The organism is Phyllobacterium sp. RCAM01083, from assembly GCF_055685835.1.
Window position 1 is genome coordinate 1,358,966 of record NZ_JBVFZN010000005.1, and the last position, 111,035, is coordinate 1,470,000.

General features: G+C 61.2%; 110 protein-coding genes, 1 tRNA gene and 1 pseudogene (2 of these 112 running past the window's edge). 52 read left to right on the forward strand and 60 right to left on the reverse strand.

Annotated features, from left to right (window positions below):
- Positions 1-987 carry the 5' portion of an aromatic ring-hydroxylating oxygenase subunit alpha gene (locus tag ACZ25R_RS13370; RefSeq protein ID WP_472462489.1) on the reverse strand. The gene continues 246 nt to the left of window position 1, outside the view, so only the first 987 of its 1,233 coding nucleotides appear in the window; its start codon is at positions 985-987; its stop codon lies beyond the left edge, outside the window.
- Positions 988-1,144: 157 nt separating this feature from the next.
- On the opposite strand from ACZ25R_RS13370, the gene ACZ25R_RS13375 reads away from it, so the two are divergent.
- Positions 1,145-2,041, forward strand: a complete 897-nt coding sequence (locus ACZ25R_RS13375; RefSeq protein ID WP_472461236.1) for a LysR substrate-binding domain-containing protein — start codon at positions 1,145-1,147, stop codon at positions 2,039-2,041.
- Positions 2,042-2,226: 185 nt separating this feature from the next.
- Here ACZ25R_RS13375 and ACZ25R_RS13380 read toward each other — a convergent pair whose 3' ends face one another.
- Together ACZ25R_RS13380 and ACZ25R_RS13385 are read right to left on the reverse strand one after the other, a co-directional pair.
- A complete protein-coding gene (locus tag ACZ25R_RS13380; protein WP_223615059.1) occupies positions 2,227-2,706 on the reverse strand; it encodes a thioesterase family protein in 480 nt (159 codons plus the stop codon).
- A 93-nt stretch (positions 2,707-2,799) separates the two neighbouring features.
- On the reverse strand, positions 2,800-3,789 hold the full coding sequence (locus ACZ25R_RS13385) for a GlxA family transcriptional regulator (protein WP_472461237.1): 990 nt from the start codon (positions 3,787-3,789) through the stop codon (positions 2,800-2,802).
- A 76-nt stretch (positions 3,790-3,865) separates the two neighbouring features.
- Between ACZ25R_RS13385 and ACZ25R_RS13390 the strand changes: the two genes are divergently transcribed.
- From ACZ25R_RS13390 to ACZ25R_RS13415, 6 genes are all read left to right on the forward strand, one after another.
- The gene (locus ACZ25R_RS13390) at positions 3,866-4,771 is read left to right on the forward strand and encodes a beta-keto acid cleavage family enzyme (protein WP_105732925.1); all 906 of its coding nucleotides are present in this window, start codon (positions 3,866-3,868) and stop codon (positions 4,769-4,771) included.
- 4 nt (positions 4,772-4,775) lie between these two features.
- Positions 4,776-5,837: a carnitine 3-dehydrogenase gene (locus ACZ25R_RS13395; RefSeq protein WP_472461238.1), complete on the forward strand. Its 1,062-nt coding sequence runs from the start codon at positions 4,776-4,778 to the stop codon at positions 5,835-5,837.
- 3 nt (positions 5,838-5,840) lie between these two features.
- Positions 5,841-7,004 (forward strand): acyl-CoA dehydrogenase family protein, encoded by a 1,164-nt coding sequence (locus ACZ25R_RS13400; RefSeq protein ID WP_130269263.1) that lies wholly within the window; start codon positions 5,841-5,843, stop codon positions 7,002-7,004.
- 189 nt (positions 7,005-7,193) lie between these two features.
- Positions 7,194-9,266 carry an acetate--CoA ligase family protein gene (locus ACZ25R_RS13405; protein WP_472461239.1) on the forward strand — a complete coding sequence of 691 codons (2,073 nt, stop codon included), beginning with the start codon at positions 7,194-7,196 and terminating at the stop codon, positions 9,264-9,266.
- Entirely contained in the window at positions 9,259-10,041 is a 783-nt protein-coding gene (locus ACZ25R_RS13410) for a carnitinyl-CoA dehydratase (RefSeq protein WP_223615064.1), read from the forward strand. The genes ACZ25R_RS13405 and ACZ25R_RS13410 overlap by 8 nt, the downstream gene beginning before the upstream one ends.
- Positions 10,038-10,988 (forward strand): alpha/beta hydrolase, encoded by a 951-nt coding sequence (locus tag ACZ25R_RS13415; protein WP_472461240.1) that lies wholly within the window; start codon positions 10,038-10,040, stop codon positions 10,986-10,988. Before ACZ25R_RS13410 ends, ACZ25R_RS13415 begins: the two co-directional genes overlap by 4 nt.
- A gap of 28 nt (positions 10,989-11,016) precedes the next feature.
- Here the strand turns inward: ACZ25R_RS13415 and ACZ25R_RS13420 are convergent, their stop codons facing one another.
- From ACZ25R_RS13420 to ACZ25R_RS13460, 9 genes are all read right to left on the reverse strand, one after another.
- The gene (locus tag ACZ25R_RS13420; protein ID WP_472461241.1) at positions 11,017-12,678 is read right to left on the reverse strand and encodes an ABC transporter ATP-binding protein; all 1,662 of its coding nucleotides are present in this window, start codon (positions 12,676-12,678) and stop codon (positions 11,017-11,019) included.
- Positions 12,671-13,501 carry an ABC transporter permease gene (locus ACZ25R_RS13425; RefSeq protein ID WP_288193685.1) on the reverse strand — a complete coding sequence of 277 codons (831 nt, stop codon included), beginning with the start codon at positions 13,499-13,501 and terminating at the stop codon, positions 12,671-12,673. The genes ACZ25R_RS13420 and ACZ25R_RS13425 overlap by 8 nt, the downstream gene beginning before the upstream one ends.
- Positions 13,502-13,510: 9 nt before the next feature.
- Positions 13,511-14,470, reverse strand: coding sequence for an ABC transporter permease (locus tag ACZ25R_RS13430; protein ID WP_223615068.1), 960 nt, complete (start codon positions 14,468-14,470; stop codon positions 13,511-13,513).
- 11 nt (positions 14,471-14,481) lie between these two features.
- Positions 14,482-16,071 carry an ABC transporter substrate-binding protein gene (locus ACZ25R_RS13435; protein WP_346307278.1) on the reverse strand — a complete coding sequence of 530 codons (1,590 nt, stop codon included), beginning with the start codon at positions 16,069-16,071 and terminating at the stop codon, positions 14,482-14,484.
- Between the two features lie 121 nt (positions 16,072-16,192).
- Positions 16,193-18,199: a CocE/NonD family hydrolase gene (locus ACZ25R_RS13440; protein WP_472461242.1), complete on the reverse strand. Its 2,007-nt coding sequence runs from the start codon at positions 18,197-18,199 to the stop codon at positions 16,193-16,195.
- A 194-nt stretch (positions 18,200-18,393) separates the two neighbouring features.
- Entirely contained in the window at positions 18,394-19,233 is an 840-nt protein-coding gene (locus tag ACZ25R_RS13445) for an ABC transporter permease (protein WP_346307276.1), read from the reverse strand.
- On the reverse strand, positions 19,233-19,946 hold the full coding sequence (locus ACZ25R_RS13450; protein ID WP_223615218.1) for an ABC transporter permease: 714 nt from the start codon (positions 19,944-19,946) through the stop codon (positions 19,233-19,235). Before ACZ25R_RS13450 ends, ACZ25R_RS13445 begins: the two co-directional genes overlap by 1 nt.
- 185 nt (positions 19,947-20,131) lie before the next feature.
- Positions 20,132-20,911 (reverse strand): transporter substrate-binding domain-containing protein, encoded by a 780-nt coding sequence (locus tag ACZ25R_RS13455; RefSeq protein WP_403173655.1) that lies wholly within the window; start codon positions 20,909-20,911, stop codon positions 20,132-20,134.
- Positions 20,912-20,971: 60 nt separating this feature from the next.
- Positions 20,972-21,796 carry an ABC transporter ATP-binding protein gene (locus tag ACZ25R_RS13460; protein ID WP_472461243.1) on the reverse strand — a complete coding sequence of 275 codons (825 nt, stop codon included), beginning with the start codon at positions 21,794-21,796 and terminating at the stop codon, positions 20,972-20,974.
- Positions 21,797-21,966: 170 nt separating this feature from the next.
- Between ACZ25R_RS13460 and ACZ25R_RS13465 the strand changes: the two genes are divergently transcribed.
- Genes ACZ25R_RS13465 through ACZ25R_RS13480 form a run of 4 tightly spaced genes read left to right on the forward strand, consistent with a single transcriptional unit; the run spans position 21,967 to position 26,262 of the window.
- Positions 21,967-22,839: a dimethylarginine dimethylaminohydrolase family protein gene (locus tag ACZ25R_RS13465; protein ID WP_472461244.1), complete on the forward strand. Its 873-nt coding sequence runs from the start codon at positions 21,967-21,969 to the stop codon at positions 22,837-22,839.
- Complete coding sequence (locus ACZ25R_RS13470) at positions 22,836-23,492, forward strand: TetR family transcriptional regulator C-terminal domain-containing protein (RefSeq protein WP_346305228.1); 657 nt, start codon at positions 22,836-22,838, stop codon at positions 23,490-23,492. The genes ACZ25R_RS13465 and ACZ25R_RS13470 overlap by 4 nt, the downstream gene beginning before the upstream one ends.
- Positions 23,492-24,679, forward strand: coding sequence for a pyridoxal phosphate-dependent aminotransferase (locus ACZ25R_RS13475; RefSeq protein WP_472462490.1), 1,188 nt, complete (start codon positions 23,492-23,494; stop codon positions 24,677-24,679). The genes ACZ25R_RS13470 and ACZ25R_RS13475 overlap by 1 nt, the downstream gene beginning before the upstream one ends.
- A complete protein-coding gene (locus tag ACZ25R_RS13480; RefSeq protein WP_472461245.1) occupies positions 24,676-26,262 on the forward strand; it encodes a 5-guanidino-2-oxopentanoate decarboxylase in 1,587 nt (528 codons plus the stop codon). Before ACZ25R_RS13475 ends, ACZ25R_RS13480 begins: the two co-directional genes overlap by 4 nt.
- Before the next feature lie 30 nt (positions 26,263-26,292).
- Here ACZ25R_RS13480 and ACZ25R_RS13485 read toward each other — a convergent pair whose 3' ends face one another.
- From ACZ25R_RS13485 to ACZ25R_RS13495, 3 genes are all read right to left on the reverse strand, one after another.
- Positions 26,293-27,717, reverse strand: coding sequence for an aldehyde dehydrogenase family protein (locus tag ACZ25R_RS13485; RefSeq protein WP_472461246.1), 1,425 nt, complete (start codon positions 27,715-27,717; stop codon positions 26,293-26,295).
- 94 nt (positions 27,718-27,811) lie between these two features.
- Entirely contained in the window at positions 27,812-28,747 is a 936-nt protein-coding gene (locus ACZ25R_RS13490; protein WP_472461247.1) for a dimethylarginine dimethylaminohydrolase family protein, read from the reverse strand.
- A 15-nt stretch (positions 28,748-28,762) separates the two neighbouring features.
- Positions 28,763-30,352 carry a zinc-binding metallopeptidase family protein gene (locus tag ACZ25R_RS13495; RefSeq protein WP_472461248.1) on the reverse strand — a complete coding sequence of 530 codons (1,590 nt, stop codon included), beginning with the start codon at positions 30,350-30,352 and terminating at the stop codon, positions 28,763-28,765.
- A 107-nt stretch (positions 30,353-30,459) separates the two neighbouring features.
- On the opposite strand from ACZ25R_RS13495, the gene ACZ25R_RS13500 reads away from it, so the two are divergent.
- The 7 genes from ACZ25R_RS13500 to ACZ25R_RS13530 all read left to right on the forward strand — a co-directional run bounded on the left by ACZ25R_RS13500 (position 30,460) and on the right by ACZ25R_RS13530 (position 38,260).
- Entirely contained in the window at positions 30,460-31,350 is an 891-nt protein-coding gene (locus tag ACZ25R_RS13500) for a LysR substrate-binding domain-containing protein (protein ID WP_346305234.1), read from the forward strand.
- A gap of 126 nt (positions 31,351-31,476) precedes the next feature.
- The gene (locus tag ACZ25R_RS13505) at positions 31,477-32,583 is read left to right on the forward strand and encodes an ABC transporter ATP-binding protein (protein WP_472461249.1); all 1,107 of its coding nucleotides are present in this window, start codon (positions 31,477-31,479) and stop codon (positions 32,581-32,583) included.
- A 65-nt stretch (positions 32,584-32,648) separates the two neighbouring features.
- Complete coding sequence (locus ACZ25R_RS13510; RefSeq protein WP_223615081.1) at positions 32,649-33,764, forward strand: ABC transporter substrate-binding protein; 1,116 nt, start codon at positions 32,649-32,651, stop codon at positions 33,762-33,764.
- 69 nt (positions 33,765-33,833) lie between these two features.
- Positions 33,834-34,664 carry an ABC transporter permease gene (locus ACZ25R_RS13515; RefSeq protein ID WP_346307238.1) on the forward strand — a complete coding sequence of 277 codons (831 nt, stop codon included), beginning with the start codon at positions 33,834-33,836 and terminating at the stop codon, positions 34,662-34,664.
- A 3-nt stretch (positions 34,665-34,667) separates the two neighbouring features.
- Positions 34,668-35,480, forward strand: coding sequence for an ABC transporter permease (locus tag ACZ25R_RS13520; RefSeq protein WP_223615083.1), 813 nt, complete (start codon positions 34,668-34,670; stop codon positions 35,478-35,480).
- Positions 35,477-36,859, forward strand: coding sequence for an FAD-binding oxidoreductase (locus ACZ25R_RS13525; protein ID WP_472461250.1), 1,383 nt, complete (start codon positions 35,477-35,479; stop codon positions 36,857-36,859). Before ACZ25R_RS13520 ends, ACZ25R_RS13525 begins: the two co-directional genes overlap by 4 nt.
- 399 nt (positions 36,860-37,258) lie before the next feature.
- A complete protein-coding gene (locus tag ACZ25R_RS13530; RefSeq protein ID WP_223615085.1) occupies positions 37,259-38,260 on the forward strand; it encodes an ABC transporter substrate-binding protein in 1,002 nt (333 codons plus the stop codon).
- Positions 38,261-38,325: 65 nt separating this feature from the next.
- On the opposite strand, the gene ACZ25R_RS13535 is transcribed toward ACZ25R_RS13530, so the two are convergent.
- Positions 38,326-40,371 carry an oxidoreductase gene (locus ACZ25R_RS13535; protein WP_472461251.1) on the reverse strand — a complete coding sequence of 682 codons (2,046 nt, stop codon included), beginning with the start codon at positions 40,369-40,371 and terminating at the stop codon, positions 38,326-38,328.
- A 271-nt stretch (positions 40,372-40,642) separates the two neighbouring features.
- Here ACZ25R_RS13535 and ACZ25R_RS13540 point away from each other — a divergent pair, with 271 nt between their 5' ends.
- The 5 genes from ACZ25R_RS13540 to ACZ25R_RS13560 all read left to right on the forward strand — a co-directional run bounded on the left by ACZ25R_RS13540 (position 40,643) and on the right by ACZ25R_RS13560 (position 44,872).
- A complete protein-coding gene (locus tag ACZ25R_RS13540) occupies positions 40,643-41,107 on the forward strand; it encodes a GNAT family N-acetyltransferase (RefSeq protein ID WP_472461252.1) in 465 nt (154 codons plus the stop codon).
- Between the two features lie 185 nt (positions 41,108-41,292).
- Positions 41,293-42,099 carry an ABC transporter permease gene (locus tag ACZ25R_RS13545; protein WP_464663862.1) on the forward strand — a complete coding sequence of 269 codons (807 nt, stop codon included), beginning with the start codon at positions 41,293-41,295 and terminating at the stop codon, positions 42,097-42,099.
- A gap of 41 nt (positions 42,100-42,140) precedes the next feature.
- Positions 42,141-42,887, forward strand: a complete 747-nt coding sequence (locus ACZ25R_RS13550; RefSeq protein WP_223615090.1) for an ABC transporter ATP-binding protein — start codon at positions 42,141-42,143, stop codon at positions 42,885-42,887.
- Positions 42,888-43,015: 128 nt separating this feature from the next.
- Entirely contained in the window at positions 43,016-44,287 is a 1,272-nt protein-coding gene (locus tag ACZ25R_RS13555) for an alkyl sulfatase dimerization domain-containing protein (RefSeq protein WP_472461253.1), read from the forward strand.
- 222 nt (positions 44,288-44,509) lie between these two features.
- Positions 44,510-44,872: a hypothetical protein gene (locus ACZ25R_RS13560; RefSeq protein WP_346307721.1), complete on the forward strand. Its 363-nt coding sequence runs from the start codon at positions 44,510-44,512 to the stop codon at positions 44,870-44,872.
- A gap of 114 nt (positions 44,873-44,986) precedes the next feature.
- On the opposite strand, the gene ACZ25R_RS13565 is transcribed toward ACZ25R_RS13560, so the two are convergent.
- The 4 genes from ACZ25R_RS13565 to ACZ25R_RS13580 all read right to left on the reverse strand — a co-directional run bounded on the left by ACZ25R_RS13565 (position 44,987) and on the right by ACZ25R_RS13580 (position 49,555).
- A complete protein-coding gene (locus ACZ25R_RS13565) occupies positions 44,987-45,724 on the reverse strand; it encodes a BPL-N domain-containing protein (protein ID WP_472461254.1) in 738 nt (245 codons plus the stop codon).
- 105 nt (positions 45,725-45,829) lie between these two features.
- Positions 45,830-48,988, reverse strand: coding sequence for an autotransporter domain-containing protein (locus ACZ25R_RS13570; protein ID WP_472461255.1), 3,159 nt, complete (start codon positions 48,986-48,988; stop codon positions 45,830-45,832).
- Positions 48,989-49,200: 212 nt separating this feature from the next.
- A tRNA-Leu gene (locus tag ACZ25R_RS13575) sits at positions 49,201-49,285 on the reverse strand.
- A complete protein-coding gene (locus ACZ25R_RS13580; protein ID WP_403173555.1) occupies positions 49,250-49,555 on the reverse strand; it encodes a hypothetical protein in 306 nt (101 codons plus the stop codon). Before ACZ25R_RS13580 ends, ACZ25R_RS13575 begins: the two co-directional genes overlap by 36 nt.
- On the opposite strand from ACZ25R_RS13580, the gene lipB reads away from it, so the two are divergent.
- Positions 49,554-50,270 carry a lipoyl(octanoyl) transferase LipB gene (gene lipB, locus ACZ25R_RS13585; RefSeq protein WP_472461256.1) on the forward strand — a complete coding sequence of 239 codons (717 nt, stop codon included), beginning with the start codon at positions 49,554-49,556 and terminating at the stop codon, positions 50,268-50,270. The genes ACZ25R_RS13580 and lipB overlap by 2 nt on opposite strands.
- 59 nt (positions 50,271-50,329) lie before the next feature.
- Here the strand turns inward: lipB and ACZ25R_RS13590 are convergent, their stop codons facing one another.
- Positions 50,330-52,342 (reverse strand): acetyl-CoA carboxylase biotin carboxylase subunit, encoded by a 2,013-nt coding sequence (locus tag ACZ25R_RS13590; protein WP_472461257.1) that lies wholly within the window; start codon positions 52,340-52,342, stop codon positions 50,330-50,332.
- A 98-nt stretch (positions 52,343-52,440) separates the two neighbouring features.
- Positions 52,441-53,367, reverse strand: a complete 927-nt coding sequence (locus ACZ25R_RS13595) for a DMT family transporter (RefSeq protein WP_472461258.1) — start codon at positions 53,365-53,367, stop codon at positions 52,441-52,443.
- Between the two features lie 184 nt (positions 53,368-53,551).
- Here ACZ25R_RS13595 and ACZ25R_RS13600 point away from each other — a divergent pair, with 184 nt between their 5' ends.
- Together ACZ25R_RS13600 and parE are read left to right on the forward strand one after the other, a co-directional pair.
- Positions 53,552-53,932: a helix-turn-helix domain-containing protein gene (locus ACZ25R_RS13600; protein WP_223615098.1), complete on the forward strand. Its 381-nt coding sequence runs from the start codon at positions 53,552-53,554 to the stop codon at positions 53,930-53,932.
- Positions 53,933-54,063: 131 nt separating this feature from the next.
- Positions 54,064-56,169, forward strand: coding sequence for a DNA topoisomerase IV subunit B (gene parE, locus ACZ25R_RS13605; RefSeq protein WP_472461259.1), 2,106 nt, complete (start codon positions 54,064-54,066; stop codon positions 56,167-56,169).
- A 640-nt stretch (positions 56,170-56,809) separates the two neighbouring features.
- On the opposite strand, the gene lpdA is transcribed toward parE, so the two are convergent.
- The 5 genes from lpdA to ACZ25R_RS13630 all read right to left on the reverse strand — a co-directional run bounded on the left by lpdA (position 56,810) and on the right by ACZ25R_RS13630 (position 63,220).
- The gene (gene lpdA / locus ACZ25R_RS13610; RefSeq protein WP_472461260.1) at positions 56,810-58,207 is read right to left on the reverse strand and encodes a dihydrolipoyl dehydrogenase; all 1,398 of its coding nucleotides are present in this window, start codon (positions 58,205-58,207) and stop codon (positions 56,810-56,812) included.
- Positions 58,208-58,211: 4 nt separating this feature from the next.
- Positions 58,212-59,507, reverse strand: a complete 1,296-nt coding sequence (locus ACZ25R_RS13615; RefSeq protein ID WP_472461261.1) for a dihydrolipoamide acetyltransferase family protein — start codon at positions 59,505-59,507, stop codon at positions 58,212-58,214.
- 9 nt (positions 59,508-59,516) lie between these two features.
- Positions 59,517-60,530, reverse strand: a complete 1,014-nt coding sequence (locus ACZ25R_RS13620) for an alpha-ketoacid dehydrogenase subunit beta (RefSeq protein WP_223615106.1) — start codon at positions 60,528-60,530, stop codon at positions 59,517-59,519.
- Positions 60,531-60,533: 3 nt separating this feature from the next.
- The gene (locus ACZ25R_RS13625) at positions 60,534-61,781 is read right to left on the reverse strand and encodes a thiamine pyrophosphate-dependent enzyme (protein ID WP_472461262.1); all 1,248 of its coding nucleotides are present in this window, start codon (positions 61,779-61,781) and stop codon (positions 60,534-60,536) included.
- A 290-nt stretch (positions 61,782-62,071) separates the two neighbouring features.
- Positions 62,072-63,220, reverse strand: a complete 1,149-nt coding sequence (locus ACZ25R_RS13630; protein WP_472461263.1) for a DUF2336 domain-containing protein — start codon at positions 63,218-63,220, stop codon at positions 62,072-62,074.
- Positions 63,221-63,402: 182 nt separating this feature from the next.
- On the opposite strand from ACZ25R_RS13630, the gene ACZ25R_RS13635 reads away from it, so the two are divergent.
- Together ACZ25R_RS13635 and ACZ25R_RS13640 are read left to right on the forward strand one after the other, a co-directional pair.
- Positions 63,403-63,858 (forward strand): MaoC family dehydratase, encoded by a 456-nt coding sequence (locus ACZ25R_RS13635; protein ID WP_223615109.1) that lies wholly within the window; start codon positions 63,403-63,405, stop codon positions 63,856-63,858.
- Positions 63,858-64,727, forward strand: a complete 870-nt coding sequence (locus ACZ25R_RS13640; RefSeq protein ID WP_472461264.1) for an HpcH/HpaI aldolase/citrate lyase family protein — start codon at positions 63,858-63,860, stop codon at positions 64,725-64,727. Before ACZ25R_RS13635 ends, ACZ25R_RS13640 begins: the two co-directional genes overlap by 1 nt.
- 173 nt (positions 64,728-64,900) lie before the next feature.
- On the opposite strand, the gene ACZ25R_RS13645 is transcribed toward ACZ25R_RS13640, so the two are convergent.
- Together ACZ25R_RS13645 and ACZ25R_RS13650 are read right to left on the reverse strand one after the other, a co-directional pair.
- Entirely contained in the window at positions 64,901-65,506 is a 606-nt protein-coding gene (locus ACZ25R_RS13645) for a flavin reductase family protein (protein ID WP_472461265.1), read from the reverse strand.
- A gap of 6 nt (positions 65,507-65,512) precedes the next feature.
- Positions 65,513-66,094: a nitroreductase family protein gene (locus ACZ25R_RS13650; protein ID WP_223615112.1), complete on the reverse strand. Its 582-nt coding sequence runs from the start codon at positions 66,092-66,094 to the stop codon at positions 65,513-65,515.
- 124 nt (positions 66,095-66,218) lie between these two features.
- Here ACZ25R_RS13650 and ACZ25R_RS13655 point away from each other — a divergent pair, with 124 nt between their 5' ends.
- Positions 66,219-67,262, forward strand: coding sequence for a hypothetical protein (locus tag ACZ25R_RS13655; protein WP_288193925.1), 1,044 nt, complete (start codon positions 66,219-66,221; stop codon positions 67,260-67,262).
- 29 nt (positions 67,263-67,291) lie between these two features.
- On the opposite strand, the gene ACZ25R_RS13660 is transcribed toward ACZ25R_RS13655, so the two are convergent.
- The 5 genes from ACZ25R_RS13660 to ACZ25R_RS13680 all read right to left on the reverse strand — a co-directional run bounded on the left by ACZ25R_RS13660 (position 67,292) and on the right by ACZ25R_RS13680 (position 72,328).
- Positions 67,292-68,116 carry a lysophospholipid acyltransferase family protein gene (locus ACZ25R_RS13660; protein WP_464660107.1) on the reverse strand — a complete coding sequence of 275 codons (825 nt, stop codon included), beginning with the start codon at positions 68,114-68,116 and terminating at the stop codon, positions 67,292-67,294.
- Between the two features lie 205 nt (positions 68,117-68,321).
- Positions 68,322-69,020: an RES family NAD+ phosphorylase gene (locus ACZ25R_RS13665; RefSeq protein WP_472461266.1), complete on the reverse strand. Its 699-nt coding sequence runs from the start codon at positions 69,018-69,020 to the stop codon at positions 68,322-68,324.
- Positions 69,014-69,427: an MbcA/ParS/Xre antitoxin family protein gene (locus ACZ25R_RS13670; RefSeq protein ID WP_472461267.1), complete on the reverse strand. Its 414-nt coding sequence runs from the start codon at positions 69,425-69,427 to the stop codon at positions 69,014-69,016. The genes ACZ25R_RS13665 and ACZ25R_RS13670 overlap by 7 nt, the downstream gene beginning before the upstream one ends.
- 395 nt (positions 69,428-69,822) lie before the next feature.
- Positions 69,823-71,805 (reverse strand): threonine--tRNA ligase, encoded by a 1,983-nt coding sequence (thrS, locus tag ACZ25R_RS13675; RefSeq protein WP_472461268.1) that lies wholly within the window; start codon positions 71,803-71,805, stop codon positions 69,823-69,825.
- 319 nt (positions 71,806-72,124) lie between these two features.
- The gene (locus ACZ25R_RS13680; protein ID WP_472462491.1) at positions 72,125-72,328 is read right to left on the reverse strand and encodes a transcriptional regulator; all 204 of its coding nucleotides are present in this window, start codon (positions 72,326-72,328) and stop codon (positions 72,125-72,127) included.
- Positions 72,329-72,552: 224 nt separating this feature from the next.
- Between ACZ25R_RS13680 and ACZ25R_RS13685 the strand changes: the two genes are divergently transcribed.
- Together ACZ25R_RS13685 and ACZ25R_RS13690 are read left to right on the forward strand one after the other, a co-directional pair.
- Positions 72,553-73,218, forward strand: coding sequence for a nucleotidyltransferase domain-containing protein (locus tag ACZ25R_RS13685; protein WP_472461269.1), 666 nt, complete (start codon positions 72,553-72,555; stop codon positions 73,216-73,218).
- A complete protein-coding gene (locus ACZ25R_RS13690) occupies positions 73,215-73,634 on the forward strand; it encodes a hypothetical protein (protein WP_472461270.1) in 420 nt (139 codons plus the stop codon). The genes ACZ25R_RS13685 and ACZ25R_RS13690 overlap by 4 nt, the downstream gene beginning before the upstream one ends.
- A 45-nt stretch (positions 73,635-73,679) precedes the next feature.
- On the opposite strand, the gene yidD is transcribed toward ACZ25R_RS13690, so the two are convergent.
- Complete coding sequence (yidD, locus tag ACZ25R_RS13695) at positions 73,680-74,039, reverse strand: membrane protein insertion efficiency factor YidD (protein WP_472461271.1); 360 nt, start codon at positions 74,037-74,039, stop codon at positions 73,680-73,682.
- Between the two features lie 7 nt (positions 74,040-74,046).
- Positions 74,047-74,493: an iron-sulfur cluster assembly scaffold protein gene (locus ACZ25R_RS13700; RefSeq protein WP_288193931.1), complete on the reverse strand. Its 447-nt coding sequence runs from the start codon at positions 74,491-74,493 to the stop codon at positions 74,047-74,049.
- A 278-nt stretch (positions 74,494-74,771) separates the two neighbouring features.
- Here ACZ25R_RS13700 and folE point away from each other — a divergent pair, with 278 nt between their 5' ends.
- From folE to ACZ25R_RS13715, 3 genes are all read left to right on the forward strand, one after another.
- Positions 74,772-75,398: a GTP cyclohydrolase I FolE gene (folE, locus tag ACZ25R_RS13705; protein WP_464660101.1), complete on the forward strand. Its 627-nt coding sequence runs from the start codon at positions 74,772-74,774 to the stop codon at positions 75,396-75,398.
- 26 nt (positions 75,399-75,424) lie between these two features.
- The gene (gene hisI / locus ACZ25R_RS13710) at positions 75,425-75,844 is read left to right on the forward strand and encodes a phosphoribosyl-AMP cyclohydrolase (protein WP_403173479.1); all 420 of its coding nucleotides are present in this window, start codon (positions 75,425-75,427) and stop codon (positions 75,842-75,844) included.
- 140 nt (positions 75,845-75,984) lie between these two features.
- A complete protein-coding gene (locus ACZ25R_RS13715; protein ID WP_472461272.1) occupies positions 75,985-76,959 on the forward strand; it encodes a patatin family protein in 975 nt (324 codons plus the stop codon).
- 23 nt (positions 76,960-76,982) lie between these two features.
- Here the strand turns inward: ACZ25R_RS13715 and ACZ25R_RS13720 are convergent, their stop codons facing one another.
- Positions 76,983-77,414 (reverse strand): CBS domain-containing protein, encoded by a 432-nt coding sequence (locus ACZ25R_RS13720; RefSeq protein WP_464660098.1) that lies wholly within the window; start codon positions 77,412-77,414, stop codon positions 76,983-76,985.
- 125 nt (positions 77,415-77,539) lie between these two features.
- A complete protein-coding gene (locus ACZ25R_RS13725) occupies positions 77,540-78,238 on the reverse strand; it encodes a rhomboid family intramembrane serine protease (protein ID WP_464660096.1) in 699 nt (232 codons plus the stop codon).
- A gap of 444 nt (positions 78,239-78,682) precedes the next feature.
- Here ACZ25R_RS13725 and ACZ25R_RS13730 point away from each other — a divergent pair, with 444 nt between their 5' ends.
- From ACZ25R_RS13730 to ACZ25R_RS13740, 3 genes are all read left to right on the forward strand, one after another.
- A complete protein-coding gene (locus ACZ25R_RS13730) occupies positions 78,683-79,312 on the forward strand; it encodes a PAS domain-containing protein (protein ID WP_472461273.1) in 630 nt (209 codons plus the stop codon).
- Between the two features lie 103 nt (positions 79,313-79,415).
- The gene (locus ACZ25R_RS13735; RefSeq protein ID WP_464660094.1) at positions 79,416-80,024 is read left to right on the forward strand and encodes a PilZ domain-containing protein; all 609 of its coding nucleotides are present in this window, start codon (positions 79,416-79,418) and stop codon (positions 80,022-80,024) included.
- Positions 80,025-80,309: 285 nt separating this feature from the next.
- Positions 80,310-80,927: a transglutaminase-like cysteine peptidase gene (locus ACZ25R_RS13740; protein ID WP_403173460.1), complete on the forward strand. Its 618-nt coding sequence runs from the start codon at positions 80,310-80,312 to the stop codon at positions 80,925-80,927.
- Between the two features lie 12 nt (positions 80,928-80,939).
- Here the strand turns inward: ACZ25R_RS13740 and ACZ25R_RS13745 are convergent, their stop codons facing one another.
- Complete coding sequence (locus ACZ25R_RS13745) at positions 80,940-81,467, reverse strand: gamma carbonic anhydrase family protein (RefSeq protein ID WP_472461274.1); 528 nt, start codon at positions 81,465-81,467, stop codon at positions 80,940-80,942.
- A gap of 151 nt (positions 81,468-81,618) precedes the next feature.
- Here ACZ25R_RS13745 and ACZ25R_RS13750 point away from each other — a divergent pair, with 151 nt between their 5' ends.
- Positions 81,619-82,344 (forward strand): hypothetical protein, encoded by a 726-nt coding sequence (locus ACZ25R_RS13750; protein WP_472461275.1) that lies wholly within the window; start codon positions 81,619-81,621, stop codon positions 82,342-82,344.
- Positions 82,345-82,387: 43 nt separating this feature from the next.
- Here ACZ25R_RS13750 and ACZ25R_RS13755 read toward each other — a convergent pair whose 3' ends face one another.
- From ACZ25R_RS13755 to ACZ25R_RS13775, 5 genes are all read right to left on the reverse strand, one after another.
- On the reverse strand, positions 82,388-82,594 hold the full coding sequence (locus ACZ25R_RS13755; RefSeq protein ID WP_105733161.1) for a DUF3126 family protein: 207 nt from the start codon (positions 82,592-82,594) through the stop codon (positions 82,388-82,390).
- A gap of 106 nt (positions 82,595-82,700) precedes the next feature.
- Entirely contained in the window at positions 82,701-83,525 is an 825-nt protein-coding gene (cysE, locus tag ACZ25R_RS13760; RefSeq protein ID WP_223615130.1) for a serine O-acetyltransferase, read from the reverse strand.
- 261 nt (positions 83,526-83,786) lie between these two features.
- Positions 83,787-84,542: an alpha/beta fold hydrolase gene (locus ACZ25R_RS13765; RefSeq protein ID WP_472461276.1), complete on the reverse strand. Its 756-nt coding sequence runs from the start codon at positions 84,540-84,542 to the stop codon at positions 83,787-83,789.
- A gap of 217 nt (positions 84,543-84,759) precedes the next feature.
- Complete coding sequence (locus tag ACZ25R_RS13770; protein WP_472461277.1) at positions 84,760-85,272, reverse strand: DUF192 domain-containing protein; 513 nt, start codon at positions 85,270-85,272, stop codon at positions 84,760-84,762.
- Between the two features lie 8 nt (positions 85,273-85,280).
- Positions 85,281-85,862 carry a cold-shock protein gene (locus ACZ25R_RS13775; RefSeq protein WP_223615133.1) on the reverse strand — a complete coding sequence of 194 codons (582 nt, stop codon included), beginning with the start codon at positions 85,860-85,862 and terminating at the stop codon, positions 85,281-85,283.
- Positions 85,863-86,194: 332 nt separating this feature from the next.
- On the opposite strand from ACZ25R_RS13775, the gene ACZ25R_RS13780 reads away from it, so the two are divergent.
- Positions 86,195-86,635: a VOC family protein gene (locus ACZ25R_RS13780; RefSeq protein WP_223615134.1), complete on the forward strand. Its 441-nt coding sequence runs from the start codon at positions 86,195-86,197 to the stop codon at positions 86,633-86,635.
- A 253-nt stretch (positions 86,636-86,888) separates the two neighbouring features.
- Positions 86,889-87,203 (forward strand): BrnA antitoxin family protein, encoded by a 315-nt coding sequence (locus ACZ25R_RS13785; protein WP_472461278.1) that lies wholly within the window; start codon positions 86,889-86,891, stop codon positions 87,201-87,203.
- Between the two features lie 23 nt (positions 87,204-87,226).
- On the opposite strand, the gene ACZ25R_RS13790 is transcribed toward ACZ25R_RS13785, so the two are convergent.
- Complete coding sequence (locus ACZ25R_RS13790) at positions 87,227-87,430, reverse strand: hypothetical protein (RefSeq protein WP_223615136.1); 204 nt, start codon at positions 87,428-87,430, stop codon at positions 87,227-87,229.
- Positions 87,431-87,592: 162 nt separating this feature from the next.
- On the opposite strand from ACZ25R_RS13790, the gene ACZ25R_RS13795 reads away from it, so the two are divergent.
- Genes ACZ25R_RS13795 through ACZ25R_RS13805 form a run of 3 tightly spaced genes read left to right on the forward strand, consistent with a single transcriptional unit; the run spans position 87,593 to position 88,707 of the window.
- Positions 87,593-87,832: a helix-turn-helix domain-containing protein gene (locus tag ACZ25R_RS13795; RefSeq protein WP_472461279.1), complete on the forward strand. Its 240-nt coding sequence runs from the start codon at positions 87,593-87,595 to the stop codon at positions 87,830-87,832.
- A gap of 46 nt (positions 87,833-87,878) precedes the next feature.
- Positions 87,879-88,247, forward strand: coding sequence for an ArsR/SmtB family transcription factor (locus ACZ25R_RS13800; protein ID WP_464660075.1), 369 nt, complete (start codon positions 87,879-87,881; stop codon positions 88,245-88,247).
- Positions 88,237-88,707 carry an SRPBCC family protein gene (locus ACZ25R_RS13805; protein ID WP_472461280.1) on the forward strand — a complete coding sequence of 157 codons (471 nt, stop codon included), beginning with the start codon at positions 88,237-88,239 and terminating at the stop codon, positions 88,705-88,707. Before ACZ25R_RS13800 ends, ACZ25R_RS13805 begins: the two co-directional genes overlap by 11 nt.
- 1 nt (position 88,708) lies before the next feature.
- Here ACZ25R_RS13805 and ACZ25R_RS13810 read toward each other — a convergent pair whose 3' ends face one another.
- The gene (locus ACZ25R_RS13810) at positions 88,709-89,767 is read right to left on the reverse strand and encodes a M48 family metallopeptidase (protein WP_472461281.1); all 1,059 of its coding nucleotides are present in this window, start codon (positions 89,765-89,767) and stop codon (positions 88,709-88,711) included.
- Between the two features lies 1 nt (position 89,768).
- The gene (locus ACZ25R_RS13815) at positions 89,769-90,851 is read right to left on the reverse strand and encodes a YjgN family protein (protein ID WP_472461282.1); all 1,083 of its coding nucleotides are present in this window, start codon (positions 90,849-90,851) and stop codon (positions 89,769-89,771) included.
- A gap of 178 nt (positions 90,852-91,029) precedes the next feature.
- Here ACZ25R_RS13815 and ACZ25R_RS13820 point away from each other — a divergent pair, with 178 nt between their 5' ends.
- Entirely contained in the window at positions 91,030-92,562 is a 1,533-nt protein-coding gene (locus tag ACZ25R_RS13820) for an acyl-CoA carboxylase subunit beta (RefSeq protein ID WP_223615145.1), read from the forward strand.
- Positions 92,563-92,603: 41 nt separating this feature from the next.
- Here ACZ25R_RS13820 and ACZ25R_RS13825 read toward each other — a convergent pair whose 3' ends face one another.
- The 11 genes and pseudogenes from ACZ25R_RS13825 to ACZ25R_RS13875 all read right to left on the reverse strand — a co-directional run bounded on the left by ACZ25R_RS13825 (position 92,604) and on the right by ACZ25R_RS13875 (position 101,492).
- Positions 92,604-92,789, reverse strand: a complete 186-nt coding sequence (locus ACZ25R_RS13825; protein ID WP_223615146.1) for a hypothetical protein — start codon at positions 92,787-92,789, stop codon at positions 92,604-92,606.
- A gap of 456 nt (positions 92,790-93,245) precedes the next feature.
- Positions 93,246-93,425, reverse strand: a complete 180-nt coding sequence (locus ACZ25R_RS13830) for a hypothetical protein (protein WP_346305684.1) — start codon at positions 93,423-93,425, stop codon at positions 93,246-93,248.
- 121 nt (positions 93,426-93,546) lie between these two features.
- The gene (locus ACZ25R_RS13835) at positions 93,547-94,287 is read right to left on the reverse strand and encodes a GNAT family N-acetyltransferase (RefSeq protein WP_472461283.1); all 741 of its coding nucleotides are present in this window, start codon (positions 94,285-94,287) and stop codon (positions 93,547-93,549) included.
- A 12-nt stretch (positions 94,288-94,299) separates the two neighbouring features.
- The gene (locus ACZ25R_RS13840; protein ID WP_472462492.1) at positions 94,300-95,478 is read right to left on the reverse strand and encodes a BaiN/RdsA family NAD(P)/FAD-dependent oxidoreductase; all 1,179 of its coding nucleotides are present in this window, start codon (positions 95,476-95,478) and stop codon (positions 94,300-94,302) included.
- A complete protein-coding gene (locus tag ACZ25R_RS13845; RefSeq protein WP_472461284.1) occupies positions 95,478-96,272 on the reverse strand; it encodes a YdcF family protein in 795 nt (264 codons plus the stop codon). The genes ACZ25R_RS13840 and ACZ25R_RS13845 overlap by 1 nt, the downstream gene beginning before the upstream one ends.
- Positions 96,273-96,281: 9 nt before the next feature.
- The gene (locus ACZ25R_RS13850; RefSeq protein WP_472461285.1) at positions 96,282-96,761 is read right to left on the reverse strand and encodes a GNAT family N-acetyltransferase; all 480 of its coding nucleotides are present in this window, start codon (positions 96,759-96,761) and stop codon (positions 96,282-96,284) included.
- Positions 96,752-98,233 (reverse strand): Asp-tRNA(Asn)/Glu-tRNA(Gln) amidotransferase subunit GatA, encoded by a 1,482-nt coding sequence (gene gatA / locus ACZ25R_RS13855; RefSeq protein ID WP_346307125.1) that lies wholly within the window; start codon positions 98,231-98,233, stop codon positions 96,752-96,754. Before gatA ends, ACZ25R_RS13850 begins: the two co-directional genes overlap by 10 nt.
- Before the next feature lie 12 nt (positions 98,234-98,245).
- Positions 98,246-98,738, reverse strand: a pseudogene (locus ACZ25R_RS13860) (GNAT family N-acetyltransferase).
- A 9-nt stretch (positions 98,739-98,747) separates the two neighbouring features.
- Positions 98,748-99,035, reverse strand: a complete 288-nt coding sequence (gene gatC, locus ACZ25R_RS13865; RefSeq protein WP_223615153.1) for an Asp-tRNA(Asn)/Glu-tRNA(Gln) amidotransferase subunit GatC — start codon at positions 99,033-99,035, stop codon at positions 98,748-98,750.
- Between the two features lie 90 nt (positions 99,036-99,125).
- Entirely contained in the window at positions 99,126-100,718 is a 1,593-nt protein-coding gene (locus tag ACZ25R_RS13870; protein WP_472461286.1) for a hypothetical protein, read from the reverse strand.
- Between the two features lie 69 nt (positions 100,719-100,787).
- Positions 100,788-101,492, reverse strand: a complete 705-nt coding sequence (locus ACZ25R_RS13875) for a metal-dependent hydrolase (protein ID WP_223615155.1) — start codon at positions 101,490-101,492, stop codon at positions 100,788-100,790.
- A 129-nt stretch (positions 101,493-101,621) separates the two neighbouring features.
- Here ACZ25R_RS13875 and ruvX point away from each other — a divergent pair, with 129 nt between their 5' ends.
- Complete coding sequence (gene ruvX, locus ACZ25R_RS13880) at positions 101,622-102,116, forward strand: Holliday junction resolvase RuvX (RefSeq protein WP_105733017.1); 495 nt, start codon at positions 101,622-101,624, stop codon at positions 102,114-102,116.
- Here ruvX and ACZ25R_RS13885 read toward each other — a convergent pair.
- Both ACZ25R_RS13885 and ACZ25R_RS13890 read right to left on the reverse strand, forming a co-directional pair.
- Positions 102,086-102,433: a DUF6105 family protein gene (locus ACZ25R_RS13885; protein WP_130269200.1), complete on the reverse strand. Its 348-nt coding sequence runs from the start codon at positions 102,431-102,433 to the stop codon at positions 102,086-102,088. The genes ruvX and ACZ25R_RS13885 overlap by 31 nt on opposite strands.
- Before the next feature lie 422 nt (positions 102,434-102,855).
- Positions 102,856-104,487 carry an acyl-CoA dehydrogenase family protein gene (locus tag ACZ25R_RS13890; RefSeq protein WP_223615157.1) on the reverse strand — a complete coding sequence of 544 codons (1,632 nt, stop codon included), beginning with the start codon at positions 104,485-104,487 and terminating at the stop codon, positions 102,856-102,858.
- Positions 104,488-104,768: 281 nt separating this feature from the next.
- On the opposite strand from ACZ25R_RS13890, the gene ACZ25R_RS13895 reads away from it, so the two are divergent.
- The 7 genes from ACZ25R_RS13895 to dprA form a co-directional block, all read left to right on the forward strand.
- On the forward strand, positions 104,769-105,716 hold the full coding sequence (locus tag ACZ25R_RS13895) for an ABC transporter substrate-binding protein (RefSeq protein WP_346307223.1): 948 nt from the start codon (positions 104,769-104,771) through the stop codon (positions 105,714-105,716).
- Between the two features lie 225 nt (positions 105,717-105,941).
- The gene (locus ACZ25R_RS13900; protein ID WP_223615159.1) at positions 105,942-106,718 is read left to right on the forward strand and encodes an ABC transporter permease; all 777 of its coding nucleotides are present in this window, start codon (positions 105,942-105,944) and stop codon (positions 106,716-106,718) included.
- Positions 106,715-107,500 (forward strand): ABC transporter ATP-binding protein, encoded by a 786-nt coding sequence (locus tag ACZ25R_RS13905; protein WP_472461287.1) that lies wholly within the window; start codon positions 106,715-106,717, stop codon positions 107,498-107,500. The genes ACZ25R_RS13900 and ACZ25R_RS13905 overlap by 4 nt, the downstream gene beginning before the upstream one ends.
- Before the next feature lie 268 nt (positions 107,501-107,768).
- Positions 107,769-108,734, forward strand: coding sequence for an aspartate carbamoyltransferase catalytic subunit (locus tag ACZ25R_RS13910; RefSeq protein ID WP_472461288.1), 966 nt, complete (start codon positions 107,769-107,771; stop codon positions 108,732-108,734).
- Positions 108,731-110,017, forward strand: coding sequence for a dihydroorotase (locus tag ACZ25R_RS13915; protein WP_472461289.1), 1,287 nt, complete (start codon positions 108,731-108,733; stop codon positions 110,015-110,017). The genes ACZ25R_RS13910 and ACZ25R_RS13915 overlap by 4 nt, the downstream gene beginning before the upstream one ends.
- Positions 110,018-110,039: 22 nt before the next feature.
- Positions 110,040-110,648 (forward strand): glycerol-3-phosphate 1-O-acyltransferase PlsY, encoded by a 609-nt coding sequence (gene plsY / locus ACZ25R_RS13920; protein WP_464660041.1) that lies wholly within the window; start codon positions 110,040-110,042, stop codon positions 110,646-110,648.
- Positions 110,645-111,035, forward strand: partial view of a DNA-processing protein DprA gene (gene dprA / locus ACZ25R_RS13925; RefSeq protein WP_472461290.1) — the 5' end (the start) only. Its footprint extends 737 nt past the window's final position; only the first 391 of its 1,128 coding nucleotides appear in the window; the start codon lies at positions 110,645-110,647; its stop codon lies beyond the right edge, outside the window. Before plsY ends, dprA begins: the two co-directional genes overlap by 4 nt.

Sequence of the window (111,035 nt, forward strand, 5' to 3'; positions counted from 1 at the left end):
CTTCGGAATGAAACGATAAATCATGCCATGATCCGGGTAGCACACGAGGAAACTGGTGCCGCCAAGGTGGATGGAGGTCACGCCGCCGTCGAATTCGGTGAAACGGCCCATCAGCGGGCCGACGGGCGAGCCGTCCTGGCTGCCGCTCGATACGCCGTCATAGAGCGCATAGCGGAACGTATGAATCGTTTCATTGCCCTGCGCGGAGCTCTGCCAATGGTCGCCGGTCGCAATGTCGATGCCGAGCGCGCAGGTGCGCTGCTCCATCCGCGCATTCAGCTCGGTGATTTTTTCCAGCGGCTGTTCAAGCGCATGGGTCTGCGAATATTCCGGATGCGCCGGGCCGCAGTGGTAGCACTCGACATAATTTTCCACGGCCAGCTTCCAGTTGGCATCCACCGGATAGGTCTCGCGGTACGCCACCTTGGCATCGGCCCAGCCATACTGCCCGCAGGTGGTGCGCAGCGACTGCTCGATAATGTCGAAATTCAGCGGTTCCTCGGCAAAGCAGATGAAGATCAGCCCTTCGGCCACGCGCACATGCAGCTTTTTCAGGCCATGGGCGCTGCGGTCGAAATCCCGCGGCATCAGCCGCGCTGCGCGCAGGCTACCGTCATTCATGTAGGTCCAGGCGTGATAGGGGCAGACGAAGAAGCGGGCATTGCCCTTCTGCTGGGTGCAGACCTCGGCGCCGCGATGGCGGCAGACATTGAGGAATGCGTGGATCGAACCATCCTCGGTGCGCGAAACGATCACCGCCTCCGAATCGATCTTGAACAGCTCGAAATCGCCCGTATTGGGAATAATGCTGGCATGGCCGATGCAGTGCCAATGGCGACGGAACACCCGTTCCATGTCCCGGGCATAGACATCCGGGTCCATGTAGAAGGCGCGTGCCAGCCCATGGCCGGGCCGGTGGTCCGCAATCATGCGGTCGATCTTGTCGCCTGCCGGTGCAACGCCGGCCAATGCCTGTTCCGCGCCCATGTTAGCCTCGCTCAAAAAGAGTGGTCCCCCGACGCGCTCCCTTGTTTCCCGGATGCGTCGCAGATTAGAATGATTCCGCATTGGGCGCCGTTCAAGCGATGGTTGCTCATCAAGACATGAATTATTCTCAACAGTCTGCTTTACAGGATGCCGCCCGATGATGTCGAAGCCCCGAATACCCCCGCTCGGCTCGTTGCGCGCGTTTGAAGCCTCGGCCCGTCTCTTGAGCTTTCGCCTGGCGGGCGACGAGCTCGGCGTCACCCAATCGGCCATCAGCCACCGCATTTCCGAGCTGGAGGCTATTCTCGGGGTAAAGCTGTTCGAACGCCTGCCGCGCGGCGTGGCGCTGACCGATGCCGGGACGCTGTATTATCCCTATATGCGCGATGCCTTCGAAAAGATCGCCCGCGGCACGGCGCTGATCAACCGGCTGGGCACGACAGACGATCTGGCGATTGAAACCTATGCGACCTTCGCCATCCGCTGGCTCATTCCGCGCCTGACCGACTTCCGCAAGGTCAATCCGAACCTTGCCATCCGCATCGGCACCAGCCAGCTCGACTGGGAACTCAATATCGACAGTTCCGATATCGGCATCATCCACACGACCCGGCCGGAGCGGATGAACCTGCATTACCGGCTGCTTGTCAAAGCCGAGATGTTTCCGGTGTGCAGCGCGGCGGTTGCGGCGCGGATCGCGGGCGACACCGAGGCAAAGGCACTCAACAAGGTGCCGCGTCTGGCGCTCTATACCGCGCCGGAGGACTGGGGCACGTGGCTGGATGCCGCAGGGATTGCCGATAGCGGCCAGGCGGTGACGCTGAAGTTCGACACCTACCTCGCCGCCCTGCAATCGGCTCTCGATGGTCAGGGACTGGCCATCGCGCCGGGCTTTCTCGTCGCCGACGATCTGAAGGCGGGGCGTCTGGTGGCACCGTTCGCGCTGAAAGTCCCGCAACCCAGTGCATGGTACATGATCTGCCGCAAGGAGCGGGTCAATGAAGCGCGCATCCGCCAGTTCGAGAAGTGGCTGGTGGAGCAGTTCGACGGATGAAACCAACGATTGCTGTTGTTTCACCCCCCTCTGGGCTGCCGCCCATCTCCCCCACAAGGGGGGAGATCAGCCTTCACAGCTGTTTCAGCAAATCCTCAAGGGTGAAAGTTGACCGAGATGATCGATGCCGATGCGATCTCCCCCCTTGTGGGGGAGATGTCCGGCAGGACAGAGGGGGGTGCAAATCACTTCCTTTTAATCCCGATCGATTTTCCAACCCGCGCCGGAATCCCGAGCTTCGCATGGGCAGTCTTGTAAAACTCAAGCTTTGGCAGCACGTCCTCTGGAAACGGCACAACCTTCGGGCCGTTCATATCCACGTGCAGTGACAGAACTTCCGACGTCGCGGCAACCCAGCCATCGACGTGAATGATCTCGTTGTAGGTATGCAGACGCTTGCCGTCGAAATCGATGAGCTGGCTGGTGACCGTCACCAGATGGTCGAGATGGATCTCCTGCACGTAGCAGATATGAACCTCCGCCGTGTAGATCGTCAGCTTGCGTTCCGCCGCATATTTCGGGCCAAACCCCAATTCGGCAAGGAATTCGTCACCGCCGCGGTCGAACACCACGTTGTAATAGGCCATGTTCAGATGGCCGTTATAATCGATCCATTCCTTTTCCATGGCTATCGGAGCGGAGCGGTACAAATCACCTTCTGGCATGCTGGTATTCCCCTGATTGGTAAAACTCGGCGGCATTTGAACCATGGCAGCCGCCCGTCCACTGTGTCAAAAACGACTGATAATGGCGGCTGCCTAACGATTGGCTGCCGCGCGCAGGCTGCTCGGCGGCTTGCCCTCGAAGGTGCGGAATGTGCGGGCGAATGCGGCAGCGGATGAAAAACCCGTACGCGCGGCGATATCGGCCAACGGGGTTTTGGTGTCGGTGATCAGCCGCCGCGCGATCTTCAGGCGCAGGCGCAGATAGTAGCGGCCGGGTCCCTCGCCCACGGCTTTCGCAAAAATCTTTTCCAGGCTGCGGGCGCTGAGACCGCAGCGTTTGGCGATCGCGCCGATGGTGAGCGGCGCGTCGAGATGCCCCTCCATGAGCCGAATCGCCGTGGCGAGTTTCGGATGGACACCGTCGAGCCGCCCCAGCGAGACAAGCGGCTGCGCAACGTTGGATGCATGCGCTTCATCGTAGATAAAGACGCTCGCCACATCGAGCGCCACGGACATGCCGCAGCGCGAGCGGATGAGATGCAGCATCAGGTCGAAGGTCGGCGACGCGCCGCCCGTGGTGAAGACGGGCCCGTCGATGACATAGCGGTCCGGCCGGATATCCGCCTCGGGAAATTCGGCGGTGAATTCCTCCATGTCCTCCCAGTGCGTCGTGGCACGCCGTCCCCGCAGCAGCCCCGCCCGGCCAAGCAGCCATGACCCCGCCTCGATGCCGCCGATCATCTGGTAGTGATGCATGGCGCGGCGCAGGCCGGCGGTAAAGGTGGTGCGCGAAATATCCGATGTGCCGAAGCCGCCGATCATCAGCAGCATGTCGGCCTTGTCAGCCGGATCGAACGCGCCGGAAACGGCAATCGGCAGGCCGCAGGTGGTGATCGCCGGTTTGCCGTCCAGCGAAACGATCCGCCATTTGAACAGGGTGCTGCCCGAGACGCGGTTGGCGGCACGCATGGGATCGATGGTCGATGCCACGCACATCAGCGACGCGCCGCTGAAGACGAGGACCGTCACGTCAAGCGTTTTGGTGTTGGGCAAAAAGAGTGGCGACGTTTCGCTATTCATCAAATCAAGTTCGTATATTGCAAAGCATGCATTTGCAACAGCTGCATGATTTGCCCAACGAAAAAATGGGAGCAAAGCAATGGGACTCACCCCCAATCGCGACGTATTCATCACCTGTGCCGTCACCGGCGCGGGCGACACCACAGGCCGGTCCGACAAGGTTCCGGTCACCCCGCGGCAGATCGCCGACGAATGCATTTCCGCCGCCAATGCCGGTGCCGCCGTGGCGCATATCCATGTGCGCGATCCGAAAACCGGCAAGGGTTCGCGCGATGTCGCGCTTTATGCGGAAGTGGTCGAGCTGATCAAGGCATCGGGCGTCGACATGGTGCTGAACCTCACCGCCGGCATGGGCGGCGACCTGACGCTCGGCAGCACCGAACAGCCGATGCCGCCCTCGCCCGTCGGCACCGACATGGTCGGCGCCACCGAACGGCTCGTGCATGTGGCCAAGCTGCGCCCGGAAATCTGCACGCTCGATTGCGGCACGATGAATTTCGGCGAAGGCGACTACGTCATGACCAACACGCCTGCCATGCTGAAAGACATGGCGGCGCAGATCAAGGCGCTGGGCGTGCGCCCGGAAGTCGAGATTTTCGATACCGGCCACCTGCTCCTCGCCAAGTGGCTCTATGACCAGAAGCTTCTGGAAGACCCGGTCATGGTGCAGCTGTGCATGGGCATTCCGTGGGGCGCGCCGGACGACATCAACACGCTTTTGGCACTCACCAACAACCTGCCCGCCAACTGGACGTTTTCGGCCTTCTCCATCGGCCGCAACCAGCTGCCCTATGCCGCCATGGCCATGCTGGCAGGCGGCAATATCCGCGTCGGTCTCGAAGACAATATCTGGCTCGACAAGGGCGTCCTTGCCACCAACGGCCAGCTGGTCGAACGGGCCGTGAAGGTCGCCGAGGGCATCGGCGCCCGCATTCTGGGACCGGACGAGGTTCGGGCCCGCATGAAACTGACAAAGGGCTGGTAAGAACATGAGCGTCATTCGCAAAGCGGCAGCCGTCGGCGGCGGCGTCATCGGTGCGGGCTGGGTTGCCCGTCTCATTCTCAACGGCATCGACGTATCAATCTTCGATCCGGACCCGGAAGCGGAACGCAAGGTCAGCGAGGTGATGAAGAATTCACGCCGCGCCTACAAGACCATGGTGCCCGGCGGCCTGCCACAAGAGGGTAAGCTGACCTTCGCCAAGTCAATCGCCGAGGCTGTTGCCGGTGCCAATTTCATCCAGGAAAGCGTGCCGGAACGCCTCGACCTCAAGCACAAGGTGCTGGCGGAGATCGACAAGCATGCGGCCGTCGATGCCATCATCGGCTCGTCCACCTCAGGCATCCTGCCGTCGGACATGCAGACATCGATGAAGCATCCCGAACGCCTCGTTGTCGGCCACCCCTACAATCCGGTCTATCTCCTGCCGCTGGTTGAAATCGTCGGCGGCAAGCTGACCTCACCAGAAGCCATCGAGACAGCGCGGGAACTCTATGCTTCCATCGGCATGAAGCCGGTGGTTATCCGCAAGGAAATCGAAGCCTTTGTCGGCGACCGCCTTCTCGAGGCCGTCTGGCGTGAAGCGCTGTGGCTGATCAAGGACGACATCACCACCGTCGAGGAACTCGACGACATCATGCGCTATTCCTTCGGCATCCGCTGGGCGCAGATGGGCATGTTCCAGGTCTATCGCGTGGCGGGCGGCGAAGCCGGCATGCGCCACTTCATGGCCCAGTTCGGTCCCTGCCTGTCCTGGCCGTGGACCAAGCTGATGGATGTGCCTGAGCTCACCGATGAACTCGTCGACAAGATCGCCGCACAGTCCGATGAACAGGCGCATGGCCTGTCCATCCGCGAACTGGAACGCATCCGCGACGATAACCTCGTCGCGATCATGGATGCCCTCTCCCGCCAGAACAAGGGCAAGGGCTGGGGTGCCGGTGCACTCTACAAGGATTACACCAAGCAGTTGTCGAAACTGGCAAAGAAGCCTGCGGTCTCCAAGGCGGCTGAAAAGGCCAAATCCACCAAACCCAAGAAGAAGGCTTAAATCATGGATTTCGGTCTTTCGGAGGAGCAAAGGCTGATTGTCGAGACGACGCGGGCCTTTGTCGAAAACGAGCTCTATCCGCATGAGGCGGAAGTGGAGCGTACGGGTGTCCTGCGCAAGGAGCTTGCGGACGAACTCAAACAGAAGGCGATTGCAGCCGGTCTTTATGCGGCGAATATGCCGGAATCCGTTGGCGGTGCCGGTCTCGATACCGTGACATGGCTGCTCTACGAAAAGGAGCTTGGCCGCGCCAATTATGCGCTGCACTGGTCCTGTGTCGGCCGTCCGTCCAACATCCTGCTCGCCGGTACCGACGCGCAGAAGGAAAAATACCTCTATCCCTGCATTCGCGGCGAAAAGTCCGATTGCCTCGCCATGACGGAACCGGGCGCCGGTTCCGACCTGCGCGGCATGAAGGCGACGGCCGTCGAAAAGGGCGGTGACTGGGTCGTCAACGGCACCAAGCATTTCATCAGCCATGCGCTGGAAGCGGATTTCGTCATCCTCTTCGTGGCGTCCGGCGAAGAAGACACGCCGCGCGGCAAGAAGAAGAAAATCACCGCCTTCTTCGTCGATAAGGGCCATCCCGGCATGACGATCCGCGAGGGGTATCGCAACGTCTCGCACCGGGGCTATACCAATGCCATCGTCGAATTCGACGATTGCCGCCTGCCCGCCGATGCCATTCTTGGCGAAGTGCACAAAGGTTTCGAGGTCGCCAACACATGGCTCGGCGCGACGCGTCTGCAGGTCGCGGCCACCTGTCTCGGCCGCGCCGAACGGGCGCTTGGCCATGCCATCGAATATGCCGCACAGCGCGAACAGTTCGGCCAGCAGATCGGCAAGTTCCAGGGCGTCTCGTTCAAACTCGCCGACATGGCAACGGAGCTGAAGGCCGCCGATCTCCTGACCTTCGAGGCGGGCTGGAAGTTCGATCAGGGCACCGTCACCGATCAGGACATGGCCATGGCCAAGCTGAAGGCCACGGAAATGCTCGCCTTCGTCGCCGACGAGGCGATCCAGATTCATGGTGGCATGGGGCTGATGGACGACCTGCCGCTTGAGCGGATCTGGCGCGATGCACGCGTCGAGCGCATCTGGGAAGGCACATCCGAAATCCAGCGGCATATCATCTCGCGCGCCCTGCTTCGCCCGCACGGAGCGTAAGTTATTATGCGGTCAGGTTTTACCCCCCTCTGGGCTGCCGCCCATCTCCCCCACAAGGGGGGAGATCAGCCTGCATTGCCGTTTCTGCGAAATTTGAAACGTTTCCCGTTGTGCGAAAGCATTCATGCCAATGTGATCTCCCCCCTTGTGGGGGAGATGTCCGGCAGGACAGAGGGGGGTGTCTGACATATGCGCGCACTCGACCGTCTGCTCCGTCCTAAAACCATCGCTGTCTTCGGCGGCCTTCAGGCTGCCGAAGTCATCAAGCAATCGCAGAAAATGGGGTTCTCCGGCGAGATATGGCCGGTCCACCCCAAGCATGACGAAGTGCTTGGCCTCAAGGCCTACCGCTCCGTTGCCGATCTGCCCGGCAGTCCCGATGCCGCCTTTGTCGGCGTCAACCGCTTTCTGACCCTCGATATCGTCCGCCAATTGCGCGAACGCGGCGCGGGTGTTGCCGTCTGCTACGCTTCGGGGTTTCTCGAAGCGGGCGCCGACGACGCGGATGGTGCACGCCTGCAGGATGAACTGATCGCGGCGGCCGGCGACATGCCCATCATCGGGCCGAACTGCTATGGCCTGATCAATTACTGCGATGGCGCTCTGCTCTGGCCGGACCAGCATGGCGGGCGCAGGCTCGCCGCCGATGAGCGCGGTGTCGCCATCATCACCCAATCCTCCAACATCGCCATCAACATGACGATGCAGACGCGCGGATTGCCGATTGCCCATGTCATGACGGCAGGCAACCAGGCACAGACCGGCCTGCCCGACATGGCCATTGCCCTGCTCGAGGATGAACGGGTCACGGCGCTGGGCCTGCACATCGAGGCGTTTCAGTCGGCGGCGAAATTCGAAGCCTTGGCAAAACGGGCGCGGGAACTGAACAAGCCCATCGTTGCCATGAAGGTCGGACGCTCCGCCCAGGCGCGCGCCGCCACGGTGTCGCACACGGCCTCGCTGGCCGGATCGGATGCGGCGTCGGATGCATTCCTGCAACGGCTCGGCATTGCCCGCGTCAATTCCATCGCCTCGTTCCTTGAAACGCTGAAACTGCTGCATGTGCACGGGCCGCTCGATGGCGATACGCTGTGTTCCATGAGCTGTTCCGGCGGCGAAGCCTCCGTCATGGCCGACAGCGCCGAGGGGCGGAGCATCCACTTTCCACCGCTCACGCCGGAACATCGCGCCAAGGTCAAATCCACGCTGGGGCCGCTGGTCGCCGTCGCCAACCCGCTGGATTACCATACGTTCATCTGGAACAACGAACCGGCGCTGACCGAGACTTTCACGGCCATGGTATCCGGCGGTTTTGCCCTGAGCTGTCTCGTGCTCGATTTTCCGCGCAAGGACCGCTGTTCCGATGTCGACTGGTGGTCGACGGTGCGCGGCCTCGAATCGGCCCTCAAAACCAACAGGGCCAAGGGCGCCATCGTCGCCTCGCTGCCGGAAAACATCCCGGAGGAATACATGGCCGGGCTGATGGCGCAGGGCATTGCGCCGCTCTGCGGCATCACCGAGGCATTCGACGCAGCCGAGGCCGCCGCCTTCATCGGCAAGGCATGGAAGACACCCCTTGCCCAGCCGGTCGTCTCCCCGGAAATCCGTGACACGGACGAACAGGCGCCCGACGAAGCCGCCGCAAAGGCTCTTCTGGCAAAGCACGGCCTGCCCGTACCCTTGGGCTGGCGCTGCCAGACGGTCGACGCCGCGATTGCGGCTGCGGAGGACCTGACGTTCCCGGTTGCGCTCAAGGCGCTCGGCGTTGCGCACAAATCCGAGCACAATGCCGTGCGGCTCAATCTGCGCGATGCGGACGCCGTGCGCGCGGCGGCAACCGACCTGATTGCCATCGGCAGCGGCCTCTATGTCGAGCGCATGGTGACCGACGCCGTTGCGGAACTGATCGTCGGCATTGTCGATGATCCGCAGTTCGGGCCGCTGATGACCCTCGGGACCGGCGGCGTGCTGGTGGAACTGCTGCAGGACAGTGTCACGCTGCTGCTGCCCTCCAGCCGTGCGCAGATCGAAGCCGCCCTTCGCTCCCTGCGCATGTTTCCGCTGCTCGACGGTTATCGCGGCAAGCCGAAGGCTGATCTGGACGCGGCGCTGGATGCCATCCTTGGCATTGCCGGATTTGCGGTCAAGAATGCCGGCCGGATCGTTGAACTCGATATCAATCCGCTGCTTGTATGCCGCAGCGGCCAGGGCGCATGGATCGCCGATGCATTGTTGATCACCAGGGGAGAGCTGCATGAATGATGTTGTCAGGACGCGCCGCGAGGGCGGCATTCTCGAAGTCACGCTGGACCGTCCGAAGGCCAATGCCATCGACCTGAAGACCAGCCGCCTGCTCGGTGAAACGTTTCAAAAGTTCCGCGACGATCCCGAGCTTCGGGTCGCGATTGTGCAGACCGAAGGCGACAAGTTTTTTTGCGCGGGCTGGGACCTCAAGGCCGCTGCAGGCGGCGATGCGGTGGATGGCGATTACGGCGTCGGCGGCTTTGGCGGACTGCAGGAACTGCGCGACTTCAACAAACCTGTCATCGCCGCGGTCAACGGCATGGCGGTGGGCGGCGGGTTCGAACTCGCCCTCTCCTGCGATCTCATCTACGCATCCGATCATTCGAGCTTTGCCCTGCCGGAAATCCGCGCGGGCACGCTGGCCGACGCCGCCACAGTGAAACTGCCCAAGCGCATTCCCTACCACGTCGCCATGGACCTGCTTCTGACCGGCCGCTGGATGGATGTCGCCGAGGCGCATCGCTGGGGGCTCGTCAACGAGGTCCTGCCCAAGGACAAGCTGATGGAACGGGTGTGGGAGATCGCCCGACTCCTGGAAAGCGGCCCGCCGCTGGTGTTCGCCGCCATCAAGGAAGTGGCGCGCGAAGCGGAAGACATGAGCTTCCAGGATGCCATGAACTGGATCACCAAGCGCAAATTCCGTACGGTTGACATGCTTTATGCTTCGGAAGACGGTCAGGAAGGGTTCAAAGCCTTTGCCGAAAAACGCGATCCCGTATGGAAGGGCAGATGAGCACGGATTATTCAGTCCTGATCGACGCGGAAACCTGGGCCTTCATCGAACGGACGAACAGCTTTTATCCGCCCGATGCCGTCGACTATACCGTCGCGCAGCAGCGCGACGTCTACAACACCATGTGCAAGGCCTTCTTTGCCGGCTACCCCGCCGGCGTCTCGGCAATGGATCGTTTCATCGAGGCCGATGGCCGCACGATTCCGGTGCGCCTCTACGACAAGGCAGGCAGCAATCCGGAAGCGGTGTGCCTCTACTTCCACGGCGGCGGTTTTGTCGTCGGCGGTCTCGACAGCCATGATGATGTCTGCGCCGAGATTTGCGAGGCCACCGGCTTTCACGTCATCGCGGTCGACTATCGCCTTGCGCCGGAACATGCGCATCCCGCCTCCTTCGAGGATTGCCTTGCGGCATTCGAACACGTGGCGGCAACATCCAGCCTGCCGATTGTCCTGTGCGGTGACAGCGCCGGCGGCAATCTCGTGGCAGCCGTGTCACACCATGTGCGCCATAGCGATCGCGCGCCGATCGGCCAGGTCATGGTCTATCCGGGACTGGGCGGCGCGCAGGACCAGGGGTCTTACCTCACCCATGCGGAAGCACCGATGCTGACGACGCGCGACACCGCCTATTATGCGAAAATCCGAAGCGGCGGCCGCGACTGGTCGACCGACCCGCGCTTTGCCCCGCTGGCCGATACGGATTTTTCTAATCTGCCCGATACCGTCGTGATCTCGGCCAAATGCGATCCGCTTTCCGACGATGGCAGGCAGTATTGTCAGCGCATCTCTGCCGCGGGCGGCAAGGCGATCTGGAACAATGAGCCCGGCCTCGTGCACGGCTATCTGCGTGCCCGCCACAGTGTTACGCGCGCGCGCTCCAGTTTCCGCCGCATCTGCACCGCCGTGCATCTGCTGGGTCAGGGGCGCTGGCCAGGCCAGCTTTAAACCCGATTTTGCAGTTTAGTGATGCAGATCAATTCCCGGCGCTTGCCATGCGCCGGTTCTTGACCGCACCTTCCAGCCAGCCCAGCTCCATTTCCGGAACCGATGACAGCAGCAGGTCGGTATAGGCATCGAAGGGCGGCTTCAGCACCTGCGTTTTCGGACCGTAGCGCACCACCTCGCCGCGATACATCACGGCGATGGCGTCGGCGATGGATTTCACCGTCGCAAGATCGTGGGTGATGAAGAGATAGGCGACATGTTCGTCCGCCTGCAGGTCGAGCAGCAGTTTCAGGATACCGTCGGCCACGAGCGGATCGAGCGCGCTGGTCACCTCGTCGCAGATGATCAGTTTCGGCTTGGCGGCGAGCGCCCGGGCGATACAGACACGCTGCTTCTGTCCGCCGGACAGTTCGGCGGGATAGCGGTCGGCAAAGCCTTTGCCCATCTCGATCTTGTCGAGCAGTTCGGCAATGCGTGCGTCGCGCTCCTTGCCGCGCATGCCGAAATAGAATTCGAGCGGACGGCCGATGATGGTCCCGATGGTCTGGCGCGGGTTCATCGCCACGTCGGCCATCTGGTAGATCATCTGCAACTCGCGCAAATCGTTGCGTGTGCGGTTGGCAAGGCGCGGCGAAAGCGTGCGCCCGTCAAAGGTAATCGTGCCTTCCATCGGCGGCAGCAGACCGGTGATGGCACGCGCCAGGGTGGATTTGCCGGAGCCGGATTCGCCGACAACCGCCAGTGTCTGGCCGGGATGCAGATCCACGGAGACGTTCTTCAATACCTTGACCAGCCCGCCGCCATAGGCCGCGGTGATGTTCTTCACCGACAGGATGGGTGTGCCGGCACTCGTCTTTTCCTGATGCGGGATGTGATGCACCGACACCAGCTGGCGCGTATAGTCCTCGCGCGGTTCCTTGATGATCTGGCGGGTATCGCCATATTCCACCATCTTGCCGTGGCGCAGCACCATGATGTCGTCGGCGACCTGCGCCACCACGGCCAGATCGTGCGTGATGTAGAGCGCGGCGACGTTGGTGTCGCGGATGGCATCCTTGATCGAGGCAAGCACATCGATCTGCGTGGTCACGTCGAGCGCCGTTGTCGGTTCGTCGAACACGATCAGATCCGGCTCGGAACACAGCGCCATGGCGGTCATGGCCCGCTGCAATTGCCCGCCCGAGACCTGATGCGGAAAGCGCTGCCCGAAGGTTTCAGGATTGGGCAGACCGAGCTTCTTGAACAGCCCGATGGCGCGTTTTTCCGCCTCGGCGCGCGTGGCGATCCTGTGCTGCAGCGCCGCTTCAACCACCTGGTCCATCAGCTTGCGCGCCGGATTGAAGGCAGCGGCGGCGGACTGCGCGACATAGCAGACCTCGCGCCCGCGGATTTGCCGCAGGATGGTCGCACCGCCTTTGAGAATGTCGCGGCCGTTGAGCAATACCTCGCCGCCGGTGATGCGCACGCCGCCGCGGCCAAATCCCATGCCGGACAGGCCGATGGTGGATTTGCCGGCACCGGATTCGCCGATCAGGCCGAGCACCTTGCCGCGTTCAACCTTTACCGAGACATTGTCGACGATCACCACATTGCGCGGCGCTTCGCCGGGCGGATAGCTGGTGGCCTCGATCCGCAGATTGCGAATGTCGAGAAGCAGGCCGGTCTTGTCCTTCGCAGGTGCTTTAGCCATTGCCGCGTCCTCCCTTCAGGCTGGTGGTCCGGTTGAGAATCCAGTCGGCGACGAGATTGACCGAGATGGCAAGGATCGCGATGGCGGCCGCCGGGATCAGCGCGGCCGGAATGCCGAAGACGATGCCTTCCTTGTTTTCCTTGACCATGCCGCCCCAGTCCGCATCCGGCGGCTGCACGCCGAGACCGAGGAAGGACAGCGCCGACAGGAACAGCACGGCAAAGATGAAACGCAGGCCGAGTTCGGCAACCAGCGGGGTCAGGGCGTTGGGCAGTATCTCGCGGAAAATGATCCAGATACGCCCCTCGCCGCGCAGCTTTGCCGCCTCGACGAAATCCATGACATTGATATCGACCGCCACGGCCCGCGCCAGCCGGTAGACGCGCGTGGCATCGAGCAGGCCCATGACGAGGATCAGCGTGGTGACATTGCCGGGCAGGACCGACAGCACCACAAGCGCGAAGATCAGCGTCGGGATCGCCATGATCAGATCGACGAAACGCGACATCAGCTGGTCGAACCAGCCGCCGATGACGGCGGCGGCGAAACCCAGCACCGAGCCGAGAATGAAGGACAGCGCCGTCGCCATGGCGGCGATGAAGATGGTGATGCGCGCGCCGTAGATCATACGGGAAAGCAGGTCGCGGCCGAGATTGTCCGTGCCGAGCCAGTATTTCGCCGACATGGGCTCCCACACATCGCCGACGGTTTCGCCGACGGAATAAGGCGCAACCCACGGCGCAAAGATGGCCGCGAACAGGAAGACCGCCGTGATGATCAGGCCGATCCAGGCGCTGATGGGGATGTTCTTAACATTCAGCATGGCGCGGCCTCACTTGGGATGTCTGAGGCGGGGATTGGAAACAATCGCCACGATATCAGCAATGATGTTGAGGGTGATGTAAACAGCCGCGAACACCAGTCCGCAGGCCTGCACGACCGGCACGTCACGCTTGGCCACGTGGTCGACCAGATACTGCCCCATGCCGGGATAGACGAAAATCACCTCCACCACGACGACACCGACGACAAGGAAGGCCAGGTTGAGCATCACCACATTGATGATCGGGGCAATGGCATTGGGGAACGCATGGCGGGCGATGATCTGGAACGGCGTCAGCCCCTTCAGCTCAGCCGTTTCGATATAGGCCGACTGCATGACGTTGAGAATGGCCGCCCGGGTCATGCGCATCATATGCGCGAGAACGACGAGGGTCAGCACCGTCACCGGCAGGGCGATGGCGCTCAGCCTTTCGCCAAGCGGCATGCCGTCATAGACGGTCGAGACGCTCGGAAACCATTGCAGGCGCACGGCGACGAAGTAGATCAGGAGATAACCGGTAAAGAACTCCGGCAACGACGTCGAGGCGAGGCCGAGGCCGGAGATGATCTTGTCCACCCAGCCGTTGCGGTAGCGCACGGCCAGCAAACCCAGTCCGATGGCGAGCGGAATGGAAACCACCGCCGCCCAGAAGGCGAGGAACAGCGTGTTCCACAACCTCCCCTTGAGCGACGATGCGATGTCCTGCCCACTGGAAAGCGCCGTGCCGAGATCACCGGTCAATATGCCGCCGAGCCAATGCAGGTAGCGGATATAGGCCGGATCGTTCAGCCCCATGTCACGCCGCAGGTTTTCCAATGCCTCCGGTGTGGCCGACTGGCCGAGAATGGATTGCGCCACGTCTCCCGGCAATATCTGGGTGCCTGCGAAAATCAGCACCGAGACGGCAAGGAGAAGGAGAAGGCCCATCGCAATGCGCTGGGCCACCAGTTTGAGGACAGGACCGCTCATTCGCCCCGGCCTTAGGCGTTCAGCCAGCAGCGGGACAAGGCATAGCCGCCACTCATTTCCTGATTGCCGTCCTTCACCCAGCCGCCAACCTTGGCGCTGGTGGCGTCGATGAAGTCGTTGAACATCGGCACGATGACACCGCCCTCGTCCCGCACCGTGACCGACATGTCACGGTACATCTGCTTGCGCTTGACGGGATCAAGTTCGGCGCGCGCTGCAATCAATGTCTTGTCGAACTTTTCATTGAAGAAGCGCGTGTCGTTCCAGTCGGCGGTGGACAGATAGGCGGTCGAATACATCTGGTCCTGGGTCGGACGGCCGCCCCAATAGGATGTCGAGAACGGCTGCTTGTTCCAGACTTCCGACCAGTAGCCGTCGCCCGGTTCACGCTTGACCTCGATCTTGATGCCGGCCTTGGCCGCGCTCTGCTGGTACAGCTGGGCCGCATCGATGGCGCCGGGGAAGGCAACATCGGAGGTGCGCAGCAGGATGGCGCCGTCATGGCCGGATTTCTTGAAGTGGAAAGCCGCCTTGTCGGGATCGTAGGCGCGCTGCTCGATATCGTCCGAGAACAGCGGATAGGCCTTGTTGATCGGAAAATCATTGCCGATGGTGCCATAGCCGCGCAGGATCTTCTGCACCATGTCTTCGCGGTTCATGGCGTATTTCAGCGCCAGACGCAGGTCATTGTTGTTGAACGGCGCCGTGTTGCAATGGGCGATGAAGACGTAGTGTCCCTTGCCTGCCGCGTTCTGGATGGTCACACCCGGCACGCGCTTGACCAGATCGACGATCTTCGGCTCGACGCGGTTGATCATGTGCACCTGGCCGGACTGCAGGGCAGCCGTGCGGGCGGTGGCATCGTTGATGACGATGATTTCGATCTGCGCCGCATGGCCGCGCTTGTCGCCATCCCAGTAATTGGCGAATTTTTCGCCGATGTGCCGTACGCCCGGCTCGTCCTTGACCACCTTGTACGGTCCGGTGCCGATACCGGCAGTGGGCTTGTCCTTGCCGCCGTTCGGCTGGATCATCAGATGGTAGTCATCCATCAGGAACGGCAGGTCGGCATTGGCTTCTTTCAATGTGAAAACAACGGTATCGCCGTCTTTCTTCACGCTTTCGATGCCCTTCATGACGCCAAGGGCGCCGGACTTCGAATTGGCGTCGGAGTGGCGCTCCATCGTGGCCACGACGTCATCGGCCGTCATGTCCTTGCCGTTGTGGAACTGCACGCCCTTGCGGATCTTGAAGGTCCAGACCTTGGCGTCGGGGGTTGATCCCCATTCGGTCGCCAGTTTTGGATTGAGCGTGCCGTCCGGCTGGATTTCGACAAGCTGCTCGCCCCACTGGCGGCCGAACTTGTACGGCACCTGGCTCTGCCATGTCGCGGGGTCCATGCTGTCGGTCGAGGCACCGCCCTGCATGCCGGCTTTCAGCGTGCCGCCCTTGACCGGGCCTTCGGCGAGAGCCGCACTGGACAGAAGTGAATTGGCAAAAACGGTGGTGACACCGAGGGCTGCTGCACGGCCGAGAAAGTCACGCCGCGACAGATGTCCGCGGGCGACCTTGCGGCTCAGATAATCGAGTTCTCTTGACATACCCATTCCCCTTTTGTTGCTTGGAACGCATGGCGTCCAAATTCGGTTTTTGTGAATTATGCGACTTGATACCCGTAAATTTCAACCGTTAACGTGACTGTCTAACGTTCTCCTCCAGCAATCAGATGTATTGACGCGCGATCGTCTCGGCGAAATTCCGCTCGAAAACCAGTTCGTCATTTTCGTAGGCTTCGATCCGGCCGGTCAGATGAAAATTGGCCTTGTCCGACCGCATCGTGGTGAACGTTTCCGTGCGGACGCGCCATTCGTCGCGGCCGGACAGTTCCGTCCAATGCGTCTCGCCATAGGCGGACAGCGGATCGTCCGCGTGGATTTCCCAGCGTTCGCGCGCCACGCTGCCGTGGACGAGCCCATGTTCCTTGTCCCGTGCCTCGCCAAAATCATCCTCGATCGACAGGATGATCCTGCCGCTGACCTGGTCATGTTCGATCCGGCGGCTGTTGGTGCCCTTGCGCAGGATGTCGAGCTGCCAGGGCGATGCGGCCTCGGGCTCGGGAAAGGTCCATTCATCCCCGGTGGCGAGATCGCGCGACGGCAGGTCGAGCGCGCCCGCATGCAGCGTCAGGCTGACCGCTTCCGGCGATGGCCAGACCATCGGCCAGTAGCTGGAGGAAACGGCGATGCGCAGCCGGTGCCCGGCGGGCACGCGATAGGCGATATCGTCGAGCTTGAAGCGGATTTTTACCGGTTCGCCCGGCGTGAGCGCTTGGGGTTTTTCATGGCTGTCGCGGTGGCACAGGTTGAACACGCCATAGGTGATGCGCGTTGAAGCACCATCGGGATGCACGTCGCACAGGCGCACGGCAACCATGGCAACGGGCTTGTCGCTGGACACGGTCAGGCTGATTTCCGGCGCGCCGACAATATCGACCGCTTTTTCCAGGATATCGCCGTCATAGCAGGCCGACAGCGCGTCATCGCGGCGCTGGTCGCCGGGAAGCTCCGGGCCGAGCCAGATGGCGCAATATTCGCCGCCCATCATGCCGCAATCCTGCGGCGAGGCGACGAGATGGGAAAACGCCCCGCCCCGTCTGGCGCTCAGGGACTTGTCGGCACCGAGCTGAAAGACCTCGTTGCCGATGGTCTTCGACGGCCATTGCGGCTCGGCAATCCAGTACCCCGGACGCTCCGTGTACCAGCTCTTCGGACGGACCGAATCCATGAGATAGCCGCGATAGGCCGGATCGTTCTCGACGCCCGTATCGATGTCCTTCAGCCAGCGGTCCCACCAGCGCAGTGCCTCCTGCAGGAAGCCGATGCGCGGTTCCGGCACGGCAAAATGCGGGTATTTGTGCACCCACGGGCCGACAATGCCTTTGACGGGCGCCTTTATGCCTTCCATCAGGCGCGGCACCGCGTTCTTGTAGGCATCACCCCAGCCGCCGACGGCCAGCGTGGCGGCCTTGATGGCGGAAAAATCCTCGCAGACCGAGCCGCGCTTCCAATAGGCGTCGCGCGTCTGGTGCGCCAGCCAGACGGCCGGCAGGAACGGTTCATGATCGAGCCGGTCCAGCCACATGCTGCGCCACTTGTCGCCGACCAGAGCCGGATCGGGCGTGCGGGAGGAATAGGCGAGCATGGTGGCGCCCCATCCCAGATTCTCGTTGAGCAGCAGCCCGCCCTTGTAATGGATATCGTCGGCATAGCGGTCGTCGGTGGAGCAGAGCGTGATGATGGCCTTCAGCGCTTCCGGCTGCAGCGCGGCCACCTGCAACGAATTGAACCCGCCCCAGGAAATGCCCATCATGCCGACCTTGCCTGTTGACCAGGGCTGCGCCGCGATCCATTCGATCACCGCGCAGGCATCGTTCAGCTCCTGAACCGAATATTCATCCTCCATCAGCCCTTCCGAATCGCCATTGCCGCGCATGTCGACGCGCAGGCAGGCATAACCATGCCCGGCGATGTAGGGATGGGTGAGATTATCGCGCGCCGTCGTGCCGTCGCGCTTGCGATAGGGCAGAAATTCGAGAATCGCGGGAACCGGATTTTCCATGGCGTCCTCGGGCATCCAGACCCGGGCCGACAGGCGGCAGCCATCGGGCAGGACAATGCCCAGATCGGCGGTTTCTTTCACTTGGTGCTGAAATGTTTTGACTGTCCGCATTATCATCTTTCGTCCTCACAGCGGAGCTGAAAACAGATAACGCACACCGGGCAGAACACCCGGTGAAAACATCAATCCCATTTTCTCGTCTTTTGCGAGGTGTTCCTTTTTATCCTACTATGCGCATCTGTCCGGCTAAGCGGACCAAACACTTGCGACATATGTGCGGTCATTTGCGTCACGATGAAAAAGTCTCATCCGAGCCTCGATGGTATGAGCTTTTCCAGCCGCCGGAACAGGAAAACGATGATGCCGGTGATGACGAGATACCCGGCCGCCAGCAGCAGAAGTGGCTCATAGGTGATGTAGGTATCCTGCCTGACGCGCGAGGCCACGGAATAAAGATCGACGACCGTAATCGTCGCCACCAGGGGCGTGGATTTCAGCTGCAGGACCGCCTCGCCCGCCAGTGTCGGCAGCGCGCGGTGAATGGCCTGCGGCAGCCAGATGCGGCGGAAAATCGTGAAGCGGCGCATGCCGAAGGCGCGCGCGGATTCGAGCTGTCCCTTGGGCACACCGGCGAAGGCGCCGCGCATGACTTCCCCCTCATAGCCCGCATAGGACAGGGACAGCGCGAGAACGGCATAGGGCCATGCCTGCCGCAGATAAGGCCAGAGTTCGGAACTGCGTATCCACGGATATTGCGGAAACAGCGAGCCCAGGCCGTAATAGAGCAGCCAGAGCTGCAGGAGCAGCGGCGTGCCGCGGATCACCGTGCAGAACACCCGCGCCGGCACCGCCACCACAGCGGGCCCGGCTGCCTGTGCCAGCCCAAGCGGAACCGCCAGCAGAAAACCGATGATCACGGTGACGACCAGTATCCAGATCGTCCGCCACAGGCCCTGCAGGATCAGATCGCCGTAATTGGGCAGCCAGTCCCAGCGCATGAAGACAATAGCCGAGGCCACAAGCGCGAGGCCGATGAGGATGAGAACGATGCGGTGCGGCGGCAGTGCGCGCGCCTGACCGCTCGTGTCGCTGTCCTTGTGGATCGGGAATGTCTCGATCGGGGTTTCCAGCGGCGTCTCGGTCATTACCGCGCCTCCTTGACGGAAGGCATGCCGCGCCGCGCCCATTGCTCGACCTTGGCAAGGATGACATTGGAAAACAGCGTGATGGCCAGGTAGAGGATGCCGGCGGCGATGAAGAACAGGAAATACGCCTTTGTCGTGCCCGCCGCCTGCCGGGTGACGAGCGTCAACTCGCTGAAACCGACGACTGCCAGCAGCGCCGTATCCTTGGTCGAGATCAGCCAGAGATTGGCAAGGCCCGGTAGCGCATGCGGCAGCATGGCCGGCAGGGTGATGCGGCGCATCATCAGAACAGGCGACATGCCATAGGCCCGCGCCGCCTCGATTTCCCCCTGCGGAATGGCCTTGATGGCACCGCGCAGCACCTCGGTTGCATAGGCGCCCTGCACGAAGCCGAGAACCACGATCCCCGCCACCAGTCCGCTGATGTCGACGCGCTGATAGCCGAGGCTTTCCAGCACCCGGTTGATCATGTCGGTACCGGCATAATAGAGCAAAAGGATCAGCACCAGTTCCGGCACGGCGCGGACGATGGTGGTGTAGATGGCCGCGATGTCGCGCACCAGCGGGCCGCCATAAAGCTTGCCATAGGCACCGACCGTGCCGATGAGCAATCCCATGCCAAAGGCACCGACGGCGATCTGCAGCGAATTCGCCAGACCGCGCAGGAGGTTGCCGCCCCAACCCGGCGGATTGGGCGACAGAAGGTCGAACATGCCGGCTATTGCGGCGGGAGCAATCGATGCGTCGGCCAAACGATCCTCGATTCAAAACAATGTATTACCATTCTCGCATGGTGCGTGGTTCGACAAGCTCACCATGAGGGAGCTTGTGGGCTGCAATCAAACCACTTCCCTCATGGTGAGCTTGTCGAACCACGCACCACAATCCGGTGAGCGCGTTAACCGCCGTAAATATCGAAGTTGAAATATTTCTTCGAAATCTCGTCATACTTGCCGTTGGTGCGAATGTCCTTGATGGCCGCGTTGATCTTGGTCTTCAGCTCCGTCTCGCCCTTGCGCAGACCGACACCGACACCCGGTCCAAGCACTTCCAGATCGGGCGCAACCTTGCCCTTGATCTCGCAGCAGGCCTTGCCCGCATCGGTCTGGGCAAAGGTCTCGAGTGCCAGCGAATCGGCCTGCGTGGCGTCGATGCGTCCGGCAGCCAGATCCTGATTGGCTTCGTCCTGCGTCTGGTATTCCTTGATTTCAGCGGCGGTCGCGGCGAAATGCTTCTTCGCATAGGCCTGATGGATGGTCGACACCTGCACGCCGAGCACCTTGCCCTTCAGGCCTTCCGGCGACGCGTCCATCTTGACGTCCTTCGAGCCGAGAATGACCGTGGGCGTGTTGTAATACTTGTCGGAGAAATCGATCGTCTTCTCGCGTTCCGGCGTGATCGACATGGAGGCGGCGATCATATCGATCTTCTTGGTGGTCAGCGCCGGAATGATGCCGTCCCACGACACCGGCGTGATGACGCAATCAAGCTTGGCCTGCGCGCAGATGGCAAGGGCGACATCGACTTCCCAGCCTTCCCACTTGCCCGAGGCATCCGGCGATGCGAAGGGCGGATAGGGTTCGGCGGCAATGCCGACCTTGATCTGTTCGGCGCTGGCGACTCCCATTCCGGCAACCAGCACAGCGGCGGCAACCGCTGATTTCAAGAAAGCTTTCATTCCTATCTCCATTTCTCTTTATTGTTCCCCAGGATTATTCCCTGTATTTTTTCATGCGACTTATGAAACAGTGCGGATAAACTGCTTCAAACGTTCGGATTTTGGTGATCCGAACAATTCTTCCGGCGGCCCCTCTTCTTCGACAATGCCGTTGTGCAGATACATGACATGGCTCGCCACTTCCCGGGCGAATTTCATCTCATGCGTGACCAGGAGCATCGTTCGCCCCTCCTTGGCGAGGTCACCGATAACTTTCAGGACTTCACCGACCAGTTCCGGATCGAGCGCGGAGGTCGGTTCGTCGAACAGCATGACGCGCGGCTGGATGGCGAGCGCGCGGGCAATGGCGCCGCGCTGCTGCTGGCCGCCGGAGAGAAAGGCGGGATAGACATCGCGCTTGGCCGAAAGCCCGACCCGCTCCAGCAATTGCTCGCCGATGGCCATGGCCTCGTCACGCTTCATCCCCAGCACGTGAACCGGCACTTCGATAACATTCTGGATCAGGGTCATGTGCTGCCAGAGATTGAAATTCTGGAACACCATGCCAAGGCGGCTGCGGATACGCTCGATCTGGCGCCGGTTGGCGGGGTACTGGCCGCCCTCGCCGTCGCTGACCATCTGCACGTCCTCGCCATTGATGCGGATGACGCCGCTCGTCGGGTTTTCGAGGAAATTGATGCAGCGCAGGAAGGTGGATTTGCCCGAGCCGCTGCCGCCGATCATGGCAACCACGTCGCCGTCCCTGGCTGTCAGCGAAACGCCCTTGAGAACCTCAAGGGCGCCGAACTTCTTGTGCAGGTTCCAGACGTGGATGGCTTCGGCCCGTTCGGTCGCACCGGGTTGGAGCGGGTCCGTGGCAACGGATGCGCGCAACGCCTCCGTCATTGCTGGGTTCCCATGGGTTGTCTTGCACCTGCTGTCATGACACCGTTCATTTCTGCCTGTTTTGTCAGCATGAGGCGAAACTGCCTAATTTAGGGCATCACACCACTTGCGCTCTAATTATGCAAGCGTATAAATACTCCCAGATGCAATTTTTACGAGAGAGCAGTCGCATGAGCGCATTCGGTTCCCAGTCCATGGCCCTTCCCCTGAAACGCGTCATCATGCGCATGCCTGACCGCGTCATGGCGGGCGCCGAACGCGACGTCTGGCATTACGGTCCGCAGTTCGATCCGCGCCGCGCATCCGAACAGCATCGCGTCTTTGCCGGTCTCGTCGCCCAGTCGGGCGCCGACATCACCTGGATCAGGGACGGCAATGACGGATTGTCGGATTCCGTGTTCACGCACGATCCCTCCCTCGTCACCGACAGGGGCGCGATCCTGCTGCGCATGGGCAAATCCCTGCGCCTCGACGAGACGGACCTGCACCACGAAACCTACAGCCAGATGGATGTGCCGGTGCTCGGCCGCATCGTCGCGCCGGGCACCGTCGAGGGCGGCGACTGCGTCTGGGTCGACAGCAAGACGCTGGCCATCGGCCGCGGCGTGCGCACCAATCAGGCCGGTATCGAGCAGATGGCCGCGATCCTCGAGCCGCTTGGCGTCACCGTCCTCGGGTTCGACCTGCCGCTGTGGCAGGGCGAAGAAGCCTGCCTGCACCTGATGTCGATCATTTCGCCGCTGGCCGAAGACCTGGCGCTGGTGCACCTGCCGCTTCTGCCCGCCGCTTTCTACCAGCTTTTGAAGGAGCGTGGCATCCGCCTGATCGCCGCGCCAGAAGACGAATTTGCCGCCAGCAACGGCCTCAACCTCAACGTGCTGCCAACGGCGCCCTATGAAGTCATCGCCGTGGCAGGCTTCGAAAAGACCAAGGCCGCCATGGAAGCTGCCGGCTGCACCGTCACGACCTTCGAGGCGGATGCGCTGTGCATTGCCTGCGAGGGCGGCCCGACCTGCCTCACCCGTCCGGTTTTCCGGCAATGAACGCACAATCGGCCACACGCAAAACCTTTCGCCGTGAAGGCGAGGACAAGCGCCGCGAGGATCTGATCGCCGCGACGCTTGAATGTGTGGCCGAGCGCGGTCTTGCCGGTGCGACCGTGCGCGAAATCGCCCAGCGGGCCGATGTAACCGCCGGGCTGATCCGCTATTACTTCCCGACCAAGGATGACCTGATCGGCGCCGCCTACCGCGCCGTGATGAACCGCATGACCGTGCAGGCCAGCGATGCCTTGCAGAATGCCGCTGACGATCCGCGTTCGCGCCTGCAGGCGTTCGTTACCGCCAATCTCGGCGAACCGATCATGGACCCGCACAATCTCTCGCTGTGGGCGGGTTTCATCGCGCTCGTGCATGCCGACCCGGCCATGGCCTCCGCCCACCGCGACGGCTATCTCGGCTTTCGCGACGAGCTGGAAATCCTGATCCGCGAGGCGCTGCGTGCCGCCGGCAAACCGGCGGAACCGAACCACACCCGCCGCCACGCCATCGCCATCAACGCCATCATCGACGGATTGTGGCTGGAAGGCTGTCTTGCCGGCGATATTTTCGACGATGGGGAATTGGCGGAAACCGGGGTTGCCGCTATTGAAGCCGTACTGGGAATTTCATTACAAGCTGAAGGAGGCGCCCAATGATGCGCTATGCGTCTGTGACCGGCCGTCTGGCCGGACTGGGATCGGATAAATGGGCTGTTCATATCCGTGCGCGCGAAATGAAGCGCGCCGGTCATGAGATCATTGAGCTCACCATCGGCGAACCGGATATTCCCACCCCCACCGACATGCTGGATGTGGCCGAACACGCCATGCGCTCCGGCCGCACCGGCTATTCCAATGGCCGGGGCGAACCCGGCGTTCTCGCCGCGCTTTCGGCAAAGTACACCGCACGCACCGGCCGGGCCATCGGTCCAGAACACATCCTGTGCTTTCCCGGTACGCAGACCGCGCTGTCGCTCGTCATGCTCGGCCTTGCCGAGGAAGGCGACGAGATCATCACGGGCGATCCGCTCTATGCGACCTATGACGGCGTCGTCCGCGCCACCGGCGCAACGCGTGTGTCGGTTCCCCTGCGGCCGGAAAACGGCTTCCGCATGCAGGCCGCCGATCTGGAAAAGGCGATCACGCCGAAATCCCGTGTCCTCCTCCTCAATACCCCGCACAACCCGACCGGGGCGGTGCTGAGCGCAAAGGAAGTGGCCGAGATCGGTGAAGTCTGCCGCAGACACAATCTGTGGATCGTGTCCGACGAGGTCTACGAACTGCTGATCTTTGACGGCAGTTTTGCCTCGCCGCTCGACCGGGCGGAGCTCGCCGACCGGACGATTGCGGTTGCCTCCATTTCCAAATCCCATGCCGCGCCGGGTTTCCGCAGCGGCTGGTGCGTCGGTCCGGCGGAGTTCACGCAGAAACTGCTGCCGCTGTCCGAATCCATGCTGTTCGGCGTCCAGCCCTTCATCGCCGACATGACCGCCTATGCCCTCGGCCAGCCATCGGCCGCCGCTGCGACGATGCGCGAGAGCTATTTCCGCCGCGCCCAGCTGATTTCCAAGCGGCTCGACGGCATTGCCGGCATCGGCGCCGACGTGCCGCAGGCGGGCATGTTCATTCTCGCCGACATCCGCGCCACCGGATTGAGCGGCAATGATTTCGCCATGCGCCTTCTCGAAGAGGAACACGTGGCCGTCATGCCCGGCGAATCCTTCGGCGACAACCTCGCCGGTTACCTGCGTCTCAGCCTCAGCGTCGCCGATGACAAGATCGATGCCGCCTGCGCCGGGATCGTCCGCCTCGCAACCCGCCTCCAGCAACGGAAATCCGCATGACCACGGTCGGTGAAGCCCTCGTCCATCTGCTTGAATCCTACGATGTCGATACCGTCTTCGGCATTCCCGGCGTCCACACCATCGAACTCTATCGCGGCCTTGCCGCATCGACGATACGCCACATCACGCCGCGCCACGAACAGGGCGCGGGCTTCATGGCCGACGGCTATGCCCGGGCGACCGGCAAGCCCGGCGTCGCCTTCGTCATCACTGGCCCCGGCATCACCAACACGATCACCGCGATGGGACAGGCGCGCGCCGATTCCATTCCCATGCTGGTGATCTCGGGCGTCAACCAGCGGGAGTCGCTCGGCAAGGGCATGGGTTTCCTGCATGAACTGCCCAATCAGCGCGCCATGTTGCAGACGGTTGCAATGTTCTCGCATCGCATTGAAAAAGCGGACGAATTGCCCATCGTGCTCGCCCGCGCCTTTGCGCTGTTCGCCTCGCGGCGTCCCGGCCCGGTGCATATCGAGATACCGCTAGACGTGATGGCGCAGCCGCTGGATGGTGCGAGCCGCCAGTTGTCCGATGCGCCGATCCCGCAGGCGTCGGCCGAAACCATGGCGGAGCTCACCCGCCAGTGCCTTGCGGCCGAACGTCCGGTCATTCTCATCGGCGGCGGTGCCAAGGGCGCTGCGGCGGAACTCAGGGATCTGGCGGAAAAGCTGGATGCGCCCGTGGTGGCAACCACCAATGCGCGCGGTATCCTGCACAATCACCCGCTGCTGATTCCGGCCAGCGCCAGCCTCACCGCCGTGCGCACCCTTCTTGCGGAAAGCGACCTTGTCCTTGCCATCGGCACGGAAATGGGGCCGACCGATTATGACATGTATGGCGATGGCGGTTTTCCCGAGTTGAAACGCCTTGTGCGCATCGACATCGATGCCGGACAGCTTGACCGGCGTCCGGCCTTCATGCCCATCGAGGCTTCGGCAAGGGAAACCGTCGAAGCGCTCGCCGCTACCTTGCCCGCGCGGCGCAACACGAAGTCCGGCGAAGACCGCGCCCTGGCAACACGCGATGCCGCATGGGCCGAGATCGGTCCGCGTACGCAAAGCCATGTGCGCTTCCTCAATATCCTGCGCGACACGCTGCCGGGCTCACTCATCGTCGGCGATTCCACGCAGGCCATCTATTCCGGCAATCTCTATTACGATCACGACCGCGTCGGCGGCTGGTTCAATGCGGCGACAGGTTTCGGCGCGCTTGGCTTCGGCCCGCCCGCTGCCATCGGTGCAGCCCTCGGGAAACCCGAGACCTCGACGATCTGCATTGTCGGCGATGGCGGGTTTCAGTTCGTGCTGGGGGAACTCGGCGCTGCGGTCGACGAGAAAGTGCCGGTTATTTTCGTCGTCTGGAACAATCAGGGTTATCAGGAAATCGAGCGCGCTATGCGCGATGTCCACATCAATCCGGTGGGCGTGCGTCCCTCGGCACCCGACTACCTGAAAATCGCCGAGGCCTATGGCGTGGCTTCGCAGAAGCTGAAAACATTGGAGGAACTGCCCGCTGCTCTGTTGAAAGCCAAGGCGAGCGGAAAGTCCTATCTGATTGAAATCGATGAAACATTGATTGGTTGATGGCTTTGCGCCATCAACCATGTCTGCCCGTTACGGCCGGTGGATGGTCTTGACCTCGAGAAAGTCTTCCAGCCCGAATTTGCCGCCCTCGCGGCCATTGCCTGACTGCTTGTAGCCGCCGAACGGGCTGCCATAGCGATGCGGGCCGCCATTGATATGCACCATGCCGGCTTTCAGCCTTGATGCCACGCGCTCGGCCCGCTTGGCGTCCCCCGTCTGCACATAGGCGGCAAGGCCGTAGGGCGTGTCATTGGCGATGGCGATCGCTTCTTCCTCCGTGTCGAACGGAATGAGCGCGAGCACCGGCCCGAATACTTCTTCCCGCGCAATGCGCATATCGTTGCGCACGTCGGCAAAGATGGTGGGGCGGACGAAATAGCCGGTTTCATAGCCCTCCGGCTTGCCTGCACCGCCGACCAGCACGCGTGCGCCCTCGGAAATACCCGCTTCGATCAGGTTCTGCACCCGGCCATACTGGATATGGCTGACGAGCGGGCCGATGTGATCGCCCTCCTCCTGCGGATCACCGACCTGTGCCTGCCTGCCAGTGGCTTCGGCGATTTTCACCGCCTTGTCATAGACCGAGCGCTGTACCAGCATGCGCGTCGGCGCATCGCAGGACTGGCCGCTGTTGTTGAAACATTCGAGTACGCTGCCCGCGACGCGATCTTCCAGATCGGCATCCTCGAACACGATGTTGGGTGACTTGCCGCCGAGTTCCAGCGTGACGCGCTTGACCGTTTCGGCCGCGTCCTTGCTGACGGCGATACCGGCGCGGGTCGAGCCGGTGAACGACATCATGTCGACGTCCTTGTGCTTGGACAGGGCCGCGCCCACCGTCGCGCCATCACCGTTGACGAGATTGAACACGCCGGCGGGAAAGCCCGCTTCGTCAATCATCTCGGCATAGAGCAGTGCGTTGAGCGGCGTGAACTCGCTCGGCTTCAGCACGCAGGTGCTGCCGGTGGCGAGAACCGGGACGACTTTCAACGCGATCTGGTTGATCGGCCAATTCCACGGCGTGATCAGCCCGCACACGCCGATGGGTTCGCGCACCAGCAGATCGCCATTCGGCAGTTCCTCGCGCATGTGCAGGGCTTTCAGCGCGTCGATAAAACCCTGGAGATGGCCGACACCGACATCCGCCTGCTGCTGGGTGCTCATGGTGATCGGCGCGCCGAGTTCCAGCGTGATGGTTTGCGCCATCTCGTCGTAGCGGCGCTTGTAGATCGCGAGCAGCTTTTCCAGAAGCGCCAGCCGTTCTTCCACCGACGTCCGGCTGTAGGTCTGGAAGGCCGTTTTCGCCGCAGCCACGGCGCGGTTGATATCGGCTGCCGTGCCCATGGAAATGACGGCGACCGGCTTTTCCGTTGCCGGGTTGATCACCTCGAGATCATTGGCCTTGAGAGGCGGCACCCATGCGCCATTGATGTAGAAATCCCGCTTGATGAGCATCGTCGCCTCCTTATGAATGCCGTTTGTCCCGGAAATGGTATGGGGCTTTTCATCCGGATACCAGACGCAAAAGCGACGGAAAGTTTATCCACTCTCACTCCGCCGACCGCACCAGCGCCTGTGCCATGCAGTGAATGCCGCCGCCGGTTTTCGAAATCTCGCTCATATCCACCGCCGCCACTTCAAATCCGCGTGCGCGCAGCTTGCCGATCAGGGTCTTGCTCGACGACGGCGCGATGATCCGGTCCTTGCCCAGCACCATGAAGTTGCAGCCGAGATTCATCGTATCCTCAAACGGCACGTCGATGATCTCGTGGCCCTTGGCCTTCAGCCAGTCGACAATGCCCGGCTCGGTGCAGGCGAGGCACACGGCGGTCAGTTTCGGCGCAATCGGCACCACCATCAGATCGATATGCACGTAATACTCGTCGATGAAGGCAAGGCGCGTCTCCCAGCCTTCCCGGCGGAACCATTCCTCCACCTGCCGCGCGCCCTCCTCCTGCGTGCGGGCGCCGCCGCAGCCGATGAGGACGCAGCCCTCCTCGATTACGTTGAAATCGCCGCCCTCGAAGGTGCCGGCGGTCACCATGTCGTAGATCGGAATGCCAAGCTTTTCATAGGTGCGGATCGCGGCATAGTTTTCGCCGCGGCGCCACCAGTTGGACATGGCTGTGATGATGGCGCCATAGGGCGTCATGACGCTGGAATCGCGGGAATAGACCTGCATCGGCAGTTCCGGTTCCGGCTCGTGCCAGTGGATCTTCACACCGAAATGTTCATAGGCGGCGACCAGTTCCTTGTGCTGGGCCTGTGCGGTCTGAATGTTGCACGGGGCCTCGCGCAGATGCTTGCGCGACAGCGAGCTTGTCGCCATGTGGCGCAGGAAGGCGGGCGAGCCCAAAAGGACTTCGGTCAGCGGGTCGGTTTCGTTGCGAAAGCCCCAGCCTTTCAGCGGCGCGGTGCCGCCGTTCGGATTGCGGCGCTTCAACGTGAAAGCATCGCCGTCAAAACCCTGTTCATGGCGTGTCATTGGTCCGTCTCCTCGTCAAGGGCGCGTGGGTATCCACCACTCCCGCCCGCGTGCAGTGGTCACATATTCCGGCCAGCGGAAATGAATCGGCGGTTCGTAGTCGCACAGCGGTGCGATCCAGTTTGACCCGCCAATGCCGCCGCCGGTGCGTTGAATGAATTCATCCTTTGCCTTGTCCCTCGCCCCGCCATCCTCAAGCAGGCGCAGGGCCGTCAGCGCCACCGTCTTGGCGGCGGTCAGCACCATCGGATCAATCGTTGCAGGGATACCGCCGAGCGCATTCATCACCCAGCCCGGATAGGCAAACCCTTTCGGTGCCTTCAGGGCGGGACGCGCCACGTAGAACCGCACGGTGGGCGCATGCCACGTCATGTCGGTATAGTCGTCGGAGGTGGAATTGATCTGCGACGGCGGCAGGTCGCGGCGCAGGATCGCTTCGGCCTCTACAGGCGTGATCAATGCCTCGCATTCATCGAGAAACGGGTCCTGCATCGCATCGATCCCGGCATTCACCTGAATCTCCCGCGCAACCGCCTTTGCCGCCTCGTTCCAGCGCGGTGCGCCGACGGCCTGCAGGGCATCCCAGGTCACTTCGGCCATGGCATGGTTGGCAAGGCCGGGCCGCGATTTGCACACCCAGTGCCGCTCCACCCGGCAGCCGGTCATGGCGGCAGCGTGCTCGGCGTTGCGGTCGAGCACGGCGGTGACGCGCTCGGCCATGGCGATGTCAGGCACGCGCATCATGTACTGGATTTCCGCAAGCCCGGCGGGAAGATTGTCGGCCGTCGCCTGCCCCGCCGTCAGGATCGCCTCGCTGATCGACCAGCCGCCCTGATGCGGCAGCATGGAATCGCGCAAGGCTTTCGAGGCCATGTACATCATCATCAGCGCGTCGTTGGCGCCGGGGGCGCGCACCGCCGAGTGGGATTGCGGGATCGGCGCGCCGTCGCTGAGCCCCCAGCCTTCGGGCTGGTCGCAGACAAAGCGGTAGATCATCGAATAGGCGGCACCGCAATGGGTCTCCCAGCGCACCGTATTGCACAGCGGCAGCATGTAGAACGGATGGAACGAGATCATTCCGTCCAGCCCGTCATAGTAGCCCTTGGCGGCATGGATGGGTTTCGAGCCCCGCACTTTTTCAGCGGGTTCGCCGGTGAAGCGCAGCGTGCCTGCAATGCCGTGCTTCTGCATGGCGGCTTTTGTTGCCAGCAGCCCGCCAAGGCTGGAAATGCCGAGCCCCGAATGCGGGTCGGTGTGGCCGCCTGCATGCTCGTTCAGGCCGGGTCTTGGCCGTTTGACCGTTGCCGCATCCTGGCAGTTGCCGGGGACGGCGTCATACTCCGCATACATGCCGATGACAGGGGATTTGCCGGTTGTTCCCGCCCTGTTGCTCCAGTGCGCGCAGAATGCCGTGGGCATGCCGCCCGAGCCGATCTCGACGTCGAAACCCTCGCGGCGCAACAGCGCCACATACCACTCCGCCGATTGATATTCGCGCCAGGCGGTTTCGCCGAAATCGAAAATGGTGCGCGTCCATGCCGACAGGTCGGCTTGATGCGCGTCGACAAAATCCAGCGCTGTGCTTCCTGCTGCCGTGATCACCATCCAACTCCCCGTTGCGGCGAGATAATCATCTGGAAGGCGGGACAAAAAGTGATATGTTTTTTCAAAACGTGCAAATTCTATTCACCTCATCAACCGGAATTCCATTCATGCGCATTCCTTCCACCCAGGCCCTGCGGTCGCTCGAGAGTTTTGCCAGGCACGGCAGCGTCTGGCGTGCGGCGGAAGAGCTGCATCTGACCCGCAGTGCGGTCAGCCATCAACTGCGCCTTTTGGAGCGCGATCTCGGCTTCGAACTCTTGCAGCGCGACGGCAAGGGCGTGGCGCTCACGCCGCGCGGCCGCAAATACGCCAATGATGTGCGCAAAGCGCTGATCGTCATCGACGATGCCGGCGGCAGGCAGAGCCCGGCGGGTGTCGGCGGATCATTGTGCGTGAGTTCGACGGCGGGCTTCGCGTCGCTGTGGCTGTGCACCCATATCGCCGAGTTTCAGGAGAAATATCCCGATGTCGCGCTGCGCATCGTCACGCCGCGCAAGCTCGACGACGTGACTGATTCCACTGTCGATATTTTTATAGCCTTCGGCGACGGCAACTGGCCGAACCGCGCGGTGGAACTGCTGTGCGAGGTGGAATTCACGCCGTTGTGCAGCCCGGTGCTGCTCAACAAGATCGGCGGCATTGCCGAACCAAGAGACCTGTTGCGCGCGCCGCTGCTGCATCTGGGCGATTTCGAGGACTGGACCCGCTGGATGGCGCTGGCCAATGTCGAGAACCCGGATTCGGAGCGCGGCATCATCTTTTCCGACATGAACCTCGTCTATTCCGCCGCCATCACGGCGCAGGGCGTTGCCATGGGCGATGAGCTCACCTGCCGCAAAGCCATGAAGGCAGGTCAACTCATCCGTCCGTTCGACCTCAGCATCAAGTCGCCGAAGTCGTATTTTCTCGTCACGGATTTCGCCAAGATCGAGCATCCGGCCCAGCTGGCGTTCACGGAATGGCTGAAATCGCGTCTGTCGCAAACGCGCAACGCATGAGGTCAGGAATAACATCTGCTCGTGCTGGCGTGAATTTCATTCACGTATCGCGGCAATATATTTCAATTGTCGTCACCGGAGATTGTGCCTAGGCTTTCCCGAAAAGAAGGGGAAAGAGGTCAATCAATGCCTCAACGCATGCAACTGGGCGATGCGAAAGCCGCCGAGATCAAGGCTGTTTCCATTGGCAAGACGTTCGGTGCATTCCGTGCGCTGAAGGATTTGTCGCTCGACATCGGACGCGGCGAGTTTCTCACCCTTCTCGGTCCTTCCGGGTCGGGCAAGACCACGTTCCTGATGATTCTCGCCGGCTTTACCGCGCCGAGCGAAGGCCGCCTGATGATGGATGGCCGGGATATCACCGACGTGCCGGCCGAAGACCGCTCCTACGGCATGGTGTTCCAGGGTTATGCCCTGTTCCCGCACCTCACGGTGGAACAGAATATTGCCTTCCCGCTCAAGGTGCGCGGTCGCTCCGCCGCCGATATCAAGCGCCGCGTCGGCGAGATGGTCGAGCGGGTCGGCCTCATCGGGCACGAGAAAAAGCTGCCGACAAAACTCTCCGGCGGCCAGCAGCAGCGTGTTGCTCTTGCGCGGGCACTGGCTTTCGAACCCTCGGTGCTGCTGCTGGACGAGCCATTCTCCGCTCTCGACAAGAATCTGCGCGAGATGATGCAGGAGGAAGTCAAACGGCTGCATCAGGAAACCGGCACGACCTTCGTTTTCGTCACGCATGACCAGTCGGAGGCCCTCGCTCTGTCCTCCCGCGTGGCAATTTTCAACCATGGCGAGCTTTTGCAGGTCGGACGCCCGCAGGACGTCTATGAACGGCCGGCCAATCGCTTCGTCGCGGAGTTTCTCGGCGAGATCAACCTTCTGCCGCTCGATGCGCTGCGCCTCGACGGCGACAGGGCGGCCGGGCAGTTCGAGGACAGGACCATCGTCCTTGCCCGGACAAAGCCGCAGATCGGGCCAAGAGCCGTCGCCGCCGTGCGCCCCGAACATATGACCATCGCGGCAGCGCCGAACAACGCCGGGCACAATGCCATCGCCTGCCGGGTCGAGGACGCGACCTATCTCGGCGCCGTCACCCGCTATCACCTGAAAACCCGCACCGGTGCATCGATCGCGGTGTCGATGCCGACGGTTGCAACGCCGCCCTTTGCGCATCGCGCCGATGTCTGGGTGTCCTGGCCCATAGAACAGGGGTTTTTACTGCCGCACCAGACCTAGAACCATGCATACGGCAAGACAGCCGGACATACGGAATGTGACAATAACAATCCTAGGGGAACACAATGGATCACGCATTTCAAAAAGACTGCCTGGAAATACTGGCTGAAAAGGTGGAACGCGGCGAAATCAGCCGCCGCCGTTTCACCCAGATGGCCGCGATGCTGCTGGCGGGTGCGCCGGCCCTCATGCGCTCGAACCGGGCACTGGCACAGGCGAAAGACCTGGTGCTGGTCAACTGGGGCGGCGATGCCATGACCGCCTATGACAAGGCATATGGCCAGCCCTTCACCAAGGAGAGCGGCATTGCCGTCAAGATGGACGGTTCCGGCCCGACGGAAGGCGCCATCACCGCCCAGTTCAAGAGCGGCAAGCCCAGCTGGGACCTGATGGACATCGATCCCTTCTCCGGCATCACGTTGGGCAAGCAGGGCATGCTCGAGCCCATCGACTACGCCATTGTCGACAGGAAAAAGATGCGCCCCGGCTTCGGCTGGGATCATGCGGCATCGACCTATTTCTTCTCCTACATCATCGCCTATGACTCGTCGAAATTCGGCGATCACGTGCCAACGGGGATGGCCGACTTTTTCGATGTGAAGAAATTCCCCGGCAAGCGCTCCCTCTACAAATGGGGCTCGGCGATGTGGGAAGCGGCGCTGATGGCCGATGGCGTGGCGCCGGAAAAACTCTACCCGCTCGACCTGAAGCGCGCCCATGACAAGATCGCCGCCTTCAAGGAAAACGTCGTGGCCTATTGGGGCGGCGGCGCCGAGAGCCAGTCCGTGCTCATGGACGGCGAAGCCTCCATGGCGCTGATCTGGTCGACCCGCGCGCAACTGCTCGAAAAGGATTCCGGCGGCAATATCAAATTCGTCTGGGATCAGGGCCTGATTTCACCCGGTGCCCTGGCCGTGATGAAAAACAATCCCGGCGGCAAGGACAATGCGATGAAGTTCATTGCCAGCGCGCAGACGCCGGAACGCCAGCTGCAGATGTTCGAGCTGCTCGGACAGGGCCCGGCCAATCCGGCCACCGATGCGCTCATTCCAGCCGACAAGAAGCGGGTCAACTGCGTCGATCCGGCCAACATGGCCAAGCAGATCCCGCTGAACATGGAATGGTATGCCGAACACTATGCCTCGGCTTTCGACGAATACACGAAAGTCATCTCGGCTTGACAGAAGTGGTCATCTTCCCCCTTGCGGGGGAGATCACCGGCCGCATTTTGACAGCAACAGGAATTTTGAATGGGAAAGTCGGCGACATCACGAACAATCCTGCTGCTTGCGCCGCTGCTGCTGTTTCTCGGGCTTGCCTATGTGGTGCCGTTTCTCGGTGTCGTCAGATGGAGCGTCACCCTGCCCGAACCGGGTCTGGGGCAATATCGCGCCGTGCTTACCGATCCGCTCGTCCAGTCCGTGTTCATCCGTACGCTGCGCATCTGCCTGATCGTCACCGCCGCCGTGCTGGTCATGGCCTATGCCATCGCCTATGTCTGGGTGCGCGGAACACCGGTGCAGCGCATGCTGGCGGAATTCTGCATTCTCGTGCCCTTCTGGATTTCCGTGCTGACCCGCGCCTTCGGCTGGCTGGCGCTCCTCTCCAATCGCGGCCTGATCAACACCTGGCTGCAGGCGGCCGGTATCATCAGCGAACCGCTGGCGCTTGCCCGCAACGAGTTCGGCGTTATCGTCGGCATGACGCATTTTCTTATTCCCTTCGCGGTCTTTCCCATCGCCTCGGCCATGCGCGCCATTGACGAGCGCGTGCTTCTGGCGGCGCGCGGCATGGGCGCATCGCGCAGCCGCATCTTCTGGAGCGTGTTCGTGCCGCTGACCTATGGCGGCCTGATCGGCGCGGCGCTGATCGTCTTCGTCTTCGCCCTCGGCTTCTTCGTCACCCCGGCCATTCTCGGCGGCGGCCGCAGCGTCATGGTGGCCGAGCTGGTGTATCTGCGGATCTTCCAGAGCCCCGACTGGGGGCTCGGTGCGGCGATCAGCGTGGTGCTGGTGCTGTTCATCGGCATCCTGCTCGCACTCATGCGCCGCTTCATCAAACCCGCGCATCTGGTGGGCTGACCCATGCAATCATCCCGTCCCGGTCCCGTCCTCCTGATCATTGCCACCGCCGTCGCGCTGTTCCTGCTGATGCCGCTTCTGGCCGTGGTGCCCGTGTCGTTCACGCCGCAACGGTTTCTGTCGATGCCGACGGGCACGCTGTCGCTGCGGCATTATCAGGCCCTCATCGACAATCCGGCATGGGGACAAAGCGTACTGCTCAGCCTGCGCATCGGCATTCTTTCCAGCGCCATCGCCACGGTGCTCGCCACCCTGTTCGGCCTCGGCATCTGGATGTTCCAGCCGCGCTTTTCCGCGCTGCTCATCGGCTTCGTGCTGCTGCCGCTGATCGTCCCGCCCGTCGTATCGGCCATGACACTGTATTTCCTCATGACGACGCTTTCCGCCTTCAACAGCTTCATCGGCTATGACACCTGGATCGGCGTGGCGCTGGCCCATGCGGTGATGATCACGCCCTTTGCCGTGGTTCTCATCCTTGTCGCGCTGTTCCAGGTGGACCGGCGCATCGATCTTGCGGCGCGCGGTCTTGGCGCTGATCTGACCACCCGCGCCTTCCGCATCATCATCCCCAACATCAAGTTCGGTATCGCCACGGCGGCGCTTTTGTCCTTCGTGCTGTCCTGGGAGGAGATCGGCGTCACCCTGTTCATCACCAGCGTCAATGCCATTACCCTGCCGCGCCTGATGTGGATGGGCCTGCGCGACAATATTGATCCTGCCATCGCCGCCATTTCCGTGCTTCTGATCATCGTCACCGCGGTCATCCTCGCCCTGAGGATTTTTATCGAACGGCGCGGGACATCGGAGACAAAATGATTGCAGACCATAGTGTAGCAGCGCTTGAGGCGATAACCGGCGCGGGCGGAACCAAGACGGGCGACGCCTTGCGGGCCATTCATCCGGGCTCCGATCCGCACAATCTCGATGCGGGGCTGATGGTCATCCCCCGGAATGTCGAACAGGTCTGCGCCGTCGTCAAATTCTGCAACGACAACCGGATCGCCATTGTCCCGCATGGCGGGCGCACCGGCCTTGCCGGCGGCGCCGTCTCGCAGAGGGACGAAATCATTCTGTCGCTGGCTGCGCTCAACCGGATCGAATCCGTGCAAGCGGCGGCGGGAACCGCCGTCGTCGAAAGCGGCGTCACCCTGCAGGCGCTGCAGGAGGAGGCCGCCAAGGTCGGCCTCACCACCGGCATCGACATCCCCTCGCGCGGCAGTGCCACCATTGGCGGCATGATTTCCACCAATGCCGGCGGCATGGAGGCATTCCGGCTCGGCGTCATGCGCCAGCGCGTGCTGGGGCTGGAAGTGGTCCTGCCCGACGGCTCCATCATGAGCGATCTCGCCGAGGTAACCAAAAGCAATGAGGGATATGACCTGAAGCAGCTCTTCATCGGCGCTGAAGGCACGCTCGGCATCGTCACCCGCGCCGTCCTCGCGCTGGCGCCGGTCGATCGGTTTACCGCCACCGCGCTTGTCGCCTGCCCGTCCGCCGCAACGGCGGTGTCGCTGTTCCAGACGCTCCGGCAGGATCGCGCGCTGCGTCTGCTGCGCACCGAATTCATGGCGCAGAACTACTTCAGCCTTGCCGTCGAAGCCCTTGGCCCCGCATCGCTCGCCGCATTCACCGCAGCGCCTGTCTATCTCATTGTCGAAACCGAAGGGCTCGACCAGCAAGCCGCACAAACAGCGCTGGAAGAGGCGCTTGGCGCTGCCATCGAAAACGAACTGGTGCTCGATGCCATCATTGCCCAGAGCGGCAAGGAACGGAACGACATCTGGAATATCCGCGAAGACAGCAATGTCATCACCCGTGCCTATCCGCATGGTTACTGGTTCGACATTTCCGTGCCGTTGCAGCATCTGGATGCCTATCTCAGGCAGTTCGACAGCGGCGTCGCGGCGCTCGGCGCCGATGTCAGGGGCTTTGCCTTCGGCCATCTCGGCGACGGCAACCTGCATATCTGCGTGGCGGGCGAAGACGAGAACCCGCACAAGGATGCGGTCAAGGATATCGTCTATGCCAACCTGCGGCAGATGGGCGGCTCCTTCTCCGCCGAGCATGGAATCGGCCTGGAAAAAATGCCGGAACTGCTGGCGCTGGCCGACCCGGTGAAACTTTCCCTGATGCGGACGATCAAGCGGACAATCGATCCGAACGGCATCATGAACCCGGGTAAAATTATTGGTTAGCCATTCAAATAACACATGGCATTACTGGTGTGCGTGGTTCGACAAGCTCACCATGAGGGAGATTGGTGCTTTGCAGGGAGCCATATTCTGCAGGAGTGTTCAAACTCAACATTTCCGATTGGCCTTGCAGCCCGCCATCTCCCTCATGGTGAGCTTGTCGAACCACACACGATATCATTGCAACAAGCGTATTCTGCTCTTCCCAGCCATGTCGCTGAGAACAAAGCATGTGGCGCGTTCGGGCTTCTCGGGCACCCCATGCAGGGTTATCGTTTCAGCCATGGTCCAGCCTTTCTCCTATCGGCTTTGTGCAGGCCGGGTGCAGTCCCTGCGTCCGGTGCTGCTGCGAACGGCCATCTCCACCACCAACACCATAAAACCAACAAAAGGGGTTCTCACATGAAGACACTATTGATGAGCAGCGTCATGGCCTTTGCCCTGATGGGTGCCGCGGGCGCGGCTTCGGCAGCCGAGTGCGGTGACGTGACCATTGCCAGCATGAACTGGCAATCGGCGGAGGTCCTGGCCAATCTCGACAAGATCATTCTCAACAAGGGCTATGGCTGCAATGCCGACATCGTGCAGGGCGACACCATTCCAACCCTGACATCGATGACCGAAAAGGGCCAGCCGGACATCGCTCCCGAAGGCTGGGTCGATTTCATGCGCGATATCCTCGACAAGGCCGTTGCCGACGGCAAGCTCGTCTATACCGGGAAATCGCTGTCGGATGGCGGCGTTCAGGGCTGGTGGATTCCGAAATACATCGCCGACGCTCACCCCGACATCAAGACCATCGACGATGCGCTGAAACATCCCGAACTGTTCCCGGCGCCGGAAGATGCTTCCAAGGGCGCTGTGTTCAATGGTCCTCCCGGCTGGGGCGGCACGCTGGCGACCGCACAGTTCTTCAAGGCCTATGATGCGGAGAAGAAGGGCTTTACCCTGGTTGACACCGGGTCGGCCGCCGGCCTCGACGGGTCGCTCGCCAAGGCCTATGAACGCAAGCAGGGCTGGGTCGGTTACTACTGGGAACCCACCGCCCTCCTCGGCAAGTACCAGATGGTCAGGCTTGATCACGGCGCGCCTTTCAACGCGGCGGAATGGAAGCGCTGCAACACCGTGGCCGATTGCGCCGACCCGAAAAAGAACGCCTGGGAACTGGCCGAAGTGGATACGGTCGTCACCAAGAAGTTCAGCGAAAAGTCCGGCCCGGTCATGGACTACCTGAAGGCACGGTCATGGTCCAACAAGACCGTCAACGAACTGCTCGCCTGGATGACCGACAATCAGGCAACCGGCGAAGATGGTGCAAAATACTTCCTCAAGAACCACGAGGACATCTGGACCAAATGGGTCAGCGCCGACGTGGCAACAAAGGTGAAGGCTTCGCTGAAGTAACACTGGCTGGCGTCGTTTATCTCCCCCTCATTGGGGGAGATAGCTGCCGTATCACGCGGGCGCCGTCAAAACCGGATGGCGTAACGCAGCCCGTCATAGATGGCGGCATGGATATTGCGGGCATGCACCGCATCGCCGATGCGCAACAGATCGAATTGCCCCTCCGCCAGCCGCTGCGGGAAAATCGCGCCGCCATTGACCAGATTGCCGTAATCCACCGCACCGTCATTGCGCGACAGCGGCTTCAATTCGCGGTAGAGATCATCGATCGGCAAGGTGCCGTGCTCGACAACCACCTGATCCACCAGCCGTTCCTCGCGATAATCCGGATCGAAATCCGAGCCCAGTGTCGCGACAAGCTGGTTGCCGTTGCGGGCGACGCTGATCAGCCGCGTGTTGATGGTCACCCGCACGCCGTGCTCGTGGAACGCGCGCATATAGGGCACGTGGTTCATGCCGCCCATTTCAGGCGCGAAAAACCGTTCCGGGCTGACGAGTTCGAGCTTTGAACCGGCGCGTGCGATCATCTCCGCCGCGCTCATGCCCTGATGGCCGCCATTGTCGTCATAGAGCAGCACCGTTTCGCCCGGCTTCACCGCGCCCGCCAGGATATCCCAGCTTGAGGTGACCAGATCATCGCCCGCCGCCAGGGGCGGATTTTGCGGCAACCCTCCCGTGGCGATCACCACCACATCGGGCGAAAGCCCAAGCACATCGCCGGATTCGGCCCAGACATTGTAGTGCAGGGAAACACCCAGCCGCTGCAGCTCCTCGAGCCGCCAGTCGACAATGCCGATCATCTCCTTGCGCCGCGGATTCTGCGCGGCAAGACGCACCTGCCCGCCCGCATGGTCCGAAGCCTCCAGCACAGTGACGCTGTGCCCGCCTTCGGCCGCAACACGCGCCGCCTCCAGTCCGGCAGGCCCTGCCCCGACGACGACCACATTCCGGCTGGTTGCCGCTTTGGCAATGGCATGCGGCATGCTGCCTTCGCGGCCGGTCGCGGCATTGTGGATGCACAGTGCTTCGCCGCCCTCATAGATGCGGTCAAGGCAGTAGGTTGCGCCGACGCAGGGGCGGATGCGATGCTCCTCGCCCGCCTCGATTTTCCGCACGATATGCGGATCGGCAATATGGGCGCGGGTCATGCCGACCATGTCGAGCTTGCCCTCGGCAATGGCATGGCGGGCCGTGGCCACATCGGCGATGCGCGCCGCATGGAAGACCGGAAACTTTGTTTCCTGCCTGACATCCCCGGCAAAATCGAGATGCGGCGACGAGCGCATGCCCTGCACCGGAATCACCTCGTTGAGCGCCGCATCCGTATCGATATGGCCGCGAATGATGTTGAGAAAGTCGAATTTGCCCGATGCCGCGATGCGCCGGGCAATCTCGACACCCTCCTGCCGCGACAGGCCCTGCTCCCAGTCCTCGTCGGCCACCATGCGGATGCCGACGATGAAATCCGGGCCGACGGACCGGCGCACGGCGTCGATCACCGCCCAGGTGAAGCGCAGGCGATTGTCGAGCGAGCCGCCATATTCATCGTCGCGCCGGTTGGTGGCGGGCGACCAGAAGCCGTCCATCAGGTGGCCGTAGGCTTCGAACTCGATGCCGTCGAGCCCGGCCGCCTGCATGCGCTGCGCCGCCGATGCATAGTCGGCAATGATCCGCTCGATATCCCAGTCTTCCGCTTCCTTGGGAAAGGCCCGGTGGGCGGGCTCGCGCACCGGCGAAGCCGAAACCACGGGCAGCCAATCCGCCTTGTTCCAGCTGGTGCGGCGGCCGAGATGCGTCAGCTGGATCATCACGGCGGCCCCGTGTTCATGACAATCGTCGGCAAGCTCGCGCAGCCAGGGCACGATCTCGTCCTTATAGGCATGAAGATTGCCGAAGGCCGGCGGCGACTCGCGCGACACGACCGCCGACCCCGCCGTCATCGTCAGGGCGATGCCGCCCTTGGCCTTCTCCGCATGGTAGAGCCGGTAGCGGGTCTTCGGCATTCCGTCTTCCGAATAGGCCGGCTCGTGGCTGGTCGACATCAGACGGTTTTTCAGGCGCAGATGTTTCAGCTGATAGGGTTGCAGAAGCGGATCGGCATGTGAGGACAATGGTCTGGGTTCCCGTTGTTTTCCGCGATCCTACAGCGGGAATCACCCTACGGGTTTCTCCCGCGCGACCTATTGTGGTGCGGATTCGTCAGATGCGCATCGCAGCCCGTCCGGCCTTGCGATTTCAGTACAAAGCTTACCGGCATTCACAACCGCTTGATCGCACAGAAATTCCCTAAATCCGCTCCGCCGCGCCGCGTCTACATCCTGGATGAAAATTTTTCATGCCGTGTTTCGCATGGATGCAACCAACAGCGGAGAGATCGTCCCGATGATCAGTGAAATCACCTGCCCTGACAACAAGAGCGCCCTGTGCGCCGACATCATGAGCGGCCTGCCGGAATGGTTCGAGGAACCGGATGGCATTGCCGCCTGCGCCGATCTGGTGACCGGGCTGCCCGTTCTCGCCCATACGGACATGGGAACCTGCACCGGCTTCATCGCGCTCAAATACCACCCGCCGGCGGCGGCGGAAATCCTTGTGATCGCCACACGCCGGCAATTCCACGGCCGGGGAATCGGCCGTTCCCTCCTCCAGGCCGCCGAAGCCCATGCGCGCCAGTCCGGCTGTTCCCTGCTGACGGTCAAGACGCTGGCGCCGCGCGGCCGGCATGAACCGCATCTCGACAGCACGCGCGCCTTCTATGACCGCAACGGTTTTCTCAAGGCGGAAATCTTCCCCACATTGTGGGCGGAAGGCCATCCATGCCTCTTTTTGGTCAAACCGCTGAACTAGGCGATCATTCCAAATCTCCTGTCCGGAGCCGGTTTTGCTCGATCCATCGCCATGCTCCGCGCTTCTACCGTGTTGATGAAATGCGATGCGGCTTGGAATTGTTCTGCCAACCGGTGTATAGGCAGGTCCGGCAGGGCCTTGCCCGCATGCTAAAGCCCGCATTGTAAGGAAAGACGCGCGTCGACATGACCATAGCGAATTCGCAGAAAATCACCGCATGGGAAGATATCACGGCTGCCGTGAACAATTTTCATCTCGCCGCGCTTCTCGGCTGGCAGGACGTGGCGCAGCGCTACCGGCGCTCCAGCGTGGGCGCCTTCTGGCTGACCATCAACATGGGCGTGCTGATCGGCGCCCTGGGCCTGATATTCGGCACCATTTTCCGCTCGCCCATGTCCGAGTTCCTGCCCTTCATCTGCGTCGGCCTCATCATGTGGGGGTATTTTTCGCAGCTCATCAACGAGGGCTGCCTCAGTTTCATCTCCAATACCGAGACGATGCTGCAATTGCCGCTGCCATTCTTCACCTATGTCCTGCGCACCTGGTGGCGCAACTCCATCATCCTGTTCCACAACATCGTCATTTTCCCCATCGTGCTCTTGCTGTTCGGCAAGTTCATGGGATGGACCGCCCTGCTGGTCTTCCCGGCGTTCGTTCTCGTCTCGCTCAACCTTCTGTGGATGATGGTGGTGCTGGCGGTGGTGTGCACGCGCTACCGCGACCTGACGCAGATCATCCAGAACGTCATGCAGGTCGGCATGTATGTGACGCCCATCATGTGGCAGCCGCACCAGCTGCCGGCGGACAAATCCATGCTGATGCTGGATCTCAACCCGTTCTATCATCTCATCAGCGTGGTCCGCGAGCCGCTGCTTGGGCAGACGGGCACCGCGCTCAATTGGGGCGTGGTTGCCGGCATGGCCATCATCGGATGGATCGTCGCCCTGCTCTTCCTCAACCGCTACCGCTCGCGCATCACCTATTGGCTCTAAACCCTTTCGGCACGCCCCACCCTTTTCCTGCGAAGGCCAACATGACTTCTATGATACTCGATAACGTCACTGTGGATTTTCCGATCTACAATGCGAAAAGCCGGTCCCTCAAGAACCAGGTCATGAGTCTGGCGACGGGCGGCACCATCGGCTCGAACGCCGAAGGCCATGTGATCATCCGCGGCCTGGAATCGATCAGCCTGAGCCTGAACGACGGCGAACGGCTCGGCCTGATCGGGCACAACGGCTCGGGGAAAACCACGCTCCTGCGCGTGATGAGCGGCGTGTACTATCCCTCCGGCGGGCGCATCGCCATCAACGGCAAATGCACCTCGCTGATCAACATCTCGCTGGGCATCGATGCGGAAGCCACGGGGCGGGAAAACATCCGCATCCGCGGCGCGCTGCTCGGCTTTTCCAAGCGCGAGATGGCTGCCAAGCAGGCGGAGATCGAAGAATTCTCCGAGCTCGGCAACTTCCTCGACATGCCGGTCAGGACCTATTCGACCGGCATGCAGCTGCGCCTGGCCTTTTCGATCTCGACCGTCATCCAGCCGGAAATCCTGATCATGGACGAATGGCTGGCGGCGGGCGACGAAAGCTTTCAGAACAAGGCCAATGAGCGCCTGCACGACCTCGTCAACAAGACCAAGATCCTGATCATCGCCAGCCACTCCAGACAGTTGCTCCTCGCCAATTGCAGCCGTATCGTCTGGCTCGAGCATGGCAAGGTCAAGATGGATGGAGATGCAGAAACCGTCGCGAATGCGTATTTCGGCCACCAGTAGCGCAAAGCGCGAAACATGCTGGAGACATCCGGGTCGCTCTTGACGCGCGCGGAAGGACAATGCCTCCTGACATGAAGCTGTCAGGAGGCCTGTTGTATGCGGGATCATCGCGATGAAGGATCCATTCCATGCATGACACAGAGATGAACCGCCTTTTCGAGAGAATATGGCGCGGCGAAGCGGCCATGGAAGAATGGAGCGCTGCCGTTGCCGGCGGTTCCGCGCAAGCCGTCTGCGACGATATGATCGTTGTCTCCACGCATTACGTCGTCGGTAATGTCACGGCAATCCGCACCGGCGCCGGGCTGGTGCTCATCGATACGGGCGGCAGGGAGACCGCGCGGGAAACGCTCGACGTGATCCGCCGCTGGGACAGCAGTCCCGTCCACACGGTCATCTATACCCACGGCCATATCGACCATACCTGGGGTGCCCGCCTTCTGGATGCGGAAGCGGACGCCAACGGTGTTGCCCGCCCGCGGATCGTTGCACACCGCAACGTCTTGCAGCGCTTCGCACGCTATGACCAGTCGCAGGATCTGAACAGTCTCGTCATGGGACGCCAGTTCAACAAAGCCGGCTATGTCTTCCCCGGCGAGCACCGGCGCCCCGACGACGTCTATGACGATAGGCTCAGCCTCGATATCGGCGGCCTGCGCATGGAACTGACGCACGGGCGCGGCGAAACGGACGATGCAACCTTTGTCTGGCTGCCGCAGAAGAAAATTCTGGTCAGCGGTGATTTTGTCATTTGGGTGTTCCCGAATGCCGGCAATCCGCGCAAGGTGCAGCGATATCCGCAGGATTGGGCGTTGACGCTGCGCAACATGCATGCGCTCGAACCCCACATCCTGGTTCCCGGCCATGGACCGGTCGTTGCTGGCGCCGCGCGCGTGGCGCAGATGCTGGATGACGCTGCCAGTGCCCTGGAGAGTCTCGTTAGCCAGACACTTGAGCGGATGAACAGGGGCGACACGCTGAATTCAATCCTGCAAAGCGTCCGCGCGCCCTCGGAGCTTCTCGCCAAACCCTATCTTCTGCCGAAATACGATGATCCCGCTTTTGTCGTGCGCAGCGTCTGGCATCTTTATGCCGGCTGGTTTGACGGAAACCCCGCGCATCTCAAGCCGGCGGCTGACCGGGACCTCGGCCGTGAAATCGCGCGCCTTGCAGGCGGCGCCGAAAACCTGGTGCAACGAGCCGAGGCGCTGCGGGCCGCGGGCCAGGCCCGCCTGGCCGCACACCTGATCGAATTTGCCGTGGCGGCCGCGCCGCAGGACAAGGCGGTGCACCGCGTGCGCGCGGCCATCTATGCCGACTGCATCGACGCGGAGACGTCCTTGATCGGCAAGGCGATCCTGGCCTATTCGCAGCGCGAGTCCGAAGAACACCTGCAATAGCAGGCTCAGGCGGCAAAGCGCCGGGCCTTGCATGCTTCGCCGGCACAGGGCCGGGATGGCCGCTATCCAGCCATTCTTATCTGGCTTTGTTTCCCCTGCTGGCGGGTGTGCACCCCGCTGCCCGCAGACGCCCGCGCGACCCAAGTAGGGACATCGTCGTCACCTTGATTTCCTCGTGTAACCGTTGTTGGATACTTCCGGGATATTGGAGGAAAAAAGCAAATGACAAAGCACAAGTCATCATCTCCAGCACTGTCGAACGAGATCACAACCGATCAATACTACGATCGCGGAGATTCCGTGAAGGTCAGATGGCCCTTTGGCATCGAAGTAATCAGGATCCATATTCCACGTGACTGTCATTATAAAGTAAAACTGGCACCCACCGACGAGAACGAATACAACGTCGACGTCATCACCAGCCGCGGGCTGACACGCGCCGAAAAAGATTGCATCGCAACCGCCTACTATGAAACGACGCCCTTTGTCCTGGAGTCTGACATCACGTTCGTGGTTGCGCAACGCGGCTTTACCGATGGTGTACCCGATGCGGAGTGGACGACCAACAGCGGCCCGAGTTTTTGACCTGATCGGCGACGCCCCGGGCTTTCCCCCTCTTTCCGCCCGGGGATGACCGCTATTGTTCTGGTATTGCCAGCGGCATCCACGCGGATGATGACGGGTCTGATCCCCGGAGCCTTATTCTGCCATCGCCGCATTCAGCAATCCTTGGATCAGCCTGGAGTTCACACCATCAGGATTGTGCAGACCGTAATGATCATACCATTCCTGGGGCGCTTCAGGGTGCGGCCCGACCAAAGTCGCGCTGCCTTTGCCAAATGCGTAACGAGCGGCCGCCAGATCGCCATTCTGATAATGGGCAAGTTCCCGGAAACCTGAATTCGCATGATTTCTGGGCAGATGCGGACCATCCTGAAAATATGTCCACAATGACGCCCCTGCCCATTGAACCGGCACCACGTGATCGCCGATATCGGACACGGAAAACCCCGGCCTCCCGACCTCGGAATCCGTTTCTCCTTCGACGATGTCAAAGCCCAAATCCGTACCGAGATACGCGCCCATGCAAATTCCAAAATACCGGCCGCCTTTGGATACAAAATCCCGGACGGCCTGGATGCCCGCCTTGCCCAGGCTTCTCCTTGCGCCGTCAATGTCCTGCCCGCCGCCGGGTTGTACATATAAGGACGCTCCAATGAAACTGGATGGCACCAGCTTCAGCTGCTCATTGGGGCCGATGAATTTAACATCAAAATGAAAGGTGCTGTTCCTCAGGGCTTCGGCGGCCGCCGATGAACAATCATCACAACCGGCAGGCCCGCGATATACGAGCGCAACGGCGGATTGCGATGCATTGGCGGGAGCATTCAACACGAGAAAACATGCGAGAAGTGCGTATTTTGCGGCGCTGAACATCAGAACAATTCCTTTAGAGTGATGCGGTGCGATCCACCCTAAATCGAATTGCGGTTTAATTTTGAGAAGGAACCAGCCGGCGCAAGCTGCACGGAGTGACGAGGCCTAGAACCTCAGGCTGGCCTTTGCATTGAAGCCATGACGAATGGCGCCGCCTTCTCCAAGCGTGGTGTTGTAGGCAAGGCCGAGATTCAGCCCCTGGTCGAGGACCACGTCGAAACCCAGGCCCAGCCGGACAGCGTTGCGAACCGTGCCATCCCCCTTGAGACTGAACAACGGGCCGCCGGACCAATCGATATAATTCAGGTCAATGTCGCTCGCATTTGCCATGTCGTAGCGCCATTCGGCCTTCAAGTTCGGCGTGAACGTGTAGCCGGTGAAACGATAGGTATAATCCGTCTCAAAACCCACGACGGCAACGAGTGAATTCACCGTCTGGTTGCCGTAGCGCAGGCTGTTCGATCCGCCATCCCTTTCGCTGAAGGCATCGAGCTTCGTCCAGGATGCGTCCATCCCGACATAGGGGGTGAAGTAGAGGGCATCCCGGCTTATTTCATAACCGGCCTTCACGCTGCCGAACACCTGCTGCCCATCGCGGGAACCATTGGCGAAACCGCCATCTTCCGTCAGATAGCGCTTGCTGTCGAAGGAAAGCGCGCCATAGCCGAATACGGCTTCAAGATAGGTGTTCCTGATCGGCCGCCAGCTCGCATAGGTTCCGATGCTCCAGCTTTCACCTTCACTGCGCGTACCATTGCTGCCAATATCCGTCCTGTCCCTGCCGTAACCAAGGCCGACACCGGCGGTCAACCGTTCGTTGAAACGGTAATCCAGCCCGGCACTCACACCGGAGGTTGTAAAATCCCGGCCCGATCCGGAGGATTTGCCGGATGTGTCGCCAATGTCGACCTGACCGGCCGTCCAGACGCCGAAGCGGGATGGAACCGGCTTTTCTGCGACCACTCTGTTGAACGGCTCGGCAGGCCGGGTTCGTCTCGGCTCGGTAAAAAACCCGAGCGGCGTTGCGTCGGCCGGGTCGCGCCGATCTTTTGTCCCGTCGTCGCTGCGCGGCGTGTTCAGGCTGATGCCCTGGCTGGACTCATTGCCGCCGCCCCGGCGCAGCTGGCGCAACCGGTCGCCATAGTTCGACAGCTGGGCATCGGCAAACCGGCGCGCACCTTCCGCCTGGGCGTTGACGATACCGATGACTTCCACGTCCTTTGATGGGTCGGCCCTTGCCATCACCGTAATCGTAACATTGGCGGGAGCCGATGTGGTGAATGCATTGCCAAGGGTATAGCTGACCGTAGCAACACCGCTGAACGTGGCGGCGGGCGTGAAATCCAATTGGAAAGCCCGGCTGCCGCCGTCGCGAATGGTTGCGGTGCCCGACCCCGATGGACTGAGCGACACCATGGTCGCGGCAGTAAACGGACCGCCGGTTGCACCTTCCGTCAGGTTCACCGTCACCGGCGTTCCCGCCCGTGTGGTGACGGAATGGGCCGCGGCCACCGGCAGCGGATTGACCGTCAGCGTGATCGTGGCCGGCGGCGACGCTCCGAACACGTTGCTCAGGGTATAGCCGATGCTGACGGCGCCTGACGCCCCGGCTGGCGGCGTGTAGATGATATTGGTGCCCGACACGGTCGCACTGCCAAAAGCCGGAGGGGTAACAATGGCCGCGCCCGTGAACGGACCGCCGGTGGCGCCCGCCGTCGTGTCAATGGTGGTGGCATGTCCAGCCATCGTTGCAGCGCTATGCGCAGCGGCAACCGGGACAGCCTGCGGCGATACGGTAATGGTGACCGTCGCCGGGGCGGAGGTGCCGCCGGGCCCGGTGACGCTGTAGGTGAAAGTATCGGTGCCGAAGAAGTTTGCGGCCGGGGTATACACGGCATTAAGACCGTTCACGGTCACCGTGCCGTGCAAGGGCGCGCTGGTGACGGCAATGGAGGTTATTGGGCCGCCATCGTTGAAAATCACGGGAATGGTGACGGCTTGATTGGCCAAGGTTGCGGCGGCATCGTTGACCGCAACCGGCGCGGCCTGATTGATTATCAATGTGTAGGCCTGAGCACCGTTGAAACTCTGATGGTCCGTCGCCGTGATGGTAAAACTGTACGCTCCAGCCGTATCCGGTGCACCAGACAAAAAGCCCGCGCTGCTTAACGTCATGCCGTTTGGCAGTCCCCCGGATGTGATTGCAAACGTATAGGGGCCCACCCCGCCGGTCGCCACCATTGTTTGGGAATAGTTGACGCCGGTTTTGCCGTTGGGAAGGGTTGAAGGCGCCAGGCTGATGCTAGGGGGATTGACAGTCAGCGTATAATTATTCGTGGCGGAAAATGGCGCGCCGGGGCCTGTGCTGCTGTCCGTCGCCTGCACGCTGAAAGGGAAAGGGCCCCAAACGGATGGCGTCCCCGACAGTAATCCCGTCGCAGCGTTGAGTGTCATGCCCTCTGGAAGTGAGCCAGCCGCGATCCAAAAGGTATAGGGGGCTGTGCCACCACTGGCAGAGAATGTTTGGCTATAAGCGGAACCAGAACTGGCAGCCGGCAGCGACCCTGCCGGACTTAACGTCACTGTTAATTGCGATACAACCAGCGTAAAAGTGCGGGTGCCTACGAAAGGGCCGCTACCGGTGCTGCTGTCGGTTGCACTCACCGCCATGGAATAGTTGCCGGCAACCTGCGGAGTCCCGGAGAGGGTAACGCTGTTGGGTGTTGTTGACGTGATCACCACGCCTTGCGGAATGTTAGAGATGGAAAAGCCGCCGTAAGGCTCCTGTCCACCACTGAACGTGTAGGTCTGCGTATATGGGGTGCCTACCTGGGCGGTATGGGACGACGACGGTGTGACGGTAAGACTAGGTGTTGAGACCGTCACTGTAACAGTGGCTGGAGCCGACGTTCCATCCGAATTGCTGGCGGTATAGGTGAAACTGTCAGGTCCGGCATAGCCGCTTGCCGGCGTGTAGTTGATCGACGTTCCGGATGCTGACGCAGTCCCATGCGCTGCACCGCTTGCGACCGCCACAAATGTCGGCGCGCCGCCGCCAATACTGAGCGTTACAGGGTTGCCGACACTGCCATAGGCGACGGTAACAGTCATGTCGGATGCAACCGGCGGTGTCTGGGCCTGCGACAGGGCGGGCCAGAATACGGCCAAACAGACGAAGAACAGCCATGCCGCCAATAGTGTTGGGCGCGCGCCACATACCTGCCGGTGGGGGGCTAACCCCTCCGGCCAATTCGATCTCGGCATTATTCCCCCGCCCCATTGCATCCCCAACGCAATCATCATCCGTAATGTGCGCCGTTCATTGCATCAATACGGCAGATGCCGTAGTTCCCGACTATTTTGACGGGAACGGAGAGACCGTGGTGTTCGCAGGAAGACTGCCGGCCGGAAATGCAATAGGGCAGCCGTTAGGCTGCCCTATTCTGCAATGATTTCAATGTTGAAGAGAAACCAAATGGTGCGGTCGAGAAGACTCGAACTTCCACGTCTTGCGACACAGCGACCTCAACGCTGCGCGTCTACCAATTCCGCCACGACCGCACTGTGGTAGAAGCCGAACGTGTCGGCTCGCGGCATGTAGCAAATGAATTTCAGTGAAACAAGCCCTGTCGGCAATAAACCCGAATGTTTTTCACAAAGCCGGGTGAAAGTTATGCCGCACCCCGCACACTGGAAATCTTCCAGGAAAAAGTCCATATGCGGCTCACCATCTTTATCCCAAGGGAATCGGCGCTTTGATGGCCGCAAACGGCCCATCCGCCGCCATTCATCCGGGATGAAGCGACAGTCGAAAGTTTGGTTTCCGATCATGAAGAACAACCGCGACGATCTCGTCTCCGCGTTTTTTGCCCAAAGCGATTCCCCCAAGGTGGAGTGGCGCGTCGCCGATGGGCTGACCGATTACGATACCGCCCTTGCCTTCATGGAAGACCGCGTCGCGGCGATTCGCGCCGGCACGGCCAGCGAACTGGTCTGGCTGGTCGAACATCCGCCGCTCTACACCGCCGGCACCAGCGCCAAGGACGGCGACCTTCTGGCTGCCGACCGCTTTCCCGTCTATGCCACGGGGCGCGGCGGCGAATACACCTATCACGGCCCCGGCCAGCGCGTGGCCTATGTCATGCTCGACCTGAAGCGGCGGCGCGAGGATATCCGCGCCTTCGTGGCGGCGCTGGAGCAATGGATCATTGCCACGCTTGGCGCGTTCAACGTACGCGGCGAGCGGCGCGAGGACCGCGTCGGCGTCTGGGTGACCCGGCCGGAACGCCCGCCGCTGCCGGACGGGTCTCCCGCCGAAGACAAGATCGCCGCCATCGGCATCCGTCTGCGCAAATGGGTGAGCTTTCACGGCATCTCGATCAATGTGGAACCGGAGCTTGCCCATTTCGACGGCATCGTGCCGTGCGGTGTGCGCGGCCATGGCGTGACCAGCCTCGTCGATCTCGGCCTGCCCGTCGGCATGGACGATCTCGACCGGGCGCTGCGGGACGCATTCGAGCCTGTGTTCGGGCCGGTCGAGCGCTAGAGGATTTGGCAGAACCGATCTGCGTGGTTCGACAAGCTCACCATGGTCATGCAACCGGATCAGGCGAATTCCATGATCACCGCATCCACGGCCAGGCTGTCACCCTGCTTGGCGTTGATGGCCGATACGGTGAGATCGCGGTCGGCGCGCAGCACGTTTTCCATCTTCATGGCTTCGACAATCGCCAGCGTTTCACCCGCCTTCACCTCCTGACCCTCCGCCACGTTGATCGAGACGATCAGGCCGGGCATCGGGCACAGCAGCATTTTCGATGTATCCGGCGGCAGTTTCACCGGCATCAGCTTTTCCAGTGCCGCCACATGCGTCTGCATGGCATGGCCGATCACCGACATGCCCTTCCAGTCGATGCGCACGCCGTTGAGCACGGGACGCAGCTGCGCCTTCACCGCGCGGTCGTCGATATAGCCGTCCCAGACCGCATCGCCGGGCCGCCAGTCGCTGCGGATGGTGATGGCTTCGCCGCCATGCAGCGACAGTTCGATCTTGACCGGCGGCTTGGCCACGCTGCGGTGAATTTTCGCCGGCACGTATTCATCGTTGATCCGCACCTCCCATTCGGCGCGGATCCTGCCCGTATGCGGCCGCAGGCGGTCGCTGAGGCCGTCGAGGCGTCCCTTGCGCACCAGTTCCACCACAAGGGCAATGGCGGCCAGCACGTCCCTGTCGGCGGCCGTTGGTGCAATCGGATGGAAGCCGTCGGGAAATTCTTCCGCGATGAAGCCGGTGGACAGCCGCCCTTCCCGCCAGCGCGGATGCTGCATCAGCGCCGCCAGGAACGGGATGTTGTGCTCGATGCCGTCGACCACGAAGGTATCGAGCGCATCGGCCATGGCGTCGATGGCTTCCAGCCGGGTCGGCGCCCAGGTGCAGAGCTTTGCCACCATGGGGTCGTAGAACATCGAAATTTCCGAACCTTCCGTCACGCCGGTGTCGTTGCGGATGATGGTCTTGCCGACCGGGCCTTCGCTCGGCGGGCGGTAACGGGTCAGGCGGCCGATCGACGGCAGGAAATTGCGGTAGGGATCTTCGGCATAAAGGCGGCTTTCGATGGCCCAGCCGTTCAGCTTGACGTCCGACTGTTTCAGCGCGAGCTTTTCGCCCGCCGCCACGCGGATCATCTGCTCGACCAGATCGATGCCGGTGATCAGTTCGGTCACCGGATGTTCGACCTGCAGACGGGTGTTCATCTCGAGGAAATAGAAGTTGCGGTGCTTGTCGACAATGAACTCGACCGTACCGGCGCTCTGGTAGTCCACCGCCTTGGCCAGGGCCACGGCCTGTTCGCCCATGGCCTTGCGGGTGGCCTCGTCGAGGAATGGCGACGGGGCTTCCTCAACCACCTTCTGGTTGCGGCGCTGTACCGAGCACTCGCGCTCACCCAGATAGATGCAGTTGCCAAAACTGTCGCCCAGCACCTGGATTTCGATGTGGCGCGGCTCGACCACGAATTTTTCGATGAAAACCCGGTCATCCCCGAAGGAATTGCGCGCTTCCGAGGTGGCGCGTTCAAAGCCGTCGCGCACTTCGCTCTCGTCCCAGGCGATGCGCATGCCCTTGCCGCCGCCGCCGGCGGAGGCCTTGATCATCACGGGATAGCCGATCTCACCGGCGATCTTTTCCGCATGCGCCGCATCGGTGATGATGTCGAGAAAGCCCGGCACCGTGTTCACCTTGGCGGCATTGGCGAATTTCTTCGATTCGATCTTGTCGCCCATGGCGATGATCGCCCTGGGCTTCGGCCCGATGAAGACGATGCCCTGCTTCTCCAGCGCTTCGCAGAAGGAGGCGCGCTCGGACAGGAAGCCGTAGCCGGGATGAACGGCCTCAGCGCCGGTCGCCTTGCAGGCGGCAATGATCTTGTCGGCGACGAGATAGCTTTCGGAGGCCGCCGCCGGACCGATATGCACCGCCTCGTCGGCCATGTCGACATGAACCGCATCGCGATCCGCGTCGGAATAGACCGCCACCGTGGCGATACCCATTTTCCTTGCCGACTTGATCACGCGGCAGGCAATTTCCCCACGGTTGGCAATCAGGATTTTCTTGAACACTTTTATGGACCTCCCGCACAAAATGCGCCTCTGGTTCTATTGCCAATGGCTGATTTGCTCAACTGCTATTGTCAGTGCTTGCATGGAAAGCAGACCGGTTAATTGAAAGCGGGCTCCGGCGTTTTCTGCTTTTTCCCCTCGCGCCAGACCACATAGGCGCCCGAGGCAATGATGATGGCAATGCCCAGCCATTTCGACGCGGTCGGAAACTCCTGGAATACGAACAGGCCGATGATGACGGCCATGACGATTTCCAGATACTGGAACGGCGCCAGCAGCGACGCCGGCGCAAGGCGCGAAGCCTGCACCACGAGGAGATGCCCGCCCGTGGCGATCGCGCCGATGGCAAACAAAAGGAACCAGGACATGCCGGTTGCGGGCGTGCCCAGCGTCATGTCGCTGACGCCGAAGGCTGCACCGAGGAACAGCGCGACGATCACCGTCACCGTACCGCCGATCCCGGCATAGAGCTGCATGACCAGCGGCGTGTCGTGCACGCCCAGGCGGCGGTTGAGAACGAGATAGACCGCAAACAGCGCCGCCGTGCCCAGCGGCAGCAGCGAAACCCAGCCGAACAGCTCCCAGCTCGGCTGGATGACGATCAGCATCCCGATGAACCCGACCGCAACGGCAATGCGCCGGCGCCAGCCGACGGTTTCCTTCAGCACCACGGCCGAGAGCAGCGTCAGCATCAGCGGCTCGACGAAAAACACCGCCATCGCGTCGGCAAGCGGCATGTATTTGACGGCGGCAAAGAAGCACAGGCTGCCGATGCCCATCAGAAAACCGCGCAGCAGGTTGCCCCAGAGGTTGTGCGGCTTGAGCGAGCGCATGCCGGTCAGCGCCACGATGATCAGCATGGTCAGGATCGCCTGGACGACGAAGCGTGACAACGTCACCGTGGCCGGCGGCAGGCTGTCCACCGTCGACAGCCATTTGGCGATGGCATCCATCATCGGCAGGATAAACATCGCACCGGCCATCGTTCCGACGCCCCTCATTTGCGGCGAGGTTGTGTTTTCCATGGTGCGGCCTTTCCGGGACAAATGGCTCAGGTGGGGCCCCAGCCATATCGGCTCTGCGGAAAAATGCAATCATCCGCATAATGCAAAATGGAAGCAAAATGCCGCCGGATTTGACTTTTCTGCTTCCAAATGGTGCAAAAGCTTTCGTCTACACTTTAAAAACAAGAAAAAGATGGAGAAAGCCATGAATTTCATCTCCAACATCATCACCGCCATGCCCGACACGGACACGCTGGGCGGCCGCCTTTCCCGCGCGCGCGACGCCAAGTCGATGACGGTGGCGCAGCTCGCGGTGCGTGTCGGCGTCAAGCCGGAAACCATCGCCGCCTGGGAATCCGACCGGTCGGAGCCCGGTGTCCACCGCCTGTTCATGCTGGCCGGATCGCTCGGGGTCACGCAGACCTGGCTCATACACGGGGTCGGACAATCGCCCGACGAGAGCGACACGGCGGATGAAAACCGCCTGCTGAAAAGCCAGATCGCCAATCTCAAGGCTCTGCACCAGGAGCTGGGCGAGCGGATCGAAGAGCTCGAAAAAGCCGTCTCGCGCCTCAAAGCCGCTTGAAACTTGGGTTTTAACCGCATAGTTCTGTGGTGAACCCCGGAACAGATCACGAACGCCCATCGCGTTTCCCGGCGAAGCATGTCAAGATTGCCGGTGATTCGCAGCCCCTGTAGCATTGGCCAAAATACGATATGGATGACAATAACGACCTCTTTTCAGCGGTAGTCAAAACAGCCCGGGAACGCCAGGCAGCGGTGGACCAGACCAGGGTCGAACCCGCCGCGACGCCGGTGGCACCGCCTGTGAAAATCGCGCCGGTTGTGGCCGCGAAGGCCCCGGCACGGGCCGCCCCCGACAGCAGCGGCGGCTACAATGCGGCGCAGATCCAGGTTCTCGATGGTCTCGAACCCGTCCGCCGCCGTCCGGGCATGTATATCGGCGGCACCGACGAGCGGGCGATGCACCATCTCTTTGCCGAAGTCATCGACAACTCGATGGATGAGGCGGTTGCCGGGCACGCCAACTTCATCGATATCGAACTGGACGAGAACGGCTATCTCTCGGTCACCGACAATGGCCGCGGCATCCCCGTCGATCCGCATCCCGATCCCAAGCAGCTCGGCAAATCCGCGCTCGAAGTCATCATGACCACCCTGCATGCGGGCGGCAAATTCGATTCCGACGTCTACGAAACATCGGGCGGTCTGCACGGCGTCGGCATCTCGGTGGTGAACGCCCTGTCCGATCACGTGGAAGTGGAAGTGGCCCGCAACCGGCGCCTCTACCGCCAGCGCTTCTCGCGCGGCCATCCGCTCGGACCGATCGAGGATGTCGGCGAGGTGCACAACCGTCGCGGCACGCGCGTGACCTTCCATCCGGACCCGGAGATTTTCGGCCAGGGCGCCAAGTTCGATCCGGCCCGGCTTTTCAAGATGGCCCGGTCAAAGGCCTATCTCTTCGGCGGCGTTGAAATCCGCTGGAACTGCGCGCCATCCCTGCTCGACCCGAAGGACCCGACGCCTGACAAGGCGGTGTTTCACTTCCCCGGCGGGTTGAAGGACTATCTGGCGGCCTCGCTCGGCAAGGATTTTCAGGTCACGCGCGACATGTTCGCGGGCAGGACGGAAAAGTCCGGCGGGCACGGCGCGCTGGAATGGGCGGTTGCCTGGTATGGTGGCGACGGCTTTGTCCATTCCTACTGCAACACGATTCCCACGGGCGAAGGCGGCACGCATGAGGCGGGCCTGCGCATCGCCCTCACCCGCGGCCTGAAGGCCTATGCGGAACTGACCGGCAACAAGCGTGCCTCGATCATCACCACCGATGACGTGATGATCTCGTCGGCGGCCATGCTGTCGGTGTTCATCCGCGAACCGGAATTCGTCGGCCAGACCAAGGACAAGCTTGCCACGGTCGAAGCGCAGCGCATTGTCGAAAATGCCATCCGCGATCCATTCGATCATTGGCTCGCCGCCTCGCCGCAGGAAGCATCGAAGCTGCTGGACTGGGTGGTGGAGCGTGCGGACGAGCGCGTCAAGCGCCGCCAGGAAAAGGAAGTCAACCGCAAGTCGGCGGTGCGCAAGCTGCGTCTGCCCGGCAAGCTGGCCGACTGCACCCAGACGGGTGCGCTCGGCGCCGAACTCTTCATCGTCGAGGGTGATTCCGCCGGCGGCTCGGCCAAGCAGGCGCGGGACCGCGCCACGCAGGCGGTGCTGCCGCTGCGCGGCAAGATCCTCAACGTCGTCAGCGCCGGGCGGGAAAAGATGACGGCCAACCAGCAGATCGGCGACCTGATCCAGGCGCTCGGCTGCGGCACGCGGTCAAAATACCGCGACGAGGATTTGCGCTACGACCGCATTATCATCATGACGGATGCCGACGTCGACGGCGCGCACATCGCTTCGCTGCTCATCACCTTCTTCTATCAGGAAATGCCGGAACTCATCCGCAACGGCCACCTGTTCCTCGGCGTGCCGCCGCTCTACCGCATCGCCCAGGGTGGCAAGGTCGCCTATGCCCGCGATGATGCGCACAAGGATGAACTGATGCGCACGCTGTTCACCGGCAAGGGCAAGATCGAGATCGGACGGTTCAAGGGCCTCGGCGAAATGCGCGCCGACCAGCTCAAGGAAACGACGATGGACCGCAAGAAGCGCACGCTTTTGCGGGTGCAGATCGACGAGGAGTGGATCGAGGAAACAAAACTCGCGGTCGATGATCTGATGGGCACGAAACCGGAAGCCCGTTTCCGCTTCATCCAGGACCGCGCCGCGTTCGTGGAAGAGCTGGACATCTGATAATCAGCGATGAAACCTGTTTCAAATGGCGGTGCTTTGCATCGCCATTTTGTTTTTGGGGGAGTCAACTTTTAGCGGGTGGCATAACGCGTGGTGCGTGGTTCGACAAGCTCACCATGAGGGAAGTGATTTGGTTGCAATGCCAATCACAAACGCTGCAGGATGTAACGCTCTGCAGCCCTCCACCTCCCTCATGGTGAGCTTGTCGAACCACGCACAATGGCTCTGCCATCCACCCGTCAAACAAAAATCACGCCAACTTATCCACCACGTCCCAAGCCGAGATATTCTCATCCCTGTCCTTTCCGGCGGGAATGCTTCCGGAAACCTTCGCAAGTCGGGAAAGGACCGGCACTTCATTCCGCAGGCAAAACCTGCGGGATGAGGAGGTTGCGCTGACGCTGCGCGCGTTTCCGATGAGGAAACAAGGCAGAACAGGCAAGGCCTGAAATCGCCGGGGCGGGTGGTCCCAGGATCGCAAGCATCGCATACCGCATACCCCAAGACCCGCGTTCCAGGGACCGCCCGTCTTTCCTCTTTTGCAATGGCCAGATGCGATCGCGGGCGTGGCAAGGCAATGCCGCGCCCGGCGCATGCAAAGGGCGCCGTTTCCGGCGCCCTTGATACGAAGACACGTTGATTAGATGTGCAGCGCGTGGCCCAGCGCCTTGAGCGCGGCTTCCTGAAACCCCTCGCCCTGCGTCGGATGCGCATGGATGGTTCCGGCGATGTCTTCCAGGCGCGCGCCCATTTCCATGGCCAGCGCAAACGAAGCCGACAGTTCGGAGACGCCATGGCCGACGGCCTGAATGCCGAGGACGAGATGATTGCTGGCGGCAGCCACCACCCGGACAAAGCCCTCCTCGCCTTCCTTGGTCATGGCGCGGCCATTGGCGGCAAACGGAAACATCCCGATCTTGACCTCATGTCCGGCCTGCTTGGCCTCATCCGGCGAAAGGCCCACCGTGACGATTTCCGGATCAGTGAAGCAGACGGCGGCAATGGCCCGCTTGTCCCAGCTGCGGTTTTCGCCTGCAACGATCTCGGCCACCATCTCGCCCTGCGCCATGGCGCGGTGCGCCAGCATGGGCTCGCCGGTGACATCGCCGATGGCATAGACGCCGCGCATGGAGGTGCGGCACTTGTCATCAATGCGGACAAAGCGGCCGTCCATGTCGATGTCGATCTCTTCCAGCCCCCAGCCCGACGTGACCGGTTTGCGCCCGACTGTCACCAGGATCTTGTCGGCGGCAATGCGCTCGTCCTTGCCATCGGCGGTTTCGATCAACAGCGCATCGCCCTTGCTGCTGACCCCCTTGGCCTTGGCGCCGGTGAGGACGGTGATGCCGAGCGTGTTCAGGTGCTTGACCACCGGGCGGGTCAGCTCCGCATCATATTGCGGCAGAACTTTTGACTGGGCTTCGACAACCGTGACCTTGGAGCCCAGCTTGGCATAGGCCGTGCCGAGCTCGAGCCCGATATAGCCGCCGCCGACCACGACGAGCTTTTCCGGCACGTCCGGCAGCGACAGCGCTTCGGTCGAGGAAATGACATTGCCGCCGAACGGCAGCGACAGCACTTCGACCGGCGCCGAACCCGTGGCGATGACGACGTTTTCGGCGCGGATGATCTGCAGGCCGGTCAGGGTTTCCACCTCGATGGTCTTGCCGTCGCGGAAGCGGGCCTTGCCGGTGACGATCTTGACGTTCGCCTTCTTCAGCAGGCCGGCAACGCCGTTGTTGAGGCGGCTGACGATGCCGTCCTTCCAAGCGATGGTTTTGGTGAAATCGATGGCCGGTTCGGCAACCGAGATGCCGAGAGGCGTCTGCCGGGCGGCGAAATGCGCGACCTTGGCAAATTCATCGGCCGCGTGGATCAGCGCCTTGGACGGAATGCAGCCGACGAGCAGGCAGGTGCCGCCGACCTTCGCCGCCTCGACGATCACCGTATCGACATTGAGCTGTCCGGCGCGGATGGCGCAGACATAGCCGCCGGGGCCAGCGCCGATGACCAGCAGCTTGCAGGAAATATCTTTCATCGGATCACCCCTCCACGAATATCAGCGCTGGCGTTTCGAGCAGCGTCTTGATCCGCTGAATGAAGACTGCGGCGTCCCAGCCGTCGATCACGCGGTGATCGAAGCTTGAGGACAGGTTCATCATCTTGCGCGGTATAAAGGCCGCACCGTCCCACACCGGCCGGGTCATCATCTTGTTGACACCGATGATGGCGACTTCCGGATAATTGATCACGGGCGTCGTGACGATACCGCCCATGCTGCCCAGCGAGGTGATGGTGATGGTCGAACCGGTCAGCTGCTCGCGCGTTGCCGTGCCGGTCTTGGCCGCTTCGGCCAGAAGATTGACTTCCGCGGCGCAGCCCCAGAGATCGCGCGCTTCCGCGTGCTTGACCACGGGAACCACGAGGCCGGACGGCGTCTGCGCCGCGATACCGATATGCACCCCGCCATGCTGGTGGATGATATTGGCATCGTCGTCGTAGAGGGCGTTCAGCTGCGGCTGTTCGGCGATGGCTTTCACCATGGCGCGCATCAGGAACGGCAGCAGCGTCAGCTTCGGCTGGTCGGCGCGTTTCTTGCCGTTGAGCAAAGCGCGCAGTTCTTCCAGCGACGTGACGTCGATCTCCTCGACATAGGTGATGTGCGGGATGTGCGATTTGGCAATCGCCATCTTCTCCGCAATCTTGCGGCGCAGGCCCACCACCTTGATCTCCTTGACCGACGTGTCCGGCGCAAGACCGGAGACCACGGGCTTTTGCGCGCCGCGGGCAAAGAAGGTGTCGAGATCTTCATGGGTGATGCGCCCGGCCGGACCGGTGCCGGTCACCTGGCGCAGGTCGACACCCGCCTCCCGCGCCCGCAGGCGCACCGCCGGCGGGGCCAGCGGCTTGTCGCCCTCGGCGCGCGGCGCACCGATGCCAAGCGGCGCGGCGACCGGCGCATGCACAACCGGGGCTGCGGCCTTTTCGGGCTTTGCAGCCTTGATCTCCGGCTTTGGCTCTGCCTTGGCGGGCTGAGACTTTGGCTCTTCAGCCTTGACGGGCTTCGCCGGTTCCGCAGCGGGGGCATGGCCCTCGCCTTCGACCTTCAGGCGGATGATCGGCGAACCGATGGCGATCACCTGCCCGATCTCGCCGCCCAGCCAGAGGATTTCACCGTCGACCGGGGATGGAATTTCCACGGTCGCCTTGTCGGTCATGACGGCGGCAAGGATCATGTCCTCGCGCACGAGATCACCGACTTTCACATGCCATTCGACGAGTTCGGCTTCTGCAACGCCTTCACCGACATCCGGCAGCTTGATGACAAATTCACCCATCGTCTGCTCCTACCCTTCCAGCGTTTCAAGGAATGCACGGCCAACGCGCGCGGGACCGGGGAAATAGTCCCACTCCTGCGCATGCGGATAGGGCGTATCCCAGCCCGTCACCCGCGCCACCGGCGCTTCCAGATTGTAGAAGCAATGCTGCTGGACCAGTGCGGCGAGTTCGGCGCCGAAACCGGAGGTCAGCGTTGCCTCATGCACGATGACGCAGCGGCCCGTCTTGGTGACGGATTCGACGATGGTTTCCAGATCGAGCGGCAGCAGCGTGCGCAGATCGATGATCTCCGCATCGATGCCGGTCTCCTCGGCGGCAGCTTCCGCCACATAGACCATGGTGCCATAGGCAAGCACGGTCAGCTGTTTGCCTTCGCGGCGCTTGATGGCCTTGCCCAGCGGCACCGTGTAGTGCCCGTCCGGCACCTCGCCCAGCTCATGCTTCGACCACGGCGTCACCGGACGGTCATGATGGCCGTCGAACGGACCGTTATAGAGCCGCTTCGGTTCGAGGAAGATCACCGGGTCCGGGTCTTCGATGGATGCAATCAGCAGGCCCTTGGCATCGTGCGGATTGGACGGCACGACGACCTTCAGGCCGGATACATGCGTGAACAGCGCTTCCGGGCTCTGGCTGTGGGTCTGGCCGCCGAAAATGCCGCCGCCCGCCGGCATGCGGATGACGATCGGCGAGGTAAAGCCGCCATTGGAGCGGTAGCGCAGGCGCGCCGCTTCCGAAACGATCTGGTCATAGGCCGGATAGACATAGTCGGCGAACTGGATTTCGACGCAGGGTTTCAGGCCGTAGGCCGCCATGCCGATGGCAGCACCGACGATACCGCCCTCGCTGATCGGTGCATCGAAACAGCGGGTCTTGCCGTATTTGGCCTGCAGGCCGTGGGTGCAGCGGAACACGCCGCCGAAAAACCCGACATCCTCGCCGAACACGACCACGTTGTCGTCGCGTTCCATCATCACATCCATCGCGTCGCGGATGGCTTCAATCATTGTCTTACGCGGCATCGCTCACACTCCCGCCTGCTGGCGCTGACGACGCAGATGCGGCGGCATTTCCTCGTAGACACCTTCGAACATGTCGCGCGCCGACGGCTTGCCGCCCGCATGCAGCGTGCCGAAACTTTCGGCTTCTTTCTGGGCGGTGATCACGCTGTCGAGAATTTCCGCTTCCGCCTGGGTGTGGCGCTCCTCCGACCAGACGCCGCACCCGATCAGGTGGTTCTTCAGGCGCATGACGGGATCGCCAAGCGGCCAGGCATCGGATTCGGTCTTTGGGCGGTAGGCGGACGGATCGTCCGAGGTGGAATGCGCCCCGGCACGGTAGGTGACATATTCGACGATGGTCGGGCCGAGATTGCGCCGCGCCCGCTCGATGGCCCATTTGGCCACGGCGAAAACGGCGAGATAGTCATTGCCGTCAACCCGCAAGGCAGGCATGCCGAAGCCGAGGCCGCGCGCGGCGAAGGTGCCGGCACCGCCGCGGGCAATGCCCTGGAAGGTGGAGATCGCCCACTGGTTGTTGACGATGTTGAGGACAACCGGGGCCTTGTAGGTGGAGGCAAAGACCAGTGCGGCATGGAAATCCGATTCCGCGGTCGATCCGTCGCCGATCCAGCCGGCCGCGATCTTGGTGTCCTTCTTGATCGCCGATGCCATGGCCCAGCCGACGGCCTGGATATACTGCGTCGCCAGATTGCCGGAGATCGAGAAGAACCCGTGTTCTTTCGAGGAATACATGATGGGGAGCTGGCGGCCCTTGAGCGGATCTCTTTCGTTGGAATAGATCTGGCACATCATCTCGACCATCGGGTAGCCGCCGGCAATGAGCAGACCGGCCTGACGATAGGTCGGGAAATTCATGTCGCCCGGCGACAGCGCCATGCGGAAGGCGCAGCTCACGGCTTCTTCGCCCAGATGCTGCATGTAGAAGGAGGTTTTGCCCTGCCGCTGGGCGATCTGCATGCGCGCATCGAAGGTGCGCAGCGTCATCATGTGGCGCAGGCCTTCAACCAGCTGCTCGTCCGTCAGTTCGCCAGCCCAGGGGCCGACAGCCTCGCCATCGCGGTTGAGAACACGGATGATCGAAAATGCCAGATCGCGGATTTCCTCCGGATTGGCATCGACGGGCGGACGGCGCACCGAACCCGCTTCGGGAATGTTCACATTGGAAAAATCCGGCTCGCCGCCAGGACGCACGGCCGGTTCCGGCACGTGCAGGCTTAGTGGACCAAATTCACTCGTGGAATCATCGGGCATTCAGCAGACCTCCCAGTCACGCGACGTTTCCGCACTCTACCATGAAATATTAGGTCAGTAATACTGTCTTATTATTCCGCCCCGCTCCCCAAAAATGCCTGCAAGCATCAATATCCGGCGGCAACAATATGAAATCTATGATCATTCCGGCGCGGCTGCGGGACCGGGCCATGGCGCTGCGCCGGAAAAAAGCAATTTTGCATCACGGAACATGCGGCCCGCATATTCATTCGTTCACACGGGCATCGGATTTTGTAATCAAATGCGCGCTCATGGCGAAACAAGCCGGGTCAGGCGGCGGCGATGGCCAGGGCGTGGCTGCGCGCATTCTCCCGAATCGCTTCCAGATAAATCTTGCGCAGGAGCGACTGCATGCCGTCATTGGCCGCGGTCAGGTCATGCGCCATTACAGGCTTTTCCGGCGCCAGACGCTCCATCATGCGGCGCGTGACTTCCTGCGGCCCGATGGCCAGCTTGCCATTGGCGACATCGCGCCAGGCATGCAGCGCGACGCGCAGCGGCTGGTGCGTGCTGTCGGGCAGTCCGGCGGCACTGAACAGCGCGCCGAGCGCCGCATCGCGGCCATCGATCAAAAGGTTGCGCACCCGGGCAAGGTTGTGCCCGGACAGCGCCACCAGAATAGCACCGAAGAAATCGATCTTGCCGGAGGCGACGATGCGGATGACAAAGGCGGTGGTCAGGTCGCCGCGCAGCTGCAGATGCTCGATCAGCGCCGGATATTGCGCTGGCGGTGTTTCGGCAACCAGACTGATCGAGGCCTTGACGCAGGCTTCACTGGTGACGCGCCTGGCACGGCGCTCGCCCATCAGGGCCATGACCATATCCATCTGGCACAGGGCTTCGGCCACCTTGATCGCCAGCGCATGGCGGCAATCGGCGGGCAAGCGGTCATCGTCGGCGAGCAGCGACCGGATATCGGCGACATGGCCAAGGCGCTCGACCAGACGGCGGAAACTGATATCGGCAATCTCGGCGCGGCTGTTGGCCAGCAGTTCGAGAATGGCAACCGGTTCGGCGATCTCGATGAGAGCAGCGCTGACGGCAAAGGACACCTTGGCCCTGCCCGCAATCACCCTCTGGCTTTCCGCGCAGCCGCCGGCAATGCAGTCGATCAGGTCGATATCGGTCAGCACCGTCGAACGCGCCAGCATGTAGGCGGCGATTTCCGCCTGGTCGCGTGCCAGCCCGGCGACGATGTGAGCCGGCGCATGGGCGCTGGTCGAGAAAGCTTCGGCCAGCGCAAGGCGCACTTTTGGCGACGGGTCGTCCAACAGCAGCGTCAGCGCCGCCTCCGCCGCACAGCGGTCCTCGAAGGCGCGTCCGGTTTCAAGATAGACATGGGCCAGCGCCCCTGCGGCGTGGCAACGCTGTGCCGCAGAAGCATGTCCGACCATCGCCAGATAATGCTGTATTGTCATGAATTTATACCCCAAGCCCTTATTGCAGCCAAGGCTAGCGGCAAAAGGTTTACGATCGGTTCACCATGTCGATTAACCATGTTGTTTCGGCGCCGCGAGAGAACTTTGATCCTTCCCCGTTGCGAACCTGCCGAAGCCGACCTAGTCTTTTGCAAAAATTCGCATTGAGGAGACGCCAGCACATGGCCGGACTGTATCTGGAAGAATTCGAAGTCGGGCACGTGTTCAATCACAGCCTGCGCAAGACCATCACCGAGAGCGACAACATGCTGTTCTCGGTCATGACGCTCAACACGCAGCCGCTGCACATCGATTTCGACTTCGCCGCCAAGACCGAGTGGGGCAAGCCGCTGGTCAATTCGCTGTTCACGCTCGGCCTGATGATCGGCATCTCCGTCAATGACACCACCATCGGCACGACAATCGCCAATCTGGGCATGACCGACGTGACCTTCCCCGCGCCACTGTTCCACGGCGATACGGTGCGGGTGGAGACAACGGTGCTTTCAACGCGGCCGTCCCAATCCAAGCCGGATCGCGGCATCGTCGCGTTCGAGCACCGCGCCTACAATCAGAACGGTGTTCTCGTCGCCAAATGCACGCGCCAGGCGATGATGAAATCCCGGAGCGCTGCCTGATGCGCTCGCTTTTGTTCGTGCCGGGCGATTCGGAAAAGAAGCTGGAAAAGGGCCTCGCCAGCGGCGCGGATGTGCTGCTGATCGATCTCGAAGATTCGGTCAGTGCCGAACGCAAGCCCGCCGCCCGGCAGATCGCGGCGGATTTTCTCAAATCGAACCGTGACAAGAGTTCGCCGCGCCTGTTCGTGCGCATCAACGATCTGGCGAGCGGCCTTGCCGATGCCGACCTCGGCGCGGTCATGCCGTCGCTGCCCCACGGCATTCTCCTGCCCAAATCCAACAGCGGCAAGGATGTGACGCGGCTGTCGGCCAAGCTGAACGTGCACGAGGCCCATGCGGACGCGGCGGAGGGTTCGACGCGGATTCTCGCCATCATCACGGAAACCGCGCTCGGCACCCTGTCGGCGGCCAGCTACCCCGATGCATCGGCACGCCTCATCGGCCTCACCTGGGGTGCCGAAGACCTGTCGGCGGTCATCGGCGCACGTGCGGTGCGCGATGACAACGGGCGCTATACCGACGTGTTCCGGCTGGCGCGGGCCCTGACCGTTCTCGGCGCTTCGGCCGCCGATGTCGCTGCCATCGATACGGTCTACATCAACTACAAGGACGATGCCGGGCTTGCCCGCGAATGCACTGAGGCGGAACGCGACGGTTTCACCGCCAAGCTCGCCATCCATCCGGCGCAGGTCCCGGTGATCAACGCGGTGTTCACGCCCTCGGCCGAAGCGGTGGCACAGGCGCAAAAGATCATCCGGGCCTTCGCCGACGATCCCGCGGCGGGTGTCATCGGCATTGACGGGCTGATGTTCGACCGCCCGCATCTGCGCCGGGCGGAACGGCTGATGGGGCGGATTGGTGCTGCTTAGGCCGTTCAACGGCATGCCTGACAGTGCGTGGTTCGACAAGCTCACCATGAGGGATGAAGCGAGCTGCAGGGCTGCTGTACTCTGCAACGCCTGTGACGAGCCTTGCAATCAACCACTTCCCTCATGGTGAGCTTGTCGAACCACGCACTTCGGTAAGTGCAAGGCTTTTTACCTCACCCCTCCCATTTCGGCCGGAACATCTGAAATGTTTCCGACACCGTGGCAAAGTCCATGTAGCCAAGGCGCGACACCGGCTGCGCCTTGGTCATGTCGACAAGGCCGTTGGTCAGGATCGCCTCGTCGATGTGAACGCCGACGACTTCGCCGGTGACCATCAGCGCCTGCACCGGATTGCCATGACGGTCGGTCGGGTGACGGATGTCGGTGACGACACATTCCAGCGTCGCGAAGGCTTCGGCCACGCGCGGCGCGCCGATCAGCCGGCAGTCGGCGGCATTGAGGCCGGCATATTCGAACTCGCTGACGCCGCGCGGCGCATTGACCGAGGTCTTGTTCATGGCCACCGACAGGTTGGCGCTGACGAGATTGGCGGCAAATTCCCGCGTTTCCTCGATGAAGGTGACGCTGTCCTTGCGGCCTTCCGAGGAAAACATGATCAGGCAGGGTTTCGTGCTGATCATGTTGAAGAAGGAATAGGGCGCCAGGTTGATTTTGCCCTCCGCCGAACGGCTGGATATCCAGCCGATGGGACGGGGCGAAACGATGGCCTTCAAGGGATCATGCGGCAGGCCATGGCCATCATCGAACTTATAGAACATGGCGGCTCAGCCCTTCCACGGTCCGGCATATTCGGACAGGATATCCTTTACCTCCGGACGCGGGCGTTCCGGCACTTTCGTGTCGCAGCTGCCGATATGGACGAAACCCGCCACCCGCTCATGCGGCGCCAGCCCGAGCAGCGCCCGGCCCTTCTCATCGGATGAATACCAATTGCTGATCCAGTTGGTGGCATAGCCGAGGCCGTTGGCCGCATGGACGAGGTTCATCGCCGCCGCGCCGGAGGACAGGAACTGCTCCCATTCCGGAATGTGATGATCGACCTTGGAGAAGATCACGCCGATGACCAGCGGCGCGCGGGCAAAGCGCTTCAGCTCCTGCTCACGCCGCTGTTCGGTCAGCGGCCCTTCCCGCTCCTCGGCCAGATCGGCGAGATATTTGCCGACCTCGACGCGCGCATCGCCGCGATAGAGGACAAAGCGCCAGGGTGTCAGCCGGCCGTGATCGGGCACGCGCGCGGCGATGCGGACCATGGTTTCGATCTCCGCATCGCTTGGACCGGGAAGGCCAATGGCGGAAATGGGGGTTGAGCTGCGCTGCGACAGAAATTCAATGATGGGAGAAGGCATGAAACGGGGTACCAGATGCTGTTTTTCGAATGGGCGGACAATGTCGCGGTTTCACCGGCCGTGTAAAGTCATGATCGCGTGAAAAAGCCTTGAAATTGCCACCGGCTTCGGATCAAAACAGTGCATGGGCATATTCGACACTCAGAAAGCGGGCTTCGGCTCCGGCACATCCTGGATTTTGCCGGCGGCACTGGCAGCAACCCTGTTGACCACGGGCCTGTTGACCACGGGTGCCCGGGCGCAGGCGCTTGCACCCGACATCGCCACGCCCGATGTGGAATTGCCGTCGATCCCCAACCTCAACCAATATGCCAACCCGAAAGCCCCGGCCAACAATCCGCTTGCCACGGAAGCCGAGCTGGTCCTGTCGGCGAAACTGGCGGAAAACGGCGAAAACATCGGACGCGGCCTCGTCTGGCGCGTGTTCTCGCCGGATGCCGATGCGGATGGCAAGCTGCCCCTGCTGGCAACGGCCAAGGGTGGCACCACCTCGTTCAACCTCGCCCCCGGCAGCTATCTCGTGCATGTGGCCTTCGGCCGGGCGGGCGCCACCAAGCGCATCACCATGACCCGCGCCAAGCGCAACGAGACGATGATTCTCGATGCGGGCGGCGTCAAGCTCAACGCGGTTCTGTCCGGCGGCGCGCGCATCCCGCAGGACCAGCTGCGATTCTCCATCTATGAGGACCACGAGGACGCCAGCGGCGAACGGGCGCTCATCATCCCCGACGTCAAGCCGGAAAGCGTCGTGCGGCTGAATGCCGGGACCTATCAGATCGTCTCCAATTACGGCACGGCCAATGCGGTCATCCGCGCGGATATCCGCGTCGAGGCCGGCAAGATCACCGAGGCCAATGTGGAGCACCGCGCCGCGCAGCTGACGATGAAACTGGTGCGCGAGGCCGGCGGCGAAGCGCTTGCCGATACCGCCTGGTCGGTGCTGACGACCTCGGGCGACATCGTGCGCGAAAGCGTCGGCGCCTTTGCCTCCATGGTGCTGGCGGAAGGCGAATACGTCATCATCGCCAAGAACAAGGACAAGATTTACCAGCGCGATTTCAAGGTCGTTGCCGGGCGCAACCAGGATGTGGAACTTCTGGCGACCAACGGCGCCAGCGCCGCCTCCACCGCCAATCAGCCCGCCAGCGGCGACGATCCGCTGGACTGAGCCGCGGGACCGGGCCGCAGGACCGAGGCTCAGCGGCGCGTTGCGGCCGGAGCCAGCGCAAACACCGCGCCATACATATAATCCAGCAAATTCTTGCGGTCGGCCAGCGGTGCCAGTTCCGACCAGTCCATTGTCCGGCCGATGCGCACGGTGATGGCCTTGCCGGACAGCTTGCGGAATTCGCGGATGAGCAGCGAAATGCGCAGCGTCATCGAAATCTTGCTGGCGAGATGGAAAACCCGGCCGTTCTGCCCGCCGAAATACACCGGGATGACCGACGCCTTGGCCTGCTGCACCAGCTTGGCCGGAAAAATCTTCCAGGGCAAATCCTCCGCCCGGCCAAAACCCTTGGGCGCCGTGGCAACGCCGCCCGCCGGGAAGACGACGATGGTGACACCTTCTTTCAGCAAACGCACCGCCTCATGGCGGGTGGCCATGTTCATCGCCACCGCTTCCTTGGTTTCGTCGAAGCAGACCGGCAGCGCATAGGGGCGGATTTCCGGCACCTTCATCAGGTCGTTGTTGATGAGCACGCGGAACGGCCGGCCGAGCTGTTCGGCCAGCGCCAGCGCGGCAATGCCGTCGCCGATGCCGAAGGGATGGTTGGCGACGATCACCAGCGGCGTATCGGGCAGATGCTGCGGCGGCCACTGGTCCGCAACGTCGAGCCTGATGTTGATCAGGTCCATCATGCGGCAGAACACATCGATTCCCGCCGGAACGATGTCGGTGCGCCAGGCATTGTAGAGCCGGACATAGTGGTCGCGGCCGGACAGGCCTTCAATCGAACGGATCAGCCATTGGGTGATGCGCGACTGGGTGTCATTGGCGTAGGAGAGTTCTCTGAACTGCACGATCGCATCCCGGCAAATAATGAAACGGCTGAATAGTCACGCAACTCCATGACAGCGTGATGAAAGTCACCACGCTGTCACAAAGCAATGTGCGGCATCTGCTAGATTACTTTGTGAACTGGCGCAACAGAGGACGCATTTTATGACTCCTTTGCGGCGTTCGTTCATTTTCCCGCCGTATAGGGCAAGTGCCACAAGCCGCCTGTCACGTTACCGCCAGGACGGCTCCGGTATCGTACTGACGCACAAAATCGACCCGCGTGCCGTTCCAGTGATAGCAGTAGTGCCGTCCCTGGACAGGAATGGTTATGACGTCCGGCCAGAAGATACCGATGCACCGTTGACCGGGCATTCGAACGCTGTTCCACAGGAGGCCATCGCTTCCCGCGGCCCGAAGTCCACCTCCCTCCACTTGCGAAGCGGTGTAATCGTGCGGATGAAGAACGTCAGGCACCGCATTCACGTCATCCAGTGCCCGGTCCACGCTGCCCACCAAGACGCGAAAGTCCGACGTCCACCCCGGAGGCTGCGGCGTTGACCGCATGAATTTCTGATGGTGATGTATGGTTTCGGCGACGGCGACGTCTTCACTCTCGCCTGCATAGTAGATGCCATAACTTCCGTCCGTGAAGCGACCTGGCCGCCCTGTGGAGCAATGGACAAAGGGGGCCATAACATAACTGGCGCCGATGCCCGAAACGCGACGGTGCGCGGGTACCTTGCCAAGATCGCCCACCTCAAATCGAATGCGCGGATTCGTTTTCGCCTCGACAGCGACAAGAGCCTCCCAGTCACGCGGATCGGCGATGTCCTCGAACAAATCGATAGGCGGATAGATGGATCGGATGATGCGGTAGGTTTTGGGCCACTGTACCTGGGTTCGGACAGCAAGCCCACTTACCACGCACTGCGCTCCGCATCGAGCCATTCACGCATTACCGCCAGATCAGAAAGCTCGCCTTGCAGCATCACGTCGAGCGCTGACTTACCGCCAAAAGCCGTATTAGGCGCTTTAATCCACTCATATCCTCGTGCTGGCTCCTTAAACAGGTGTCGGACGCCCTTATGAATACCCATCAGGTGAGCCATCCGCATTTTCAGGTCTCGGTCGACACGCCCCACATTGCCTTCTTTCCAGCGTGCCCACGTGCGGGCTGACAAACCACCGAGCAAGGTGCAAGCTTGTGCATCCGTGAGCTTCCAGGCGCCGAAGAGGTTCACAGTCGTGCGGGCAAGCGCCCCTGCTTCCACATCGGTGATCTCAGCAGATGATCTGTTGAATGGGGTTGAAGCAATAGGCTGGAGTTGCATGGCACTCTCTCTTTCTGGCATAAAATTAGCATATTATCGCCAATTGGCAAGAGTCATCTTTTCAGCGACCAGATCAAGCGGACGGCTTTTGCAAACGACAATCTCGTTGCACTTCCATTGGATTGTTTTGGGAGACCGTCGGTCAGATTCAGCTCAAACGCTTCGACACCTCCATATGCGATTTATGCTTCGTTTTTCCCGATCATGGCGCCCATCCATATTGCATTTGTGGAGGCAGTTTATCGGGCGATGTGCATCCCAGGAATCCGCAGAGCTACCGAGGCATACAAGCCCGCCTTGCTCAGCGCACGCTGAAACAGCTGTATTCACTGGCGCACGCAACTCCATGACAGCGTGATGAAAGTCACCACGCTATCACAAAGCAATGGGCGGGATTACTCCGCTGCGGCGCGCAACAGGTCCGGCGGCGTGGCTTCCTCGCCGAGCTGCCGGATCGCATCATCAAGGCTGAGCGAGGTCTGGTTCTGCGAACCCAGACGGCGCATGTTCACCGTCCGCTCCTCCGCCTCGCGCATGCCGCAGACGAGAATGACCGGGACCTTCTGCAGGGAATGCTCGCGCACCTTGTAGTTGATCTTCTCATTGCGGAAATCGGTGATGACCTGCAGCCCCGCCGCCTTCAGTTCCTTGGCGACCTGCCTGCCGTAATCGTCGGCTTCCGTGGTGATGGTGGCCACAACCACCTGCACCGGCGCAAACCACAACGGCAGATGACCGGCAAAGTTTTCGATGAGAATGCCGAGGAAGCGCTCCATCGAGCCGCAGATGGCGCGGTGGATCATCACCGGCTGCTTCTTCTCGGAAGTCGAGTCGATGTAGAAGGCACCGAACCGTTCAGGCAGGTTGAAATCGACCTGCGTCGTGCCGCATTGCCATTCGCGGCCGATGGCGTCCTTCAGCGTGTATTCGAACTTGGGACCGTAGAACGCACCCTCGCCCGGCAAAATGCCGGTCTTGATGTCGTTCGACTGCTGCTGGATCTGCTCCAGCACACCCATCATCACGTTTTCAGCCCGATCCCACAGTGCATCGGAACCGACGCGCTTTTCCGGGCGCGTCGACAGCTTGATCGTGATCTCGTCAAAGCCGAAATCCTTGTAGACGGACAGGATCAGGTCATTGATGCGCAGGCATTCGGCCGCCATCTGTTCGTCCGTGCAGAACACATGCGCATCGTCCTGCGTGAACCCGCGCACGCGCATCAGCCCATGCAGCGCGCCCGACGGCTCATAGCGGTGCACATTGCCGAATTCCGCAAGCCGCACCGGCAGATCGCGGTAGGACTTCAAGCCATGCTTGAAGATCTGCACGTGGCCCGGGCAGTTCATCGGCTTGAGCGCGAAGACGCGCTCGTCATCGGTTTCATCGCCGGCGACCGTCACCTTGAACATGTTGTCGCGATACCAGCCCCAGTGACCCGACGTCTCCCACAGGGACTTGTCGAGCACCTGCGGCGCATTGACTTCCTGATAGACACCGTCGAGACGGCGGCGCATGTAGCTGACCAGCGTCTGGAACATGCGCCAGCCCTTGGCGTGCCAGAACACGACGCCGGGGCCCTCCTCCTGGAAATGGAACAGGTCCATTTCGCGGCCGAGCTTGCGGTGATCGCGCTTTTCCGCCTCCTCCAGCACATGCAGGTAGGATTGCAGCTCGGCATCGGTGGCAAAGGCGGTGCCGTAGATGCGGCTGAGCATCGGGTTGTTGCTGTCGCCGCGCCAGTAGGCACCGGCCACCTTCATCAGCTTGAAGGCATTACCGACCTGGCCGGTCGAGGCCATGTGCGGGCCGCGGCACAGGTCGTACCAGTCGCCCTGCGCATAAATCTTCAGGTCCTGGCCTTCCGGGATCGCATCGACCAGCTCGACCTTGTAGGCCTCGCCCTTCTCGGCAAAGACCTTGCGGGCCTTTTCGCGCGACCAGATTTCCTTGGTGAACGGCCTGTTGCGGGCGATGATCTCGCGCATCTTCTTCTCGATGAGCGGCAGGTCATCGGGCGTGAAGGGCTCGTTCTTGGCAAAATCGTAGTAGAACCCGTTCTCGATCACCGGGCCGATGGTGACCTGGGTGCCCGGAAACAGCTCCTGCACGGCCTCGGCGAGGACGTGGGCGCAATCGTGCCGGATCAGCTCGAGCGCACGCGGATCGTCGCGGGTCAGGATCTCGATGCTGCCGGAATGCTGCAGCGGGTCGGACAGATCGCGCACGACCCCGTCGACCGCATAGGCCACGGCCTTCTTGGCCAGGGATTTCGAAATGGATTCGGCAAGTTCCGCACCGGATATGGCCGCGTCGTATTCGCGCTTCGAGCCATCGGGGAATTGCATGGATACAGTTTTGGAAACTGTCTGTGACATCAGTTGCTCCTATCCAGTCCCGCCAACAATCGCGGGTGGTGTTTCATGACCGGAACGGCTCCGGCGAGCGGACTTTTATGCGCAGATTGATCCGGCGTAAAGTGGCGGTTGCGGAAAAGCGGGTTTTGACCGCTGCAAGTGGGTGGTGCGTGGTTCGCCCTTCGACAAGCTCAGGAAGCTCACCATGAGGGAGTTGGGTGGGCTGCAAGGCCAATCGGAGACGTTGCAGAACTTAGCTCCCTGCAATCATCCCCCTCCCTCATGGTGAGCTTGTCGAACCACGCACAATCTGAAGCCAATCATCATCCAACGTGCGGCCCTATTCCCGGCGCAAGCGCACCCCCGGACCGCTCGCGGATGTCTGGCCGTCATCAAGCAGTTCGACACCGGCCGTAAACAGTGCGCTGCGAATGGCTTCCAGCGTGTCGATCCTGCCGCGAACGATTGCTTGGCCTGCCCCCTCGAAATTACGGATCGTGTTGATGCCAACCCCGGCAGCATCGGCAAGGGCTTTCTGGTCCATCCCGGCCAAGGCACGCGCCGCTTTGATCTGGTTCCCTGATACCGATATGCACGCTCCAGACACTTTTATTTGGGTTTTTACCGCGTTATGGCGCTGGCACAAATCGGCAACCCTACGTATCGGGACAGAACTGACTTTGATATAGATAACAATAGTAAACTAAAGATATCTATTGTTTTCTAAAGACATTCATATATAAAGGCAGATATCGTTCAGGAGTCGTCGTGGCCCGCCCCAAACCCCAAAGCGCTATTCGCTTTCCTCTCTCGTCGGTTTTCGGAACCGAAGCCAATGTCAGGGTCGTGCGTGAACTGTCACGCCATGGCGGTCAACTGGATGCATCCACTCTTGTCAAGAGAACAAAACTGACGCTGCCTTCGGTGCTCAATGCGCTCTCCATTCTCGTCGCGTTCGGTATACTTGACGAAGTGGGCAGCGGTCGCGCTCGACTTTTCAGCATGAGCCGAATATCGCCGCTCAACACGTCCATTCTGTCTCTCTTCGATGCAGAAGAGGCACGCTTCAATGCTGTTATCGACGCTGTAAGAGAGTGCGTGGCCTCACTCGGCAACAAAGTGATGGCGGCATGGATTTATGGCAGTGTCGCCCGGGGAGAAGACCGTGCGGAAAGCGATCTTGATGTTGTCGTTATCGCTCAAGACGAAGATGTTTCGTCTGTGCAAAGCGGGAGCGTCGATTTTCTGTTGGCTAGAGGTGAGGCCCTATCGTTCTCACCATCGGTCAATACGCTTTCACGCGCCGATCTTAGACGATTAATGGAAAACAATGATCCGTTATGGAAAGCATTTGTGGCCGATGCTTTGGTGGTAAGCGGTCCGCGCCCCACGTCCATCTTCCAAGCAATTGCCGATAAGGAAACTCAGGCGTGACAAGAAGCGGCTCCACGAAAGCAGTTGACGCCAGCCATGGTTTAAATCGCCTGACGATCGCCAGAGCATTTTTGGAATCCGCGCAGAATCAGGTGGCCATAGCGCAATCCGGCACCCTGGGAAACCCGATCGCCGCGACGATCGTCAATGCGGCAATCGCCTATACGGATGCCTTGACTGCAACCTTTGGAAACAAGATAAACCAGCAGGACCATTCGGCTATGGTGAAGACCCTGCGTCAGGTTATGGGTAATCGCCTACCGAAGGCCCAAGAAACCAAATTGGCCCGAATACTCGGGAATAAAGACCTGGCCCAATATGGCGGGCGTTTCATGCTGCTCTCTGACGCCCGGTCACTGCTGACCCAACTCGAAGAATACGCCGTGTGGGCCGAATCCGAGATAGCCCGCGCTTAATCGGCGCCCGGGTGGCGTTAGACCAATGCTGACAGCCCATTCCATCTATTGTTTGCTCACACGCCAGTACCGCCACGGCAGGTACCAGGCAAAACGCTTGTCCAGCGTCGCCGGCACGGGATCGTGACCGCTGGTGCCGCCGGGCCCGCAGCGGACGAACCGGAACAGGCCCATCCAGCCCCCCGTCCACAGGCCGTAACGGGCGATGGATTCATAGGCATATTCGGAACAGGTCGGCAGGTGGCGGCAGGAATTGCCGATGAAGCCGGACAGCGTCAGCTGGTACAGCCGGACGAAGGCCGTGCCGAACAGCCGCCCCGGCGTTTTGCGCCATGGTCCGTTCCAGTTGCGGGAATATTTCTTTCCCGCCGCAGGGGAATGGTTGTGGGCGGGGTCAGCGCACATCGGCGGTTCAGGCGGCCGCTTCGGCGTTTTTCTTCTCGATCTGGTCGAGGCAATCCACCACCGCCTCGAAGGTCAGCATGGTGGAATTGTGCCGGGCCTTGTAGTCGCGCACCGGCTCAAGAAACTTCAGGTCTTCAAAGCGCCCCTGCGGCGGCGCCCCATTCTCTTTCAGCATTTTGAACATGGCATCGCGCACAGCGTGCAATTCCTCGCTGGTCGCGCCGACCACATGCCGCGCCATGATCGACGACGACGCCTGGCCGAGCGCGCAGGCTTTGACGTCATGGGCGAAATCCGTCACCACGCCGTCCTTGACCTTGAGATCGACAATCACCGTCGAACCACAGAGTTTCGAATGCGCCGTGGCGGTTGCATCGGGATTGTCCAGACGGCCAAGGCGCTGGATATTCCCGGCAAACTCCAGAATGCGCGTGTTGTAGACGTCATTGATCATAATGAGCTTCCGCTGGTGACACGGCCCGAAGCGAAGCGCAAACAGACAATTGTCCATCGCTTTGGCCCTATGAATCCCGAATTCACTCTCTATATAGTATGTGAGCGGGCGAGCACAAAGCGCCATGGCGTAAATTCTGCGTCAATGGTAGATGTAGTTGCCCAGGTTCAGCCTCAGGGCCAAGCCGGCTTCAATACACCACGTATTCGTTTCGGAACGACTATCGTGTATTGCCGTTTAACTCGTCGCTCCCTTGAGGGCGACTACGGGAGATCGCGATGGATGCGGTAATAAAAAGTTTGCAGTCAACGACTGGCAATCAGAACAGCCTACGACGCCCAACCCAGGAAGAAGCGGAAGCTGCCGTTCGCACGCTGCTGCTCTGGGCCGGCGACAATCCGGACCGCGAAGGCCTGCTCGACACGCCGCAGCGCGTGGCAAAAGCCTATAAGGAACTGTTTTCGGGCTATGATGAAGACCCGGAGGAAGTGCTCGGACGCACCTTTGAAGAAGTTGCCGGTTATGACGACATCGTCTTCATCAAGGACATACCGTTCTTTTCGCACTGCGAGCATCACATGGTTCCCATCATCGGCAAGGCGCATGTCGCCTATCTGCCCGATGGCGAGAAAGTGGTCGGCCTGTCGAAGATCGCCCGTGTCGTGCATATCTATGCCCGCCGCCTGCAGACGCAGGAGAGCATGACAGCCCAGATCGCCAATGCGATCCAGGGGTCGCTGCGCCCGCGCGGCGTGGCCATCATGATCGAGGCCGAGCATATGTGCATGGCCATGCGCGGCATCCGCGTGTCCGGTTCGACGACGACCACCACCACCTTTACCGGTGCCTTCAAGGGTGACGTCAACGAACAGGTCCGCTTCATGACCCTCGTCAAGGGTCGCTAAACCAGTCTTTTCCAGAATTGGCAGTCATGTCCAACGGTTCCTTTTCGTCGCCCCTTGCCGACACACATGCAAACGAAGAAGGCGCGGTGTTCGCACCGCGCTTCGATGCCGCTGGTCTCGTGACCGCCGTCGTCACCGATGCGCGTGACGGCCATCTCCTGATGGTGGCGCACATGAATGCGCAATCGCTGCGCCTGACTTTGGAGACCGGCATCGCCCATTACTGGTCGCGGTCGCGCCAGTCGCTGTGGAAGAAGGGCGAGACCTCCGGAAACCTGCAGACCGTTGTCCGAATGCGCACCGATTGCGATCAGGACGCGCTTTGGCTGGAGGTAACGGTGGCTGGAAACGGCCCGACGTGCCATACTGGCCGCCGATCATGTTTCTACCGTCAGGTCGTCAGCGAAAATGGCACATCCCATCTGGTCATGACGCCGGAGGCGTAGCATATTTCTGCTCTCCGGTGCCGTTGATCGGATGCTCTCGTTTTCGTTGGTTGGCTAAGCGGCCATAATTCCGCAATATTCATCCTTTGGATACCAAAGTGAGGGGATAATGTGCGAATACGACTTTAGGAGTGCATGCCATGCTCGAATGGGCATCGCGACGGCTACGTGCGGCAGAACCGATTGGCGTTACGAACGGTCCTGAAACACCGGTCATGGATCCGTCCCCCCACAGTGACAAGAGAGCCCCAATCGCGCTGGCCCTGGGCGGCGGCGCGGCGCGCGGCTGGGCGCATATCGGCGTGCTGCGCGCGCTCGACGAGGCCGGTATCGAGATTTCCATGATTGCGGGCACGTCGATCGGCGCGCTGGTCGGCGGCTGTTATCTCGGCGGCAAGCTCGACCAGCTGGAAGAGTTCGCGCGCAGCCTGACCAAGCGCGGCATTTTCTCGCTGCTGGACCTGCGGTTCGGCGGCAGCGGCCTGTTCGGCGGCATGAAGCTTGACAAGCGCCTGCGCGACCATCTCTCCGCGCTTTCCATCGAAGACCTGCCGAAACCGTTCATCGCGGTGTGCACGGAGATCAATACCGGCCACGAAATCTGGCTGACGCGCGGCAACCTGATCACCGCCATGCGGGCATCCTATGCCCTGCCCGGCGTGTTCGAGCCGGTCGAGTGCAACGGCCGCATCCTGGTGGACGGCGCGCTGGTCAATCCGGTGCCGGTTTCCGTCTGCCGCTCCTACGAACAGCCGCTGGTGGTGGCGGTGAACCTGCACTACGACCAGTTCGGGCGTGCCGCCGTGATCAAGCATTCGGCCGGAGCGACGCTTGCCGCCGATGCCGAACGCGAAGGCGCGGTGGCGCATTTCCGCGCGGCGCGCGCCACGCGGCTTGGCATTACCGGCGTGATGATGGAATCGTTCAACATCATTCAGGACCGGATTTCCCGCGCCCGCATGGCCGGCGATCCGCCTGACATCGCGCTGCTGCCGAAAATCGGCCATGTGGGGCTGGCCGAGTTTCACCGCGCCGACGAGGCGATCAAACTCGGCTATGAGGAAACCATGGCCCGGCTCGGCGAGCTCGAGCGCATGCAGAAGGTCGTGTTCTGACCCGATCCGTCAGCGCAACCGCTTCAGGCGGTTGCGATATAACTGCGAATTTCCTGGGACTCGCGCTCCACTTCCTCGATGCGCAGCTTCACCACGTCGCCGATGGACACGATACCGTGCAACCGGCCATCCTTCTCGACCGGCAGGTGGCGGAAGCGGCCGCGGGTCATCATTTCCATGACCTGGTTGACCGTATGCTTTTCCGAGCACACGCTGACCTTGATGGTCATGATTTCGGAAACGGGACGCCAGAGCACATCGGCGCCATCGGCAGCAATGGCGCGCACGACGTCGCGCTCGGAGAGAATACCCTTGATGGCCTTCTTGTCATCGACGATGACAATGGCGCCGATCTTGTGTTTGGCCAGTGCGGCGACCGCGTCGCCAAGGGTCGTTTCGGGTGCTGCGCTAAAAACGTCGTAGCCTTTGCGTTCCAGTATCATTTTGACTGTCATGTACGTCCTCCTTGCACATAAGTCCTAACGCTGACCGCCGCGATCCTCCTTTATCCCGGCGGTCAATGCGCCATGGTGCGCGTATGTTGCCCCCAATGCAACAGCTTTGCAATCATGCCGACAATTCAGCGCCGGTCGCCGCGATCAAACAGGGCAATGCCCAGAAACCCGATGAGAAAGCCGCCAATATGCGCTTCCCAGGCGATCGTTGCGGCATCTCCCGGCACGACGGCGAAAAGGCCGGTGCCGATATTGGTGATGAACCAGACGGCGACGAAAACGAGAACGGTGCGGGTCCGCAGCGCAACGGCAATCGGCAGGATCGGCCCGGTAAACGCCGCGGAATTGCGCTGGGTCGAGCGGCGGAAACCGAAGCGCGCGGCCGCCCCCATCATGCCGGATATGGCGCCGGAGGCACCGACCAGCGGGATCGGGCTGGCGGGGTAAATGGCAAAGTGCATCATGACGGCGGCAACGGCGGTGACGATCCAGAACAGCGACGTGCGCAGCGGCCCGATGCGCGCCGCCAGCGGCGAGCCGAAGGCGGCAAGCCAGACCATATTGAGCGCTATATGGGCAAAACTGCCGTGCATGAAGGAATAGGTGATGGTGGTCAGCCAGGCGGCGGGCGAATAAAACCCGCCGAACTGGGAAAACCGCGCGGGAATGAAGGCGTAATCCAGCAGGAAATTGTTGTCCTGCGCCTCGGTCAGCACGTAGTTTTCAACCAGAAACACCGCGGCGCAGATGGCGAATATGGCGAGGATGACGCCGGGAATGTTGAAGATCGGCTCGCGTGCCGGTGATTGATCAGGGGTGCTCATAGGTCCGTCATTCTTCCCGCAACTGATTCAGTGCAATGCGTGCTTAGCAGCAAACTCTCCAAACAAAAATAAGGCCGTTCAATGATGTTGAACGGCCCCGAGCTGGATACATGAACATAGAACTCTACTCGCCCCCCTTGTCGCATGCCGGCAGCGGCCGCTCAATCTAAACCATTTGTTAACCTTAATCGTCCCCTGCGGTGGACGCAGCCGCTTCGCCAATGGCGCTTCCCGCCTGCCGGTGCCAAAGTCAGCGCTCGTGGACAGCGGGGGTTCGTGGCGCGTGGTTCGACAAGCTCACCATGAGGGAGGTTGTGGGTTGCAGGGAGTCATAGTCTGCGGCGTTTGCTATTGGCATTGCAGCCAGACCACACCCTCATGGTGAGCTTGTCGAACCACGCACCCCATACGGCGCAAGACCGGAATATCAACAGGAAGCAGCATATGCGGCACGACGGAACCAGCGAGATCTTCGCCTACTGGAACGATCTGCGCGGAACCCGCGCAGCGCCGGAACGGCGGGAGATTTCGCCCGCGCTCATCCGCTCGCGCCTGTCCGAAACCTTCATCCTGCGCGCCAGCGGCCCCGGCGAAGCGCGGTTCCGGCTGGCCGGAACGCGCATCTGCTCGATCTATGGCCGCGAACTGAAAGGCCAGAGCTTCAGCTCCATCTGGCAGGCCAAGGACAGGGTCGTCATCGCGCGCATCGTCGCCAGCAGCCTGACCAGCAAGACCGTCGTCCAGTCGACCTATGAGGGCAAGAGCAGCCGCGGGCGCAAGATGCTGTTCAACCTCATCCTGCTGCCCCTCGCCAACGAGGTGCATGAACGGCACCTGCTGGGCATGATCGCGCCGGCCGGCAAGCCGTTCTGGCTGGAATCCGACGCGATCATCGAAAACAGCCTGCGCTCCATCGCGATGATCGATCCGCGCAATGCAGCCAATATGCCTGCCGGCAGCGTCCGGGCTGAAGATCACAAGCCCCTGATTTCCAATATACTCCTGCCTGCTCCCAATGGCAGCCGCCGGGTCAGACATCTCATGGTCTTCGACGGCGGGAAAATCTTGGACTAGGTTAGTAAAACCTAAGCAAGACCTGCATCTGTTACATCGCCGTTAAGACTTGTGTTCTAATCTTCAGAGATAAAGAGTCATTTTAAGCCTTCGGACACACTTCATGCATCTGACCCGTGACGATTCAACCCAGACTATCGCCACGACGGGAAAATTCCATCGCGTGAAGGTCGAACTTTACGGCCGCTTCATGCTGGAAGACCGGACCGAACATGTCGGTCAGATCAGTGAAATGTCGCCTGGCGAGGCCCTGTTCACCACGGAAGTCATGGCCGGTACGGGCGAGCGCATCATTGCCTATGTCGATCATATCGGTCGCATCGAAGGCACGGTGGAGCGCCTCGTCAGCAACGGCTTTTACCTTTCGCTCGTCGCATCGGAGCGCAAGAAGAACAAGATCGCGGCGCAGCTGACCTGGCTTGCCAACAAGCATGAGCTGGACATGCCGGAAGACCGGCGCCACCAGCGTATCGCGCCGCGCAACCCCATTGCCAAGCTCGGCATGGCGGATGGCCGCGAATATCCCTGCCGCATCATCGATTTGTCGATCTCCGGCGCGGCGGTTGAAATCCGCATGCGCCCCGCCCTGCACAGCCAGGTCGTTCTCGGCTCCATGCGCGGGCGCGTCGTGCGCCATTTCGAGGAAGGCATTGCCATCGAGTTCGCGACGGTCCAGAGCCGGGAAGCCATCGAAATCTCCCTGCAGAATTAAATATCCCTCGCTTGGTTACCAAATGACTTCAGCGTGCAAGCCATAGAGCGGCACGCTTTAAGCGATCATAAATAATTACCTTCCGAGAAAAACCAAACTTTAACCGAAATATACTTCGTATACTTCGCCAAACTCCTGCTTTAAACAAAACAGTAATATTCAATAATACTTCGCAACGAGCGATAGTTTATTTTCTGCTACCCGTTTTGTTCGGATTTATTGCTGCAGATTTCCATCAGATCAAGGTCTCCCTGTCATTGTCACCTCAACCGGGGAGACGACGGTATGATAAAAAGCATAATTCTTGCGGGCGCAGCCCTTCTGTTGATGAGCATAGGCACCCAGGCGGGCCCGGCGCGGTCCACGGCGACGGTGATGCAGACCGGCGGGCGCACTTCGCAGCCTATCGGCCATTACGATTTCTGCCAGATCTACCAGGACGAATGCCGCATCCGCAGCATCAGCGACACGCCGGTGTCCCTGACGCCAAAAGTCTGGGCGCAGCTGGTTCAGGTCAACACCCAGGTCAACACGGATATCAAGCCGGCCACGGACATGGAAATCTACGGCGTCGAGGAATATTGGGGCTATCCCGACAAGGTCGGCAATGTCGGCGACTGCGAAGACTACGTGCTGCTCAAGCGCCGGATGCTGATGCAGCGCGGCCTGCCCGTCAGCGCGCTGCTGATCACCGTCGTGCGCCAGATGAATGGCGAAGGCCATGCGGTTCTGACCGTGCGCACCGACCGGGGCGACTATGTCCTCGACAATCTGGAACCGCAGATCAAGCCGTGGAACGAAACGAGCTATGACTATCTGAAGCGCCAGTCGACGCATTATACCGGCGCATGGGTGTCCATCACCGACGACCGCCAGGTTCTGGTCGGCAGCATCGGGAAATAATGCCGGACAGGATCAGCTGATCTCAAGCCCCCGCATGAAGCGCCTGCCGTTCTCGACATAATGGGCGGCGGAAAGCCGGAGCTGTTCGATGGCAGCCCCGTCCAGCGTGCGGATGACCCGCGCCGGCGATCCGACAATAAGCGCATTGTCGGGGAACTCCTTGCGCTCCGTCACCAGCGCTCCGGCGCCCACCAGCGAATTCCTGCCGATTTTCGCACCGTTGAGAATGATGGCGCCGATGCCGATCAGCGTGTTTTCGCCGATGGTGCAGCCGTGCAGCATGGCGCGGTGGCCGATGGTGCAGCCCTCGCCGATCGTCAGGGGATAACCCATATCCGTGTGCATCACCGTATGTTCCTGGACATTGGTGTTGCGGCCGACATGGATCAGTTCATTGTCGCCGCGCAGAACGGCACCGAACCAGATGCCGGCATTTTCACCGAGAAAGACCTTGCCGACCAGCGTCGCATCGGGCGCGATCCAGTTCGATTTCCGGTGTTCAAATTCAGGCGCGTGGCCGTCGAGCGTGAATAGGGGCATCGTTCCTCCTCAGATTCTTCACGCTCAGCTTAGCGAGCCGCCGCCCGCTTGGCGATGCCGATGCGAATACAACTTTCACGTGTGGTTAACCATAAATCAGCACTTTGACGTTAGCCTCCCTGTCAACCGAGGCAACAGGACCCGAAGGTTGATGCAAGCTTCCGCACAGCGCGTGGAATCGATAACGGGCAGCCCCTTTCTGCAGCGCATTTTCTATGGCGTCGCGGCGCTCGCCCTCCTGACGGTCGGGCTTGTCGTTGCCGGGCATTATTTCGGCCATACGATTTCCCTCGGCGGGCATACGGAAGACACCAACGTGCATGAGGTGGTGATCGGCAACAGCGTGCTGGCGCTGCCGGCCAACGCCATCCGCTTCCGGGCGCAGCGGCGCGATGGGGTGGCGCAGCGGGTTGATCTCTATCTGCACTGGCCCGACATGCAGGGCTACCAACCGGAATTCATCCGGGATTTCAACGGCGCGGGCGAAAAGAAGGCGCTGCTCTTCCTGACGTTTGAGCCGCGCGCAACCTCGCGCGACATGTCCGGCCGCTACGGTCCGGTCTACAGCACGTTGACGGACGGCCCCGGCATCAAAGGCCCGGCGGGCCTGACCATCCAGACCTTTCGCGCCACCAGCGGTTTCGTCAGTGAGCAGCTCGTCTCCTCACCGGAAAGCAAGGGCCGCAGCTTCTTTGTCGCGCGCTGCCTCGACGAGGCGACGTCGAAAAGCAACCTTGCCTCCTGCCAGCGGGATGTTTTCATCGGTGAGGATCTGCAGCTGACCTACCGATTCCCGCGCGAATTTCTCGCCAACTGGCAGGAATTGGAGCAAAAGGTCCTGGCCTTTGCGCAAGGCCATCTCAAGACACCGAAGTGACGCCGAATGCGGGCGGCACTTCCATTCCAAACGGCGTTAACCGTCAGAGATCCATGTCGAGAATGGCCATGGAGAAGTTGTAGGACAGTTCGCCCTCATCTTCATCCTTGTAGATCAGGCCGAGAAATTCATCGCCAAGATAGAGTTCAGCCGAATCGTCCTTGCGGGGACGGGCCTTTACCGTGAGTTCCGTGTTTCTGAATGTACGCTTGAAATAGCTGTCGAGTTTTTTCAGTTCTTCGGGTTTCACGCGGTTTCTCCTGTCGAATGCAAAATTGTGAAGCGGGCTTGTGGCATGCAGCAACCGGCCCTGTAAAGGGCCGGCATGTTCGTTTCAATCACTGAAGCGCCCGGTTTCAGTCGAAATTGGTGATGAGCTGGTCCATGGCGCGGGACGGTTCGGCGCAGCCGGTTTCGCCAACGACCCGGGCGGGAACCCCGGCGACGGTGACATTGTGCGGCACGGGCTTGAGCACCACGGAACCGGAGGCAACTTTCGAGCAATGGCCGATTTCGATATTGCCAAGGATGCTGGCCCCGGCACCGATCAGCACGCCGTGGCGAATTTTTGGATGACGGTCGCCGGTTTCCTTACCGGTACCGCCGAGCGTGACGCCCTGCAGGATCGAGACATTGTCCTCGATGACGGCGGTCATGCCGACGACGATGCCGGTGGCATGGTCGAAGAACACGCCCTGCCCCATCGGCACGGCGGGATGGATATCGGTCTGGAAGACGGAGGATGAGCGGCTCTGCAGGTAGAGGGCAAAGTCCTTGCGGCCCTCGTTCCACAGCCAGTTGGCCAGCCGGTGCGTCTGGATCGCCTGGAACCCCTTGAAATAAAGGATCGGCTCGATGAACCGCGTGCAGGCGGGATCGCGGTCATAGACGGCCTGGATGTCGACGCGCAGAATCTGCGACCAGGACGGCGTGGCGTCCATCATCGCGGTAAAGGTCTGGCGTAGCAGCTCCGACTCGACATCCGGATGATCGAGCCGCTGTGAAATGCGGTGAATGACCGCCTGCTCCAGCGACTGGTGGTTGAGAATCGTGGTGTACAGGAACGTCGCCAGCAGTGGCTCCTGGCGGATGGTTTCCTCGGCTTCGGCACGGATGGACAGCCAGATCGGATCCATCTGCTTGACCGATCCGGTCATTTTCATCGGGTTGCTTGCGGACATGTCCTACTCCAGGCAATCAGCCAATAGTCTTGCGTTGCCACCAGCATACGGCAAAAGCGATGGGTTGACACCCCAAATTCACCGGGCTGAAACAGTGTCGCGGTCTATGCGTGGTTCGACAAGCTCACCATGAGGGAGGTTGGTGCTGTAACGCTCATCGGAACCATTGCAGAAGAGTGCTCCCTGCAATCCTCCACATCCCTCATGGTGAGCTTGTCGAACCACGCACCACACATCTTCTTGCGGTTTACACCGCCGCCCTCAGAGCGGGTGGGCTTTCAAAAACGTGAGCACGGCTTCCTTGAACACCTTGTCGCCGACGGCCAGCATGTGATCGCGGTTGGGGATGTCGATGGCCTCGCCCTGCGGCATCAGCGCCGCCAGCCGGTGCGGGTTGCCGCCGATGTCGTCCTTGGTTCCCACCGCAACCAGCGCCGGCTGGGTGATGCGCGCCATATTGGCTTCGCTGATTTCCTCCTTGGAGGTGATCACGCAGGCGGCCAGGGCGATCTTGTCGCTTCTGGTCTTGTCGGCGAACATGCGGAACATTTTTCCGCGCGGATGCGTCACCGTCTCGGCGTCTTCCGCCAGCAGCGCCTCGGCGATGGGATTCCAGTCGCCGGCGCCTTCCACCATGCCGATACCAAGCCCGCCGAAAATGACGTCATGCACCAGTTCGGGATGTTCCAGCGCCAGGAAAGCGGTGATGCGCGCGCCCATGGAATAGCCCATCACATGGGCTTTCGCGATGCCGAGATGCCTGAGCAGGGCCGCGGCATCCCCGGCCATCAGGGTCGGCGTATACAGCGATTTTTCATGCGGCTTGTCCGACTGGCCGTGGCCACGATTGTCGATGGCGATGGTCCGGTAGCCGGCGGCGGTCAGGGCCGGCACCCAGCCAGGCTGCACCCAATTGTAGAAATGCGACGAGGCAAAGCCGTGGATCAGCAGAACCGGTTCGCCCGCGCCCTCATCGAGATAGGCGAGCTTCAATCCATCATTCTCAAAAAATTGCATGGGGTCGGGACTCATTGATCTGGTCAAAAATGGTAAGGGGCTTTTTTCCTGGAAACAAGGCGCAATGCTATGGGTCATCGTGCGTGGTTCGACAAGCTCACCATGAGGGAGGTGGTTTGGCGCAAGGTCAATCTGATGGGTTGCAGAATAGTGCTCCCTGCAATCCTCCACCTCCCTCATGGTGAGCTTGTCGAACCACGAACCACGCGAATGCAGCCTATTTTTTGGTGCAGGTGCCGCAGACCGCTGCGATGGCCGGGTGATGCACCTTGTCGCCGACCGCAACGCCCAGCCGCCGGGCCGTGCCTGCCTTGACTTCGATGACGAACCGCGCGGGACCGCCGGAGGAAATCGTCGTCCGGGAAAACGGCACCGCATTGGCGCGAATCGCCGATACACGGCCGTTTTCATCGAGGAAAATCATGTCGAGCGCCGAAGGGGTATTCTCCATCCACATGGTGACGAGACGGCTGTCCTCGAACACGAACAGCATGGCGCTGTTGTCCTTAAGATCGGTGCGGAACATCAATCCCCGCTCGCGCTCCTCGTCGGTATCGGCCACCTCCACCTGAAAGGGAACATCGCCCCTGGCGGTATTGATCACCAGCGGCGCCGCATCGATGGGCAGATGCATCGGCTGCTGATCCGCGGCGCGCACGGCCGATGTGGCAAGGACCAGCGCAAGAAGGCCGATCAGCAAAGACCGGCACACGCGGAGCAGACTGTTCATGGGATGTCTTAGTGGGATGCCGGCAGCTGCGTGCCGATATCCGGGTGAATTTCCGAAGCCATCAGGCCCTTGTCACCATTGCCGAAACGGACCAGCACCACCTGTCCCGGACGCAGTTCGGTCAGGCCGAAGCGGCGCAGCGTTTCCATGTGGATAAAGATATCCTCGGTGCCTTCGCCGCGGGTAAGAAAGCCAAAGCCCTTGGTGCGGTTGAACCACTTGACCAGAACGCGTTCGAGGCCGCTCGACGGCGTGACGGTGACATGGGTGCGCACCGGCGGCAGTTCGGTCGGGTGAACGGCGGTGGAACTGTCCATCGAGAGCACGCGGAAGCACTGCATGCCGCGCTCGCCCTGCTTGACTTCACAGACGACACGCGCGCCTTCGAGCGCGGTCTGGAAGCCGTCGCGGCGCAGGCAGGTCACATGCAGCAGGATATCAGGCAGATCAGCATTGTCGGGGATTACAAAGCCATATCCCTTGGCGACATCGAACCATTTGATGGCGCCCGAAACCTCGATGAGGTCGAGGCCATCGGCTAATTGTTCATCATCGGGGGAATGCCGGGCTGATACTGGTCTGTCTGACATGAAGCGAGCCCCTCCTCTCCTGAAAGCAACCACTGATTCTCTGGAGTCAGAATAACACCTGTCCAATGGATGAGGGCAAGTATCATCTGGCTGTTTTTGTTGAAAAACAGGTGCAAATCTTGTGATGACCGGTTCAACCACCCGTTGTAAGCCTGTCAATTTGTGGCGTCATGAAAATAATGTTACCAAAAAGATGTAGGCGCCTAGCCCGGCGATCGCATGATCACCCCGGGGCAATGATACGATTGCCCGGGGCAATTGCACAATTGCCCGGGGCAGCCGTCCGGTTGCTGCCGCCTTTCATACACTGACGCACACATCAAGGGAAAACGATGCGCTATCTTCACACAATGGTCCGCGTCCGCGATATCGATGAATCGCTGGATTTCTACTGCAACAAATTCGGCCTTGAGGAAATTCGGCGTACGGAAAACGAAAAAGGCCGTTTCACGCTGATTTTCCTGGCCGCTCCCGACGACAAGGGCCGCGCCGTGGCCGAACGGGCGCCGGAACTGGAACTGACCTACAACTGGGACCCGGAAACCTATACGGGCGGGCGCAATTTCGGCCACCTCGCCTATGTCGTCGACAACATCTACGCCACCTGCCAGAAGTTGCAGGACAGCGGCGTCATCATCAACCGCCCGCCCCGCGACGGCAACATGGCCTTCGTCCGCTCGCCCGACGGCATTTCCATCGAAATCCTGCAGAAAGGCGCACCGCTGCCGCCGCAGGAACCCTGGCTGTCGATGCAAAACACCGGCAGCTGGTAAATTTATGCCAATGCCATCACCGCCGCCTGAGAGGCGGCGGTGATGGATGGTGTTTGATGCAGGGTGCGTGGTTCGACAAGCTCACCATGAGGAAGGTGGGCTGTAAAGTTAGCCGAAATGATAGCTGCCAAGCCAATCAGAAGTGTTGCAGAATAGAGTTTCTTGCACTCCTCGTCGTCCCTCATGGTGAGCTTGTCGAACCGCGCACCGCACGCCTTGCAAATGGCGACCGGAAGGAAAGGGAGCTGATCTGATGGCTGTCAAACGCGAATTGCAGAAGGCATTCCAACCGGGTCGCGGCTATAGCAGGGAAGACTGGGAGGCCGTCGACAGTCCGGAACTGACCAAGGAAGAAATGCAACAGATGCGGCCGTTCAGGGAAGTGTTTCCCGAGCTCGCCCGCGAAATCGACAAGGAGATCGCCGCGCGTGGCCGCCCGCCTCTGGCCGTGACCAAGACGCCGGTCACCCTGCGGCTCGACCCTGATGTCCTGGCAAAATTCAAGGCCACGGGCAAAGGCTGGCAGAGCCGTATCAACGACGCCCTCAAACAGGCCAAGGTGAAATAATCATCCGCCCGCTGCGGACGGCTTCAAACCGGCTCCTGGCGTGCAGCGTCCAGCACCGCATTGATTGCGGCAATCCGCTCATCGGCAATATCGCAGATGCACTGGATCGCGCATTGCTGCCGCTCATCGTGGATATCGGACGCGGCCATGCACAGCACTTCGACAAGGTTCTTGAGTTCAATCAGCAGATTGCTGGCATCCACCAGCTGGGTTGATCGATTGCTCATGAGGGAGTCTCGACAAAATTGTTCAATTTTTTTCTTTGTGAGTACGCTTTCAGAAACGTACCCAGCAATATGGGATGACCTACTATGACTTTGAGTTTATATGAATAATATAACCATATGCTTTTGCGGTAGTCAATATAAAAAATTCAAGGTTGATGAAATATGATAATCTCCCCCGCACAGTGCCGTGCTGCACGCGCCCTGATTGGCTGGTCGCAATCCAGGCTTGCGGAGGTGGCAAAGGTTGCGCCGGCGACCATTGCAACCTTCGAAACCGGCAAACGCATCCCCTATGACCGGACGCTTGACGATCTCAAGGACGCCTTGACGGCGGCCGGGGTGGTCTTTCTCGACAAGGGCGCCGAGCGCGCCGGCGGCGCCGGTGTCCGGCTGGCGGATTAGCGCATTTCACTTCTGCACCTAAAACAGTTTGCCAAATGGAAAACTTTTGACTATAGTTCTCCATATGGAAAACTATCAGATATCGCTGGATGCCGCCTTTCACGCCCTCGCCGACCCCACCCGCCGCGCCGTGGTCAGCCGCCTGACCCGGGGCCCCGCCCCGGTCAAGGAACTGGCGGAACCCTTTGCCATGGGATTGCCGTCCTTCATGAAGCACCTGCGGGTGCTTGAGGCCGACGGGCTGATCCATTCCAGAAAGATCGGCCGCGTGCGCACCTGCTGGGTGGATACCGAAAGGCTCGCGGCCGCTGAAACCTGGCTCGCCGAGCAGCGGGCCCTCTGGCAGGGCCGGGCGGACCGGCTGGCCGATTATGTTGAAACCCAGATGCACGGGAGTGTTGAAGATGCCGGTTGACCCATCCGAACTGACCATTGCGCGTTTCATCAAGGCGCCGCCCGCCCTCGTCTGGCAGGCCTGGAGCACGCCGGAGCATCTGGCGAAATGGTGGATCCCCGCCCCCATCGAATGCAAGGTGGTCAAGCTCGACCTTCACCCCGGCGGCGCGTTCGAGACGCGCATGCGCGAGGACGGCGGCGATTTCCAGCCGCATGTCGATGGCTGTTTCCTGGAGATCGTGCCGGAAGCGAAACTGGTGTTCACCACCGTCATGACCGGTGGCTGGAAACCGGCCGAACCCTGGCTGGCCCTGACCGCGATCATCACCTTCGAGGCCGAGGGCAGCGGCACCCGCTACGCCTCGCGCGTCCTGCACAAGGACACCGCCGACGCCCGCAAGCATGAAGAGATGGGATTTGACGAGGGCTGGGGCACCGCCATCGACCAGCTGGCGGCTTTCGTCCAAGATTTGGCCTGAATTAATTGCCCGTCCCGGCCCTCGCCTTCAACGCCCCGGCATAGTCGAGCACCATTTTCCGCCGCTCGGGCGTGCCGGGATGGGTTTGCAGCATGCTGGTGGGGCTGTGGTCGTCGAGCTTGTCCTCCACCAGCGCGAAGAAGCGGGCAATGGCGGCGGGGTCAAAACCGGCCTTCTGCATCAGTTCGACGCTGTGCCGGTCGGCGGCGCTTTCGTCGGCACGCGAATAGGACAAGGCCAGCAAACCGCCGCCCTGCACCAGCACGTCATGGGTGCTGCCGCCGATATCGCCGCCGATCAGCATGATCAGCCCGGCAACCCCGGCGGCGCGGTAGAGCTGGCGCAGGCTGTGTTTCAGCTCCACATGGCCGATCTCGTGGGCAAGCACGCCGAGCAGCATGTCCGTGTCGCCAGCCGCCAGCCTGACCAGCTGGTCGGTGATGACGACCGTGCCGTCCGGCAAGGCGAACGCATTGGGGCCGATGATGCCGCCATCGCGAAAATTCAGGTTGAAGCCGCCAGCGCCGAGGCTGGATTTGGCCGCGAGTTTGCCGAAGCCCTCGTTCAGCTTGACCTTGTCGGCATCCGGCAAAGTGCTGGGGGAGAAAACCGTCGTGTCGAGCGTTTGCAGCGTCCCTTTCGACATGAGGGCGGGGACAACCGGCGGCGTGACCACAACGGCGACTTCGACCAGCGCGGGCACGGCAAAGCGGTAGATCGAGAAGGCGAAGACAAAGGTCAGGAGGACGAGCACCAGCAGCCGGGGATGGAACCGCTCCAGCCGGTGCACCCACCCGGCGCTGCGCCCCTGCTGCGCCGCCACCAGCGCATCGATGGCGTCATTGTCCATCGTCTCGAAACTGGTCCTGTCGGGATAGGTCAGGCGCCGCGGTATCGACCCGACACGGTCGCTGATGCCGATCTGATCGAAGGCGGCGGCGGACAGGACCGTTCCATCCACGGCAACGACCGATACGGCAGCGTCGGCGAAAACCAGACTGGCTCCCCGGCCCGCGCTCGATCCTTCGCGGTACCAGAGGCCTGTCGTCAGTTTTCCCATGTCAGAAGCCAAAGTCGATACCTTCGATATCCATGAATTCCGAACCGACAGCCGAACCGCTGTCCTTGATATCCGAGAAAATCTCGCCGACATCGCCGTCAAAGACAATGGCCGTGTAGGCCGCATGAAAGCGCGCCAGCCGGACAGCAGCCCAGGGCCGCATCAGCCCGAGGGTGACGATAGTGACAACCAGATTGGAAATCATCACCCAGGCATAGGTCCAGCGTGGCATGTCGGAATAGAGATAGTGCCTGTCATCGAATGTCGTGGCACTCAGACCGGCATTGCGTATGCCGGCGGAATAGAGCAGTCCCGTGACGGCATAGATCAGCAGCACGGGCACGAACAGAAGATATATGAGCAGAATGAATGCCACTTCGCCGCTCGAAGCCTCCGCCTTCATTGCCGCAAGCCCGGCCGATGCGCCGGCGATCAGGATTCCGAAAAGAAAAAGCCCGGCAACCGTCAGTACGGCAGGTAAAACCCAGACGCGATAAAGCGAGCCGATCGTCGGGTCCGGCGAAAACACCTTGCCGCCATAGCGCAGGTTGCCGAGCGTGTAGCGCAAGGTCCACCGGCTGGCGATGGGTGCGAGCAGGCCAAAGGAAATCCCCGCCACAAGGCTGCTGAGGAAGAAAGCCCTGACCGCACCCCAGTAACCGCCGGTGAAATCGAAGCGCACATTGCGGTAGCTGGTGACGCGTGCGCTGAAACGCAGACCCCGCGCAATCAGCCAGGGGATCGCGACGATGAACACCAGGCCGAGCAGCCCGCCGAGGAGCGGCGAAAACCGCAGCAGTATATTGTAGAGGATGAGATAGCCGACGACGAGGACGCGGCCGATCAGAATCTGCTTCGGCCGTGCGTGATAATCGAACCAGCCATCGGCCAGTTTGGTATTGCCGTAGAAATAGCGATTGCGCCGCACCTTTGCCCAGGCGGAATAGATGCCGAGCGTCACAATCGTCAGCAATACGTTGACGATCCAGATGCCGAAATATTCCTTGGTGGTGCCGGAGAACGCAAACCGGTGACCGGTATATTCAGCCGGACGGCCGAACCGTGGTTGTGGCGAGCCTTCCATGTTTCCCCCGAAACAGTTTTGTCCGACAGGACTCCAAGAACAGGCTTAGCCCGACTTGGGACGGGATAGCAATCACGCGGCCGGAATTTCACCGCGACGGCCGTTTGATATCGCCGACAAACCGCTTTCGCAGGCCGGTTTGTCCTGATATCAGAAATGTCACAATGAGGAGGATGCCATGAAGGATGTGCTGATCGAGCTGGAACGCCGCAGGACCATTGCGCGGGAGGGCGGCGGCAAGACGCGGATCGAGGCCCAGCACAAGCGCGGCAAGCTGACGGCGCGCGAACGCATCGACATTTTCCTCGACGAAGGCTCGTTCGAGGAGTTCGACATGTTCGTCGAACACCGCTCGACCGATTTCGGCATGGAAGAGACAAAATTTGCCGGCGATGGCGTCGTGACCGGCTGGGGCACCATCAACGGGCGCACGGTTTTCGTCTTCGCCAAGGATTTTACCGTGTTCGGCGGCTCGCTCTCCGAGGCGCATGCGGAAAAGGTGCAGAAAATCCAGGACATGGCCCTGCGCAACCGCGCGCCGGTGATCGGGCTTTACGATGCGGGCGGCGCGCGTATCCAGGAAGGCGTGGCGGCGCTCGGCGGCTATGCGGAAATCTTTCAGCGCAACGTGCTTGCGTCAGGCGTCATTCCGCAGATTTCGGTGATCATGGGACCGTGTGCGGGCGGCGACGTCTATTCCCCCGCCATGACGGATTTCATCTTCATGGTGCGCGACACGTCCTACATGTTCGTCACAGGGCCGGATGTGGTGAAGACCGTGACCAATGAAACGGTGACGGCCGAGCAGCTGGGCGGCGCGTCGATCCACACCACCAAATCGTCGATTGCCGACGGCGCCTATGACAATGACGTGGCTGCCCTCCTGCAGATGCGCCGCCTGATTGATTTTCTCCCGGCATCCAACACCGCCGATATTCCCGAGATCGAATGTTTCCAGGACACCGACGAGCCGGATTACTCGCTCGACCGGCTGGTGCCGGACAATGCCAACAAGCCCTACGACATCAAGGAACTGATCCGCAAAACCGTCGATGAGGCCGACTTTTTCGAGATCCAGGAAAGCTTTGCCAAAAACATCGTCGTCGGCTTCGGCCGCGTCGAGGGCCGCACCGTCGGCATCGTCGGCAACCAGCCGATGGTTCTCGCGGGCGTGCTGGACAGCGATGCCTCGCGCAAGGCGGCGCGCTTCGTCCGCTTCTGCGACTGCTTCAACATTCCCATCGTGACCTTTGTCGATGTACCCGGATTTCTCCCCGGCACAGCGCAGGAATATGGCGGCCTGATCAAGCATGGCGCCAAACTCTTGTTCGCCTATGCGGAGGCAACGGTGCCGAAGATCACCATCATCACGCGCAAGGCCTATGGCGGCGCCTATGACGTGATGGCGTCCAAGCATCTGCGCGGCGACATCAATTATGCCTGGCCGTCGGCGCAGATCGCGGTGATGGGTGCCAAGGGCGCGGTGGAAATCATCTACCGCAAGGATATTGGCGATGCGGAGAAAATCGCGGCGCACACGAAACGCTACGAGGACAGGTTCCTGTCGCCGTTCGTGGCGGCCGAGCGCGGGTACATCGATGAGGTGATCATGCCCCATTCCACGCGCAAGCGGGTTTCACGGGCACTGCGCATGCTGCGCAACAAGGATCTCGAAAATCCCTGGAAGAAACATGACAATATCCCGCTCTAGGGCGGGATATTGGTATTCAAGACAAAAAGAATATCGGGGAATTAACGGCGGAAGCTGAAGCCGCCGCTGGATTCGCGAAGGATCTGCGAAATGGTGCGCTTGTCGCATGGCTCTGCCAATTTGGCGGCGGCCTTGACCATTGTTGCGCTCGACTTCACGCCGACCTTCGGCAGTTTGATGACACGTGCTTCAGACGGCGACGACGTTTCTTTATTTATTGTTAGCATTGTTCACACCTCTAGTTAAACTACTCTCGCCAAGAGAATAATCCTGTTTCAGCATGCGTCTGTATTTCGGATGCATTGTGACATTAAGAAAATTCAAACGATTTAACAAATCACTATTTGTATCCGATTTTGACTCTCGTTTGAATAAAACCAACAAATCGTAAAAAGGTTCCCCGTCCGTAAATATCACGTAAATATTACACTATGAAACAACAGTAAAAGGCCGTTCTGGCCGGGATGATCCCGCTCTTATGGTTAACGCAACAGGCGTGGCAGAGGCTGAGTGGGTGATTGTGGTGCATGGTTCGACAAGCTCACCATGAGGGAGGTCGTGGATTGCAGGGAGCGATATTCTGCAGCGCCCGCGATTGGCATTGCAGCCAAACCACATCCCTCATGGTGAGCTTGTCGAACCACGCACCAAGGGCTTTGCAACCGGGGTGATCGCGTGGCGGCCTAGATGGACTCGATGCCGACCTTGCGCTGGATCTGGTCAATCGTCTCCTTGACGAAGAAGGTCAGACCAGCGGTGACGGTCACGATGTGCGTTCCCGTCCCGTAAGGGTTGAACGATACGACATGGGCAAAGTTGAGTGTGATGAGATCGCCGTTGACGTCGGTCAGTTTGATCCACATGGCTGTCTTCCCTCCCAGTTTGACTGCACAGCGGCTTCAACAGACACGCTGTGCCGTCAGGGAAGCAGGTTTCCCGGCATCAGGCAATTCGATTAACGGCATTGCCGGAGATTCTTGCCGACTATGGTTTCCGGCGATAGTGATAGCTGTGCAGTTCGCGGTCAAAACCCAGCGAGGCATAGAGCGCCCGCGCTGGCTGGTTGTCGGTGAGAACCTGCAGACAGGCACCCTCGGCGCCCTCGTCCCGCGCCCAGTCGAGCAAGGTTCCAACCGCCCGCTGGCCATAGCCGCGCTTGCGGTAATCCGCATCGGTGGCGACGGATTCCAGCACCAGCAGGCCGTTGCTGATGGCACCATAGGCCTTCGCGACGATCCGGCCATCCATAGTGACGGACGCAAAGGCCTTTGGCACGACGATGGAGGCGATCATATCGGTGAAAACCGCCTGTTCGGCGTCCGGCCAGCCGGAGATGCGCTTGCCATCACGTGACCAGCCCGGCGTCATCTCGCGCGACAGTTCGGCGGCAGCAGCGCCGCCTGGGCGATGGCGGCGCAGGTCACAATGCAGAACCGTGCTGCCGCCCTCGAAGCGGTAACCGCGCTCGACCAGATGCGACTCCATTTCATCGGCGATGGTCGGCACCCGGAAAATGTAGTCGCGGCCGAGCGCGCCATAGAGTTTTTCCGCCGCATCGATCACGCCGGCAGGTTCGGCGCGCGGTCCGCGCAAAGGGTTGACCGAATTGGTGCGGCGAACGCCGCCGCCGGAAAACCGCATCAGCCAGCCGCCATGCAGAATCTGCCGCGGCGACGGCCACGCATTGAAACACGCTTCCTCGACACGCCAGTTCAGATCATCCATCACTGCTTTCTCCTAAACCGCCTGCCCTGCCACCCAGCCGGATGACCAGGCCCACTGAAAATTGTAGCCGCCGAGCCAGCCCGTCACGTCGACCACTTCACCGATGAAGTAGAGGCCTTTGACGGATTTGGCTTCCATCGTCTTCTGGTCGAGCCCGTCCGTGTCGACACCGCCCAGCGTGACTTCCGCCGTGCGGTAGCCTTCCGACCCGGCGGGCTTGACCTGCCATTCATTGATGGCCTTCTCGACGCCGAGCAACTGCTTGTCGGAGACATCGGCGAGATGGCTGTGGATGCCGCTGTTTTCGGCGATCAGCTGCGCCAGCCGCTTCGGCAGAAGCTCCGACAAGGCTGTCTGCAGCGCCTGCCGCCCATTGCGCGCACGGGCGGCGCGCAGCGCGTCAAGAATTTTGACACCCGGCAGCATGGCGACGCTGATCGTGTCGCCTTCGCGCCAATAGGACGAAATCTGCAGGATCGACGGGCCGCTGAGACCGCGATGGGTGAAGAGCATGGCTTCGGCAAATTTTGTCTTGCCGTGGCTGATGACAGCATCGACGGAAATACCGGACAGGGGTTTCAGCGGCGCCAGCGTGTTGTCATCGAAGGTCAGCGGCACCAGCGCCGGGCGGATGTCGGTCAGCGCCAGGCCGAACTGTCTGGCAACATCGTAGCCAAAGCCGGTTGCGCCCATTTTGGGAATGGACTTGCCGCCACAGGCGACCACCAGCGAGGTACAGCGCACGCGCTCGCCGGACAGCGCGACGGTATAGCCATCCGTCGTTGCTTCAATGGACTCCACCACCGTCTGCAACCGCAGCTCGACATTGGCCTGCTTCATCTCCGTCACCAGCAGATCGATGATCTGCTTGGCCGAACCGTCGCAGAACAGCTGGCCCAGCGTCTTCTCATGCCAAGCGATGCCATAGCGGTCGACCAGCGCGATGAAATGGCGCTGGGTATAGCGGCGCAGCGCGGAAATGCAGAAATGTGGGTTTTTGCTGATGTAGTTCTGCGGGGCGGCGTTGAGATTGGTGAAATTGCAGCGCCCGCCGCCGGAAATGCGGATCTTGTCGCCCGGCGCCTTGGCGTGATCGACAATGAGCACCGAGCGGCCGCGCTTGCCCGCCTCGACAGCGCACATCATGCCCGCAGCGCCCGCCCCGATGATGAGAACGTCCACCTGCTTCATCATGGCGACGGCAACAGTTCATCGGTGCGGCCGGTCGCCCAATAGGCGAAAAGCCCGACCCATTCCTTCAGGACAATCGTCAGGTTCTGCAGGGAATCGATCGGGTTGTCCTGGGCAAATCCGGGATATTCGATGCCGGAGGTGCGGTAATCGGCAGGCCACGGCACCACGTCGAAGCCCGCCTTGCGGAACAGTCCGACCGAACGCGGCATGTGGAAGGCGGACGTGACGAGCAGCCACGTCTCGCCGGGTTTGATGTCGAGCAGCTTTTTGGTGAACTGGGCATTCTCGTAGGTGTTGCGCGATTCATTCTCGAGAACCAGCCGGTCGGCGGCAACGCCGAGCGCCGTCAACAGGCGCGGCGCCGTGGCGGCATCGCCCTCGCCCTCCAGCACCAGCGTACCGCCTCCGCCGGTGACCACAACTTTTGCCTCGGGGTAACGCCGCGCCAGCACCGCCGTTTCAACGAAGCGGTCACCGCTGGCATTGAGCTCGTAGCCGCCGCGCACCAGATTGACCCCGCCTTCGAAACCGCCGCCAAGGACGATGATGCCATCGACATGCGACGGTGCGGGCGACGGGCGCTTGAACCGGTCTTCCAACGGATGCATGAGAAGCGCGCCCAGCGAACTCCAGACGGCCAGCCCCAGGATCAGAAATGCCCCGGCGGATGCGGTCATCGCCATGCGCCGCCAGGAGAACCACACGGCAAAAAATGCGAGGCCCATCAGCAGAATGGAAAAATTCAAGGGTTGAGCAACGAACCAGAACACCTTGGAAACAAAGAAAAACATTGAAAGTTCCTACGTCAGGTTCGCCAGCATTTTGACCTTCTCGATCTTGCGTTCGAGGCTCTCCGACCATTCGAGGCTCCGGTGCACGATTTCAAAGCCCTCGCGCTGGTACAGGCGTATGGCACCCGCATTGCGCGCATGGGATTCAAGCCGGGCGGTTGCATATCCCGCAGCGGCAATGTCGGCTTTCAGCGTCTTGAGCAGGAGCGAACCGATGCCCTGCCCCTGATGGCCGGGATCGACCCACATATCCGAGATGTAGTCATCGTTCTTTTCGCGCGCGCCCCAGCCGAGAATGACACCATCCACCTCGGCAACCAGCACGCGGGCAAAATGTTCCTCGGCAAAGGCTTGGTAGGCACGCTCGACATGCGCGCGCATGCCGGGCAGTTCCGGTTCAAACGAGAAAATATTCGATGCCCAGGCCCGTGAGCCGACCGCGGCCAGCGCCGCGATGTCGGCTTGCGTGGCAGGCCTGATTACCACCATTTCGGCGCGTTGAACCTGCCTGCGGCCTGTTCGATGACATAGGCGGTCTGGAACAGGGTTTCCTCGTCGAACGGGCGTCCGATCAGCTGCAGGCCAAGCGGCAGGCCCCGGCTGTCCAGTCCGGCAGGCACGGCAATGCCGGGAAGCCCCGCCATGTTGACCGTGACCGTGAAAATATCGTTCAGGTACATTTTCACCGGATCGGACGCCAGATCCTGATCGGCGATGCCGAAGGCTGCCGACGGGGTCGCCGGGGTCAGGATCGCATCGACGCCGGCATGGAAGACGTCCTCGAAATCCTTCTTGATCAGAGTGCGGACCTTTTGCGCCTGCAGGTAATAGGCGTCGTAATAACCGGCTGACAGCACATAGGTGCCGATCATGATGCGGCGCTTGACCTCGTCGCCGAAACCGCTGGCGCGGGTTCTCTCATACATGTCGACAATGTCCTTGCCCGGCACGCGCAAGCCGTAACGCACGCCGTCATAGCGGGCAAGGTTCGACGAGGCTTCCGCCGGGGCCACGATATAATAGGCCGGCAGCGCGTATTTCGTGTGCGGCAGCGAGATATCGACGATGGATGCACCGGCATCCTTCAGCCAGGCAATGCCCTGCTGCCACAGCTTTTCGATCTCTTCCGGCATGCCCTCGACACGGTATTCCTTGGGAATGCCGATCTTGAGGCCGGTCAGCGGCTTGCCGATGATGGATTCGTAATCGGGAACGGCGATATCGACCGATGTCGTGTCCTTGGTATCGACCGAAGCCATGGATTTGAGCAGGATCGCCGCATCGCGCACATCGCGGGCAATCGGTCCGGCCTGATCCAGCGACGAGGCGAAGGCGACAATGCCCCAGCGCGAGCAGCGGCCATAGGTCGGCTTGATGCCAACGGTACCCGTGAAGGCGGCGGGCTGGCGGATGGAACCGCCGGTATCGGTGGCCGTCGCACCGGCGCACAGGCGGGCGGCGACCGCAGCGGCCGAGCCGCCGGACGAACCGCCGGGCACCAGATCGGCATTGGAGCCGTTGGCGCGCCACGGGTTTTTCACCGGACCGTAATAGGAGCTTTCGTTGGATGACCCCATGGCGAACTCATCCATGTTGAGCTTGCCGAGCATCACGGCGCCATCGGCCCACAGGTTGGAGGTGACGGTGGATTCATAATGCGGCTTGAAGCCGTCGAGAATATGCGAACAGGCCTGCGTGTGGATGCCTTCGGTGCCGAACAGGTCCTTGATACCCAGCGGTATGCCTTCCAGCGCACCGGCCTTGCCTGCAGCCAGACGGGCATCGGATGCCTTGGCCATGTCAAGCGCCTTCTCCGGCGTGACGGCGATATAGGCGTTCAGGGCCCCGTTCGCGGTCTCGATTGCCTTGAGATAGGCACTGGTCAGCTCAGTGGCGGTGATCGCCCTGGCTTTCAGCTGGTCGCGCGCCTCGGCAATGGTGAGAGCGGTCAGATCGGTCATATCAAGTCCTGTTTATTGGGCTGGCGCGAGGGCGAGCCGCTTTTCGTAAAATGCACTGTGTTCCGAATCCGGATAATCGAGGAGCGCACCGCAGCGGGTGAAGCCGGAACGCTCATACAGCCGCCACCAGCCGCCACGCCGCGTCAAATCCGGGGCCGACGCCCGTCTCCAGCACAAGCCGGGACACGCCCTTGTCGCGAGCGAGCCCGGTTATGGCCTCGAGCAGGATCGAACCGACGCGTTTGCCGCGCACGGACGGCAGGGTGAACATGCGCTTGATCTCGCCGGTTTCCGAGTCATGCTGCTTGAGCGCACCGCAGCCCACCGCCCGCCCGGTTTCGTCGCGGGCGATGAACACCGTGGTGTCGTCGCCCGCCATCTCTTCCACCGTCATCTTGAACTGGAATTCAACCGGCGACAGCGGCAGAAGATGCGCATTCAGCGCATCCACAAGGGCGCGGACGTCATCCTGCAGGGGCGTTTCGATGGCGACCGTGATCGTCATGGCTGCGCCTTACTCCACCACTTTCGGAACGACGAAGAAATTCTCTTCGGTGACCGGCGCATTGGCAACGATATCGGCCGCCTTGCCGCCGTCATTGACCACGTCCCGGCGCTTTTTCATGGCCATGGGCGTGACCGATGTCATGGGCTCGACACCCGCCACATCGACTTCGTTCAGCTGTTCGACGAAACCGAGGATGGCATTCAGTTCGCCGGTCATGCGGGTCGCATCGTCCTCACTCACGGCAATACGGGCAAGACGCGCAACGCGTTTGACGGTGGAAATATCGACAGACATTGGGATTCCCGAAAATTCAATTCTTGATCAAGCAGCTATAGTGTCCGTTGCGGGCAAGCGCAACGGACAAGTCGGCATGCCGGGCGCCGATTACTGCGCCTTGTCCGCCTGCGCATCCGGATTGTCTTCTTCATCATCGGGTGCAGGCACATCAATGACATCCTCGCTGCCGGGTTCGACAACCGGGTCAGGACCTTTCACGGGATTGCCATTGATCGCAACCGAACCGTCGGCCTGCTGATCGACGACCCACCGGATCCGTCCGCCGTCGACTTCCGTGCCGAAATCCTTCGCCAGCTTGACGAAGGTGATGTAATTCTGGATTTCCGCGTCGGTTTCCGCCGCCTTGTTCAGGCGCTCGACAACCTTGTCGAAACCGGCCATTTCCCAGGTGGTGTGGCTGGCGGGCTTCAGGCCGGCAAAGGTCATCTCGCCTTCGACCGTCAGTTCCGCGTCGGCGGTACGCACCAGGCTCTTCGAAATCACCAGCTTGGGCGGCGCAACCAGGAACTGCGCGGCGGTTGCCGCTTCAAACTCCTCGGAGAGAACCTTGTCGCGGTTCAGGTCCATGTCGTCGATGGCGCCCTTGACGACCGTATCGAGGTCGACACCGGCCGTCCCGATCACCAGTTCCACATCGGTCGGAAGGAAAGGCACACCCCATTCGGGGATCGGCAGGGCCGGATATTTCAGGCCGTTCGTGCGCATGGCGTAGTGATAGGCGCCATCCTTGCTGATGCCGTCGAGGTTGGTTTCCTGCGAAATGTTCTGGGCGGCGAAATTGCCCAGCGGCGTTTCAACGTTGAAATCCTTGAAATGATACTCGCCCTTGAGCTTGTCCCAGAGCGGCAGGGCCGCCCGCAGCTTCAGCTTGAGCTCGTCCTGTCCGGCCTTGTTGAGCTTCTTCTCGTCCATATGGGCGACGACGAATGCCCACAGGTCCAGGAGCTCCCGGTTGCGGAAGCCCTTGCCCTCGGCAACGCTGCCGAGTTCGCCGCTGCGCAGCGTCACCTTCACCGGTTCACCGGCAGCCGGCGTTTCGGTCTTGGCTGCTTCGCCCTCTTCGGAGGCCGCATCAGGCGTGGGGAGCTTCGTGACGATCGTTTCGCTGAAATTTGCGAGGGATTGCGTCATATTGATATCGATGCCGCCCGATGCAGCGGCCTTGGCAAGCATCTGCCCTTTTGCCCCGCTGGCGCTGGCGTCGATATCCTGTTCCGCCGACTTCAGCGACAGCTTGAACGCATCATAGGCGAAGGTCGAGGTCGAGAACGTGCCGATCTTCGGATCGAACAATCCGGTCCAGCTGCCGCCATCGACCGACCAATGGAACGACTCAGGGCCCTTGGGCCCGCTCACGTCGAAGGCCGCCGCAGGTATGTTGCCCGAGGACACATTCCATGTTCCGTCGGCCAGCGGCTTGGTCAGGATGCTGTAATCCCCCAGGCTGCCCTTGAGCAGATCCTGCTTCGGCATGGTTTTGAGGAAAGCATCGGTGCTGAAGGTAACGCGGTAGCCGTCGGCCTCGGGCGTTACCTTGAGAATGCCGTTGCTGAGTGCGGTCTTGCCGACATATTTCGACAGGGTATTGGCAAGCTCATCGGCGCCCTTGGCATCGATTGTCTGGGCGAAAGCCGGTGTCGACAACGCCATGACGCAGGAAATCAGGATTAGTTTACGCACAATACCTCCAATAGCTCAGCCTATCGTCGTGGTGACGACCAAAATCACAACGGCTTTAGCAACCCAAACTCAAACCGTAAACTGATCATTTGTCCCCGCGACAAAGACCTGCGTCTTGCTGCCTTCCATCGCGGCGACAAATTTGTCGGCGGTCTGGTCGATGATCGGGAACGAGCCGTAATGGCATGGGATCGCCCTGGCGAATTTGAAATAGCGCTGCGTTGCCAATGCGGCGACGGCACCGCCCATGGTGAAGCGGTCGCCGATCGGCACGATGCCGATCTCCGGCTGGTGCAGTTCGTTGACCAGCGCCATGTCGGAGAAGATATCCGTATCGCCCATGTGATAGAGTGTCGGCTCATTGTCGAAATGCAGGACGACGCCATTGGCCGAACCCAGCGAATGCGACACGCCATCTTCGGTGATCTGTGCCGAGGAATGCAGCGCGTTGACATAGGTCACGGTGAAGCCATTGTGCGATACGGTCCCGCCGGTATTGGTTGGATCGACGCGGGCGACACCGCGATTGTTGAGCCAGGTCACCAGATCGGCATTGCCGATCACCACCGCACCCGTATCCTTGGCAATGGCGGCGGTATCGCCGACATGGTCGCCATGACCGTGCGTCAGGATGATGTGGGTGGCGCCGCGTGTCGCTTCCTTCGGGTCGACGCCGCGCGCACCCGGATTGCCGTTGAGGAAAGGATCAATCAGAATCGTGCTCTGGGCGATTTCAATGCGAAAGGCCGAATGGCCAAGCCAGGTAATCTTCATGGGGTTTTCCCTTCCATTGTCAGTCTTTGCTCGCCACAACCGTCTATTGCAGCTATGTGACATTCATTCGAATTACAACGGCGAATTACAACGGCCTTTCGCCGGCCAATTCAAGTGCAGGAAACACCCTTGACGGTTCTGACCATTGAACAGCTCGAAGATCACGTCGCCGACGGCCAGACCGTCGCGGGGCTCGACCTGGGCACGAAAACCATCGGCATCGCCATTTCAGACCGGGGTTTTTCCTTTGCCAATCCGCGCCCGGTGCTCAAGCGCAGCAAGTTCACCCACGACGCGCAGGATCTGCTGAAGGCGCTGAAAAGCGACAATGTCGGCGCCATTGTCATCGGCCTGCCGGTCAATATGGACGGCAGCGAGGGCCCGCGCGTGCAGGCCACCCGCGCCTTCGTGCGCAACATGGAAAAGCTGACCGACCTGCCCTTCGTCTACTGGGACGAGCGTCTATCGACGGTTGCGGCCGAGCGCGCGCTGATCGGCATGGATGTATCACGGCAAAAACGCGCCGAGCGGATCGATTCCGCTGCGGCGGCGTTCATCCTGCAAGGGGCATTGGACCGCCTGCAGAGCCTGCGTCAGAACGCAGACGGCAATTCCTTCGAATAGGCCAGCGCCGTATTGGCCGATGCCGCGGCGGCGGCACGGTTTGCCCGCCACACCTTGACCCAGGCGATGATCTGCTTGCGGCGGCGGAAGGCGATCAGGCAGAAAACCAGCCCCGTATCGACGATGCAGGCACGGGCGACCAGCGGCGGAATGCTGTCCGGCGCGATCCCGAGAATATTGCCGTAAATGGTGAAGACCAGATCGTGCATTTCACGGCTGAAGAAGTACATCCCCATGCTCAGATCGTAGTACGACAGAAAATACCAACCCCACAGAAAGCTTAACGGGCCTGCCCAGAATATCAGGAAGCTGCGCATTCATTTCTCCTAGCGGGGAAGTCGGTGGCGGTTTGTGTAACCCCGTGAAATCACGAGGTATTTTCGAATCACATTGATATCTGCTAAGAGTTTAGGCGCAACGTAAACCGTTTGTTAAGGTTAATTTAAAAAAATTTTATTAAAATTGAAGGTATTAGCCGGAGCACTTTTCGGCCCTGCGAGAGGACCGATCAGCGGCCGATGCACGTATTTGACAAAAGCCGTGTGTGGGCGCGTCGAAAAACAGCGGGCACTGTGCGTGGTTCGACAAGCTCACCATGAGGGAGGGTGAGGATTGCAGGGAGCCTTATCCCGCAATGTTTCCGATTAGCATTGCAGCCAAACCACTTCCCTCATGGTGAGCTTCCTGAGCTTGTCGAAGGGCGAACCACGCGCGACGGCTATGCCCGCAGAAACGGCGCTCAGTTGGCCGGGGGATAGAGCGAGTTGACGATGCTCTTGGCGTTGTGACGGGCATCGAGCATGCCGTAGGTGGTGCGCCACTGCCCGCCGAGGCGGGTTTCGATGAACGCATCGGCAATATCTTCCGAATGCAGGTGCCGCAGTTCCGCACCCGCTGCGGCCAGCGCCAGCTGTTCAGTCAGGATGCGCGCAGCGCCCTCGTCATTTTCCGCAACACGCATGGCGGCGCGCAGCACCTCGACCGTACCCTGCCCGCCGCGCCCGAGCTGGGCGCCGATCCAGTTCAGCACCTCGTCGAACAGCTGCGGCCCGCGCTTGAGAACGCGCAGCACGTCCAGCGCCATGACATTGCCGGAGCCTTCCCAGATGGCATTGACCGGGGCTTCGCGGTAATGGCGGGCAAGATTGCCCTCCTCGATGTAGCCGTTGCCGCCGAGGCATTCCATCGCCTCGTACAGCAAGGCGGGGGCGATCTTGGCAACCCAGTATTTCACCACCGGGGTCATTACCCGGGCGAAGGCCGCCTCGCCGCGATTCTGCGCCGCATTGTCGAAGGCGCGGGCCAGCCGGAAGGTCAGCGCCGTCGCGCCGGCCACATCCAGCGCCATGTCGGCCATGACCCGCAGCATCAGCGGCTTGTCGAACAGCGGCCCGTCAAACACGATGCGATGGCGTGCATGGTGCACCGCCTCGGCAAGACCGGCGCGCATCATCCCGGCCGAGGCGATGGCACAGTCCAGCCGCGTCAGCGTCACCATGTCGATGATGGTTTTGACACCGTCGCCGGGACCGCCGACCATCTGGCCCAGCGCATTGTCGAATTCGACTTCGGACGATGCATTGGAGCGGTTGCCGAGCTTGTCCTTCAGCCGCTGGAAGCGGAAGCCGTTGGATGATCCGTCGGGCAGGATGCGCGGCACGAGGAAACAAGACAGGCCCTCCCGCGCCTGCGCCAGCACCAGGAACGCATCGGACATCGGCGCCGACATGAACCATTTGTGGCCGGTAATCCGGTAAAAGCCGCTGCCGGCGGGTTCGGCGCGCGTCGTATTGGTGCGCACATCCGTGCCGCCCTGCTTCTCCGTCATGCCCATGCCGAGCGTCAGGCTTGCCTTCTTGGCCGGGGATTTGTTGCTGGAATCATATTTGCGCGGCAAGACCAGCGGCGACCACTCCCGGTACAGGCTTGGCGACGACATCAAAGCCGCCAGCGACGCGCTGGTCATGGTGATCGGGCAGAGATGCCCGCATTCCAGCTGCGCCGCCGTATAGAAGCGCGCCGTGCGCGCCTGATGGCGTAGGCCGTTTTCCGTGGGGCCGTCTTCCCAGATCGACGAATGCAGGCCCTGCGCCACGGAACGGCGCATCAGCGCATGATAGGCCGGATGGTAATCGACGACATCGACGCGAAAGCCCTGGCGGTCATGGGTGCGCAGCTTGGGCGTTTCCGTATTGGCGAGCCGCGCCAGATCCTGCGCATCACCGGACAGGACAAACCGGCCGCTTTGTTCCAGCTCCGTCCGGGTCGCCTGCGGAAACCGCTTGGTGATCTGCATCAGCAACGGATCGCCGAGATAGGCGTTGAGGCCGATCATGGAGGGTGTCTGGTTGAGAACGTCGTGGGTTTTCAAGAAAATGTCCTGATCCAATATGAGCTGTCTTTACGGCATGGCCCGTTTCATCCGAACACGTCAGCGCCGCAATCATGAGTCGCGCATTTATGGAATGAAGGTTCTGACAAGCGGTTAACCGATCCATCTTCTTCTAGCCGAATGACGGCGCCGATGCAAAATGTCTCAGGCAGCTTTTTCTGTATCCGGGCGCAAGCTTATGTCTAGACAAATGAAAAGCTGCCTGCCTATCATGCCTCTATATTCATCGTGCCAAAAAAATGAACAAAGGGGTCAATCAGATGAAATTCAAATGGTATCTCGGCGCTGCATGCGCGGCGCTTCTGGCATCCGCCGTCCCGTCACAGGCGGACACGGCGGTTTCCGTCGGCCTGTCCGGCTGGACCGGCTTTGCCCCGCTGACGCTGGCCAAGGAGGCCGGCATCTTCAAGAAGAACGGCCTTGACGTCACGCTGACCAAGATTCCGCAGGCAAGCCGCCATCTGGCGCTGGCATCGGGCGACGTGCAGTGCGCCGCCACCACGGTGGAAACCTGGATCGCCTGGAACGCCAATGGCGTCGCCACCAAGCAGATTTTCCAGATGGACAAGTCGTTCGGCGCCGACGGCATGGTCGTGCGCAGCGACGTCGCCAAGATTTCCGACCTCAAGGGCAAGGCCATCGCCGCATCGGCGCCCGGCACATCGCCCTATTTCGTCCTGGCATGGATGCTGAAGCACAACGGCCTGTCGCTGAAGGACGTCAAGGTCGTCAATCTCGAGCCGGGACCGGCGGCCCAGGCCTTTGTCGCCGGGCAGAACGACGCGGCGATGACGTATGAGCCGTATCTGTCCACCGTGCGCGCGGCCCCGGACAAGGGCAAGATCATCGCCACCACGCTGGACTATCCCGTCGTGATGGACACTTTCGGCTGCACCAATGCATTCCTCGAAAAGAATCCGGAAGCGGCCAAGGCCTTCGCCAAGAGCTATTTCGACGCGCTGGAGCTGATCGCGGCCGACAAGGACAAGGCCTACGCGATCATGGGTGCCGACGTGAAGCAGACGGCAGAGGTGTTCGGCAATTCCGCGCAATATCTGCGCTGGCAGGACAAGGCAGCCAACCAGGCCTTCTTCGAGAAAGACTTTGCCAAATTCTCCGACGAGGCGGCAGACCTTCTGCTTGAAATCGGCGTCATCAAGAAGAAGCCGGATATCAGCACCATCGTCGATACCAGCTTCATCAAGTAATCAGCTGATGGCTGCAAGAGGAGGGTGCGTGGTTCGACAAGCTCACCATGAGGGAGGTGGGGGATTGCAGGGAGCACTATTCTGCAACCCATCGGATTGGCCTTGCATCAAACCACCTCCCTCATGGTGAGCTTGTCGAACCACGCACTGCAGCTTGCAGCCACTTCAACCGGACAACATCGGCACTCCTAGGGTTATACCTTCACTCTTTGCATCGGAACACTCATGGTTCAACCTCTCCAGCCGATCGGGGCGTCGTCACGCGTCCTGCTTGGCGTCCTCTTCTTTATCCTGTTCATTGCGGCATGGTCCGCCGCCACCTTCGGCGGCTTCGTATCCAGCACATTCCTCGCCGATCCCCTGACCATGCTGCATGACGGCTGGCTCCTGTTGTCCCAGCAGAATTTTCTCTACGATATCGGCATGACGATCTGGCGGGTTGTCGGCGGCTTTGTCATCGCGGCCATCATCGCCGTTCCCCTCGGCATTGCCATGGGCGCCTACAAGCCCATCGAGGCCATGCTGGAACCCTTCGTCTCCTTTGCCCGGTATCTTCCCGCCTCGGCCTTCATTCCGCTCCTGATCCTGTGGGCGGGCATCGGCGAGATGCAAAAGCTGCTGGTGATTTTCATCGGCGCGGTATTCCAGATCATCCTGATGGTGGCCGTGGCCGTCGCCAATACGCGCCGCGATCTGGTGGAAGCCGCCTATACGCTCGGCGCCAATGACAGCGGCATCGTCAAGCGTGTCCTCATCCCGGCCAATGCACCGGATATCGCTGAAACATTGCGGCTGGTGCTGGGCTGGGCCTGGACCTATGTCATCGTTGCCGAAATGATCGGTGCCTCCTCGGGCATCGGCTACATGATCATCAACAGCCAGGCGCTGCTCGCCACCGGGCAGATCATTTTCGGCATCATCGTCATCGGTGTCATCGGCCTGATTTCGGATTTCCTGTTCAAGTCGGTCAATCGCCGGCTTTTCGCCTGGAGGCTCGCATGAGCACGCTTGTCATCAAAGGCGTCAGCCGCATTTTTCCGGGCGTGCACGGCGGCAAGCCGACCGAGGCGCTGCAACCCACCGACCTCACCGTGGCGCATAACGACTTCGTTTCGATCCTCGGTCCGTCCGGCTGCGGCAAGTCCACGCTCCTGCGCATTGTGGCCGGGCTCGACCGGCCGACCAGCGGCACCGTGACGCTCGACGGGCAGGACGTGACGGGCCCAGGCGCGGATCGCGGCGTGGTGTTCCAGTCCTATACGCTGTTTCCGTGGCTGACCATCGAGCAGAATATCGGCTTCGGCCTGCGCGAACGCGGCGTTGCCGAAAAGGAAAAGCGCGACATCGTCGCCTCCTATATCGACAAGGTAGGTCTGCGCGGTTTCGAGAACCACTGGCCGAAGCAGCTGTCGGGCGGCATGCAGCAGCGCACGGCGATTGCCCGGGCGCTCGCCAACAATCCAAAAATCCTGCTGCTCGACGAACCCTTCGGCGCACTCGACAACCAGACGCGCGGGCTGATGCAGGAGCTGCTGCTCGGCATCTGGGAACACGAGCAGAAAACCGTCATCTTCGTCACGCACGATATCGAGGAAGCAATCTTCATGGCGTCGCGGGTGGTGACGATGTCGGCACGGCCGGGCCGGATCAAATCCATCATGCCCGTGCCGCTCGGCCATCCCCGGCATTATACGGTGAAGGCCAGCCCCGAGTTCACCGAGATGCGGCTGAAGCTGACGGAAGAAATCCGCAGCGAGGCCATTCTGGCGGCCGAGGCGCATTAGGGGTCTTGCTTCGTTGCATCGGCATCGTGCGTGGTTCGACAAGCTCACCATGAGGGAGAGTGAGGATTGCAGGGGATATATTCTGCAACCTATCAGATTGGCATTGCAGTCGAACCACCTCCCTCATGGTGAGCTTGTCGAACCACGCACAATATTCATGCAGCGTCACGAACTTATAAGAACAAGGGATTTTTTGGGGGGAACAGGGCGGGATATGCTGCCAAACGCTTGCGGGGCGGCGGCATCAAGCCTATAGGGGGGACTTGATATGACATCAAAAACGCTCCCCCTCCTGTTTCCCCACCGCCATTTGCTTGGCATCAAGAACCTTTCCCCCGAGGACATCAATATTCTTCTCGACCTTGCCGACAGCGAGATCGCGGTTTCACGCCAGTCCGAGAAGAAAAAGAGTGTCCTGCGCGGGCGGACGCAGATCAACCTGTTCTTCGAGGCATCGACCCGGACACAGTCATCCTTCGAGCTGGCCGGAAAACGGCTCGGCGCCGATGTGATGAACATGTCGGTCGGCAATTCCTCGGTGAAAAAGGGCGAAACGCTGATCGATACCGCCATGACGCTGAATGCGATGCGGCCGGATATCCTGATCATCCGGCACGGCTCCGCCGGTGCCGCCGCCCTGCTGGCGCAAAAGGTGGGCTGCTCGGTGGTCAATGCCGGCGACGGCGCGCATGAACACCCGACGCAGGCGTTGCTCGATGCGCTGACCATCCGCCGCGCCAAGGGCAAGGTTGCCCGGCTGATCGTGGCGATCTGCGGCGACGTGCTGCATTCGCGCGTCGCCCGCTCCAATATCCTGCTGCTCAACGCGCTCGGGGCGCGGGTGCGCGTCATCGCCCCATCGACCCTCCTGCCCGCCGGGATCAGCCAGATGGGCGTCGAGGTTTTCAACTCGATGGAAGACGGTCTGAAAGACGCCGACGTGGTGATGATGCTGCGCCTGCAGCGCGAGCGCATGGCGGGCGCCTTCGTGCCGTCCGTGCGCGAATATTTCCACTATCACGGGCTTGATCGCGAAAAGCTCAAGCATGCCAAGCCCGACGCGCTGGTCATGCACCCCGGACCGATGAACCGCGGCGTCGAAATCGCCTCGGATGTGGCCGACGGCTCGCAGAGCGTCATTCAGGAACAGGTTGAAATGGGCGTTGCCGTGCGCATGGCGGTGATGGAAGCGCTGCTGGACCCGCGCCGCAACGCGGAAGGAGTAGCGGGATGAGCACGACCGTTCTGCACAATGCCCGGATCGTCGATCCATCCCGCGGTCTCGATGAGACCGGAACAATCATCATCAGGAACGGCAGCATTGTTGCCAGCGGCGCCGATGCCCGCAACCAGGGTGCGCCCGAAGGGGCGACGGTTGTCGACTGCACGGGAAAAACCGTCTTGCCGGGCCTCGTCGATGCCCGCGTCTTCATCGGCGAGCCCGGTGCCGAACACCGCGAAACCATCGCCTCGGCCAGCCAGGCGGCAGCGGCCGGCGGCGTGACCTCCATCATCATGATGCCGGACACCGATCCGGTGATCGACAATGTGGCGCTGGTCGAATTCGTCCGCCGCACGGCGCGCGATACGGCCGTGGTCAATGTCTATCCGGCTGCGGCGGTCACCAAGGGGCTGCAGGGCCAGGAAATGACCGAAATCGGCCTGCTGCGCGCAGCGGGTGCCGTGGCGATCACGGAAGGGCGCCATTCCATCGCCGATACGCAGCTCTTACGCCGCGCCCTCACCTATGCCAGGGATTTCGGGGTTGTCCTGTCGCACGAGACACAGGATCCCTATCTCGGCATATCGGGCGTGATGAATGAAGGCCTCTATGCCAGCTGGCTCGGCCTTTCCGGCACGCCGCGCGAAGCGGAAGTCATTCCGCTCGAACGCGACCTGCGTCTTGCCGCGCTGACCAAGGGCACCTATCACGCCGCGCAAATCTCGACGGCCATGTCCGCCGAGGTGGTGGCCCGCGCCAAACAGAACGGCGTCAATGCCACCGCCGCCGTCTCCATCAACCATCTTTCGCTCAATGAGAACGACATCGGCGAATTCCGCACCTTCTTCCGCCTACAGCCGCCGCTGCGGCTCGAAGAAGACCGGCTGGCCATGGTCGAGGCGCTGCGCAACGGCACCATCGACATCATCGTCTCGTCGCACGATCCGCAGGATGTCGACACCAAGCGCCTGCCCTTCGCCGATGCGGCGGCCGGGGCCATCGGCCTGGAAACCCTGCTCGGCGCCGCCCTGCGGCTCTATCATAATGGCGATGTGCCGCTGATCCGCGTCGTCGAGGCGCTTTCCAGCGGCCCCGCCAAAATTTTCGGCCTCGATGCGGGCACGCTCAAGCCGGGCGCCCGGGCGGATATGACCATAGTCGATCTTGACGAGCCGTGGATTGTGAAGGAAGAACAGCTGCGGTCGCGTTCCAAGAACAGCTGTTTTGAAAGCGCCCGTTTCCAGGGCCGCGTTCTGCAGACATTTGTGGCGGGCAAGTCCGTTTTCACCATCTGAAGAGAAAACCGGGGAAGAGAGCATGTCGGATTTCATCAACGGGCAGGCAGGATATCTTTTCGCCGCGCTGGTCCTGGGCTACCTGCTCGGCTCCATTCCATTCGGGCTGATCCTGACACGGCTCGCGGGCCTCGGCGACGTGCGCAGCATCGGCTCCGGCAATATCGGCGCCACCAATGTTCTGCGGACCGGCAACAAGAAGCTGGCGGCGGCAACGCTGCTGCTCGACATGTTCAAGGGAACCGCTGCCGTACTGATTGCCGGCGCCATCAGCCCGCAGGCCGCCATTGTCGCCGGTCTCGGCGCCTTTCTCGGGCACATCTTTCCGGTCTGGTTGAAATTCAAGGGCGGCAAGGGCGTCGCCACCTATCTTGGCGTCCTGCTTGGCCTTGTCTGGCAGGTGGCGCTGATCTTCGCCGCCATCTGGCTGATCATCGCCTACACCACCCGCTATTCCTCGCTGTCGGCGCTGATCGCGGCGGTTGCCACCCCGATCATTCTCTATGTCATGGGCTACCACGCCATCGCCCTGCTCTTCCTCATCCTGACGGTCATCGTTTTCATCAAACACCGCGCCAATATCGAGCGCCTCCTGGCCGGCACCGAGGGCAAGATCGGGTCCAAGGGGTGACGGAGGATCAGAAAGGCATCCGCCTTTCTGACAGCCAGCGACTGAGCTGGCTTCGGCTGATCCGCAGTGAGAATGTCGGCCCGGTCACCTTCCGCCATCTGATTGCCCGCTACGGCTCGGCTTCCGACGCTCTGGAAATGCTGCCGGAACTGGTGCGGCGCGGCGGCGGCCGCCGTCCCATCCGGATTGCCAGCCTCGATGAGGCCCGGCGCGAAATGGCGATGGCCGCGCGCATGGGTGCCGTATTCACCGGTATCGGCGAACCCGACTATCCCCGCTATCTGCGCCACGCCGACAATCCGCCGCCGCTGGTGGCGATCAAGGGCGATGCGGCGGTGTTTCGCCTTCCGGCTGTCGCCATTGTCGGCGCGCGCAATGCCTCGCTCA

What these genes read in the sequence shown, in the direction of transcription:
- ACZ25R_RS13375 (WP_472461236.1), top strand. Translation starts at nt 1,145, where the DNA reads ATGATGTCGAAGCCCCGAATACCCCCGCTCGGCTCGTTGCGCGCGTTT.
- ACZ25R_RS13380 (WP_223615059.1), bottom strand. Translation starts at nt 2,706, where the DNA reads ATGCCAGAAGGTGATTTGTACCGCTCCGCTCCGATAGCCATGGAAAAG.
- ACZ25R_RS13390 (WP_105732925.1), top strand. Translation starts at nt 3,866, where the DNA reads ATGGGACTCACCCCCAATCGCGACGTATTCATCACCTGTGCCGTCACC.
- ACZ25R_RS13395 (WP_472461238.1), top strand. Translation starts at nt 4,776, where the DNA reads ATGAGCGTCATTCGCAAAGCGGCAGCCGTCGGCGGCGGCGTCATCGGT.
- ACZ25R_RS13400 (WP_130269263.1), top strand. Translation starts at nt 5,841, where the DNA reads ATGGATTTCGGTCTTTCGGAGGAGCAAAGGCTGATTGTCGAGACGACG.
- ACZ25R_RS13405 (WP_472461239.1), top strand. Translation starts at nt 7,194, where the DNA reads ATGCGCGCACTCGACCGTCTGCTCCGTCCTAAAACCATCGCTGTCTTC.
- ACZ25R_RS13410 (WP_223615064.1), top strand. Translation starts at nt 9,259, where the DNA reads ATGAATGATGTTGTCAGGACGCGCCGCGAGGGCGGCATTCTCGAAGTC.
- ACZ25R_RS13415 (WP_472461240.1), top strand. Translation starts at nt 10,038, where the DNA reads ATGAGCACGGATTATTCAGTCCTGATCGACGCGGAAACCTGGGCCTTC.
- ACZ25R_RS13420 (WP_472461241.1), bottom strand. Translation starts at nt 12,678, where the DNA reads ATGGCTAAAGCACCTGCGAAGGACAAGACCGGCCTGCTTCTCGACATT.
- ACZ25R_RS13425 (WP_288193685.1), bottom strand. Translation starts at nt 13,501, where the DNA reads ATGCTGAATGTTAAGAACATCCCCATCAGCGCCTGGATCGGCCTGATC.
- ACZ25R_RS13430 (WP_223615068.1), bottom strand. Translation starts at nt 14,470, where the DNA reads ATGAGCGGTCCTGTCCTCAAACTGGTGGCCCAGCGCATTGCGATGGGC.
- ACZ25R_RS13435 (WP_346307278.1), bottom strand. Translation starts at nt 16,071, where the DNA reads ATGTCAAGAGAACTCGATTATCTGAGCCGCAAGGTCGCCCGCGGACAT.
- ACZ25R_RS13440 (WP_472461242.1), bottom strand. Translation starts at nt 18,199, where the DNA reads ATGCGGACAGTCAAAACATTTCAGCACCAAGTGAAAGAAACCGCCGAT.
- ACZ25R_RS13445 (WP_346307276.1), bottom strand. Translation starts at nt 19,233, where the DNA reads ATGACCGAGACGCCGCTGGAAACCCCGATCGAGACATTCCCGATCCAC.
- ACZ25R_RS13450 (WP_223615218.1), bottom strand. Translation starts at nt 19,946, where the DNA reads ATGTTCGACCTTCTGTCGCCCAATCCGCCGGGTTGGGGCGGCAACCTC.
- ACZ25R_RS13455 (WP_403173655.1), bottom strand. Translation starts at nt 20,911, where the DNA reads ATGAAAGCTTTCTTGAAATCAGCGGTTGCCGCCGCTGTGCTGGTTGCC.
- ACZ25R_RS13460 (WP_472461243.1), bottom strand. Translation starts at nt 21,796, where the DNA reads ATGACGGAGGCGTTGCGCGCATCCGTTGCCACGGACCCGCTCCAACCC.
- ACZ25R_RS13465 (WP_472461244.1), top strand. Translation starts at nt 21,967, where the DNA reads ATGAGCGCATTCGGTTCCCAGTCCATGGCCCTTCCCCTGAAACGCGTC.
- ACZ25R_RS13470 (WP_346305228.1), top strand. Translation starts at nt 22,836, where the DNA reads ATGAACGCACAATCGGCCACACGCAAAACCTTTCGCCGTGAAGGCGAG.
- ACZ25R_RS13475 (WP_472462490.1), top strand. Translation starts at nt 23,492, where the DNA reads ATGCGCTATGCGTCTGTGACCGGCCGTCTGGCCGGACTGGGATCGGAT.
- ACZ25R_RS13480 (WP_472461245.1), top strand. Translation starts at nt 24,676, where the DNA reads ATGACCACGGTCGGTGAAGCCCTCGTCCATCTGCTTGAATCCTACGAT.
- ACZ25R_RS13485 (WP_472461246.1), bottom strand. Translation starts at nt 27,717, where the DNA reads ATGCTCATCAAGCGGGATTTCTACATCAATGGCGCATGGGTGCCGCCT.
- ACZ25R_RS13490 (WP_472461247.1), bottom strand. Translation starts at nt 28,747, where the DNA reads ATGACACGCCATGAACAGGGTTTTGACGGCGATGCTTTCACGTTGAAG.
- ACZ25R_RS13495 (WP_472461248.1), bottom strand. Translation starts at nt 30,352, where the DNA reads ATGGTGATCACGGCAGCAGGAAGCACAGCGCTGGATTTTGTCGACGCG.
- ACZ25R_RS13500 (WP_346305234.1), top strand. Translation starts at nt 30,460, where the DNA reads ATGCGCATTCCTTCCACCCAGGCCCTGCGGTCGCTCGAGAGTTTTGCC.
- ACZ25R_RS13505 (WP_472461249.1), top strand. Translation starts at nt 31,477, where the DNA reads ATGCCTCAACGCATGCAACTGGGCGATGCGAAAGCCGCCGAGATCAAG.
- ACZ25R_RS13510 (WP_223615081.1), top strand. Translation starts at nt 32,649, where the DNA reads ATGGATCACGCATTTCAAAAAGACTGCCTGGAAATACTGGCTGAAAAG.
- ACZ25R_RS13515 (WP_346307238.1), top strand. Translation starts at nt 33,834, where the DNA reads ATGGGAAAGTCGGCGACATCACGAACAATCCTGCTGCTTGCGCCGCTG.
- ACZ25R_RS13520 (WP_223615083.1), top strand. Translation starts at nt 34,668, where the DNA reads ATGCAATCATCCCGTCCCGGTCCCGTCCTCCTGATCATTGCCACCGCC.
- ACZ25R_RS13525 (WP_472461250.1), top strand. Translation starts at nt 35,477, where the DNA reads ATGATTGCAGACCATAGTGTAGCAGCGCTTGAGGCGATAACCGGCGCG.
- ACZ25R_RS13530 (WP_223615085.1), top strand. Translation starts at nt 37,259, where the DNA reads ATGAAGACACTATTGATGAGCAGCGTCATGGCCTTTGCCCTGATGGGT.
- ACZ25R_RS13540 (WP_472461252.1), top strand. Translation starts at nt 40,643, where the DNA reads ATGATCAGTGAAATCACCTGCCCTGACAACAAGAGCGCCCTGTGCGCC.
- ACZ25R_RS13545 (WP_464663862.1), top strand. Translation starts at nt 41,293, where the DNA reads ATGACCATAGCGAATTCGCAGAAAATCACCGCATGGGAAGATATCACG.
- ACZ25R_RS13550 (WP_223615090.1), top strand. Translation starts at nt 42,141, where the DNA reads ATGACTTCTATGATACTCGATAACGTCACTGTGGATTTTCCGATCTAC.
- ACZ25R_RS13555 (WP_472461253.1), top strand. Translation starts at nt 43,016, where the DNA reads ATGCATGACACAGAGATGAACCGCCTTTTCGAGAGAATATGGCGCGGC.
- ACZ25R_RS13560 (WP_346307721.1), top strand. Translation starts at nt 44,510, where the DNA reads ATGACAAAGCACAAGTCATCATCTCCAGCACTGTCGAACGAGATCACA.
- ACZ25R_RS13565 (WP_472461254.1), bottom strand. Translation starts at nt 45,724, where the DNA reads ATGTTCAGCGCCGCAAAATACGCACTTCTCGCATGTTTTCTCGTGTTG.
- ACZ25R_RS13570 (WP_472461255.1), bottom strand. Translation starts at nt 48,988, where the DNA reads ATGCCGAGATCGAATTGGCCGGAGGGGTTAGCCCCCCACCGGCAGGTA.
- lipB (WP_472461256.1), top strand. Translation starts at nt 49,554, where the DNA reads ATGAAGAACAACCGCGACGATCTCGTCTCCGCGTTTTTTGCCCAAAGC.
- ACZ25R_RS13580 (WP_403173555.1), bottom strand. Translation starts at nt 49,555, where the DNA reads ATGATCGGAAACCAAACTTTCGACTGTCGCTTCATCCCGGATGAATGG.
- ACZ25R_RS13595 (WP_472461258.1), bottom strand. Translation starts at nt 53,367, where the DNA reads ATGGAAAACACAACCTCGCCGCAAATGAGGGGCGTCGGAACGATGGCC.
- ACZ25R_RS13600 (WP_223615098.1), top strand. Translation starts at nt 53,552, where the DNA reads ATGAATTTCATCTCCAACATCATCACCGCCATGCCCGACACGGACACG.
- parE (WP_472461259.1), top strand. Translation starts at nt 54,064, where the DNA reads ATGGATGACAATAACGACCTCTTTTCAGCGGTAGTCAAAACAGCCCGG.
- lpdA (WP_472461260.1), bottom strand. Translation starts at nt 58,207, where the DNA reads ATGAAAGATATTTCCTGCAAGCTGCTGGTCATCGGCGCTGGCCCCGGC.
- ACZ25R_RS13615 (WP_472461261.1), bottom strand. Translation starts at nt 59,507, where the DNA reads ATGGGTGAATTTGTCATCAAGCTGCCGGATGTCGGTGAAGGCGTTGCA.
- ACZ25R_RS13620 (WP_223615106.1), bottom strand. Translation starts at nt 60,530, where the DNA reads ATGCCGCGTAAGACAATGATTGAAGCCATCCGCGACGCGATGGATGTG.
- ACZ25R_RS13625 (WP_472461262.1), bottom strand. Translation starts at nt 61,781, where the DNA reads ATGCCCGATGATTCCACGAGTGAATTTGGTCCACTAAGCCTGCACGTG.
- ACZ25R_RS13630 (WP_472461263.1), bottom strand. Translation starts at nt 63,220, where the DNA reads ATGACAATACAGCATTATCTGGCGATGGTCGGACATGCTTCTGCGGCA.
- ACZ25R_RS13635 (WP_223615109.1), top strand. Translation starts at nt 63,403, where the DNA reads ATGGCCGGACTGTATCTGGAAGAATTCGAAGTCGGGCACGTGTTCAAT.
- ACZ25R_RS13640 (WP_472461264.1), top strand. Translation starts at nt 63,858, where the DNA reads ATGCGCTCGCTTTTGTTCGTGCCGGGCGATTCGGAAAAGAAGCTGGAA.
- ACZ25R_RS13645 (WP_472461265.1), bottom strand. Translation starts at nt 65,506, where the DNA reads ATGTTCTATAAGTTCGATGATGGCCATGGCCTGCCGCATGATCCCTTG.
- ACZ25R_RS13650 (WP_223615112.1), bottom strand. Translation starts at nt 66,094, where the DNA reads ATGCCTTCTCCCATCATTGAATTTCTGTCGCAGCGCAGCTCAACCCCC.
- ACZ25R_RS13655 (WP_288193925.1), top strand. Translation starts at nt 66,219, where the DNA reads ATGGGCATATTCGACACTCAGAAAGCGGGCTTCGGCTCCGGCACATCC.
- ACZ25R_RS13670 (WP_472461267.1), bottom strand. Translation starts at nt 69,427, where the DNA reads ATGCAACTCCAGCCTATTGCTTCAACCCCATTCAACAGATCATCTGCT.
- thrS (WP_472461268.1), bottom strand. Translation starts at nt 71,805, where the DNA reads ATGTCACAGACAGTTTCCAAAACTGTATCCATGCAATTCCCCGATGGC.
- ACZ25R_RS13680 (WP_472462491.1), bottom strand. Translation starts at nt 72,328, where the DNA reads ATGGACCAGAAAGCCCTTGCCGATGCTGCCGGGGTTGGCATCAACACG.
- yidD (WP_472461271.1), bottom strand. Translation starts at nt 74,039, where the DNA reads ATGTGCGCTGACCCCGCCCACAACCATTCCCCTGCGGCGGGAAAGAAA.
- ACZ25R_RS13700 (WP_288193931.1), bottom strand. Translation starts at nt 74,493, where the DNA reads ATGATCAATGACGTCTACAACACGCGCATTCTGGAGTTTGCCGGGAAT.
- folE (WP_464660101.1), top strand. Translation starts at nt 74,772, where the DNA reads ATGGATGCGGTAATAAAAAGTTTGCAGTCAACGACTGGCAATCAGAAC.
- hisI (WP_403173479.1), top strand. Translation starts at nt 75,425, where the DNA reads ATGTCCAACGGTTCCTTTTCGTCGCCCCTTGCCGACACACATGCAAAC.
- ACZ25R_RS13715 (WP_472461272.1), top strand. Translation starts at nt 75,985, where the DNA reads ATGCTCGAATGGGCATCGCGACGGCTACGTGCGGCAGAACCGATTGGC.
- ACZ25R_RS13720 (WP_464660098.1), bottom strand. Translation starts at nt 77,414, where the DNA reads ATGACAGTCAAAATGATACTGGAACGCAAAGGCTACGACGTTTTTAGC.
- ACZ25R_RS13725 (WP_464660096.1), bottom strand. Translation starts at nt 78,238, where the DNA reads ATGAGCACCCCTGATCAATCACCGGCACGCGAGCCGATCTTCAACATT.
- ACZ25R_RS13730 (WP_472461273.1), top strand. Translation starts at nt 78,683, where the DNA reads ATGCGGCACGACGGAACCAGCGAGATCTTCGCCTACTGGAACGATCTG.
- ACZ25R_RS13735 (WP_464660094.1), top strand. Translation starts at nt 79,416, where the DNA reads ATGCATCTGACCCGTGACGATTCAACCCAGACTATCGCCACGACGGGA.
- ACZ25R_RS13740 (WP_403173460.1), top strand. Translation starts at nt 80,310, where the DNA reads ATGATAAAAAGCATAATTCTTGCGGGCGCAGCCCTTCTGTTGATGAGC.
- ACZ25R_RS13745 (WP_472461274.1), bottom strand. Translation starts at nt 81,467, where the DNA reads ATGCCCCTATTCACGCTCGACGGCCACGCGCCTGAATTTGAACACCGG.
- ACZ25R_RS13750 (WP_472461275.1), top strand. Translation starts at nt 81,619, where the DNA reads ATGCAAGCTTCCGCACAGCGCGTGGAATCGATAACGGGCAGCCCCTTT.
- cysE (WP_223615130.1), bottom strand. Translation starts at nt 83,525, where the DNA reads ATGTCCGCAAGCAACCCGATGAAAATGACCGGATCGGTCAAGCAGATG.
- ACZ25R_RS13765 (WP_472461276.1), bottom strand. Translation starts at nt 84,542, where the DNA reads ATGCAATTTTTTGAGAATGATGGATTGAAGCTCGCCTATCTCGATGAG.
- ACZ25R_RS13770 (WP_472461277.1), bottom strand. Translation starts at nt 85,272, where the DNA reads ATGAACAGTCTGCTCCGCGTGTGCCGGTCTTTGCTGATCGGCCTTCTT.
- ACZ25R_RS13775 (WP_223615133.1), bottom strand. Translation starts at nt 85,862, where the DNA reads ATGTCAGACAGACCAGTATCAGCCCGGCATTCCCCCGATGATGAACAA.
- ACZ25R_RS13780 (WP_223615134.1), top strand. Translation starts at nt 86,195, where the DNA reads ATGCGCTATCTTCACACAATGGTCCGCGTCCGCGATATCGATGAATCG.
- ACZ25R_RS13785 (WP_472461278.1), top strand. Translation starts at nt 86,889, where the DNA reads ATGGCTGTCAAACGCGAATTGCAGAAGGCATTCCAACCGGGTCGCGGC.
- ACZ25R_RS13790 (WP_223615136.1), bottom strand. Translation starts at nt 87,430, where the DNA reads ATGAGCAATCGATCAACCCAGCTGGTGGATGCCAGCAATCTGCTGATT.
- ACZ25R_RS13795 (WP_472461279.1), top strand. Translation starts at nt 87,593, where the DNA reads ATGATAATCTCCCCCGCACAGTGCCGTGCTGCACGCGCCCTGATTGGC.
- ACZ25R_RS13805 (WP_472461280.1), top strand. Translation starts at nt 88,237, where the DNA reads ATGCCGGTTGACCCATCCGAACTGACCATTGCGCGTTTCATCAAGGCG.
- ACZ25R_RS13810 (WP_472461281.1), bottom strand. Translation starts at nt 89,767, where the DNA reads ATGGGAAAACTGACGACAGGCCTCTGGTACCGCGAAGGATCGAGCGCG.
- ACZ25R_RS13815 (WP_472461282.1), bottom strand. Translation starts at nt 90,851, where the DNA reads ATGGAAGGCTCGCCACAACCACGGTTCGGCCGTCCGGCTGAATATACC.
- ACZ25R_RS13820 (WP_223615145.1), top strand. Translation starts at nt 91,030, where the DNA reads ATGAAGGATGTGCTGATCGAGCTGGAACGCCGCAGGACCATTGCGCGG.
- ACZ25R_RS13825 (WP_223615146.1), bottom strand. Translation starts at nt 92,789, where the DNA reads ATGCTAACAATAAATAAAGAAACGTCGTCGCCGTCTGAAGCACGTGTC.
- ACZ25R_RS13830 (WP_346305684.1), bottom strand. Translation starts at nt 93,425, where the DNA reads ATGTGGATCAAACTGACCGACGTCAACGGCGATCTCATCACACTCAAC.
- ACZ25R_RS13835 (WP_472461283.1), bottom strand. Translation starts at nt 94,287, where the DNA reads ATGGATGATCTGAACTGGCGTGTCGAGGAAGCGTGTTTCAATGCGTGG.
- ACZ25R_RS13840 (WP_472462492.1), bottom strand. Translation starts at nt 95,478, where the DNA reads ATGAAGCAGGTGGACGTTCTCATCATCGGGGCGGGCGCTGCGGGCATG.
- ACZ25R_RS13845 (WP_472461284.1), bottom strand. Translation starts at nt 96,272, where the DNA reads ATGTTTTTCTTTGTTTCCAAGGTGTTCTGGTTCGTTGCTCAACCCTTG.
- ACZ25R_RS13850 (WP_472461285.1), bottom strand. Translation starts at nt 96,761, where the DNA reads ATGGTGGTAATCAGGCCTGCCACGCAAGCCGACATCGCGGCGCTGGCC.
- gatA (WP_346307125.1), bottom strand. Translation starts at nt 98,233, where the DNA reads ATGACCGATCTGACCGCTCTCACCATTGCCGAGGCGCGCGACCAGCTG.
- gatC (WP_223615153.1), bottom strand. Translation starts at nt 99,035, where the DNA reads ATGTCTGTCGATATTTCCACCGTCAAACGCGTTGCGCGTCTTGCCCGT.
- ACZ25R_RS13875 (WP_223615155.1), bottom strand. Translation starts at nt 101,492, where the DNA reads ATGAAGATTACCTGGCTTGGCCATTCGGCCTTTCGCATTGAAATCGCC.
- ACZ25R_RS13885 (WP_130269200.1), bottom strand. Translation starts at nt 102,433, where the DNA reads ATGCGCAGCTTCCTGATATTCTGGGCAGGCCCGTTAAGCTTTCTGTGG.
- ACZ25R_RS13895 (WP_346307223.1), top strand. Translation starts at nt 104,769, where the DNA reads ATGAAATTCAAATGGTATCTCGGCGCTGCATGCGCGGCGCTTCTGGCA.
- ACZ25R_RS13900 (WP_223615159.1), top strand. Translation starts at nt 105,942, where the DNA reads ATGGTTCAACCTCTCCAGCCGATCGGGGCGTCGTCACGCGTCCTGCTT.
- ACZ25R_RS13905 (WP_472461287.1), top strand. Translation starts at nt 106,715, where the DNA reads ATGAGCACGCTTGTCATCAAAGGCGTCAGCCGCATTTTTCCGGGCGTG.
- ACZ25R_RS13910 (WP_472461288.1), top strand. Translation starts at nt 107,769, where the DNA reads ATGACATCAAAAACGCTCCCCCTCCTGTTTCCCCACCGCCATTTGCTT.
- ACZ25R_RS13915 (WP_472461289.1), top strand. Translation starts at nt 108,731, where the DNA reads ATGAGCACGACCGTTCTGCACAATGCCCGGATCGTCGATCCATCCCGC.
- plsY (WP_464660041.1), top strand. Translation starts at nt 110,040, where the DNA reads ATGTCGGATTTCATCAACGGGCAGGCAGGATATCTTTTCGCCGCGCTG.